The organism is Methylocapsa palsarum (assembly GCF_900114285.1).
GTDB lineage: Bacteria > Pseudomonadota > Alphaproteobacteria > Rhizobiales > Beijerinckiaceae > Methylocapsa > Methylocapsa palsarum.
On the sequence record NZ_FOSN01000014.1, the window covers coordinates 1 to 100,841 of the forward strand.

Annotated in this window: 98 protein-coding genes; 46 read left to right on the plus strand and 52 right to left on the minus strand. The window is 60.5% G+C overall.

What is annotated here, in order from left to right; genetic code table 11:
• Positions 1–276 precede the first annotated feature (276 nt).
• Positions 277–1,185 carry a LysR family transcriptional regulator gene (locus BM177_RS14300; RefSeq protein ID WP_091684820.1) on the minus strand — a complete coding sequence of 303 codons (909 nt, stop codon included), beginning with the start codon at positions 1,183–1,185 and terminating at the stop codon, positions 277–279.
• Positions 1,186–1,303: 118 nt separating this feature from the next.
• On the opposite strand from BM177_RS14300, the gene BM177_RS14305 reads away from it, so the two are divergent.
• The 6 genes from BM177_RS14305 to gltS all read left to right on the plus strand — a co-directional run bounded on the left by BM177_RS14305 (position 1,304) and on the right by gltS (position 6,238).
• Positions 1,304–1,855, plus strand: a complete 552-nt coding sequence (locus BM177_RS14305; RefSeq protein WP_091684823.1) for a carboxymuconolactone decarboxylase family protein — start codon at positions 1,304–1,306, stop codon at positions 1,853–1,855.
• Between the two features lie 118 nt (positions 1,856–1,973).
• Entirely contained in the window at positions 1,974–2,438 is a 465-nt protein-coding gene (locus BM177_RS14310; RefSeq protein ID WP_091684825.1) for a nuclear transport factor 2 family protein, read from the plus strand.
• Positions 2,439–2,902: 464 nt separating this feature from the next.
• Positions 2,903–3,163: a pentapeptide MXKDX repeat protein gene (locus BM177_RS14315; protein ID WP_091684828.1), complete on the plus strand. Its 261-nt coding sequence runs from the start codon at positions 2,903–2,905 to the stop codon at positions 3,161–3,163.
• Positions 3,164–3,224: 61 nt separating this feature from the next.
• Positions 3,225–4,088 carry a cytochrome b/b6 domain-containing protein gene (locus BM177_RS14320; protein ID WP_091684831.1) on the plus strand — a complete coding sequence of 288 codons (864 nt, stop codon included), beginning with the start codon at positions 3,225–3,227 and terminating at the stop codon, positions 4,086–4,088.
• Complete coding sequence (locus BM177_RS14325) at positions 4,081–4,860, plus strand: molybdopterin-binding protein (protein ID WP_091684833.1); 780 nt, start codon at positions 4,081–4,083, stop codon at positions 4,858–4,860. Before BM177_RS14320 ends, BM177_RS14325 begins: the two co-directional genes overlap by 8 nt.
• Positions 4,861–5,041: 181 nt before the next feature.
• Positions 5,042–6,238: a sodium/glutamate symporter gene (gene gltS, locus BM177_RS14330; RefSeq protein ID WP_091684836.1), complete on the plus strand. Its 1,197-nt coding sequence runs from the start codon at positions 5,042–5,044 to the stop codon at positions 6,236–6,238.
• A 15-nt stretch (positions 6,239–6,253) separates the two neighbouring features.
• Here the strand turns inward: gltS and BM177_RS14335 are convergent, their stop codons facing one another.
• Positions 6,254–7,165 (minus strand): transglutaminase family protein, encoded by a 912-nt coding sequence (locus BM177_RS14335; protein WP_091684839.1) that lies wholly within the window; start codon positions 7,163–7,165, stop codon positions 6,254–6,256.
• Positions 7,166–7,294: 129 nt separating this feature from the next.
• On the opposite strand from BM177_RS14335, the gene BM177_RS14340 reads away from it, so the two are divergent.
• Positions 7,295–7,552 (plus strand): hypothetical protein, encoded by a 258-nt coding sequence (locus BM177_RS14340; RefSeq protein WP_091684842.1) that lies wholly within the window; start codon positions 7,295–7,297, stop codon positions 7,550–7,552.
• 20 nt (positions 7,553–7,572) lie between these two features.
• Here BM177_RS14340 and BM177_RS14345 read toward each other — a convergent pair whose 3' ends face one another.
• A complete protein-coding gene (locus BM177_RS14345; RefSeq protein ID WP_091684844.1) occupies positions 7,573–8,556 on the minus strand; it encodes a zinc-dependent alcohol dehydrogenase family protein in 984 nt (327 codons plus the stop codon).
• A gap of 362 nt (positions 8,557–8,918) precedes the next feature.
• Positions 8,919–9,893, minus strand: a complete 975-nt coding sequence (locus tag BM177_RS14355) for a phytoene/squalene synthase family protein (protein WP_091684849.1) — start codon at positions 9,891–9,893, stop codon at positions 8,919–8,921.
• Between the two features lie 182 nt (positions 9,894–10,075).
• Between BM177_RS14355 and bchI the strand changes: the two genes are divergently transcribed.
• Positions 10,076–11,101, plus strand: a complete 1,026-nt coding sequence (gene bchI / locus BM177_RS14360; protein ID WP_091684851.1) for a magnesium chelatase ATPase subunit I — start codon at positions 10,076–10,078, stop codon at positions 11,099–11,101.
• Complete coding sequence (locus BM177_RS14365; RefSeq protein ID WP_091684853.1) at positions 11,098–12,903, plus strand: magnesium chelatase subunit D; 1,806 nt, start codon at positions 11,098–11,100, stop codon at positions 12,901–12,903. The genes bchI and BM177_RS14365 overlap by 4 nt, the downstream gene beginning before the upstream one ends.
• Before the next feature lie 7 nt (positions 12,904–12,910).
• Here BM177_RS14365 and BM177_RS14370 read toward each other — a convergent pair whose 3' ends face one another.
• On the minus strand, positions 12,911–14,398 hold the full coding sequence (locus BM177_RS14370; RefSeq protein ID WP_244532348.1) for an alpha/beta hydrolase: 1,488 nt from the start codon (positions 14,396–14,398) through the stop codon (positions 12,911–12,913).
• A gap of 131 nt (positions 14,399–14,529) precedes the next feature.
• On the opposite strand from BM177_RS14370, the gene bchO reads away from it, so the two are divergent.
• Positions 14,530–15,408: an alpha/beta fold hydrolase BchO gene (gene bchO / locus BM177_RS14375; RefSeq protein WP_091684857.1), complete on the plus strand. Its 879-nt coding sequence runs from the start codon at positions 14,530–14,532 to the stop codon at positions 15,406–15,408.
• Here the strand turns inward: bchO and BM177_RS14380 are convergent.
• The 16 genes from BM177_RS14380 to BM177_RS14455 form a co-directional block, all read right to left on the minus strand.
• Positions 15,377–15,652, minus strand: coding sequence for a hypothetical protein (locus BM177_RS14380; protein ID WP_091685017.1), 276 nt, complete (start codon positions 15,650–15,652; stop codon positions 15,377–15,379). The genes bchO and BM177_RS14380 overlap by 32 nt on opposite strands.
• 130 nt (positions 15,653–15,782) lie before the next feature.
• Entirely contained in the window at positions 15,783–16,982 is a 1,200-nt protein-coding gene (locus BM177_RS14385) for a geranylgeranyl diphosphate reductase (protein ID WP_091684859.1), read from the minus strand.
• Positions 16,979–18,352 carry a BCD family MFS transporter gene (locus tag BM177_RS14390; RefSeq protein ID WP_342028918.1) on the minus strand — a complete coding sequence of 458 codons (1,374 nt, stop codon included), beginning with the start codon at positions 18,350–18,352 and terminating at the stop codon, positions 16,979–16,981. The genes BM177_RS14385 and BM177_RS14390 overlap by 4 nt, the downstream gene beginning before the upstream one ends.
• Entirely contained in the window at positions 18,349–19,269 is a 921-nt protein-coding gene (gene chlG / locus BM177_RS14395; RefSeq protein ID WP_244532349.1) for a chlorophyll synthase ChlG, read from the minus strand. Before chlG ends, BM177_RS14390 begins: the two co-directional genes overlap by 4 nt.
• A gap of 129 nt (positions 19,270–19,398) precedes the next feature.
• Positions 19,399–20,415, minus strand: coding sequence for a photosynthetic reaction center cytochrome PufC (gene pufC / locus BM177_RS14400; protein WP_244532350.1), 1,017 nt, complete (start codon positions 20,413–20,415; stop codon positions 19,399–19,401).
• A gap of 8 nt (positions 20,416–20,423) precedes the next feature.
• Complete coding sequence (pufM, locus tag BM177_RS14405) at positions 20,424–21,392, minus strand: photosynthetic reaction center subunit M (RefSeq protein ID WP_091684861.1); 969 nt, start codon at positions 21,390–21,392, stop codon at positions 20,424–20,426.
• 18 nt (positions 21,393–21,410) lie between these two features.
• Positions 21,411–22,235: a photosynthetic reaction center subunit L gene (pufL, locus tag BM177_RS14410; protein ID WP_091684863.1), complete on the minus strand. Its 825-nt coding sequence runs from the start codon at positions 22,233–22,235 to the stop codon at positions 21,411–21,413.
• Positions 22,236–22,361: 126 nt separating this feature from the next.
• Entirely contained in the window at positions 22,362–22,574 is a 213-nt protein-coding gene (gene pufA / locus BM177_RS14415) for a light-harvesting antenna LH1, alpha subunit (RefSeq protein ID WP_091684865.1), read from the minus strand.
• Positions 22,575–22,583: 9 nt separating this feature from the next.
• Positions 22,584–22,814 (minus strand): light-harvesting antenna LH1, beta subunit, encoded by a 231-nt coding sequence (gene pufB, locus BM177_RS14420; protein WP_091684868.1) that lies wholly within the window; start codon positions 22,812–22,814, stop codon positions 22,584–22,586.
• A 131-nt stretch (positions 22,815–22,945) separates the two neighbouring features.
• On the minus strand, positions 22,946–23,182 hold the full coding sequence (locus BM177_RS14425) for a hypothetical protein (RefSeq protein WP_139223640.1): 237 nt from the start codon (positions 23,180–23,182) through the stop codon (positions 22,946–22,948).
• Positions 23,183–23,255: 73 nt separating this feature from the next.
• Complete coding sequence (bchZ, locus tag BM177_RS14430) at positions 23,256–24,707, minus strand: chlorophyllide a reductase subunit Z (protein WP_091684873.1); 1,452 nt, start codon at positions 24,705–24,707, stop codon at positions 23,256–23,258.
• On the minus strand, positions 24,707–26,236 hold the full coding sequence (gene bchY / locus BM177_RS14435) for a chlorophyllide a reductase subunit Y (protein ID WP_091684875.1): 1,530 nt from the start codon (positions 26,234–26,236) through the stop codon (positions 24,707–24,709). Before bchY ends, bchZ begins: the two co-directional genes overlap by 1 nt.
• A gap of 35 nt (positions 26,237–26,271) precedes the next feature.
• Complete coding sequence (locus tag BM177_RS14440; protein WP_091684876.1) at positions 26,272–27,291, minus strand: chlorophyllide a reductase iron protein subunit X; 1,020 nt, start codon at positions 27,289–27,291, stop codon at positions 26,272–26,274.
• On the minus strand, positions 27,288–28,229 hold the full coding sequence (gene bchC, locus BM177_RS14445) for a chlorophyll synthesis pathway protein BchC (RefSeq protein ID WP_091684878.1): 942 nt from the start codon (positions 28,227–28,229) through the stop codon (positions 27,288–27,290). The genes BM177_RS14440 and bchC overlap by 4 nt, the downstream gene beginning before the upstream one ends.
• Positions 28,230–28,313: 84 nt before the next feature.
• Positions 28,314–29,537 (minus strand): methyltransferase, encoded by a 1,224-nt coding sequence (locus tag BM177_RS14450; protein ID WP_244532351.1) that lies wholly within the window; start codon positions 29,535–29,537, stop codon positions 28,314–28,316.
• A complete protein-coding gene (locus BM177_RS14455) occupies positions 29,534–30,400 on the minus strand; it encodes a polyprenyl synthetase family protein (RefSeq protein ID WP_091684881.1) in 867 nt (288 codons plus the stop codon). The genes BM177_RS14450 and BM177_RS14455 overlap by 4 nt, the downstream gene beginning before the upstream one ends.
• Before the next feature lie 115 nt (positions 30,401–30,515).
• On the opposite strand from BM177_RS14455, the gene crtD reads away from it, so the two are divergent.
• Positions 30,516–32,060 carry a 1-hydroxycarotenoid 3,4-desaturase CrtD gene (crtD, locus tag BM177_RS14460; RefSeq protein WP_091684884.1) on the plus strand — a complete coding sequence of 515 codons (1,545 nt, stop codon included), beginning with the start codon at positions 30,516–30,518 and terminating at the stop codon, positions 32,058–32,060.
• 146 nt (positions 32,061–32,206) lie between these two features.
• Positions 32,207–32,920, plus strand: a complete 714-nt coding sequence (locus tag BM177_RS14465; RefSeq protein WP_342028921.1) for a hydratase — start codon at positions 32,207–32,209, stop codon at positions 32,918–32,920.
• A gap of 156 nt (positions 32,921–33,076) precedes the next feature.
• On the opposite strand, the gene ppsR is transcribed toward BM177_RS14465, so the two are convergent.
• Positions 33,077–34,486 carry a transcriptional regulator PpsR gene (gene ppsR, locus BM177_RS14470; protein WP_244532352.1) on the minus strand — a complete coding sequence of 470 codons (1,410 nt, stop codon included), beginning with the start codon at positions 34,484–34,486 and terminating at the stop codon, positions 33,077–33,079.
• A 57-nt stretch (positions 34,487–34,543) separates the two neighbouring features.
• Positions 34,544–35,245: a cobalamin B12-binding domain-containing protein gene (locus BM177_RS14475; RefSeq protein ID WP_175492621.1), complete on the minus strand. Its 702-nt coding sequence runs from the start codon at positions 35,243–35,245 to the stop codon at positions 34,544–34,546.
• Positions 35,246–35,706: 461 nt separating this feature from the next.
• Between BM177_RS14475 and bchF the strand changes: the two genes are divergently transcribed.
• Genes bchF through hemA form a run of 13 tightly spaced genes read left to right on the plus strand, consistent with a single transcriptional unit; the run spans position 35,707 to position 50,614 of the window.
• Positions 35,707–36,246 (plus strand): 2-vinyl bacteriochlorophyllide hydratase, encoded by a 540-nt coding sequence (gene bchF, locus BM177_RS14480; RefSeq protein WP_091684890.1) that lies wholly within the window; start codon positions 35,707–35,709, stop codon positions 36,244–36,246.
• On the plus strand, positions 36,243–37,541 hold the full coding sequence (locus BM177_RS14485; protein ID WP_091684892.1) for a ferredoxin:protochlorophyllide reductase (ATP-dependent) subunit N: 1,299 nt from the start codon (positions 36,243–36,245) through the stop codon (positions 37,539–37,541). Before bchF ends, BM177_RS14485 begins: the two co-directional genes overlap by 4 nt.
• Before the next feature lie 4 nt (positions 37,542–37,545).
• Entirely contained in the window at positions 37,546–39,135 is a 1,590-nt protein-coding gene (gene bchB / locus BM177_RS14490) for a ferredoxin:protochlorophyllide reductase (ATP-dependent) subunit B (protein WP_091684894.1), read from the plus strand.
• Positions 39,110–42,874, plus strand: a complete 3,765-nt coding sequence (locus BM177_RS14495; RefSeq protein WP_091684896.1) for a magnesium chelatase subunit H — start codon at positions 39,110–39,112, stop codon at positions 42,872–42,874. Before bchB ends, BM177_RS14495 begins: the two co-directional genes overlap by 26 nt.
• Positions 42,871–43,782, plus strand: coding sequence for a ferredoxin:protochlorophyllide reductase (ATP-dependent) iron-sulfur ATP-binding protein (gene bchL, locus BM177_RS14500; RefSeq protein ID WP_091684899.1), 912 nt, complete (start codon positions 42,871–42,873; stop codon positions 43,780–43,782). Before BM177_RS14495 ends, bchL begins: the two co-directional genes overlap by 4 nt.
• Complete coding sequence (gene bchM / locus BM177_RS14505; protein ID WP_091684901.1) at positions 43,782–44,480, plus strand: magnesium protoporphyrin IX methyltransferase; 699 nt, start codon at positions 43,782–43,784, stop codon at positions 44,478–44,480. Before bchL ends, bchM begins: the two co-directional genes overlap by 1 nt.
• The gene (locus tag BM177_RS14510; protein WP_091684903.1) at positions 44,477–45,910 is read left to right on the plus strand and encodes a BCD family MFS transporter; all 1,434 of its coding nucleotides are present in this window, start codon (positions 44,477–44,479) and stop codon (positions 45,908–45,910) included. Before bchM ends, BM177_RS14510 begins: the two co-directional genes overlap by 4 nt.
• A 25-nt stretch (positions 45,911–45,935) precedes the next feature.
• Positions 45,936–46,631 (plus strand): photosynthetic complex putative assembly protein PuhB, encoded by a 696-nt coding sequence (puhB, locus tag BM177_RS14515; RefSeq protein WP_091684905.1) that lies wholly within the window; start codon positions 45,936–45,938, stop codon positions 46,629–46,631.
• A gap of 11 nt (positions 46,632–46,642) precedes the next feature.
• The gene (gene puhC, locus BM177_RS14520; protein WP_091684907.1) at positions 46,643–47,107 is read left to right on the plus strand and encodes a photosynthetic complex assembly protein PuhC; all 465 of its coding nucleotides are present in this window, start codon (positions 46,643–46,645) and stop codon (positions 47,105–47,107) included.
• Positions 47,104–47,409, plus strand: coding sequence for a hypothetical protein (locus tag BM177_RS14525; RefSeq protein WP_091684910.1), 306 nt, complete (start codon positions 47,104–47,106; stop codon positions 47,407–47,409). The genes puhC and BM177_RS14525 overlap by 4 nt, the downstream gene beginning before the upstream one ends.
• On the plus strand, positions 47,406–48,467 hold the full coding sequence (gene acsF, locus BM177_RS14530; RefSeq protein WP_091684912.1) for a magnesium-protoporphyrin IX monomethyl ester (oxidative) cyclase: 1,062 nt from the start codon (positions 47,406–47,408) through the stop codon (positions 48,465–48,467). The genes BM177_RS14525 and acsF overlap by 4 nt, the downstream gene beginning before the upstream one ends.
• 16 nt (positions 48,468–48,483) lie before the next feature.
• Positions 48,484–49,332 (plus strand): putative photosynthetic complex assembly protein PuhE, encoded by an 849-nt coding sequence (gene puhE / locus BM177_RS14535; protein ID WP_210185917.1) that lies wholly within the window; start codon positions 48,484–48,486, stop codon positions 49,330–49,332.
• Between the two features lie 49 nt (positions 49,333–49,381).
• Positions 49,382–50,614, plus strand: coding sequence for a 5-aminolevulinate synthase (gene hemA / locus BM177_RS14540; protein WP_091684914.1), 1,233 nt, complete (start codon positions 49,382–49,384; stop codon positions 50,612–50,614).
• Positions 50,615–50,627: 13 nt separating this feature from the next.
• Here hemA and crtI read toward each other — a convergent pair whose 3' ends face one another.
• The 8 genes from crtI to BM177_RS14580 all read right to left on the minus strand — a co-directional run bounded on the left by crtI (position 50,628) and on the right by BM177_RS14580 (position 58,472).
• The gene (gene crtI, locus BM177_RS14545) at positions 50,628–52,127 is read right to left on the minus strand and encodes a phytoene desaturase family protein (RefSeq protein WP_091684916.1); all 1,500 of its coding nucleotides are present in this window, start codon (positions 52,125–52,127) and stop codon (positions 50,628–50,630) included.
• Positions 52,128–52,287: 160 nt separating this feature from the next.
• A complete protein-coding gene (locus BM177_RS14550) occupies positions 52,288–52,998 on the minus strand; it encodes a class I SAM-dependent methyltransferase (RefSeq protein ID WP_091684919.1) in 711 nt (236 codons plus the stop codon).
• A 249-nt stretch (positions 52,999–53,247) separates the two neighbouring features.
• A complete protein-coding gene (locus tag BM177_RS20095) occupies positions 53,248–53,403 on the minus strand; it encodes a hypothetical protein (RefSeq protein WP_175492622.1) in 156 nt (51 codons plus the stop codon).
• A gap of 325 nt (positions 53,404–53,728) precedes the next feature.
• Positions 53,729–54,019, minus strand: a complete 291-nt coding sequence (locus tag BM177_RS14560) for a hypothetical protein (RefSeq protein ID WP_091684925.1) — start codon at positions 54,017–54,019, stop codon at positions 53,729–53,731.
• Between the two features lie 206 nt (positions 54,020–54,225).
• Entirely contained in the window at positions 54,226–54,894 is a 669-nt protein-coding gene (locus tag BM177_RS14565; RefSeq protein ID WP_091684927.1) for a response regulator, read from the minus strand.
• Entirely contained in the window at positions 54,891–57,203 is a 2,313-nt protein-coding gene (locus BM177_RS14570) for a histidine kinase (protein ID WP_091684929.1), read from the minus strand. The genes BM177_RS14565 and BM177_RS14570 overlap by 4 nt, the downstream gene beginning before the upstream one ends.
• 119 nt (positions 57,204–57,322) lie before the next feature.
• The gene (locus BM177_RS14575) at positions 57,323–57,979 is read right to left on the minus strand and encodes a biliverdin-producing heme oxygenase (protein WP_091684931.1); all 657 of its coding nucleotides are present in this window, start codon (positions 57,977–57,979) and stop codon (positions 57,323–57,325) included.
• A gap of 94 nt (positions 57,980–58,073) precedes the next feature.
• Positions 58,074–58,472, minus strand: a complete 399-nt coding sequence (locus BM177_RS14580) for a DUF2177 family protein (protein WP_091684933.1) — start codon at positions 58,470–58,472, stop codon at positions 58,074–58,076.
• A gap of 163 nt (positions 58,473–58,635) precedes the next feature.
• On the opposite strand from BM177_RS14580, the gene BM177_RS14585 reads away from it, so the two are divergent.
• Genes BM177_RS14585 through BM177_RS14595 form a run of 3 tightly spaced genes read left to right on the plus strand, consistent with a single transcriptional unit; the run spans position 58,636 to position 61,998 of the window.
• Positions 58,636–59,985 (plus strand): NAD(P)/FAD-dependent oxidoreductase, encoded by a 1,350-nt coding sequence (locus BM177_RS14585; protein ID WP_091684936.1) that lies wholly within the window; start codon positions 58,636–58,638, stop codon positions 59,983–59,985.
• Positions 59,982–60,773, plus strand: a complete 792-nt coding sequence (locus BM177_RS14590; protein ID WP_091684938.1) for a DUF1365 domain-containing protein — start codon at positions 59,982–59,984, stop codon at positions 60,771–60,773. Before BM177_RS14585 ends, BM177_RS14590 begins: the two co-directional genes overlap by 4 nt.
• A gap of 7 nt (positions 60,774–60,780) precedes the next feature.
• Entirely contained in the window at positions 60,781–61,998 is a 1,218-nt protein-coding gene (locus BM177_RS14595; protein ID WP_091684940.1) for an SAM-dependent methyltransferase, read from the plus strand.
• Between the two features lie 27 nt (positions 61,999–62,025).
• Here BM177_RS14595 and BM177_RS14600 read toward each other — a convergent pair whose 3' ends face one another.
• The 6 genes from BM177_RS14600 to BM177_RS14625 form a co-directional block, all read right to left on the minus strand.
• Positions 62,026–62,826, minus strand: coding sequence for an SDR family NAD(P)-dependent oxidoreductase (locus BM177_RS14600; RefSeq protein WP_091684942.1), 801 nt, complete (start codon positions 62,824–62,826; stop codon positions 62,026–62,028).
• A gap of 203 nt (positions 62,827–63,029) precedes the next feature.
• Complete coding sequence (locus tag BM177_RS14605) at positions 63,030–63,560, minus strand: hypothetical protein (RefSeq protein WP_091685028.1); 531 nt, start codon at positions 63,558–63,560, stop codon at positions 63,030–63,032.
• A 292-nt stretch (positions 63,561–63,852) separates the two neighbouring features.
• Positions 63,853–64,137: a hypothetical protein gene (locus BM177_RS14610; RefSeq protein ID WP_091684944.1), complete on the minus strand. Its 285-nt coding sequence runs from the start codon at positions 64,135–64,137 to the stop codon at positions 63,853–63,855.
• A 204-nt stretch (positions 64,138–64,341) separates the two neighbouring features.
• Complete coding sequence (locus BM177_RS14615) at positions 64,342–64,707, minus strand: hypothetical protein (RefSeq protein ID WP_244532354.1); 366 nt, start codon at positions 64,705–64,707, stop codon at positions 64,342–64,344.
• Positions 64,708–64,822: 115 nt separating this feature from the next.
• Complete coding sequence (locus BM177_RS14620) at positions 64,823–66,397, minus strand: peptide chain release factor 3 (RefSeq protein ID WP_091684947.1); 1,575 nt, start codon at positions 66,395–66,397, stop codon at positions 64,823–64,825.
• A gap of 622 nt (positions 66,398–67,019) precedes the next feature.
• The gene (locus BM177_RS14625; protein WP_091684950.1) at positions 67,020–67,709 is read right to left on the minus strand and encodes a type 1 glutamine amidotransferase domain-containing protein; all 690 of its coding nucleotides are present in this window, start codon (positions 67,707–67,709) and stop codon (positions 67,020–67,022) included.
• A gap of 596 nt (positions 67,710–68,305) precedes the next feature.
• Between BM177_RS14625 and BM177_RS14630 the strand changes: the two genes are divergently transcribed.
• On the plus strand, positions 68,306–68,686 hold the full coding sequence (locus tag BM177_RS14630) for a nuclear transport factor 2 family protein (RefSeq protein ID WP_091685030.1): 381 nt from the start codon (positions 68,306–68,308) through the stop codon (positions 68,684–68,686).
• A gap of 18 nt (positions 68,687–68,704) precedes the next feature.
• Complete coding sequence (locus BM177_RS14635; protein ID WP_091684953.1) at positions 68,705–69,304, plus strand: DNA-3-methyladenine glycosylase; 600 nt, start codon at positions 68,705–68,707, stop codon at positions 69,302–69,304.
• Positions 69,305–69,403: 99 nt separating this feature from the next.
• Here BM177_RS14635 and thiD read toward each other — a convergent pair whose 3' ends face one another.
• From thiD to BM177_RS14655, 4 genes are all read right to left on the minus strand, one after another.
• The gene (gene thiD, locus BM177_RS14640; protein ID WP_091685033.1) at positions 69,404–70,225 is read right to left on the minus strand and encodes a bifunctional hydroxymethylpyrimidine kinase/phosphomethylpyrimidine kinase; all 822 of its coding nucleotides are present in this window, start codon (positions 70,223–70,225) and stop codon (positions 69,404–69,406) included.
• A gap of 139 nt (positions 70,226–70,364) precedes the next feature.
• Entirely contained in the window at positions 70,365–71,378 is a 1,014-nt protein-coding gene (locus BM177_RS14645; protein ID WP_091684956.1) for a WD40 repeat domain-containing protein, read from the minus strand.
• A gap of 2 nt (positions 71,379–71,380) precedes the next feature.
• On the minus strand, positions 71,381–72,427 hold the full coding sequence (locus BM177_RS14650; protein ID WP_091684958.1) for a CobW family GTP-binding protein: 1,047 nt from the start codon (positions 72,425–72,427) through the stop codon (positions 71,381–71,383).
• Positions 72,428–72,429: 2 nt separating this feature from the next.
• Positions 72,430–73,593, minus strand: coding sequence for an acyltransferase family protein (locus BM177_RS14655; protein ID WP_175492624.1), 1,164 nt, complete (start codon positions 73,591–73,593; stop codon positions 72,430–72,432).
• Between the two features lie 260 nt (positions 73,594–73,853).
• Between BM177_RS14655 and BM177_RS14660 the strand changes: the two genes are divergently transcribed.
• Together BM177_RS14660 and BM177_RS14665 are read left to right on the plus strand one after the other, a co-directional pair.
• Positions 73,854–74,678: a helix-turn-helix transcriptional regulator gene (locus tag BM177_RS14660; protein ID WP_210185918.1), complete on the plus strand. Its 825-nt coding sequence runs from the start codon at positions 73,854–73,856 to the stop codon at positions 74,676–74,678.
• A gap of 206 nt (positions 74,679–74,884) precedes the next feature.
• On the plus strand, positions 74,885–75,313 hold the full coding sequence (locus BM177_RS14665; protein ID WP_091685035.1) for an SRPBCC family protein: 429 nt from the start codon (positions 74,885–74,887) through the stop codon (positions 75,311–75,313).
• Here BM177_RS14665 and BM177_RS14670 read toward each other — a convergent pair.
• From BM177_RS14670 to aztA, 3 genes are read right to left on the minus strand one after another with little or no spacing between them, the layout of a single operon-like run.
• Entirely contained in the window at positions 75,306–76,205 is a 900-nt protein-coding gene (locus BM177_RS14670; RefSeq protein WP_091684966.1) for a metal ABC transporter substrate-binding protein, read from the minus strand. The two genes, BM177_RS14665 and BM177_RS14670, sit on opposite strands and share 8 nt — an antisense overlap.
• Before the next feature lie 24 nt (positions 76,206–76,229).
• Positions 76,230–77,099, minus strand: coding sequence for a metal ABC transporter permease (locus BM177_RS14675; protein WP_091684969.1), 870 nt, complete (start codon positions 77,097–77,099; stop codon positions 76,230–76,232).
• Positions 77,100–77,141: 42 nt separating this feature from the next.
• Positions 77,142–77,900, minus strand: coding sequence for a zinc ABC transporter ATP-binding protein AztA (gene aztA, locus BM177_RS14680; protein WP_244532355.1), 759 nt, complete (start codon positions 77,898–77,900; stop codon positions 77,142–77,144).
• A 291-nt stretch (positions 77,901–78,191) separates the two neighbouring features.
• Between aztA and BM177_RS14685 the strand changes: the two genes are divergently transcribed.
• Positions 78,192–78,839: an SCO family protein gene (locus BM177_RS14685; RefSeq protein ID WP_091684972.1), complete on the plus strand. Its 648-nt coding sequence runs from the start codon at positions 78,192–78,194 to the stop codon at positions 78,837–78,839.
• 9 nt (positions 78,840–78,848) lie between these two features.
• Here the strand turns inward: BM177_RS14685 and BM177_RS14690 are convergent, their stop codons facing one another.
• A complete protein-coding gene (locus tag BM177_RS14690; RefSeq protein ID WP_091684974.1) occupies positions 78,849–79,700 on the minus strand; it encodes a transporter substrate-binding domain-containing protein in 852 nt (283 codons plus the stop codon).
• Between the two features lie 176 nt (positions 79,701–79,876).
• Between BM177_RS14690 and cysG the strand changes: the two genes are divergently transcribed.
• The 3 genes from cysG (at position 79,877) to typA (ending at position 85,028) form a co-directional block, all read left to right on the plus strand.
• Positions 79,877–81,349 carry a siroheme synthase CysG gene (cysG, locus tag BM177_RS14695; RefSeq protein ID WP_244532357.1) on the plus strand — a complete coding sequence of 491 codons (1,473 nt, stop codon included), beginning with the start codon at positions 79,877–79,879 and terminating at the stop codon, positions 81,347–81,349.
• 185 nt (positions 81,350–81,534) lie between these two features.
• Complete coding sequence (locus BM177_RS14700) at positions 81,535–82,875, plus strand: TAXI family TRAP transporter solute-binding subunit (protein WP_091684978.1); 1,341 nt, start codon at positions 81,535–81,537, stop codon at positions 82,873–82,875.
• Positions 82,876–83,207: 332 nt separating this feature from the next.
• Positions 83,208–85,028: a translational GTPase TypA gene (gene typA, locus BM177_RS14705; RefSeq protein ID WP_091685040.1), complete on the plus strand. Its 1,821-nt coding sequence runs from the start codon at positions 83,208–83,210 to the stop codon at positions 85,026–85,028.
• A gap of 73 nt (positions 85,029–85,101) precedes the next feature.
• On the opposite strand, the gene BM177_RS14710 is transcribed toward typA, so the two are convergent.
• Positions 85,102–85,584, minus strand: a complete 483-nt coding sequence (locus tag BM177_RS14710; RefSeq protein WP_244532358.1) for a PadR family transcriptional regulator — start codon at positions 85,582–85,584, stop codon at positions 85,102–85,104.
• A 313-nt stretch (positions 85,585–85,897) separates the two neighbouring features.
• Here BM177_RS14710 and BM177_RS14715 point away from each other — a divergent pair, with 313 nt between their 5' ends.
• Complete coding sequence (locus BM177_RS14715; RefSeq protein WP_091684984.1) at positions 85,898–86,668, plus strand: L,D-transpeptidase; 771 nt, start codon at positions 85,898–85,900, stop codon at positions 86,666–86,668.
• A gap of 54 nt (positions 86,669–86,722) precedes the next feature.
• Here the strand turns inward: BM177_RS14715 and mutM are convergent, their stop codons facing one another.
• Positions 86,723–87,598 (minus strand): bifunctional DNA-formamidopyrimidine glycosylase/DNA-(apurinic or apyrimidinic site) lyase, encoded by an 876-nt coding sequence (mutM, locus tag BM177_RS14720; RefSeq protein ID WP_091684987.1) that lies wholly within the window; start codon positions 87,596–87,598, stop codon positions 86,723–86,725.
• A gap of 174 nt (positions 87,599–87,772) precedes the next feature.
• Here mutM and BM177_RS14725 point away from each other — a divergent pair, with 174 nt between their 5' ends.
• Positions 87,773–88,921, plus strand: a complete 1,149-nt coding sequence (locus BM177_RS14725; RefSeq protein WP_091684990.1) for a glycosyltransferase — start codon at positions 87,773–87,775, stop codon at positions 88,919–88,921.
• A gap of 46 nt (positions 88,922–88,967) precedes the next feature.
• Here BM177_RS14725 and BM177_RS14730 read toward each other — a convergent pair whose 3' ends face one another.
• The 3 genes from BM177_RS14730 to egtB form a co-directional block, all read right to left on the minus strand.
• On the minus strand, positions 88,968–89,633 hold the full coding sequence (locus tag BM177_RS14730; protein WP_091684992.1) for a sterol desaturase family protein: 666 nt from the start codon (positions 89,631–89,633) through the stop codon (positions 88,968–88,970).
• 124 nt (positions 89,634–89,757) lie between these two features.
• Positions 89,758–90,720: an L-histidine N(alpha)-methyltransferase gene (gene egtD, locus BM177_RS14735; RefSeq protein WP_091684994.1), complete on the minus strand. Its 963-nt coding sequence runs from the start codon at positions 90,718–90,720 to the stop codon at positions 89,758–89,760.
• On the minus strand, positions 90,720–92,018 hold the full coding sequence (gene egtB, locus BM177_RS14740) for an ergothioneine biosynthesis protein EgtB (protein ID WP_175492625.1): 1,299 nt from the start codon (positions 92,016–92,018) through the stop codon (positions 90,720–90,722). Before egtB ends, egtD begins: the two co-directional genes overlap by 1 nt.
• A 303-nt stretch (positions 92,019–92,321) precedes the next feature.
• Here egtB and irrA point away from each other — a divergent pair, with 303 nt between their 5' ends.
• Positions 92,322–92,768 carry an iron response transcriptional regulator IrrA gene (irrA, locus tag BM177_RS14745; RefSeq protein ID WP_091685043.1) on the plus strand — a complete coding sequence of 149 codons (447 nt, stop codon included), beginning with the start codon at positions 92,322–92,324 and terminating at the stop codon, positions 92,766–92,768.
• 86 nt (positions 92,769–92,854) lie between these two features.
• Here the strand turns inward: irrA and BM177_RS14750 are convergent, their stop codons facing one another.
• Both BM177_RS14750 and BM177_RS14755 read right to left on the minus strand, forming a co-directional pair.
• A complete protein-coding gene (locus tag BM177_RS14750) occupies positions 92,855–93,193 on the minus strand; it encodes a hypothetical protein (protein WP_091685000.1) in 339 nt (112 codons plus the stop codon).
• 85 nt (positions 93,194–93,278) lie between these two features.
• Positions 93,279–93,914 (minus strand): S24 family peptidase, encoded by a 636-nt coding sequence (locus BM177_RS14755; RefSeq protein WP_091685004.1) that lies wholly within the window; start codon positions 93,912–93,914, stop codon positions 93,279–93,281.
• Between the two features lie 135 nt (positions 93,915–94,049).
• Between BM177_RS14755 and BM177_RS14760 the strand changes: the two genes are divergently transcribed.
• The 7 genes from BM177_RS14760 to BM177_RS14790 all read left to right on the plus strand — a co-directional run bounded on the left by BM177_RS14760 (position 94,050) and on the right by BM177_RS14790 (position 100,560).
• Positions 94,050–94,415 carry a hypothetical protein gene (locus BM177_RS14760; RefSeq protein WP_091685007.1) on the plus strand — a complete coding sequence of 122 codons (366 nt, stop codon included), beginning with the start codon at positions 94,050–94,052 and terminating at the stop codon, positions 94,413–94,415.
• Entirely contained in the window at positions 94,394–94,909 is a 516-nt protein-coding gene (locus tag BM177_RS14765; RefSeq protein ID WP_091685010.1) for a hypothetical protein, read from the plus strand. The genes BM177_RS14760 and BM177_RS14765 overlap by 22 nt, the downstream gene beginning before the upstream one ends.
• A gap of 830 nt (positions 94,910–95,739) precedes the next feature.
• Positions 95,740–96,192: a phage terminase large subunit gene (locus tag BM177_RS20715; protein ID WP_244532360.1), complete on the plus strand. Its 453-nt coding sequence runs from the start codon at positions 95,740–95,742 to the stop codon at positions 96,190–96,192.
• Complete coding sequence (locus BM177_RS20720; RefSeq protein WP_244532361.1) at positions 96,176–96,811, plus strand: phage terminase large subunit family protein; 636 nt, start codon at positions 96,176–96,178, stop codon at positions 96,809–96,811. Before BM177_RS20715 ends, BM177_RS20720 begins: the two co-directional genes overlap by 17 nt.
• Before the next feature lie 199 nt (positions 96,812–97,010).
• Positions 97,011–98,129, plus strand: coding sequence for a phage portal protein (locus BM177_RS14775; protein ID WP_244532362.1), 1,119 nt, complete (start codon positions 97,011–97,013; stop codon positions 98,127–98,129).
• Positions 98,130–98,290: 161 nt separating this feature from the next.
• Positions 98,291–99,604 carry a glycosyl hydrolase 108 family protein gene (locus tag BM177_RS19590; protein WP_139223642.1) on the plus strand — a complete coding sequence of 438 codons (1,314 nt, stop codon included), beginning with the start codon at positions 98,291–98,293 and terminating at the stop codon, positions 99,602–99,604.
• Positions 99,605–100,113: 509 nt separating this feature from the next.
• Entirely contained in the window at positions 100,114–100,560 is a 447-nt protein-coding gene (locus BM177_RS14790) for a hypothetical protein (RefSeq protein ID WP_139223643.1), read from the plus strand.
• The last annotated feature ends 281 nt before the right edge of the window (positions 100,561–100,841 follow it).

Consider the following 100,841-nt stretch of genomic DNA (forward strand, 5'->3'; position numbering starts at 1 on the left):
CACGACGCCGTTCGACGTCGGCACGAGGTCGTCCCAGCTCACCTTCGGCGGCGACATCGTCGTCAAGTTCTGAGCGCGCCGGACAGGACCGGGCCATACCGCCCGCAGAACCAAAAGGGGGCGCCGCTTCGCAATCGAAGCGGCGCCTTTTCCATTCGATCCAGCGTCAGCTTCGACACCACCGGCGCGAGAGGGATATCGGCGGCCTCACTAACTCCTCGAACTCCGATCGAAGATCGCGATCCTGATCGCCGTGTCCGCCAAAAAACGTAAATCCTAGAGTTCCGCCAGATCTCCAAGCCAGGCCTTTAATCTCGGCGCGGCGAAATCGAGGAAGGCCCTTGATTTGAGCGGCAGAGGCGAGGGCGCCGCATAGATCAGGCTCACTGGCGCGGGCGCCGGCTCGAAGCCCCGCAAAATCGTCGTCAGTCGCCCGGCCTTGATGGCGGCCGCGACCTGGTACGACAGAACGCGCGTGACGCCCATGGCGGCGATCGCGGCGTCAATGGCGGCCTCAGCCGTGTTGATGGTCAGCCGCGAGCAAACCGGAAACCCGGTGATTGTTTTCCCGGTCTGGAACGGCCAGGCGTCAGACGCGTAAAGGCCTTCGAACGTGATGCATGCGTGCGAGCGAAGATCGCCCGGCGTCTGCGGCGTTCCCTTTTTTGCAAAATAGGCGGGAGCGCCGCAGACGACCCGCCTGATCGCTCCGATACGCTTGGCCGTTACGCTGCTGTCGGGAAGTTCGCCGACGCGGATCGCGAGATCGACATGCTCCTCCAACAGGTTCACGACGCGATCCGCCAACACCAGCCGGACGTTGATGTCCGGATAGGCTTTCAGGAACTCCATCGTCACCGGAAGGACAAGCAACCGTCCCATGACAATTGGAGCGGCGATGGTCAAATCGCCTTTGGGAGTGCTGTATTCGCCTGACGCGGCGCGTTCAGCTTCCCTGATCTCGTCAAGAATTCGTTTGCAAGCGACGACATAGGCGCGGCCGGCCTCGGTCAATTCGAGGCGCCGGCTGGTTCGGGTGACGAGCCGCGCGGAGAGATGCGCCTCAAGGTCGGACACCTTGCGGCTGACGGTCGCCAGTGGAACGCCGAGTTTGCGGGAAGCCGCCGAGAGGCTGCCGGTTTCGACGGCCGTCAAAAGGGTCGCCATGGATTCGAGACGATCCATCATTCCTCTCATATTATGGAAGGATACATTTAAAATATAAAGGATACCACGAATCTGCGGAAGCCTCTATTGATTGGCCATCGGTTGAGCCCAACCGCAACGCGAAAGGAAACCCGCCATGTCACGTCTCCCGACCCCCGCGACGATCGACGCCGCCCCGGCCGCCTCCCGTCCGTTTCTGGAGGCCGTCAAGAAGCAATTCGGCGTCGTGCCCAACCTGTTCCGTCTCGTCTCCAACAGCCCGGCCGCACTGGAAGGCTATCTTGGACTCTCATCCGCGTTGGACAAGGGCGCGTTGCCCGCGCCGACCCGCGAGCGGATCGCGCTGGCCGTCGCCGAGATCAACGGCTGTGACTATTGTCTCTCGGCGCACACGTTTCTTGGCAAGCGCCTGGCGAAACTCGACGACGCCGAGATCGCCGCCAACCGCAGCGGCGCCTCGAACGACCCGAAAGCGGATGCTGCGGTGCGCTTCGCCGCTAAAGTTGCGCGCGAGCGCGGCCATGTCAGCGAAGACGATGTCCGCGCCGTCAAGCTTGCCGGGTATGACGACGCCGAAGTGATCGAAATCGTGCAGCACGTCGCGCTGAACACCTGGACGAACTACATCAACGAAGTGGCCAAGACCGACATTGATTTTCCGGTCGTCAGCGTCCGCAGCGCAGCCTGAATCGACCTGCCGACTCCGCCGGGCGGGCGAGTTTCCGCTCCGCCCGGCCGGGAAAACCGCTAAAGAGACGCGACGAATCCGCCGTCGACAAATCGCCGAAATCTGAACGGAGTCAAAAATGTCTCGTCCGCCGATTCCTCCCTTCACCGCCGAGACCGCAGCGCAAAAGGCCCGCCTGGCGGAGGATGCGTGGAACAGCCGCGATCCGGCGCGGGTCGCTCTCGCTTATACGGAAGACAGCCGCTGGCGCAACCGCGCCCAGTTTCTGCAGGGCCGTGCTGAAATCGAGGCGTTCCTGACCGCCAAATGGGAGCGGGAGCTGGACTACCGCCTGATCAAGGAGGTGTGGGCGTTCCGCGAGGCTCGCATCGCCGTGCGCTTTGCGTATGAATGGCGCGACGAGTCCGGCAACTGGTTCCGCGCCTACGGCAACGAGAACTGGGAATTTGACGAGCATGGCCTCATGCGCGTGCGGATCGCCAGCATCAACGATCTGCCGATCAGGGAGGGCGAGCGCAAATACCACTGGCCGCAGGGGCGTCGTCCCGACGATCACCCAGGTCTTAGCGAATTGGGGCTTTAGGCGCGATTGCGCATGGCGCTTGATCACGGACGTGACGATTCGTCCGAACAGGGGCTCGTAACGGCTTCGCCCGCGGCGGCGAATGAGGGATCGCAGGCGAGGCAGACAATATGGGGCGCCGCGCAAAAAAGTTTTTCTACGGAGGTAACGAAAGCGACGTCGGCACCGTATAAGCAATCAGATAGGATCGCGCTTCCGCAGTGCGATGCGAAAATTTGTTGCGACGCAGGTCCAGTCTTGACCGTTGGCATTGCTTCGCGAGCGCTGTCAGTCGCCGAGTGACTGGATGTAGCATTCGCTCAAACCTTAAGGAACCGAGCCTTAGATCTTCGGCCTTTGTTGAAGCTTTGGAAACCTGGCCCGGCGGTGAGAGCTGGATGTCAGGAGCCAAGACGGCGCCCGAGCAGTCTGGCGGGCGGCGAAACCAGGTGCGCCTCCGGCGTCCATCATCAGGAGTAAATGCCATGTTTTCCAAATGCGCCAAGACCTCTGCGGCGGCTCTTGCGGCTTTGATCGCCGCCTCGACGCTCGTTTTGCCTGCGTCGGCGCAGGACAAGATGACGCCCGACGCCATGAAGGGCGATGCGATGAAGGGCGATCATATGAAAGGCGACGCCATGAAAGGCGATGCCATGAAAGGCGATCATATGAAAGGCGACGCCATGAAGGGGGACGCCATGAAAGGCGATCATATGAAGGGCGACGCCATGAAGGGCGACAAATAGATCTGATTACAGCCCGCTCTGATAGAAGAGGAGCGGGCTCCCCCATAAGGGCCGGGATACGATGGAAACACGCGCTGAAGCCCATGGATCAGTTGGAATCCCGGTAGCGGTCTCCATTTACAGGCACGCCCTTGTGACCCGGCTGACGCATTGGATCAACGTGCTTTGCGTCACCGTTCTGCTGTTCAGCGGCCTTCAGATCTTCAACGCGCATCCGGCGCTTTACTGGGGCCATTTTGGCGCCGACGCCGATCATCCCGTCTTTGAGATCGGCGCCGACGAGCCGGAGAATGGGCCGCCCGTCGGCTTCGCCAGAATAGGCTCCACAACGTTTGCGACCACAGGGGTTCTGGGCGTTTCGAACAACGCCGCCGGAGAAGCCGTTGAACGCGGCTTTCCAAGGTGGTTGACCCTTCCCGGCTGGCGCGAGTTGTCGTTGGGGCGCAGATGGCATTTCTTCTTCGCCTGGCTGTTCGTCGCCAATCTTCTCGTCTACTTCGCGGCCGGCCTCGGCAATGGGCATTTGCGGCGCGATCTCCTGCCCAGTGGTCAAGAGCTGCGGCCTCGTTCGCTTCTGCGCGACATCGCCGGCCACATCAAGCTGAAGTTTCCGCGCGGCGAAGAGGCGCGCCGCTACAATCCGCTGCAAAAACTCGCCTATCTCGCCGTCATCGGCGTGTTGTTGCCGGTCATGGTGTTGACCGGGCTTACAATGTCGCCCGGAATGGATGCGATCCTGCCCTGGCTGGTCGATCTCTTTGGCGGGCGGCAATCGGCGCGAACGATCCATTTCATCGCGGCTTTCCTTATCGTTCTGTTTGTTGTCGTTCACGTCGCGATGGTTTTCCTGGCGGGGCCGATCAATGAACTGCGCTCCATGATAACGGGACGATTTCGTATATCTGTCGAGGATCAACATGAGTAGCATCCAGATTCCGCGGCGCCGGTTTCTGGCCCTCGGAGCGGCGGGCTTCGGCGCAAGTCTTCTTGCGGGTTGCGACCGGCTTTCCGAATCGCCCGAGGTCGGCGAGTTCTTGTCCTCGGCGGAGGGGCTGACCTACCGCGCCCAGCGCCTGCTCGGCGGCAGCCATTCGCTGGCGCGCGAGTATGCCGAGGCGGATCTGTCTCCGGTGTTCAAGGTGAACGGCACCCATATGCCCGAAGGCGACGACTATGCCGAATTGGTCGAGAGCAATTTCGCCAGGTGGCGGCTCCGAATCGATGGGCTGGTCGCCAATCCGCTGGACCTGTCGCTGCAGGACCTGCGGAACCTGCCGCAACGAACCCAGATCACGCGGCATGATTGCGTCGAAGGATGGAGCGCCATCGGCAAATGGCAGGGCGTTCCGTTGTCCATCGTGCTGAAGCGCGCCTCGCCGCTTCCGGAAGCCCGCTTCGCGGTCTTTCACTGCGCCGACATGTACGAACACGCCCTCGATGGGACCGGGCAATATTACGAGAGCATCGACCTTATCGACGCCTTTCATCCGCAGACCATTCTGGCGCATCGGCTCAACGACGGGCCGCTGTCGGTTGGCCATGGCGCGCCGCTGCGGCTGCGAGTGGAGCGGCAGCTTGGCTATAAGCAGGCAAAATATGTCATGCGCGTCGAACTTGCCGCCAGCCTCGAGGGCTTCGGCCGCGGCAAGGGCGGGTTTTGGCCGGATCGCGGTTACGAGTGGTACGCGGGAATATAGCTCGTCCGAAGCGGCTGATCGGGATCAACCAGCGTAAGCGTCGCCTTGACAGGCCGGACGGCTTTCGATCAGACTCCTTTCACATCGACTGCTTGCAATAAGGAGGCGGCGGCTGTCGCGAAGGCCTCTCCGCGTGGCGAAGTCTCAATGCTCGGCGACCGGCCCTTTTACGGACTTTCTCATGACGACGATCGCGACTCCCGGCTTCCTGACTTTCACCATTTCGATCATGGTCTATTTTGGCGGGGCGGGCCTCAATTATCTGATCGCTCCGCTGCGCCGCTGGAATATCCCCGAGGCCGTCACAGGCGGCTTGATCGCCGCGCTCGCGACGCTCGCCATACACGAGAAGCTTGGGCTCGAGATTGTTTTCGACCTGAACGCCCGGGACATGCTGCTGCTCTATTTTTTCACCGGGATCGGACTCAACGCCAAACTCGCCGATCTGATCGCGGGGGGCCGTCCGTTGCTCGTCCTTTTGGGGATCACCCTCATTTATCTCGTGCTCCAGAATCTGATCGCGGCGACGAGCGCCGCGGCGTTGCATTTGCCAAAGGGAATCACTGCACTGATTGGATCGGCGTCCCTGATCGGCGGGCACGGGACCGCCATCGCCTGGGCGCCTGCAATCACGGCGCGCTTCGGTCTGCCGAACGCCATGGAGATCGGAGTGGCTGCCGCGACGCTCGGACTCGTGATCGCCAGCCTCGTCGGGGGCCCGGTCGCCCGGTTTCTGATCTCGCGCAATAAATTGTCCGGCCCGCTCGATTCGCCGCCGATGATCGGCCTCGCGGACGAGGGGCGCAAGGACGACATCAATCACGTCGGCCTGCTGCAGACGATCCTGGTGCTCAATGTCGCGATCCTGATCGGCGCCGGACTCCATGAAGCGCTGGTCGAGGCCGGACTTAAACTGCCGCTGTTCGTCGCGTGTCTTCTGTCGGCCATTGCGCTCACCAACACGCTTCCGCGTTTTTTTCCGAAATTGCCATGGCCGTCGCGCACGCGCTCGCTCGCGCTAATCTCCGATCTGTCGCTGAATGTTTTTCTCTCGATGTCGCTGATGAGCATGCAGCTCTGGACGCTGGGAGGGCTCGGGCCCGCGCTCGTCGCGGTGTTGGCGATCCAGACCATCGCCGCCGTTCTCTACATGTTGCTGGTCGTATTTCCGGCGATGGGCCGAACCTATGAAGCAGCGGTCATAGCGGCGGGATTTGGCGGCATCAGTCTTGGCGCGACGCCGACCGCCATCGCAAATATGACGGCGATTGCGAAGGCTCATGGCGCGGCGCCCATGGCTTTCATCATTCTACCTTTGGTCTCCGCCTTTTTCATCGACATCGCGAACGCCGCCGCGATAGCTTTTCTCGTCAGATGAGATCTGGCGTCGCTGTTATTCAGCGGCGGCTGAAGCGTCTTGCGTGATCGGCACGGCGCTGACCGCGACGCAAACGTCGAGCCCGAGCGGATCGTCAGACCCGCCGATAAACCCGCCAGAAATCGGGACCGCCTGTTCGGCCGTGCGGGTCATGCCGACGCGCACCAGGTTCGCGCCCGCGACCAGCCCGTTCGTCGGATCATATTCCACCCAGCCCGCGCCCGGCAAATACACGCCGCACCAGGCGTGCGTGCTGCCGCCCCCGCGCGTCGTTCCAGAGGTGTCGTCGTAGAGGTACCCCGTCACGAACCGCGCGGCGAGGCCGAGGCTGCGCAGCGCCTCCATCATCAGAACCGCGAAATCCCGGCACGTGCCTGATCCGAGCGCCAGCGTCTGCGCCGGGGTCTGGGTGCCTTGCTCATGGCGCGCGCCGTAGCGGAACTCGGCCTTGATCGCATGGGTCATCGTCTCGAGCATGTCCATCGTGCGGGTGTCGCCCCGGCCCGAGACGAAACGGCGCGCGAAGACGTCAACCGCGCCGTCAGGATCAGGCAGTTGACGTTCGGCGAGGCGGGCGACGTCGGGCATTTCCTGACTCGCGTAGGAAAATGGAAGCACCTCGGCCGCCGGGTCAAGGCTGCAGGCTGGCAGGGTCGGGCCCGCGGGATGGTGCGTCAGATCAAGCGTTGAGACGATCCGCAGACGATCCGTCCGTAACGACTGAGGCCATTCGACGAAACAAATGGAATTGTCGAAGACGTCATGCGCCCAGCGAATCTTCGCCGCCGGAGGATCAATTGAGAGATCGGCGCCGTGCAAACGCAGATCGTGGCTGTCGTCCGGCCTGATCATCATGCGGTGACGGGTCAACCCGACGGGGTTGCGGTAGGTATATTCGGTCGAATGCGTGATCGTGATGCGGGCCATTTATCCTCCTTCAAGCGCTTCTTGCGTCGCAGCAGGGTCAAATTGCTTCCGGCCAGAGGCCTTTTTATCATAATTGAATGACCGGAGCGCGTTGTATCGTCAGCGAAAAATGCGCCTCTTGAATTGCGCTTGCTTGACGAAAGCCGGAGCAGATCCGCTCTCGCGGCGGCTGCGGTCATCGCAGGCTCATGCGCGCCCAGCGTCGTCGCCGCGCAAGATGCGGAAAGCGATGTTGAGGACGCCCGCCTTGACGCCGTCGTTGCGACGCCAGGCGCATCGTCGCCGCAGGCGAACAGCGACAACATAGGCGGATCTCTCCGGTTGCAATATGTCGACCTCAACAACGATCAAAGCTTCCGCCGCAACATGGAAACGATCGGCCGATGAAGAGACCAGCGGCTGGCCGATCACGGCACAAGCACGGCAGCTCCCTCGAAGGCTCCGGCGCGAAGGTCGGCGAGCGCCTTGTTGGCCTGATCGAGAGGGTAAGCCGTGGTTTGGGTGACGATGCCGATTTGAGGCGCAAGCCCGAGAAAATCAATTCCGTCCTGCCGTGTGAGATTGGCGACGGACGCGAGTTCGCGCTCTTCCCAGAGGATGCTGTAGGGGAAACTTGGGATGTCGCTCATGTGGATTCCCGCGCAGACGACACGCCCGCCTTTGCGGACCGCCTTAAGGGCGAGCGGGACGAGATCGCCGGGGGTTGCGTAGATGATCGCCGCGTCCAGACGATCGGGAGGCGTTTCGTCGGATCGGCCGGCCCACACCGCGCCGAGGCTTCTGGCGAACGCCTGTGTGGCGAGATCTCCCGGCCGGGTAAAAGCAAAAACATCTCTGCCTTGCCATTTGGCGACCTGGGCCACGATATGACCGGCGGCGCCGAAGCCGTAAAGGCCCAGCTTCTTGCCGGCGCCGGCGATCTTCAGTGAGCGCCAGCCAATCAGGCCCGCGCAAAGGAGCGGCGCGAGCGAAACGTCGCTTCCCTCCTCTCCGAGGGGGAAAGCAAAGCGCGCATCCGCGATCGTCGCGCTGGCGAAACCTCCGTCTCGGGTGTAGCCGGTGAACAAAGGCGAGTCGCACAGGTTTTCGCGGTTTTCCTCGCAATAGGGGCAGGTTCCGCAGGTATGCCCGAGCCAGGGGACGCCGACCCGCTGATCGATGCTGAGGCCGGTGACGCCCGGCCCGATGGCGTCGATTCGTCCGACGATCTCGTGGCCGGGGATGATCGGCGATTTCGGATCGGGCAGTTCGCCGTCGAGCACGTGCAGGTCGGTGCGGCAGACGCCGCAGGCGAGAACTTTGACCCGGATCTCCCCCGTTCCGGGCTGCCGGTCGGGCAGTTCCGTCCAGGTCAGGGGGGTATGCGGCCTCTCGAGCACCATCGCCTGCATTGCTTGTCCCTCGCCAGCGCGAAAGCCCGCCGCCAGAGCATATTCCGATTGGATTGAATCAATCCAATCGACAAGAATATGCTCAAGCTTTTGACTCTGGAGCGATTTCTGATCGATCGCATGATTTCATGCGATCGGAAAGCGCTCGAGCATATTCCGATTGGATTGAATCCATCCAATCGAGAAGACTATGCTCAAGCCTTTGACTCTGGAGCGATTAGCGGACCGACACTCTGGGATAGCATAACTCAAAGGCCGAAGGTGACGCCGCCGGACGCCGCCGATGGCGAAGCAAACACGGCCGCGGCGCGGATTTGACGCAGGTCGGTCGGACTCATCGGCGCGACGCCTTTCGCGTGTCGTCAGTTCAGCCAAAGATGCGACGGCGTCCAGAGTCCAATGCGTGGCTTTGGCCGACGCCGGCCGTTCATCGCGATGAGGGCGGCCGCTTCGGCGCTGGCGATGGCGAGAGCGGCGAGATGGCTGGCTCGCGAGGCGCTGGCCCGGCAATCCCAGGCGGCTTCGCCTCGTTCGCGGATAATTGAGCCGATGCCCCAATAGACGCGCCGCGCCGCCGCGACCGCCCAAGCGGCGCGGTAGGGCAGGCGGCCGACGCCGCCCGCCGCAGACACATAATATTCGTCCGCCACCGCGAGAAGACGCTCGGTTGTCTTGAAGACGGCCGGACGATGGCGCGCCAGGGCCGTTTCCGAAACAGGCACGCGTTCGTTCGCGAGCCAATCGGCCGGCAGATAGACGCGGCCCCGGACCGCGTCAGGCACCACATCGCGGGCGATATTCGTCAATTGAAACGCGATCCCCAGATCGCAGGCCCGCTCCAGCGTAGCGCGATCGCGCACGCCCATGATTCCGGCCATCATCAATCCGACGACGCCGGCGACATGGTAGGCGTAGTTCAACGTATCGTCGAGGCACGCGTAGGTTCGGCCGCGCACGTCCATCGCCATTCCTTCGATGAGGTCGAGCGGATAGCGTTCGCAGATCCCATGCGCCTTCACGACGCGCTGAAGTCCAATGAAGACCGGATCTCGCGCCTCTCCGGCGAGCGCCGCCATTGTTTTTTCGCGCAAGACCGCGAGCCGTTCTTCTTGAGGCGCCGGTCCCTCCTCTCGTGGATTGCGCGCGCCGGCGCCATCCGGAAGCGGACTTGCGTGACCCAGAATCTGCCCATCGATTTCGTCGTCGCAATGACGGCACCAGGCATAGAGAAGATAGGCGCTTTCGCGGAGGTCGGTCGGGAAGAGGCGCGCCGCCCGGAAGAAACTCATCGAGCCATTCTCGATGCGTTCGCGCGACAGGGCGACGATGGCGTCCATCACTGTCCTACTTTCGCCAGCTGGCGCGAACGCCTCTTGAGAGAGGCGACTCTAGTGTACATTTTATCAGACGGTCAATAGTGTACTATTAATTTGACGAGCGCGTATCAAATCGCCAAGATGATGTTCTTGGCGGTCGGCCGGAGCTGGAACTGGCTGTATCTCGACGAGGCGGTCGGCTCATGTCGGTTTCCTTCCCATTCTCGGCGATTGCAGGTCAGGGCGAGATGAAACTCGCGATCTTGATCTCCGCCGTCGATCCGGCCCTTGGCGGCGTGCTTGTCTTTGGCGACAGAGGCACGGGAAAATCCACCGCCGTACGGGCTCTCGCGGCGCTCCTGCCTGCGATGCGGGCAGTGGAAGGCTGCCGATTTGGCTGCGATCCCGCCGCGATCGCCGCCGCTTGCGAGGACTGCCGGAAGCGCCGTGGTCAGGGACCGTTGAAGTGGCGTCGCATTCCGGTTCCGGTTGTCGATCTGCCGCTGGGGGCGACCGAGGATCGTGTTGTTGGAGCTCTCGATCTCGAACGGGCGCTGACGAACGGGGTAAAGGCGTTCGAACCGGGCCTACTCGCACGGGCAAATCGCGGATTCCTCTATATCGATGAGGTCAATCTGCTGGAGGACCATCTCGTCGATCTCCTGATCGATGTGGCCGCGTCCGGGGAAAACGTGGTCGAGCGGGAGGGCCTCAGCGTGCGCCATCCCGCGCGGTTCGTTCTGATCGGGAGCGGCAATCCGGAGGAGGGCGAACTGCGGCCGCAGCTCCTCGACCGGTTTGGGCTTTCGGTCGAGGTCAAGACCCCGCAAGACATCAAGACCCGGATCGAGGTGGTGCGGCGGCGCGACCATTTCGATCGTGACCCTGCCGGCTTCGCGGCCAAATGGCGCGGCGAGGACCGGAAGATTTCGAAGCAGGTGGCGTTGGGACAAAAGCGCCTGGCGTCGATCGAGATCCCCGACGGCGTCCTTGAAACTGCGGCGCGGCTTTGCACAATTCTTGGCGTCGACGGGTTGCGCGGAGAACTGACGATGATGCGCGCGGCGCGGGCGCTTGCGAGCCTTGAAGGCGATGAGGTCGTGACCGGCCAGCATCTGCGTAAAATCGCCGCTCCCGCCTTGCGGCATCGATTGCGACGCAATCCTTTGGACGAGTCCGGCTCAACCGTGCGAATCGAGCGCGCTGTCGCGGAAGTTTTCGGCGAATGAACGAGCCGCAGGACGGCATTGCGTGCTCTGCCTGCTGGGACGACGCGCTTCTTGCCGCCGCGCTCTTCGCTGTCGATCCGGCCGGCGCAGCAGGAATCGTCCTGCGCTGCCGCGCCGGTCCCGCGCGGGATCTTTGGCTGCAAGCGTTACGCGGACTTCTTCCCGACCCCACGCCTTTGCGCCGCATCCCGATCAACATCGCCGACAGCCGGCTGCTGGGCGGGCTCGATCTCACCGCCTCGCTGCGGGCCGGAAAACCGGTGGCGGACCGCGGCGTTCTCGTGGAGTCGAATGGCGGCGTCGTTTATCTCTCAATGACGGAACGCATGAGCGCCGCCGTCGCCGGGCGGATCGCCAATGTTCTCGATACCGGAATCGTGGCGATGGAGCGCGACGGCCTGACGCTCCGCAGCGATGTCAGGCTAGGAATCGTCGCGCTCGACGAGGGGATCGAGGAAAACGAACGATGTCCGGACGCTCTTTCGGATCGTCTGGCGTTTCTCGTCGATCTGTCGGGAGATTTGACCGTTGCGTCCGGCCCTCCGGCCTATGACGCGTGCGCAGTGGCGGCGGCGCGGCGTCTTTTGCCAAAGGTCGCATTAGGCGACGAGGCGCTCCACGCGCTTTGCGTCGGCGCATCGGCGCTCGGCGTCGCTTCGCTCCGGGCTCCGCTCCTGGCCGTCCGTGCGGCGCGCGCCTCGGCGGCGCTCAGGGGACGAAACGAGGTTGTGGAAGAAGACGTCGTCGTTGCGGCTCGGCTCGTTCTGGCCCCGAGGGCCATGGCGCTTCCTTCTTCTGAACGGGAGGCGCCGGACGCTTCCCCGCCTGAAGCGCCGCAGGCAGAGGAATCAGAGGGCGCCAAACAGGAAAGCTTCCAGGACGACGACCGCGAAATTCATGCAGACGCCTCGCTCGACGAAATTGTTCTCGAGGCGGCCGCCGCCGCGATCCCCGCTGGCCTGCTGACGCAACTGCAGCTTGCCGGGGAAGCCGCGATCCGGACCAAGGCGACCGGCAAATCGGGCGCTCTCAAAGGCTCCGGTCTGCGCGGACGGCCGGCGGGAGCGCGTTGTGGAAAGCCTGGAGGCGCCGTGCGGCTCAATCTCGTCGAAACATTGCGGGCCGCGGCGCCGTGGCAGAAGATGCGGCGGATGGATGGCGGCCGGGAGATTGAGACGACGACGGCCCGACGCATCATAATCCGCCCCGAGGATTTCCGCGTCACCCGTTACAAGCAGCGGACGGAGACGTTGACGATCTTTGCGGTCGACGCGTCCGGTTCGTCGGCGCTCAACCGGCTCGCGGAGGCCAAAGGCGCTGTGGAGCTGTTGTTGGCGGATTGTTATGTGCGTCGCGATCAAGTTGCTGTTCTGGCGTTTCGCGGCGCCGGTCCGACCTTGCTACTCGCGCCCACGCGTTCCCTCGCGCGTGCGAAGCGAAGCCTTGCCGGCCTTCCGGGTGGAGGCGGCACGCCGCTCGCCGGCGGAATCGACGCGGCGCTGAAGTTGGCCGAAGACGCGCGACGGAAGGGTCAAACTCCGATTATCGTGCTGTTGACGGATGGCGCCGCGAATATCGCCCGGGATGGCAGGCCGGGGCGCGCCAAAGCGCAGGACGACGCGCTGGGCTCTGCTCGGTTTGCTCGATCGCGGGGATTTACGATGCTGCTCGTCGACACCGCGCCGCGCCCGCAGCCATTCGCGCAGCGGCTCGCGGCGGACATGAAAGCGCGCTACCTGGCGCTTCCCTCTGCGGATCCGGTCGTGCTTTCAGGCGCGGTGCGGTCTGCGGCGGCGAGATGATAGGCCGTCACGGCGAAACCGTTGGAAACGTCACCGCGATCGACCACGCCATCGCGATCGCGATCCCCAGCGCAGCAACGAGCGGGTGATTGGTGCGGCGGTAAACCCAGCCGCTGAACAATCCATAGACAGTGAAGAAAATCAAAATCACGGGCACGATAATGATCAGGAAGAAAAGCCTGTGCAGGTTTAGCGCGATCGCGATCGCGAGCGAGGCCAGAAAGCAGATTTTGGTGAAGGCGTAGTTTCCTCGCGGCGCGGCTTCGCCCCGTGTCAGCCATTCGTCGGCCATGAAGTAAGGCGCGGTGCCGCAAAGGACGATGAGGATCAGTGGAAGCCGTTCGGCAATGGGCATGAAGGACGTCACGAAACGGTCGATCGGCAACCCGATCACGAAAATCGCGTAGCTCGCCACGGCGGCCACGCCAATTCCAAACGCCCGGCGCGAAATGCTGAACGACGCCGCGCGTTTAGAACCGTCCTCGAAATAATAAAGCCCCGCCGCGCTCAAAAATCCATAAACGCCAAAGTGGAGAGTCAAATAATCTCCAAGCAGAATCGGCATGAAGTCCGTCGGCAATTTCCACAGGACCAAAGGCGTGATGACGGCGGGCGCGAGCGCGACAGGAATGAGGCGCGGCCAAGGCAATGCTTGCCCGAGCGGAACGCTTGACGCTTGTGGGAGAAGCCCGCTCAGCGGCCGGGCGAGGGCGACCAGACCAGCGAAAAGCAGCCCGAGCCAGGGCCCCCGCGCGTCGATGAATCCGGATCGGTTGCGTCCAAAGGCTTCGTTAAGCCACGCCAAGGCCTCAGACAGGCTCTCCCGCGCGTAAAGCACCCCGATATGTTCGACGCCGGCTGACAGCGAGACGCGGCGCGCAGTTCCAAGTTTGAAATCGCCATAGGTGACGCGTTCCCGCGCCGTCCCGTTGTTGGCCATGGCGGCGATCTTGAACGCTTCGTCCGTCAGCATCGAGGGTTCGAGCGCGCCGTCGATCACGAGGAGGTTACGCGGCGCGTCCGCCGTGATCCCCCGCGAAAACAGGGACACGGCGATCGTGGTCTCGATATCTGGATGGTCCTCGGCGTAGCGAACCACGATGTCGGACGCCATCGAATGGCCGATCAGCGCGATCTTTCCGTCGCCGAATTGTAGATGTCGCGCATAGGCGACAACGTCGCCAAGTTCGCCGATCAAGGCTTTGCCGCTCGCCTCGGGGTCCGCGATGCCGCCGGGGAGCGGCGCGGGATTTTGACCGTGGCCGAGAAAATCGAATGTCGCCACGATATAGCCGTTTCTTGCAAGCGTCAGCGCAAACGGCTGCATCAATTGTTGCGACCCCGCGAAGCCATGGGCGATGACGACGACGGGCGCAGCCTTGTCCGAAGGCTCCCTGTAGATCGTGATCGGGGTCGCGCCGACAGAGGCGGACGTGATCGAAAGTTCGCTTCTGGCGGCGAACAGATGCCAAAATCCCGCAACAACGCAACACACTGCGATTATCGCGACCAGCGGCGAAACAAACGGCCTGAGACGATCGGCGAGCGCCAAGGGAACTCCAGTTGTAAGGTGTTGCGCGGGCGGATAGGACAATATTGCGGCGAGCTTGGAAAGCCATTTGCGAGATGACCAAACGGCTCTTATGGAACGAGGACGGAGGCGACTGGCCAAACAGGGACCATAGCCGTTTTGTCAGCGCCGCGGGTTTTCAATGGCATGTGCAGCTCATGGGCGCTGGTCCCGTCGTCCTGCTGGCTCACGGGCTCGGCGCTTCGACGCATTCCTGGCGGCGACTCGCCCCGATGCTCGCCCGCAGATTTACTGTCATTGGCATGGACTTGCCTGGACATGGATTTACCGACTTGCCCGCCGCAAGGCGCATGTCGATGTCCGGCATGGCCGAGGCGCTTGGCGATCTGCTTCGCGAACTTGACGCTGATCCCGCCCATGCGGTCGGGCACTCAGCCGGGGCGTCTCTTCTTGTCCGCATGTGTCTTGATGAACGGATCGCGCCGAAAACCCTGGTGAGCCTCAACGGGGCGCTGCTTCCGTTCGGAGGCGTCGGACAGATGTTCTCGCCGTTGGCCAAACTGCTGTTCGGCGCGCCGTTCATCCCGAAATTGTTCGCCCGAATGGGCGAGGATCGAAGGGCGATCGTGAATATGCTGCGCTCCACCGGATCGGCGGCGGACGACGAGGGCGTCGAACTCTATGCGCGGTTGTTCGGAAACGCTGGCCATGTCGAAGGAGTCCTCGCGATGATGGCGAACTGGGATCTTCGCGCGCTCCAGCGCGATCTCCCGCAGCTGAAAACGCCGCTTGTCATGGTGACGGGCGGAAAGGATCATACGGTTCCGGCCGAGGAAGCTTTTCGCATCCGCGAACTGGCGCGCGGGTCGAGGGTCGTTTGTCTTCGCCATCTTGGTCATCTTGCTCATGAAGAGGCGCCCCGCGACGTAGCAGATCTCATCATCAAACTGTTGGACGATCCCAGCGCATTGTGAGATCAAACGCGTGAGCGAGACCCGCTATGGCGAGGCTGGCGCCGATCCAGGCCCACCCCGCGCCGGCAAGGGCGCCGCGCAGGGCAAGGACCAGGCAGAAGCCGGATAATAGGTTCAGCAAGAAACCAGAGGCGGGGATGCCCCTCTTCGTTAATCTCCGGTAAGCGATCAGGACGACGCATTCCAGCGCCATGATCACAAGAATGAGATCGGCGATATGGCCGGTCGCGAAGAAATTCGTCATCGCGAATCCTTTCCCAATTGAATCGAACGACGCCATTTATCGACGCCGTAAAGGACGCCGAGATAAGGCGACAAAAGTCGCCATCAATGGCGCCCTCACAGCGCAGAGCCTGCGGGGTTGTTTCATTCCGTCAGGCGCGTACGAAGCCGAACAGATGCCCGAGATCCTTGAAGAAGATGCGCACATGAGCCATCGGCCTGGCGCGGACGAGCTCCTTGTTCATGTAGGCGTCGAACGTCAACCGCTGGACATCCCGATCGGCGCAGATCTTGACGAAGCTCTCGCGTCTCTTGTCGTTCCGGTACCAGAAATGCTGCAGAATTCCGAGAATCCAGAACACGCGGCCGTGCGCCTTCATGAATCTCTTGCGCGCGCTCGCCAGCGCGCGCGCGTCGCCGGTTTGAAGCAGCATCTCGACGGCGTCGGCGGCGAACCGCCCGCCGATCATGGCGTAATAGATTCCCTCGCCCGAGGCGGGAGCGACAACTCCGGCGGCGTCTCCCGCCAGCACGACATCGCGGCCGTTGTCCCATTTCCGCAAGGGCCGCAGGGGAATTGGGGCGCCTTCTCGCCGGATCGTCTCGGCGCCGGCGAGGCCGCTCTCTTCCCGGAGACGGCTGACAGCGCCCTTGAGCGAAAACCCTTTATGCGCGCTCCCCGCGCCGACGCTGGCCGTCTCGCCGTGAGGAAATACCCACGAATAAAAATCGGGTGAGATCGCGCCTCGATAGATGACGTCGCAACGCTTAGGATCGAAGTCCGCCTGCGCGTCGTTCGGGGAGCGGATAATTTCGTGGTAGGCGAAGACGAACTTCGCGCCGCGGACGTTGGGGAGGGCCTGACGCGCGACGGCGGAATTCGCGCCGTCGGCGCCGATCACGACCTTCGCGCGCACGCGGTTGGTCGGCTTTGACCCGTCAGGACCGCAAGATGCGTATTCGACAATGGCGGCGCCGTCGCCGCTGCGCGAAATGCGCTCGAATGTCCCCGTGCGCCGCTCCGCGCCTTCACGCGCCGCGCGTTGCCGGAGCCATTCGTCGAACGCCTCGCGATCGACCATTCCGACGAAGCCGCCCTCAATCGGAATATCGACGCGCTTGTCGCTCGGCGACACCATGCGGGCCGACGTCACGCGGGCGACAAGCAACTCGTCCGGAATCGCAAAATCGCGGATGAGCCGTGGCGGAATTGCGCCGCCGCAGGGCTTGATCCGGCCGGCCCGGTCGAGCAGCAGAACCTTGCGTCCTCGCCTGGCGAGGTCGCAGGCGGCGGTCGCCCCGGCCGGGCCTCCGCCGACGATCACGGCGTCATAGATTGCAGGTTCAGTCATCGCATCACCCCGTCAGCGGCTGAGAGCGCGCCTTTCGCAGGCGCCGGAACATTTGACCGGGAGCGCCTGCATCGAGCCTTTTCATCAGGCGCTCCGATTCGGTCAGCCGCAGAGCGGCGAACGCCGCCGCGATAAAGAGCAACGCCTCGCCGGAGAACACCGCCGCATAGGCCTCGCCCTGCGACGCCAGGAGACGGCGGGCGAGGTCGCTGGCCAGCGCGCCCAAGAGGCCCGCCGGCGCCAAAGGCGATCCCCTGCGCAGCCCCCCAAAGTCCCATGCGCACGCCTTCGCGCGGTTTGGCCTCCGCTCCGGCGAAACTCATCATCAGGCTGATCGCGGCAATGGAGAATGCGCCGTTGGCGAGGCCAAGCGCGAACACGGTGGGGCGCAACGGCCAGCCCGGCCCCGTGAAACCGGCAAGCGTCAGGCTGCCCAGCATCAACGCTGACGCGAGACAGCCTCCAGCGGCCCATCCGCGCAAAGACCCGATGCTCCGGCCGCCAAAGCCGCTCGCCGCGATCGCGACAAGGATCATCCCGGCGAGAACGCCGCCGTGCAATACGCCCGAGAGCCTCGTCGATTCCCCCGGCGTATACCCGAAAACGGCGCCTGAAAATGGATCGAGGATCAGCTCTTCCGCGCTGTAGGCGAGCATTGAGAGAAAAACGAATACGGTGAAAAGCCGGGCCTGCGGCTCCGCACAAACCTCACCAAGCGCGGTCCAAAACGAAGGCCGCGAGGGGCCTATAGCGGGAATAATCTCTACATCGGGGTCTTCGATCTTCCACATTGCGACTATCGTGATGGCCGCTGAGATCAGCGCGACCGACGACGTGACAGCCACGAGCCGTGCGGGAGAAAACGGGTCGAGCAGATGGCCGGCGAGCATTGTCGTCGCGACAAACCCGGCGATCATCATGATCCACACAATCGTCGCGGCCGCCGCACGCCGCTGAGGCTCCACTTGCTTCGCAAGAAGCACCAGTAGGGACGTGCCGCACGCGCCAACGCCGACGCCAATCAATGAAAATGAAATCACGGCGAGCGCGAGGCCGCCAAGCGCGCTGACTTTCATGAGCGCGATGGAGAGCGCGGCCCCGATCGTTCCAAGGGCGAGAATCAAATTGCCGCCAATGATCCACGGCGTCCTCCTGCCGCCTATATCGGAGCCGTATCCCCAGCGCGGCCGTAAAGCCTGCAATGCATAGTGTAGCGCGACGAGCGCGCCGGGCAGCGTCGCCGGAAGAGCAAGCTCGACGACCATGACGCGGTTCATGGTCGAGGTTGTCAAAACGACCATGGAGCCCAGCGACGCCTGGACGAGACCTAGCCGCATGATCCCAGAAAGGCCGAGCGGCGATGTTGTCATGACGTCTCCAGCAAAATCGAATGGACTGCGAGCGCGCTGACAAGCATCCCGAGGACGTAGAGCGGAATTCCAGCGCCGCTGTACCAGGTCGCCTTCTCGCGGGGGGCCTTCAAAAATCGCGACATCATCATCGCTTGCGCAGCCAGCGCGAGCACGATGAGGCCGGCATGGACGGGGCGTCCCCAGACCAGAAGCAATCCGGCGACGGCGATCTGGGGGAGGGCCATCACGATGCAGGCGACACGCGCCGCGTTGTTGACGCCGAGCCGCACGGGAAGCGAACCTAATCCCATCTGCCGGTCGCCCTCGATCGATTTGAAATCGTTCAGCGTCATGATGCCATGCGCGCCGAAGCTGTAGAGGCCGGCGAGCGTCAGCGAGCGCCAGTCCGGAAGGACCCCGCCGGCCATGACAGCGCCGCCCGTGATCCACGCCAGTCCTTCATAACATAAGCCGCAGGCTGCGTTGCCCCACCAGCCATTGCGTTTCAGCCGCAGCGGCGGCGCGCTGTAGGCCCAGGCCAGCGCAAGCCCGATGGCGGCCGCCGCGAAGACCCACACGCCGAGCATCGCGGCGACAAGCAGCGACAAGGCAGTCCAGGCGGAGGCGATGTAAAGCCCCCAGGCTCCAGGGATCCGCCCGGAGGGGATCGGACGGTCCGGCTCGTTGATGGCGTCAACGCCCCTGTCGAACCAGTCGTTCACCGCCTGGCTCGTCGCGCAGACAAGCGGACCCGCCAGAATCAGTCCGGCGATGATGGTCGGCCAGCGTCCCTCGGTCGGTTGGGGCGACGCGGCGACGCCGCAGCCGAACGCCCACATCGGCGGGAACCAGGTGATTGGCTTGAGCAATTCCACAATCGCCCTGGGCGCCGGAAGTCTCGTCCGTTCATCAAGGGTGGCTATAAGGCGGGGCAAGCTCGGGAACTCCGTTACGAAGCCTGTCGCTCTCTCCGAACGCCAGGCGGGTTGCTTGCTTTACGAAAAAGTGGCGGGAGCGATCGGCGAGCCCCCGCCCGTTCTTTCACTGATTACTTCCTGCGCCGGTTACTTCCTGGCGGTTTGGGCCAGTTCCGGATAATCCTTGATCATGTTCAGCCCGAGGAGCGGCTTTGGCGCCCCCTGATGGCAGGTCGCGCAATTGATCTTCGGGACGTCTCCGTTAGGGCCGAGGCGGTTTTCCGGAAACGACGCTTTGAGCTTTTCCAGATAGTGATTGTTGAGGTCGCGCACCATCCTGATGCCGTACCAGGCCGTAGCGCGCTGGGGAGTGCTTTGATCCCAGGCGGTAAACGACCGGCTGTTGTGGCAATGAGTGCAGTTGACCCCAAGCCCCTGGGACATGCTCATCATGAGACCATAGGTCAATTCCGCCTGCTTCACAGACGCTCCCTGTTTATCCTCCTCGGGGAGAGCGGTCTTCGAAACGACGCGAATCTCGTTTGCGTAAGACAACAGCGGCGTATACGGATCGTTGGGAAGCGACGTTAGGCCGACGTTCGCCGCTGGCGCGTTTTGTCCGGCGCGATTGCCGAGGCTTCCCTGCGCCGTTTCGGGACTTGTGAACCAGATGTTCGCAGGGACCGGCTGGCCACGATGACATGTGTAACATGTAACGCCGGTCGTCGTGACATGGGTCTTCCAGTCGGCATTGATATGCTGGGTCATCTGGATCATAGTCCGGGCGATCACTTTGGGGTAGAGCGCGTCGGAAGCGAGGTTTTCGGGGTTGTGGCAATAGGCGCAGCCCTGTTCCGGCGACACCCATTGCGTGATTGCGGTCATCAGGCGAATGAACTCGTTTTCGTCGAGATTGCCCAGAACCTGAACGTTTTGATAAACTTGCGACGCCGGTTGCCCGCTGGGGGCGACTGGGTCGACTTCGTCCGGCGGCTTGTTCGCCTCCGCCAGCGCAGCCAAGGTCTTTGGACTGTCGACCTGCTCCATGCCGAGGCCGCGATAGCCGATCTGTTTGGTCTGCGTCTGCGATTCGTAGCAACCTGCGAGCAGCAGGGAGGGGCAAAGCGCCAACGCCAAGAGTGAAGGTCGGATGATGCGTTTCACGAGAGCACCTATTGCGACAAGGCGGGATCCAGGATCGGAGGATAGACTGACGGGTAGGATGGCGCGACGCCGTGCTTCACCGCCCAGAGATACCAATTATCGACGACAGTTCCGGTCAGCAGAATTCCGATGCCGCCGACGAGGGGGCACAGAACGGCGAACCACCACGCCCAGCGATGGATCGATTCCATCGTCGCGTTGAAGCCCATGGTCCAGCGCCAGAACAGCGCCGCGCGCTCGGCGGCCGTGCCGCGATCAGCGGATTGTTCGATTTCACGTTCTCCGCCGAATCGGCTGACCGCCAAAATGGTCGCCGCATGCATGGCGAAGAGCAATGTCGATCCATAGAGAAACACGATCGAGAGCATGTGGAACGGATTGTAAAACAGGTTGCCGTAGCGGATCGAGAGCGCCGCGGTCCAGTCGAGATGGGGGAATATTCCAAACGGCACACCTTCACCGAAGTTTCCCATCAGGAGCGGACGGATGAAGCCAAGGACGAGATAGAGCCAGATGGCGGCGGCGAAGGCCCACGCCACATGGGTGCCCATGCCGAGCGCGATGGCCCGGCGGTAGACCCTGACCCACCAGATGAGGATCGAGGTCGTGAGGAAGAAGCCGGCCATTAGCCACCATCCGCCTTCGTTGAGCGGCGGAAAAATGCTGATGCCGTATTTCGGATTCGGCGGCTCAAGCGCGAGCCAGAAGAACTGCCGGACGAACTGGACGGGATCCCAGTTCACCGACGCAAACATATTGAGCCCGATGATCTCGATTGCGATGAACCCGCACATCAAGGCGGCGATGCCGCTCCAGCCAAGATAGATCGGTCCGATCTGCGCGTCGCCGATCTTTCCGATCCAATACGAGAAAAACGGCTTGCCTTCGCGCTCTCTGGCGCTTTCGGCGGTGGCGACGCCGAGTTCCGGCGCCGAGCGAACCTGAATCTGGGTGAAAATATTCTGGTAATCTGACATTTCGTTCGCCTGCTGCTTCTAGCGCCAAATGGGGAGGTTCAGCCACCAGCCCCACCACTCCGGCCAGCCGCGTGTCCAGAGAGGGCCGCTGATGATGATGCAGACGGCGCTCCAGAATGAGGCCGAGAGCGCAAGGAAAAGCCCCAGCCGATGAATGCCGAGCGTCCCGATGGAATAGCCGATGATGTCACGAAAATAGGTGTTCTCGTGCTCCGCGGTCTTTGCGGACTCGCCCCTCTGGGGATTGATCGCGGAGAGAACAAGGCCTCCGTGCAGCGCCAGGGCGAAAGTCGTGGTGAAGAAGAACGACACCGCGATCATGTGCGCGGGATTGTAGTGGAAATGTAGATATTGATAGCCGACGTTCGACACCCAATCGAGATGACTTATGATTCCGTAGGGAAAGCCATGTCCCCAGGCTCCGAGCCACAGCGGACGGATCACGACCAGGGATATGTACGCGAGAATCGCGAATCCGTAGGCGAAGGGAACGTGGTAGCCTATGCCGAGCTTCCGGCAGATCTCGACCTCGCGGAGCGCCCACGAAATGAAAGATCCGATGGCGCATACGGTGATGATCTGCCACAGACCGCCTTCCTTGAGGGGCGCCAGGGCCAAGCCGTAGGAAAGATCCGGTGGCGCGATGTTGATTTGCCACAAGTTCCATGTCGGCCCGATTGCGGCTCCATAGACGATCAGCGCCGTGCCAAGAGCCGCGAAAAAGATCGTTGTGACCCCGAAAAAGCCGACGAAGAATGGCCCGACCCAGAAGTCGAACAGGTCGCCTCCGATCAAAGTCCCGCCGCGAACGCGATATTTTCTTTCGAAATCCAGCATCGCCATATCGAATTCTCCTGCACGAATGCGTAGCGCCGACCTTCGGGAATAAGGAATTCCGCTGCGCCTCAGGGGCGGCGGAAGGCCATCGGGCGTCCGCCTCCGGTCTCCCGCCGCCGGATGTGGGCGTCATTAACCCAGTCGGCTGAAGTCCGGAGCGGGGAGCACAGGCAGAATCAGGCTCGTGGTCTTGACGCGTGAGTGTTTGCCGCCTTCCAGCCAGTTAAAGCGGTCGGTGCTGAGCAGGATGAAGTGAATCACCAGCGCCAGGATAAACAGGAAGGTGAACAGGGCGACCAGCGCCCTGCGCGGATCGAAGATGAGCCAAATTTTGTAAAATTCCATAGCGGCCTCCTAAACCACGAAGTTTAAGACGTTCATCGCAACGTCGTGAGCGTTGTCGAGGAGCGATGAATAGCCGTTTGGTCCTGGAATCCACGGACGCCACATCCAAACGAGAATGTGCGCCACAACGGCGATCGCGGTGAAAATTAGGAAGCTCGTCACGAATATTTTGTGAAACTCTCGAGCTTCCCCGTCTGTCAGCCCCGAGAGGGAGCTTCCGGGATCTCTTTCTAAAGCCATGTCCTTTTCTCCATCGAAATGGGCTATCGCCCGTTGCTCCCGCAGCGATTGCTGATCGGGACTATCCGCCGTGATAGCCGTCCACGACGGACACTACAGTCTGATCGGTCCTATTTTGAACGCGAGCGGACTCAGTAGCCCATCAATCCGAAAGCCGCCGCCGAATGAGCCGCCGCCTTCGCTTGACCGAAGATCGACCTGTTGACGTCAGGGTCTTGCGGTAGCAATCGCCATTTGCGCGGCAGGAAAGCGTCCATGATCGCCGGGAAAAGGCAGATCGCGAACGCCGCAAAGCAGATCAGACTAAATTGCTTTCTGTCGTTGCGAAGGGCTCTGACGTTCGCCCCAAGATTAAGTTCAGCGCTCATGGAAATATCCTCCGAAAATAGCGTTCCTGCATCGTGGCGAATATCCAGACCGCCGGCGACAATTGTGACCGTCTCATGCTGCTTCGCCTTCAAACAGCGTCGCGCGCGTGCGAGCGACACGCGCGGCCGTGACGCGGGTCTCGCCGGCCCGTCGAGCGTCGCGTTCGACGCGGTCTCGGAGTTTTTTCGCCGCTGAAATCCTGACCAGCACGGGTTCTGCTTCGATGAATTGTTCAAGAAGACGGTGCGCTTCGAGATCCCAATCCGGCACCGTCGACAACCGCGAAGGAGTGGCCTCGACGCGGTCGATATCGCTAGCGAGAGGGATGATGTTGAACAACGCGTCGAACAGGGCGTTGCAGACCTCCTGTATCAGATAGGTCGCGCCGGCGTATCCCATGAACGGCGTGCCGGTGTGGCGACGTATAACGGCGCCTGGAAACGAAGCGGGAATGTAAATGCACCGAGAGCAATTTTCAGAAAGATACATCCGCTCGTTGTAGCTGCCAAACATGACGAGCGGGGTTTTTTGACGGACCGCTTCGCGTACAGCGGCGTTGTCAGGCTTCACCCCGGCGCGGCGCGAGAACGAAAATGCGCAGGGGAGTCCCATCTCGCCTTCAAGAAAGCTTCGTATCCCGCGAGCGTAGGTTTCATTGGCGACGACGGCGAAGCTCGCCGTCGAGAAGAAATCCTGCGTCACAGACCTCCAAAGATCCCACATTGGCTTTATGGTGGTGTGCTTTTCCCGTTCGATGAAGGTTTCCGCATCGAGATCAAGAAGTTCGGCGAGTGTCCGCAAAAATTTTGTGGTCGAATGCAGCCCAATTGGCGCCTGCAGATAGGGACGATCGAGAGCTTCGCAAAGCATTCGACCGAATTCTCGATACATGCAGATATTGACGTCGGCGTCGCTCAGTCTGGCGACGTCGGCGAGATGGGCGCCGAGAGGGAACGTCATATTGATTTCAGCGCCGAGGCTTTCCACCAGACGCCGGATTTCAGCCAGATCGCTGGGACCGTTGAAGGTTCCGTAGATAGGACCGATGATATTGACTCGCGGCTTAGAGCCGGGCTTGCGCACACGAGGCTTCGGCGCCTTTTTCGGCCCATACTGCGTCCAAAGCCAATAGAGCGCGCGGTCGGCGCACTGCCATTGGTCTTCGTCGATCGTCCGCGGCAAAAAGCGCTGAATGTTCGTGCCTTCTGGAGTTACGCCTCCGCCGATCATTTCGGCGATCGAACCCGTAACGACAACGCTCGGAAGATCTGGGTCGAGGGTGCGATGAGCGCGCTTCATCGCTTGTTCCGTTCCGGTTTGGCCGAGCTCTTCTTCTCCAAGGCCGGTCACCACGATCGGCAGTTCGTGTGGGGGCAGCGCGTCGGTGTAATGCAACACCGAAGTGACCGGCAGGTTTTCGCATCCGACCGGACCGTCAATGATGACCTGAAGTCCCTTGATCGCGGTGAACGCATAGACCGCGCCCCAATAGCCGCCAGCGCGGTCATGATCCAGCACGAGCATCAGATCGGCTCCTCGATCGCGGAGGTCTTGATCTGGGCTCCGATGCGGCGTTTGTAGGCTTCGCGATAATCGGGGCGATCCTGCGGAAGATCGTCCCAGATGCCAGCGGCGTAGCCCTCGCCGACGCCTCCAAAAAAGGATTTCATCTCGCGGAATCTTTCCTTGTTTCCGAGAGAGGCGTTGACGACTTCCGCAAGAGATCCGGCGCCGGCTGGCCCCATCAGAGGCCTCGCCGAGATGAGGTTTGTGAAATAGAGCGCGGGGACGCCTTTCGATTTGGCCTTCTGCACGACCGGCGTGGTGCCGATGACGAGATCGGGCTCAAATTCCTCCATCGCCGCAAGATCATGTTCGAGAGAGGCGCGGAATCGTACATCGACGCCTTTGGCTTCAAGCCATTCGCGATCATGATCCGACCATTGCGTCCTCGGGCAGGCGCTTCCGACATAGCGAACGTCGGCGCCGCTTTCCACGAGCAGCCTCGCCACGAGCAGTTCCGACCCCTCATAGCCCGAGAGCGTAATCCGGCCCTTCACAGGTTTCTCCGCGAGCGCGCCGGTTATGCCTGGCAACACTGCGCTCTTGGCCGATGCGATCTTCGCTTGCGCGATTCCGCAAGCGTCCCCGATGCGATCCAGCCAGGACGCAGTTCCATCGCGGCCGACCGGCGCCGACCCCACAATGTTGCGGCCCGCGGCTTCAAATTCGCGGAAGGCGGACGAATAAAAGGGATGGATCGCCGCGACGACGGCGCAGTCGAGAGCCGCGTAAAGCTCACGCCATTCCCTTGTCGGCACGACTGGACCCGCCGCAAGTCCCAGAGGCTCGAGCATCATCCCGATCCCGACGGGGTCCGCCGGAAACATTTCACCGATGAGTGTCACTGTAGGTTTGTCGCTCCGGCCAGAGCGCGGCGCCTGAACGGCGCCCCGCTCGACTTCGGCGCGCGCATATTTCAGCATGGCGCCGCTGAGGACGTCCTTTGCTTCGGCATGGGTCGGGACGCCAAATCCAGGGACGTCAATTCCGATGATCCGGACCCCGTTGATTTCCTTAGGAAGAATCTGAAGCGGCACGCCGGAGGCCGTCGGAACGCAGAGATTGGTCACAATGATCGTGTCGTATTTTTCGGGATCCGCCAGCTCAAAGACCGCGTCGCGGATGTCCTCGAACAGCTTTCCGCTGACGAGCGATTCAGAATTGAACGGCACATAGCCCACGGTGCGCCGGGCGCCGTAAAAGTGAGAGGTGAAGGTAAGGCCATAGACACAACAGGCGGAGCCCGAAAGAATCGTCGCCGTGCGGCGCATTCGCAAGCCGACCCTCAGCGATCCGAAAGCCGGACACATGCTTTGGGGCTGATCATGCGGTCCAACGGGATAATCCGCGGCGTAGCGCTCCAGAGTCTCGCTTTTTCCAGCCGCCGACGCCGCCCGGCGGAGTTCATCCTTTCCCGCGTGACAATCGACTCCAGTCCCGGCGTTTGCGGGGACGATGTGCGCTTTGTTGGGGGGAGGGGTGAAGTTCATGAATCTCGCCCGGAAACAAGGATGCGTGGAGCAAATCAGACGTTGTCGTAGACGACTTCAAGCGACTTCTTTTCCAACTCTGTTTTTCCGGTCATGTCGGCGACGGTCGCGGGTTCGAGGATGATTCCGCGGCCGACGGCCTCTCCCTTGAAAAGCGCAAGCAGGCCATCTTGCGTGAGCGGCGTCGGACGCAGGGGAGGCGAGGTGGCGACATTCGTCGCGAGTTCCTCGAACACAGACGCCCATTGACCGCCAGGCCGGCCGACGATCTCGTAATTCGCGCTCATCCTTCTGATATCGTCGTTGGCGGGAATCGCGGCCAGAATCGGGATGCCGACACTGGCCGCGAAGGCCTGGGCTTCGCCAGTGTGGTCGTCCTTGTTGATAACAAGTCCCGCTACGCCAACATTGCCCCCAAGCTTGCGGAAATATTCCACCGCGGAGCAAACATTGTTGGCGACGTAGAGGGATTGGAGATCGTTCGAACCTACGACTATGACCTTTTGGCACATGTCTCGGGCGATGGGCAGGCCGAAGCCGCCGCACACGACGTCGCCCAGAAAGTCGAGCAGGACGTAATCAAAGCCCCATTCGTGGAAGCCGAGCTTCTCCAGGAGTTCGAAACCGTGAATGATGCCGCGTCCGCCACAGCCGCGGCCGACCTCCGGGCCGCCAAGCTCCATGGCGAAAACACCGTCGCGCTTGAAGCAGACGTCGCCGATCTCCACATCCTCGCCAGCGAGCTTCTTCTTCGAGGATGTTTCAAGAATGGTCGGGCAGGCGCGCCCGCCGAACAAAAGCGAGGTCGTATCGCTCTTCGGATCGCAGCCGATCAGCAAGACTTTTTTGCCTTGCTGCGCCATCATGTAGGAAAGGTTCGCCAGGGTGAAGCTTTTTCCGATGCCGCCCTTGCCGTAGATCGCTATGATCTGGGTAGACTTCGAGGGCGGCTCTGTCGCGACCGGTGCGGGTTCGATCGCCGCCTCCGCCCGGAGCTGATCCCTCATCGCATCGGCGGGCTGAGCGGGCATGGCGTGATTGACAGGAGCGTTCATTGGCAGGCTCTCCAATCCAGAATCATTTTCAGGCAGGATGGCTCCTGGAAGGCGGTCATGTAGGCGTTTTGCGCCTGGTCAGCCTTCTCGCCATGAGTGATCAATCCATCGAGGGAAAGACGTCCGGATTGGACAAGATCCCTCACAGCAACAAGGTCAAAGGGTCGCCATTGCGCGGCGACGCGGATGCAGGCCTCGCGCATGAAGGCGGGCGCAAAGTCGAACGAAAGCCTTTGGTCATAGAATCCCGCCAGCACGATCTCGCCGCCGGGCGAGAGGCGGCTGACCAGATTGTCAAGAAGAAAGGGCGCGCCGCTCACATCGCAAATGCAGCGATAATCGGAGCGATCGTCATCCGCGGGATCAATGACTTTATAGCCGGTTGCGCCTTGGCGACGCACGGGGTCGATTTCATGGACGACGGGCGGTTCGGCGCCTGCCGCTAATGCGATGCGGGCGATCAGGCGTCCCAGGACGCCGTGGCCGACGACGAGATCCGGCTGGCGCCGGTTGGAACCCGAATGCGCATGATAGGCGGTGGCCGCCAAGGCGAAAAGAACGCCGCGCTCGCCGAGACTTTCGCTGATCGGCAAAATACGCGCGCCTGGCGCCACCACCCGCGAAGCCGCGCCGCCAAAAAGACAGCGCACATCCGCAAAGGAATGAGAACCCGGAACAAATACGAATGCGCCGATTTCCGCGCCCGAGCGCGACCCGGCCATCGTGACGCGGCCTACCGCCTCATAGCCGGGAACGAGCGGATATCCCATGCCGGGAAAGTGAGGCATTCGGCCAGACCACAGCAGACGCTCGGTCCCGGCGCTGACGCCGCTCCATTCAACATCGACAACCACATCGTCGGCGCCGGGAGCAACGAGGTCGAGCCGGTTGATGGCGAGGCGTTCAGGTTTTTCAAGAACAACAGCGAGGGCGTCCATGAGAGATCCGTTTTGCCGTTAAGCCGCCGTGCGAAAGCGCCTGAGTGTCAGAATAAAATGACAAGTATAAATGTCAATAGAAAGTTACGATCGAGACCCGCCTTTTCGTGGCCGGGCGACCAGAAGTCCCGTCATCAAAGGACGCCGCGTCGGGACTTTGCGAACGGCGTCGAAGCCGGCCATCTTGAGTAAATGCGTCAATTGCTCGGCCGTGCGAGGCCGCCCCGATCCCATTGCGAGCAGATAGAAGCCGAAATAAGCGGCGCCCACCGGCTCCGCCCCCGGCGCATCGGCCATGGGCTCGGCGACGAGGAGCGCGCCATCCGGCGGCAGGATGTCTCGAACGGCGCGCAGGAGAACGAGAACGCGAGCGTCGTCATGATCATGAAGAATTCTGTTGAGGGACACCACGTCGGCGCCTTGCGGCAAGGGGTCTTTGAAAAAATCGCCGCCCACGGCGTCGGCGCGCGCGCTAAGACCTACGGCGTCGAACTTTATTCGCGCCTTGACGGCGATCGGCGGCAAATCGAAAAGCGTCAGCCGCAGATGAGGCGCAGCGGCCGCGACCGTGGCGAGGAAGGCGCCTTCGCCGCCGCCGACGTCGAGGAGATGACGATGCTGCTTAAACCGCCAGGCGGCCAGAATGTCATGGGCGACGAACGCCTGCGACGCCGCCATGAGGGCGCTGTAGGGACCGACTTCATCGGATTTCAGGGCGGCGGCGGATTCAGCGCGAGGATAAGCCCAGAAGCGGGAAAGCTTCGTCTCGTTCAGCTCCCCGCGCAAGAGCGCCGCCGGATCTGCGAGGTCGGCATAGAGCAGCGCGTGGTGCTCGACCATCTCGGCGACGCCGGGATTGCCGAGAATGGCGGCGCCCGACACGCCTAGCCCATAGCGGCTTTTTCCTCGCCGCGCGGCGAGGCCAAGGGATACGGCGGCTTCGAGAAGCCGCTCCGTCGCCGCCGGCGAAAGCGCAAGGCGGATCGACAAGTCCTCGATGGTCTTCGGGCCATCGGACAAGATCTCGAACAGCCGCAGCTGGACGCAGGCGAACAGGATTTGCGAATAGACAAATCCGGCGCAGACGTCGAACAAGGCTCGCGCCTGCGTGCGGGCGATCGGACGCGTGAGCGGGAAAGCGCTCGCCCATCGCTGGAACCGTGGGCTTCCAAGCAGGCCGTCGCGCCATGCGAAAAGCTGGTCCGCGATCGTTCCACACGCGTCGCTGCGTTTTGGCGATAGCGCGCTCCGGGCTGACGATCCGGCGGGATCCCTTCCGCTCTGCGCGCTTCCCTCGAAAATTTTCACGCGGCCCTTTGCAGAAGTTCTTTTGGCAGAACCATAAGGGTCTCCAGCATGACGAGGCTCCGCAGCGCGTCGGCGCCTGGACAGACGGGGATCGATTCTCCGGCTTGCTCCACGAGGTTTTTGAGCAGTGAGACCGCTCCGCCGATCCCGAGTTGCGCCGCCGCGTTCGGGCGCCCGAGCGCCGCATCCTGGCCGACCGGCTTGCCGAGTTCGGCCTCGCTGTAGGCGACGTCGCAAATATCATCCGCGATCTGATAGGCTTCCCCGATCCGCTCGCCGAGAAGGCGCCACGATTCGGGATCTGCGCCGGCCGCCGCGGCGCCGGCCATCGTCGCCGCAACGAAAAGGGATCCGGTTTTTGCGCGCTGGTAGGCGACGAGGTCGGCATGGGGTTCGCTCTCCCAGCCTTGTCCGGCCACGATGCCAAGGGGCATTCCAACGGAGCGGCTGAGGGTCGTCAGCAAGGCTGGAAGTCGTTGCGGCATAGACGCAAGACTCATCGCCAGCGCCTCGAAGGCGAGGACAATGAGCGCGTCCCCCGTCAGAACGGCGAGAGGTTCGCCGAAGGCCGAATGAACCGAAGGTTTTCCTCGCCTTGTCGCCGCATCGTCGAAACACGGCAGATCGTCATGCACCAGGGAGGCGCAATGCAGAAGTTCGATTGAGGCCGCGGCGGCGGCGGCTGTAGAATCCTCAGCGCCGCAGGCGGAGGCCACAGCAAGACAGAGCTTCGGCCTCACGCGGGCGCCCCCGGGAAAGACCGCATACCGCATCGCCGCCGCGAGTTTGGGAGGCGCCTTGGGCGTTTCGATTTGCGCCATGGCCCGTTCCAGCGAAAGTTCGATCCGCGTTTTTGCGTCCATGTTTCAACTCCTGCGTAATCCTCCGAGGTCAATTTACATTGACATTTTTAAGTGTAATAAAATACTGACAGATGGGAACGGCTAAATCAACGGCTTTATTCGGAAAGCGGGCCCAATGTTGAGCAGAACCCGTGTCGTGGTGATCGGAGCGGGGGTTGGCGGACTTGCTGCGGCGTCAGACCTTGCAGCGCAGGGGCTCGACGTTCTCGTCATCGACAAGGCTCTGGCGCCTGGCGGCAAGATGAGACAGGTTTCCGCCGGAGGAGCGCAAATCGACGCCGGCCCGACCGTTCTGACGATGCGCTGGGTTTTCGAGGAGCTTTTCGCCGCCGCGGGGCAAGCGCTCAACGATCACGTGACCTTGCGGCCGCTCGACATTCTGGCGCGGCATGCATGGAGCGATCAGGAAAGGCTTGATCTATTCTCGAGCATTGCGCGCACGCAGGAGGCCATTGGGGCGTTTGCGGGAGCGGCGGAGGCCCGTCGGTATGGCGCTTTCTGCGCCGAGGCCCGGCGGATCTATGAGGCTCTGGAGCAGCCTTTCATCCGGTCTTCGAGCACAAATCCGATCGGGCTCGTCGCGCGGTGCGGACTAAGCGGCATCGGCGGATTGTCCCGCATCAATCCCTTCACGACCATGTGGGGACGGCTGAGCCAGCATTTCCAGGATCGGCGGCTTCGACAATTGTTCGGGCGCTACGCGACCTATTGCGGTTCGTCGCCATTCCTGGCTCCAGCGACCCTGATGCTCGTCGCTCACGTGGAGCGGGAGGGCGTCTGGATCGTTGAAGGGGGGATGCACAAGATTGCGGCCGCGCTCGCGGAAATGGCGTCGAGGCGGGGAGTTTCATTTCAGTATGGGCGACGGGCCGAAGAAATCATTGTATCGGGAGGCCGCGTGGCCGGCCTGCGTCTCGCCGACGGGGATCTGATCGAGGCCGGCGCCGTGGTCGTGAACGCCGACGTCAACGCGCTCGCGGGCGGGCATTTCGGCGAAGGCGTCCGCACGGCCGCGGCGGGCGCTCCTTGTCCGGCGCGCTCCTTGTCCGCGGTGACCTGGGCGATCTGCGCGAAGCCGGAAGGGTTTCCCCTTGTCCGGCACAATGTCTTTTTCTCGACCGATTACGAGGCTGAATTCGACGATATCTTCCGGCGTAAACTCCTTCCGTCCGAGCCCACCGTCTATGTCTGCGCGCAGGATCGCGCGGACGGCGGGCCTTCCGGGCCTCGTCGGGAAGAGCGCCTGTTGTGCCTCGTCAACGCTCCCCCCACCGGCGATTCCCACACGTTCACCAGAGCGGAGATCGAGCAATGCGAGAAGCGCGCCTTTGGCCGCCTGGAGCGCTGCGGCCTTGTCGTACGGATGCGCCCGGAGATGAGCGTCGTCACGGACCCGAACGAGTTCGAACGCCTGTTTCCGGCGACCGGAGGAGCGCTCTATGGCCGGGCGTCGCATGGATGGCGGGCGTCGTTCCAGCGGCCGGGGGCAAGGACGAGGATTCCAGGCCTGTATCTCGCCGGGGGGAGCACGCACCCGGGGCCGGGCGTGCCGATGGCGGCTTTGTCCGGCCGGACGGCGGCGGCGAGCCTGCTGGCGGACCTTGCTTCGACGCGCCGGTTCCACCCGGCGGCTACGCCTGGTGGTATGTCGACGCGCTGAGCGACAATGGCGAGCAGGGCCTCGCGATCATCGCCCTCATCGGCAGCGTCTTTTCTCCCTACTACGCATGGTCGAAACGATTTGACCCCCTCAATCATTGCGCGCTCAATGTCGCGCTCTATGGCCAACGCGGCAGCCGATGGGCGATGACCGAGCGCGGCCGGAACGCAATTGCGCGCTCCGAAAAAAGGCTCGAAATCGGCCCCAGCTCGCTCGAATGGGACGGCGGCGTCCTGACAATCAGAATTGACGAATGGACGGCGCCGCTTCCTTCGCGAATCCGCGGCGTTGTGCGGGTCCGGCCAGACGCTCTCACTGAAGCCGAGTTTCCGCTCGACAGCGCGTCCCGGCACTGGTGGCGCCCAATCGCGCCGAGGGCGAGGATCGAAGTTGACATCGAATATCCACGGCTCCGCTGGCGTGGAGAAGCCTATCTAGATTGCAACCATGGGGTCGAACCCCTCGAAGACGCCTTCACGCGATGGGACTGGTCGAGAGCCAATCTGCGCGAAGGCGCGGCGGTTCTCTATGACGTCACATGCCGCAACGGCGAAGAGCGTGGACTGGCTTTGCAATTCGATCCGTCTGGCGTGGCGCGGCCTTTTGCTCCTCCGCCGCGAACCAGTCTGCCGCCGGTCGGCTGGGGCGTCGCCCGTTCGACGCGCTCGGAACACAAAGACGGGCGCGCGGAGGTGCTTCGAACGCTCGAAAACGCGCCTTTTTACGCCCGTTCCGTTGTTTCGACCGAGCTGCTCGGCGAAAAAGTCGTCGCGATGCACGAAAGCCTTTCGTTGGATCGCTTTCGCACGCGCTGGGTCAAGCTGCTGCTGCCGTTTCGTATGCCGCGCGCTGTGCTGTAAGCCGCCGGCGCACAAGGATGGCTCACGCTGCTTCGTCGATTCCTGGAGGCGCTTTGCGTTTTTCAGCGCGCGCCAGGCAATGAAGCTGCCAGAGTCCAAGCGCCAGGACGACCCCGAAACTCAGACCCAACTCAAAAAGAGCGTAAAGCGCAGGGGTCATCCGTCGAGTTCGCCGAGCCCGTGGCGGCGCATCTTCACGTAAAGACTCTGACGGCTGACGCCGAGCATGTCGGCCGCCGAGGCGCGGTTGTCCCTGGTGAGTTCAAGAGCGGCCTTGATCGCGAGCCGTTCGACGATATCGGTCGATTCGCGAACGAGATCCTTGAGCGGAACCCGGCCGACAAGTTCGGTCAATTGTTCGACGGATCGAGGCGTCGGACGCTCGGCCGGGTTGATCGCCTGGGGACGTCCGCCGCGCCGGATCGTGAAACCGAAGCACGGCTGATCGCCGTCCGGGGCCGCAACCGCCGTTATTTCCACAGACTCCGCCGCCCCATGGAGGCTCCGCAGGGTTGTTGCGAAATTGCGCACCGATCCATGTTCACGAAGGTGCGATGTCAATACGCTGAAGGCGGCCCCGTCAGGCTCGACGAATTGATCGAGAGAGAGGGCGCGAGCGTGTTCTTCTGTCGCGAGATCAGCCATATCGATGAAGGCGGGATTCGAACAAAGGATCCGCCAGTCCGCGTCCGTCACAACAAAACCGTCGGGAAGCTTCTCGACCATACGCAGCAGCGCGGACTTCGTCGAGGACAGATCCGGCTCCCGGATCTCGGCGCGAAGAGGCGCGAGGCGAATCAAGAAATGCGAAGAATTTTCCTGGCGGAAAAGCGAGGCGGAAATCATGCATTCCGCGGAGCCGTCCGTCAGCCGCGCCTGAACATTCTCGCCCTGTCCCGCGACGCTGACCGCCGTCAGGAGCGAATGAATCGCAGGTGCGTCGCCGGAGACGAACAGATCAGAAAACAATCGACCCACGATCCGCCGAACGCTCCTGCCGGCGAGCCGGACAGCGGCGGGATTGGCCTCTACGACCTTAAGGCTCGCCGCATCCACGATCAAAACAGCTTCCGAGGAGATTTCGAAGAGCAGCCGATACCGCGTCTCGGCCGCTCGCAGGCGCCAGGTTTCGCGCTCCAACGCCACCTGGGCGTCCATCAATTTCTGTTGCGGTTTGACCTGCGCGCGCAAATCGCGGCCGACCGCGATGACGCGGCCGTTCTTGCCGACCTGCATCGCGAAATAGCGAATCGGAAGATCTTCGCCGCTCGTCGAAGAATAGTGATTGACATGACGCCATCTTGGCGGGTTTTTCGCGGCGGCGTCGCGCAGCATCTCAGCGATCTTGGGGCGGCTCTCAACGGTAACGGTGTCAATCCAGGACCGGCCTCGCCATCCCTCTATCGCATCTTCAGAAGAAACGTCATTTCCGAATGCGACGTCGCGGATAAGCCCCTTGCTGTCCATCACAAGAGCCACATCGGCTATCGCCGCGATCAGCTTGGACGAATCCACCGCATCGAGGGCTCCAAGTGAGTCCTTCAGTGGTTCCCGCGTAGCGGCCATAATCTCCATCGCTGTTCAGGAATCCCTTCATCAAGCGCGATTTAAGCCTCTCACTTATCATTGATGGGCCAACTGCGCCACGAGATTTTCGGCTCTCTCGACCGCCTGAAGTCCGTGTTCCCCCGATCCGTCCGCGCCGATTTGCCGGACGAATTCAGGATGATCGTTGAAAACCCGGCCGCCCACCATGACCACGATCATACGATTGCGCGAGGCCCGGCGAACCGCTTCGATGACGGTTTTGGCGAGGTCAAGCTGCCTTTCCGCGCTGATCGAAAGCCCGACCAAATCAAACGCGTCGCAACGGACGGTTTCCTCGATCCTGTCACCCGTGGCCAGCGGCCAACCGATGACGTCCCAGCCGGCGCGCCGAAAGAAATCGGCCGCCATGACGATTCCGAACGTGTGCTGATCGCCCGGCAGCGTCGACATGACCGCCCTGTGCTTCTGCCCCAAGGTCTCGCCTTCGCCGACGAAGCTTGGACTTAGTCTGCTGAGGATATGATGCAACCGGCTGAGGCCGACGGCTACATCGGCGCAGGCGCAAAGATCATCATCCCATAATTTACCAAGGCGCCGGGCGGCGGGCGACAGAAGATCGAGGTAGATGGCGTCCAGGCAGGCGCCGTTCTCACAAAGCGCGTCAACAAAGGCGTCGGACTCGTCGGCATTTTTTGCGATGATGAGACGGGCGAATTTTTCGATATCAATTCTGGCGCCGAAATGTTCCGCCGCATCGGGTAGGGTTAAGGAACGCATCGAGCGCAGCTTGTGCGCCAACATCAAACGCGGGAGTATCTCTGTCTCTATGGTATGTTCGAGATCCGCCCTCGAGCCTTGTCGTGACCCCTTATGTTGGCGCCGGTTGATGATTCTCCGGCTTTGAGATTGGCCGCCGCAGATTTGCGCGTCAAATTGGGTCGTCAACAAATTGGGATCGTAACACGCCATCCCCGCCCCCCAACGATTTGGCGCCTTAGGCGCGAACTCTGATGAGTTTCTTTAGTTTATGCCGTGATCTATGCGCATTTGGCGGCAGGACGTAAGAGACGCTCGCAGCCCTCAAGGCGTGGAAATGCCTGAACCGAAATTAAAGTTTCGTCCGGAAAGGATTTTTGTCAAGACCCTGTGTAAATAAAAATAGACGTAAGAAATTATTGACAGTCGCGGGAATGTCGATTTAGCCTCAACCAACTCAGACGCATGAGCGGAGGGTTCGGGTGTCGCAACGATCGAGCGCAGGCAATGAAGGGCGAACCCCGCTCTATTCGCCAGAAGAACGCCGCCGGCGCGACGCTTCGCCATGGACGATGGTCCAGGGAATTCTGGCGCCCGTGCAATTTGCGATTTTTCTCGTCAGCCTTGGGCTGGTGCTGCGCTATCTCGCCACGGGAGCAGGGCTTTCGCTCGCGATCGCATCCATCGTCGTCAAAACCCTCGCGCTCTACGCCATCATGGTCACAGGATCGATTTGGGAGAAGGCCGTCTTCGGCCGCTATCTCTTCGCTCGCGCCTTTTTCTGGGAAGATGTGTTCAGCATGCTCGTGCTGGCGCTGCACACGCTCTACCTCTTCGCGCTCATTTTCGGCTGGATGTCCGATCGAGAATTGATGTTCCTCGCCCTCGCCGCCTACGCATCCTACGCCGTCAACGCGATCCAGTTTCTCTTGAAGCTGCGCGCGGCGCGGCTCCAGCAGGCCTGGCGATCCGGACAAGAAGTGGAGGCCGGAGAGGGCGGCGCTTTCGAGGGCGCGCGATGAATGCGCAAACGCCGCTGGCGTCCCCCATCGCGACCGCGTCCGCGCCTGCCGCAGAGCAGAACATTCTGCGTGAGCGCGGACAACGGGAAGTCTTTTGCGGGCTGACCGGAATCGTCTGGCTGCACAGAAAGATTCAGGACGCTTTTTTCCTCGTTGTGGGATCTCGAACCTGCGCTCATCTGATCCAATCCGCGGCTGGCGTGATGGTCTTCGCCGAACCGCGATTTGCGACGGCGATTATTGATGAGCGCGATCTCGCCGGCCTCGCCGACGCTAACGATGAACTCGACCGTGTCGTCGCCAAGCTGATCGAGCGGAGGCCGGACATCCGTCTTCTCTTTCTTGTCGGATCCTGTCCGTCGGAAGTCATCAAGCTCGATCTTTCGCGCGCCGCCGCCCGGTTGTCCAAAGTCTTCTCGCCAGGATTGCGCGTTCTGAATTATTCCGGCAGCGGCATCGAAACGACCTTCACGCAAGGAGAGGACGCATGCCTTGCCTCGCTCGTCCCGGAGCTTCCCGCCGAGGCGCCTGGGGCCGCGCCGTCACTGTTGATCGCGGGCGCCCTGGCCGATGTGGTCGAGGATCAATTCACGCGCCTTTTCGCCGCTATGTCCATAGCTCCGGTTCGTTTTCTGCCTGCCCGAAACAGTCAGGATTTGCCTCCGGTCGGGCCGAATACGCGTCTCCTGCTGGCGCAGCCATTTCTCGCCGAAACCGCGCGCGCGCTCGAAAATCGTGGTGCGAGGCGGATCAGTGCGCCGTTCCCTCTTGGCGCCGAAGGGACGACGGCCTGGTTGCAGGCCGCCGCGGACCAATTCGACGTCGACGAAGAAACGTTCGACGCAGCGACCGCGGCGGGGCGCGAGCGGGCAGGCCGCGTCCTCGAGAGGCATCGCCCGAGTCTTGCCGGGAAAAGCATCTTTTTCTTCCCCGATTCACAGCTCGAGGCGCCGCTCGCGCGTTTCCTTTCGCGTGAACTCTCGATGCGGATTGTGGAAGTCGGCGCGCCTTATCTGCACCGCCAGCACCTTGCTGCGGAACTGTCGCTGTTGCCCGCCGGGACCATGTTGAGCGAAGGACAGGATGTCGATCGCCAGCTCGATCGGTGTCGGGCGGCGAAACCTGATCTGACCGTCTGTGGACTGGGGCTCGCCAATCCCCTCGAGGCCGAGGGATTGCGCACGAAATGGTCGATCGAACTCCTGTTCACTCCGATCCAGGGCTACGAACAGGCGGGCGACTTGGCCGAGCTTTTCGCCCGGCCGCTCGATCGTCAGAACCGGCTGAAGGCGTAGCGCCATGCAGCTCACGGTCTGGACATATGAAGGCCCTCCCCACGTTGGCGCAATGCGGGTCGCCACGGCCATGGAAGGCGTGCATTACGTGCTCCATGCGCCTCAGGGCGATACCTACGCGGATCTGTTGTTCACGATGATCGAGCGCCGCGATAGGCGGCCCCCGGTCACCTACACGACGTTTCAGGCGCGCGACCTTGGCGGCGATACCGCCGAGCTGTTCAAGACGGCGGCGCGGGACGCCTATCGTCGGTTCAAGCCGGAAGCCATGATCGTCGGCGCATCCTGCACGGCCGAACTCATTCAGGATGACCCGGGCGGTCTGGCGCGCGCTCTTCATTTGCCCATTCCGGTCATTCCGCTGGATCTTCCCTCGTACCAGCGCAAGGAAAACTGGGGCGCGTCCGAGACATTTTATCAATTGGCGCGCGCCCTTGCCGGCGCCTCGGCGCCGGCTCCCGGAACCGCCCGGCCGGAACGCGCCGAGGGGGTCAAGCCGAGTTGCAATCTGCTCGGGCCGACCGCCCTTGGATTTCGTCATCGCGACGACGTGCGCGAAGTGACGGCGCTTCTGGCGGCCCTTGGGATCGAGGTCAAGGTCGTCGCGCCACTCGGCGCGAGGCCGAAAGACCTGGCCCGTCTGGGCGAAGCTGATTTCAATGTCGTGCTTTATCCTGAGACCGGCTTGCAGGCGGCGGAATGGCTGAAGCGCACATTCCGGCAGCCGCTGGTGAAAACCTCTCCGATCGGCGTGATCGGCGTGCGGGCTTTCATCGAGGAAGCCGCGCTCATAGCAGGCGTCGATCCCGGTCCGACGCTGAAAGCGTTGGCTGCAAGGTCGCCGTGGTATTCGCGCTCGGTCGATTCGACATACCTCACCGGCAAACGCGTGTTCATCTTCGGCGACGCCACGCATGTCGTCGCCGCCGCGCAAGTGGCGCGCGACGAACTGGGCTTCACTGTCGCCGGAATGGGAACCTACTCGCGCGAATTCGCGCGGGACGTGCGCGTCGCGGCGGCCACGCACAACATCGAGGCGCTCATTACCGAGGATTATCTCGAGGTCGAGGCCGAGATTGCAAAACTCAATCCCGACCTCGTGCTTGGCACCCAGATGGAGCGTCATATCGCCAAGCGCCTGCGGTTGCCTTGCGCGGTGATTTCGGCGCCGGTCCATGTGCAGGATTTTCCCGCCCGCTATTCGCCGCAGATGGGTTTTGAAGGCGCTAACGTCATCTTCGATTCGTGGGTGCACCCGCTGATGATGGGGCTCGAAGAACATCTGCTCTCGATGTTTCGTGAGGACTTCGAATTTTCCGCCGCGGCGGCGCCTTCGCATCTTGGAGCGCATTCTGGGAATGAGCCGGCCGCATCTGGAATCGACGCGGCGAAAACGGAAGAGACACATTCATCTCAAGCGTCGGCCGCAGCTCCCGCAGTCTGGGCGATCGACGCCGAAAAGGAACTCGGCAAGATCCCGTTTTTTGTGCGCGGCAGGGCGCGGCGCAACGCCGAACGTTTCGCCGCCGATCGCGGGATCGCAACGATCACGATGGAGACTTTGTACGATGCAAAATCCCATTACAGCCGCTAAGACGCCCCCCGTCAGGGTCGTTTTCGTGACAATGGATACGCATCTGGCCAGCGCCACGGATCGGGCGCGGACAACGCTTCAGCGTGAAATCCACGGCTTGAGCCTCACCACACACGCGGCGTCGGAATGGGCCGCCGACGCTGCGGCGCTCGATCGCTGCTGCGCGGACATCGCGCAGGGCGACATCGTCGTCGTCGCCATGCTGTTCATGGAAGAGCATTTCAAGCCCGTGCTTTCAGCCCTGACCGCGCGGCGCGGGTCCTGCGACGCCATGGTTTGCGCCATGTCGGCGGGGGAAGTAACCCGCTTGACGCGGATGGGCCGGTTCAGCCTGGACGCTCCAACGAGCGGGCCGCTCGCTTTGTTGAAGCGCCTGCGCGGCAACAAGGGCAAGTCCGCCAGCATCGGCGCCAACCAGATGAAGATGCTACGCCGGCTGCCGAAGCTGCTTCGATTCATTCCCGGCACGGCGCAGGACATGCGCGCCTACTTCCTGACCTTGCAATATTTTCTGAGCGGGTCCGAGGAGAACATGGCGAACATGGTTCGCTTTCTGGTGGACCGATACGCCGATGGTCCGCGCCGCGCATTGCGGGGGAAACTCAAAATTCCGCAGCCGGCGGCGTACCCGGACGTCGGGGTCTATCATCCGCGCATGCAAGGCCGCATCGCCGAGGACGCCGCCAAGCTTCCGGGTTCCGTGGGACGCGGCGAGGCGACCATCGGGCTTCTCGTGATGCGTTCCTATGTCCTTGCCGGGAACACGGGCCATTATGACGGCGTGATCGCTGCGCTGGAGGCGCGCGGCCTGCGCGTCATCCCCGCCTTCGCCACAGGCCTTGACGCCCGTCCTGCGATCGAGAGGTTCTTTTTCGACAAGGGCCAGCCAGCCGTCGACGTTATGATTTCGCTCATGGGCTTCTCGCTGGTTGGCGGCCCGGCCTACAACGACGCCAGGGCGGCCGAGGAGATTCTGGCTCGCCTCGACGCGCCCTACATCGCGGCTCATCCGGTTGAATTCCAGACCATCGAGCAATGGCGCCGTTCCGATCGGGGCTTGCTGCCGGTCGAATCGACGATCATGATCGCTATTCCTGAGCTCGACGGCTCCACGGGTCCGATTGTCTTCGGCGGACGTTGCGAGGGCGGGGGAACCTGCGTCGCCTGCGACCGGAAATGCAGCTTTCCCAAAGCCGAAGGCGCCAAGGACATGCGGGTGTGCGCCGAGCGCGCGGAGGCTCTTGCGGCGAGGGTCGAAAAGCTCGCGACGCTGCGCCGCTCGCAGCGCGCCGCGCGCAGGATCGCGATCGTGTTGTTCAATTTTCCGCCGAATGCGGGCAATACAGGGACCGCCGCCTTCCTTTCGGTTTTCGAATCTCTCTACAACATTCTTCTGGCGATGAAGCGGGCGGGATATAGCGTCGAGGCGCCGACTTCGGTTGACGATCTGCGCGCGAGACTCATTGAGGGGAATTCGGCGCAGTTCGGGGCCATCGCCAATGTTCATTCGCGCATTCCCGCCGACGCGCATGTGCGCGGCGAGCGCTGGCTGAACGAAATCGAGGCACAATGGGGTCCATCGCCGGGCCGACAGCAAAGTGACGGAGCTTCGATTTTCGTGTTGGGCGAGCTCTTCGGCAACGTCTTCGTCGGACTGCAGCCTGCATTCGGCTATGAAGGCGATCCGATGCGGCTGCTTTTCGAGAAAGGCTTTGCGCCGACGCACGCGTTTTCGGCTTTCTACCGCTGGCTAAGGCAAGACTTCAATGCGCATGCGGCGCTTCATTTCGGGACGCATGGCGCGCTTGAGTTCATGCCCGGGAAACAATGCGGCCTTTCCGCCGCCTGCTGGCCCGAGCGTCTTATCGGCGATCTTCCCAATTTCTATCTTTACGCCTCGAACAATCCCTCGGAAGGGGCAATCGCCAAGCGCCGCTCCGCCGCGACTCTCATCAGCTATCTGACGCCCCCCGTCGCGAACGCCGGCCTTTACCGGGGCCTGATCGACCTGAAGGCCTCCCTCGACAGATGGCGGCAATTGGAGCCGGAGAAAGCCTCTGAGCGCGGCGAACTCGAAATACTCATCCAGGCGCAAGCCGCGGATCTCGATCTCACTGCGGCCGAGCCGGCGTGGGCGGCGCCGGCCGGCGAGAAGATCTCGAAGCTTGCGGCCGTCGTCCTCGAGCTTGAATATACCCTGATCCCCCATGGTCTTCATGTCGTTGGGGAGGCGCCTGCCATCGAAGAGCGCATTGATATGCTGATCGCCGTCGCCGAAGCGGCCCACGAGATCCGGCTGGAGCGCGCAAGCGTCGACGTGTTGGTGAGGACCGGGAGCGCGGACAAGGCTCTCGCCGCCGAAAGCGCCGGAAAGAGTGAGGCGGTCCCGGCGAAGACTCTCGACACGCTCCGCGAATTGGCCGCGATGGATAAGCTGCTGGCGCAGGACCAGGAGATCCCAGGCGTTCTTGACGCGCTCGACGGCCGGTACGTCCGTCCAGCGCCTGGCGGCGATCTTCTCAGAACGCCGGCGGTTCTGCCGACTGGCCGCAATCTGCATGGTTTTGATCCCTTTCGCATTCCGAGCGCCTACGCTGTTCAGGACGGCGCTCGTCAGGCGAAACGGCTGATCGAACGGCATATCGCCGACAACAATCCCGTGCCGGAGACCGTGGCGCTGGTTCTGTGGGGCACCGATAATCTCAAGACCGAGGGGGCGCCTATCGCGCAGGCGCTCGCGCTGCTTGGCGCGAAACCGCGTTTCGACAGTTACGGCCGACTGGCGGGCGCGACTCTCATTCCTCTTGATGAACTGGCGCATCCCCGCATCGACGTCATGATCTCGTTGTCCGGAATTTTCCGGGATCTGCTGCCGCTGCAGATCGCCCTCCTCGCCGAAGCGGCCCTGTTGGCGGCGTCCTCCGACGAACCAAGCGAGCGCAATTTCGTTCGCAAGCACGCCCTGGCGTTTCAGGCGGAGAACGGGTGCGATCTCGAAACGGCGGCGTTGCGCGTCTTCGGCAATGCGGACGGCGCCTACGGCTCCAATGTCAACCATCTTGTCGCGAACGGCCGCTGGGAAGATGCGGACGAACTTGCTGAAGCCTACACGAGGCGAAAAGGCTTCGCGTATGGCTGCAAGGGCGCGCCAAAGCAAGAGCCTCAGCTGCTCAAAAGCGTGCTTGCAAGCGTTGATCTCGCCTATCAGAATCTTGATTCCGTCGAACTCGGGGTCACCACGATCGATACGTATTTCGATACTCTCGGCGGCGTCACCAGCGCCGTGCGGCGCCTGAAGGGCGCGAGCGCTCCAGTCTACATCGGCGATCAGACCAGGGGGGAAGGAATCGTGCGCACGCTCGACGAGCAGGTTGCGCTGGAAGCGCGCACCCGCATGCTGAACCCGAAATGGTACGAAGGCATGCTGAAACACGGCTACGAAGGCGTTCGGCAGATTGAGGCCGGCGTCACGAATACGATGGGTTGGTCTGCGACGACCGGCCAGGTCGATCCCTGGGTCTACCAAAAGCTTTCGCAGACTTTTGTCCTCGACCCGGACATGCGCGAACGCCTTTCGAAACTCAATCCGACAGCTTCGGCGAAGATTGCGAATCGACTGATCGAAGCTCACGAGCGGAGCTTCTGGTCGCCCGACGAAGACACGTTGGAGGCGATGCGTCAGGCCGGCGCGGAGCTTGAAGATCGACTTGAGGGCGTTGGTCTGGAGGTTGCAGCATGAATATCCCCCTGAAGCAGATAGGCGGATGCGGAAGCAATGGTTCGTGCGGCGACGGCGAAGGGAGCGTACAGGTTCAAACCGACGCCTTGTCTGATCTTGGAATTGCTAAAGTCTTCGCGGTCTACGGAAAGGGCGGCATCGGAAAAAGCACGACCTCGTCCAACCTGTCCGTTGCATTTTCGAAGCTTGGAAAGCGGGTGTTGCAGATCGGCTGCGATCCCAAGCACGATTCAACATTCACCCTGACGAAGCGCCTCATTCCGACGGTCATCGACGTTCTCGAATCGGTTCATTTCCACCCCGAAGAACTTCGCATCGAGGACTTCGTTTTTGAAGGTTTCAACGGGGTGATGTGCGTCGAGGCCGGCGGCCCTCCCGCAGGCACGGGCTGCGGCGGATATGTCGTCGGCCAAACCGTAAAGCTTCTGAAAGAACATCACTTACTTGAGGATACCGATGTTGTGATCTTTGACGTGCTGGGCGATGTTGTGTGCGGCGGGTTCGCGGCGCCTTTACAATACGCCGATCGAGCGCTGATTGTCACGGCGAACGATTTCGACTCGATCTTCGCGATGAACAGAATCGTCGCCGCGATCGCGGCGAAGGCGAAAAACTACAATGTGCGGCTTGGCGGAGTCATCGCCAATCGTAGCGCCGGCGTCGACCAGATCGACAAGTTCAACGCCAAGGTCGGCCTGACGACGATGGCGCGTTTCCCGGACCTCGACGCGATCCGCCTCAGCCGCCTGAAAAAAGCGACGCTCTTTGAAATGGAAGCGACGCCGGAGATTGAGGCCGTGCAGGCGGAATATCTGAGGCTGGCCGCGGCCCTTTGGGCGGGGACCGATCCGCTTGCTCCTTCGTCGATGAAAGACCGCGATATTTTTGATCTTCTGGGGTTCGACTAGTGTCAAATCTTTCCTATCTGCAACGGCGCAGCCAGATTGAGACCTATTTCGACCGCACGGCGGTTGAGGCATGGGCCCGCCTGACCTCCGATGTTCCCGTCGGGCGGATCCGCGCAACCGTGCGGGCGGGGCGGGAAGACATGCGCCAAACGATCCTGAACTGGCTTCCATCAGACCTCCGCGGCTGCCGCCTGCTCGACGCCGGATGTGGGACCGGAGCGCTCGCCGTGGCGGCCGCCGAACGCGGCGCCGATGTTGTTGCGGCGGACCTTTCGCCTCAACTCATTGCATTGGCGCGCGGGCGGGCGCCGCGCGAGTTCTCCTGCGGCCGGATCGAATTTCGTTCCGGCGACATGCTGGATCCCTCGCTCGGTCATTTCGACCACATCGTCTGTATGGATTCGCTCATCCACTATCGTGTCGACGATATGGTGGAAAGTCTTTCCAAGCTCGCGGTCCGCGCAAGGCGATCTATCGTTTTCACTTTCGCTCCGAGGACGCCGATGTTGTCTCTGATGCATGGCGTCGGTCGTCTTTTCCCGCGCGCCGATCGCGCGCCGGCCATCGAGCCGGTGGGCGAAGCCGCCTTGGCGAAAGCGCTTGATGCATCGCCCGGGCTCAAAAGCTGGAAGCCGGCGCGCGAAAGACGGGTCGTCAGCGGCTTTTACATGTCTCAGGCGTTAGAGCTCCGTCCATGATCAGGATCAACGAAAAACTGGCGCAGGGCTGGACCCGTCTGGGTCCGAGATTCCTCCCCTTTGCAGACGCGGCGACAATCGAACTGCCTCTGACAAGACTGCTGCGACTTTCGCTATTCCAGGTCACCGTCGGCATGTCTCTGGTGCTGCTGATCGGAACGCTCAACCGGGTCATGATCGTAGAGCTCGGGGTTTCCGCGTGGCTGGTCGCGCTCATGGTTTCGCTGCCGCTCGTCTTTGCGCCCTTCCGGGCGTTGATCGGTTTTCGTTCGGACAACCACCGTTCTGTGCTCGGTTGGCGGCGTGCGCCCTATATCTGGTTCGGGACGCTGATCCAGTTCGGCGGTCTGGCGATCATGCCCTTCGCCCTGATTATCCTGTCGGGAGACACCAACGGCCCGCTTTGGGTCGGTGATGCGGCCGCGGCCTTGTCTTTTCTGCTGATAGGCGCGGGGCTTCATACGACGCAGACGGTGGGGCTTGCCCTCGCGACGGATCTGGCTCCGGAACATGCGCGCCCGCGCGTTGTCGCGCTTTTGTGCATGATGCTGCTGGCCGGTATGGTGACGAGCGCATTGGCGTTTGGATTTCTGCTCGCTAATTTCAGCGAATTACGATTGATCCAGGTTATCCAGGGCTCGGCTGTCATCACCGTGGCGCTGAACGTCGTCGCGCTCTGGAAACAGGAGCCTCGAAATCCATCGCGGACCCTAGCTCAGGCGTCCGAACCGACGTTTAGGGGCGCGTGGCGGGATTATCTGAACCAGGGCGAACGCTCCAGGCGCCGGCTTGTCCTTATTGGCGTTGGAACCGCCGCGTTCAGCATGGAGGATATTCTCCTCGAACCCTATGGCGGCCAGATCCTGCACCTTTCCGTGGGCGCCACCACGGCTTTGACGGCCACGCTGGCGCTCGGCAGCATCGCCGGATTGAGCCTTGCGGCCCGCAGGCTCAATCGCGGCGCGGACCCCTATCGCGTATCGGCGTTCGGGGCTTTGGTGGGGATCGCCGCTTTTACGTCTCTCATATTCGCCGCGCCGCTGGAATCGGGTTTGCTTTTTGGCCTCGGAACCGGCCTGATCGGTTTTGGCGCCGGGCTTTTCGCTCATGGCACGCTCACGGCCTCAATGAACGAGACCCGGAGAGGCGACGCAGGGATCGCGATTGGCGCCTGGGGGGCTGTGCAGGCGTCGGCGGCAGGCCTCTCGATCGCTCTTGGAGGCGCCATCAGCGACGGCGCGTCCGCGCTTGCGACACAGGGCCTTCTCGGACCCGGGCTGAATGGTCCGGCCACAGGTTATGTCATCGTCTACATGCTTGAAATTGCGTTGCTGTTCGTCACCCTCGCGGTGGCGGGGCCTCTCGTGCGCCAGTTGAGCGCCGATTGGACCGGACCGATCACGAAACAGGAATTCGAAACAGCGCACTAACTGGACTATCAGGGAGGCTACAGCTGTGATTGCCGAAGATTTCGATTTCGAACCAGTTCGCGGCCTTCCCGGCCATCTGCCGCCCGGAGAAACCCTGCTGTGGCAGGGTTCGCCCTCCTGGCGCGCCGTCGCCCGCACGGTTTACCGCCTCCCGATGGTTGCGGGATATTTCGGAGTTCTGATCGCTTTCGGAACTCTCTCGGCGCTGCTGGAAGGACAAAGCATCCGGTCAGCGGTCCAACCGGCCCTGTGGCTCGCGCCGCTCGGCATGCTGTCCATCGGCATATTGACGCTCATGGCCTGGCTCACCGAACGCACCACGATCTACTCTCTCACCAGCCGCCGCGTCATCATGCGGTTTGGGCTCGCCCTGCCCATCACGCTTAATCTGCCGTTTTCGCAAATTGGCGGGGCGGCGCTGAAGATTCATCGGGACGGCTCCGGCGATATTCCGCTGGACCTCGCGTCAAAGGATCATCTCGCCTACCTGGTGCTCTGGCCACATGCAAGGCCGTGGCGCTTTTCGAGGCCCCAGCCGATGCTCCGGTGCATTCCGGACGCGGACAAGGCCGCGCAAATTCTCGCGGAAGCGATGACATTGGCGTTCCCCGCGTCCGCCGCGAACGCACGGAGAGTCACAGATGTCGCGCCCCAGCCCGCTGCGCAACATAGCGCCGCCGCCGGCAAGGAGCGCAGACCCAGCATGGCCGCGGCGTCGTAGGGAGCAGGCGGATGAGCCATCAATTGGTTGCGAGGTCGTTTCCACGGACGCCCCTTATCGGCGCCGCTCTTCTTGTCGCCTCGTCGTTGTGTCTGGTCGCCTTTGCGCGCCTGACCGATATCGGCGTCATGCATACGGCCCTCGAGCGTCCGGCGGCCGCGCGCGATCTTCGATTCGAGGACAGTCCGAACGGTGCCGTGATCGTGTATGACGCCAGTACAGGCCTTGAGATTGACCGGCTCGAGCCCGGTTCTGGCGGTTTCGTCCGGGGCATCCTGCGGAGCTTCGCCCGCGGTCGTCGCGCGATCCAGCAATCGGCGGGCGTTCAGGCGCCCTTCCGGTTGAGTCTGAGCGCAAATGGCAGGCTGGCCATTCAGGACATCATGACCCGAACGATTATTGAACTTGATGCGTTCGGACCGACCAACGCCGAGGCGTTCGCTCGCTTCTTGACCGCGCAGGAGTCTGCGAAATGAACGTCATCAGTCTGTTGAGCGCCGGCCAGATCGAAGTACCCTGCACCGTGGACGTGGAGCACACTTCCGACAGTCTTCACGCCCATGTAGAGCTGGCGTTCGATCTTGAACTACGGCCGGGAGACGAGGTGACCGTCCAAGGCGATTCCATCGACGTCCCGTTCGGCGAAAAGGCGCTGCTAAGCCGCCGGGCCATCATCACGCGCGCCGGCTGGCTGAAGCGCGTGTGGATCCGATTGAGTTCGAGGCTGGAACTGACCGAACTCTATGAAGTGAGTTTTTCCTCGGGGAGGAAATTATGAGCGCCGTGCGAGCCGCCGAACCGAATCTGACGACCCAAATGGCGCAAGCCAACACTGTCCTCAGTCCCCGATTCTATACTACTAATTTCGCGGAGATCGATCGGATCGACGTCGGCCCCGTGCGCGCCGAGTGGGATGAGTTGATGGCCGAAATGCGACGCGATCCCAACAAGGGGCATTTTGTGCGGACCGACGAGTTCAAATCGGATCTTTCACATCTTCCGGAGGCGCTCCGCAAGGAGTTCATCGATTTCCTCGTAAGCTCGGTGACGGCTGAGTTTTCGGGCTGCGTTCTCTATTCAGAACTCAAAAAGCGGGCGAAAACTCAGGACATGCGCGATCTGTTCGGCTACATGAGTCGTGATGAGGCGCGCCATGCCGGATTTATCAACGATACGTTGAAGGATTTTGGAATCGGCGTGGACCTCGGATTTCTCACCAAGACCAAGAAATACACTTTTTTCAAGCCGAAATTCATTTTCTACGCCACTTATCTGTCCGAGAAGATCGGCTATGCGCGCTACATCACGATCTATCGAGAACTCGAAAGGCATCCGGAGCGTCGCATCCATCCGATCTTCAAATGGTTCCACGAATGGTGCAACGATGAATTCCGTCACGGCGAAGCCTTCGCGCTGCTGATGCGGGCAAATCCTCGATTGCTCAGCGGCATCAATCGATATTGGGTGAAATTCTTCCTGATCGCCGTTTACGCGACAATGTTTGTGCGTGACCATGCGCGACCCGAGTTTCATAAGGCGCTCGGCGTGAGCCCAACGGATTATGATTTCACCGTGTTCCGGATCACGTCGGAAATCTCCAGACAGGTCTTTCCCCTGACGCTCGATATCGATCATCCGGGATTTGTCGCGGGACTTGAACGGTTGCGCATCAATGCCGGGCGGATTGCGGAGGCCGAGAGTCAGGGTGGAATTTCAGGCCGCTTGAAGAAAGCGGCCTGGGTCTTTGCGTCCGCGCTTGCTTTCGCCCGACTTTATATGATCCCGGCGAAGCGGAACGAAGCGCCAAAGCAGATTCGTCTGTCGCCGGCCTGGTAGATTGGAGCAAGCGTTGATGTTGTTGCTTTATGGTCCGCCCATCGGTTACGCCCTGTTCCTGTGGTGGTTCAGCACGGGGGTTATTATAGTCCTTGATGGTTTGCCGAGGCGGACCTATTCGTGGACTATGGGCGGCGCGACGTTGGTCATGTTGGGATCGCTCTATGGTCTTTTTATGAGCAGCACAGACACCAGCGTAACCGGGGCCTACATCGCCTTCACGTGCGCCCTGTTGGTCTGGGGCTGGAATGAAATCAGTTTTCTCATGGGCTTCATCAGCGGGCCTCGGCGCGCGCCTTGTCCCGCCGGGGCCTCAGGGTGGCGACGGTTCCGCTACGCCGCGCAGACCCTCCTTTATCACGAGCTCGTCATAGCAAGCATTGCGGCCCTGATTATCGCGATTACAGCGAATGGCGCAAACCAGTTCGGAACCTGGACCTTCATCATTCTTTGGTTTATGCGTCTTAGCGCAAAACTGAACGTGTTTTTTGGCGTGCCTAATTTGACGGAAGAACTCCTTCCCGACCACATGAAATATCTGGAGAGCTATTTCCGCAGACGACCGATGAACCTCTTCTTTCCGGTCTCGATCAGTGTGTCGATGGTCATTGTCGTCGGGATCGTGCGGTCCGCCGCGGCGTCTGCGTCTCTATTTCAGGCGTCGGGGCACGCCTTTCTCGCCACGCTGATGTTTCTGGCGATCCTTGAACACTGGTTCCTGGTTCTGCCGCTTTCTTCGATCCGTCTCTGGAGCTGGAGTCTTCGAACTGATCGGTCTGGCCGCCGCGTGAAGGCGATCTCCGCAAATGAAAAAATCCCCGGCGGATTGCCCGCCGACATCATGGATGCGAATGCGAGTACGTGACATCCAGGCAAAGACACCCGAAATCGATGAATTTTCGCGGGAGGCGGGAATGTATTATGAAGCATTGTTTCAGCGCCAGATTGATGTCCTGCATCAAGAAGGACGCTATCGCGTTTTCGCCAATTTGAAGCGCCGGCGCGGCGATTTTCCTAACGCGAGAATTCATCGCGGCGAGTCGTCCCGTGAGGTGACGGTCTGGTGTTCCAACGATTACTTGGGCATGGGCCAGCATCGGGATGTGCTGGCGGCGATGCACGAGGCGATCGACGCCGTTGGAGCCGGTTCCGGCGGCACGCGGAATATCGCCGGTACGACACAATACCATGTTGATCTGGAGGAGGAGCTCGCGGATCTCCATGGCAAGGAATCCGCGCTGCTTTTCACGTCGGCCTACGTCGCCAACGACGCCACATTGTCGACGCTGGTCAAACTGATGCCAGGGTGTGTGATATTTTCGGACGCCGACAACCATGCGTCAATGGTGGAGGGGATCCGCCGAGGCGGCGGCGCCAAGGAAATCTGGCGTCACAATGACGTCAACGACCTCGAGCGCGCGCTGCGGAAATATCCACGGGGGACGCCAAAAATTATCGCGTTTGAAAGCGTCTATTCGATGGATGGCCATATTTCGCCGATCGCGAAAATATGCGACCTCGCTGATAAATATAATGCGCTGACCTATCTCGACTGCGTGCATGGAGTCGGACTCTATGGACATCGTGGCGGCGGCGTCGCGGAGCGCGACAATGTCATGCATCGGATTCACATCATCAATGGCACCCTGGCCAAGGGCTTTGGCGTTATGGGCGGTTACATTGCAGCGAGCGCTTCCTGTTGCGACGCCATACGCTCCTACGCCTCGGGGTTCATTTTCACGACTTCGATCGCTCCCGCGATCGCCGCTGGCGCGCTCGCGAGCATTCGGCATTTGAAGTCGAGCAACGTCGAACGTGAACTCCATCAGGAACGGGCGATGACGCTCAAGCTGCGTCTGGCGGAGGCGGGGCTTCCCGTTATGAAGAGCCCGAGTCACATTGTTCCGGTGATGGTCGGGAATCCGGTTCACTGCAAAGCGGTGACGGACGTGCTTCTCGACCAATTCAACATCTATGTGCAACCGATCAATTATCCGACCGTTCCGAAGGGGACGGAGCGTCTTCGGCTGACGCCGTCCCCCGTTCACACCGATGCGCAGATGGATCGTCTCGTCGACGTCCTTTCCGGACTTTGGCGGAAATGCCCTGTCGCCAACGGACATTACGTCAGGATCGCGGCGGAATAGGCAGTCTGTAGGGTTAGAGGACGAAGGCGGACGCGTCGGGAACGAGGCGATCGACGACTTTGGCCGAACAGAGGACGCCGGGAATTCCTGCGCCCGGATGGGTACCGGCGCCGGTCAGGTAAAGATTTCGGAGGCCTTCGGCGCGATTGTGGAATCGGAACCACGCCGATTGCGTGAAATAGGGCGCAATTGAAAAGCCCGCCCCGGCATAACTCAGATATCGGTTTTCGAAATCGCGGGGGGTCATAAAAAAGTCGGCGGTTATGCTTCCTTTCAGTCCGGGCAGGATGGTCCGGTCTAGCGCGTCCACAATGCGGGACTGAAGACGGGGGCCTTCCTCCGTCCAGTCGATCGGAGCAAGCAAGTTGGGCGTCGGGCACAGTACATAAAAGCTATCGCAGCCTTCCGGCGCAAAACTGGCGTCCGTAGCCGTCGGCCGATGCAAATAAAGAGAAAAATCCTCGGGAAGGCTCCGCCGCGTGAAAATGTCCTTTAGCAGCTCCTTGTAGCGTGCGCCCATCCAGATGGTGTGATGTGCAACATCCGGATATTTTCTGCGCGTTCCGAAATAAAGAACAAAAAGACCCATTGAAAGGCGTGATCTCTTTTTGATCTTCGTCATAATCGGCTGAACTTGCGTCGGTATCATTTCACGATACAGAAACATCGGGTCCACGTCGGAGACGACGATATCGGCGGCGATGGTCTCTCCGCTCTCGAGGGAAACGCCCTTGGCGGATCGGTTTTCGATCAGGATCTTGCTGACGGTTTCACCGAGGCGGATCTTGACGCCTTCGTCAAGCATCAACTTCTGTAGTGCTGCGACGATCGCGCCGGTTCCGCCCATAGCAAAATGCACGCCCCACTGGCGTTCGAGGTAGTGGATCAAGGTGTAGATGCTGGTCGTGTCAAAGGGATTTCCGCCAAGCAAAAGCGGCTGGATCGAAAAGGCCTGCCGCAGATTGGAATTGGTCAAATAGGCGGATACAAACTGCCAGACGGTGCGGTTGGCGCGGAGCCTCATCAGCGAGAGGGTCTGGCGCAGCATGGTCTTGGGTTCGTGAAAAGGCTGATCAGCCAATTCGGTGAACGCCTTTTCGTACATGAGTCGCGAGTGTTTGAGCATCGCGAGATATCCATTGACGTCTTGCGGTTCTATTCGCCTGATTTCCGCCAATGTGTCGTCGACGCCGCCGCCATAATCGAACGTCGTTCCGTCGTGGAAACGAAATCGGTACCACGGCGTGAGAGGGACGAACGTGACGAAATCGCGTCGGTCCTTGCCGAACAGCGCGAACAATTCGTCGAAAAGGAATGGAGCTGTAATGACGGTCGGACCCGCGTCATGTCGAAATCCATCCTTCTCGAAGACCTGAGCGCGGCCGCCTGGCCTGGGAGCGCGATCAATGAGCGTTACGCGCCAGCCCTTGGCTTTGAGGCGAAGCGCCGCCGCCATTCCGCCGAAACCAGCTCCGACCACAATTGCGCTTGGACCCGATTTTTCTTCCAACATGCGTCTGGTTGCTCCCAGATTTTTCAAGTCGCGGGGTCGAGGAACGAAATCTACAGCAAACCCTGGCCAATCCAATACGTGCGCAGTGCCGATCCCGGGCTTCCGAATTCAGCGAATTCACAACAAAGCATTCGAAGGGAGTGCGAGGCGGGAGCCGGCCTCAAAGACTGGCGCGGTTCCGTCCGAACCGGAACATGCTGTGCCAGCCGAATCGGGCGAGTTCCGCGACGTCGGTGAACCCTGCCGAGCGAGCCTGCTCCTCCAGTCTAGACCGCGTTTCCGGGTGGTCATAGTGAGTGAGGTGATCGCAGACAGCGTCACATTCCTGCGTGCTTAGCTCCGACCAATCGCGGCGAAGCCAATCGCAATAGCGTTGATAGTAGACCGGCAGGCTTTCATCTTCCTCTCTGACGACGTCGGTCAGCAATAGAATTCCCCTGTCCGATAGCCTGTTTGCCGCGGCGGCAAAAAACTCCCTCTTTAAATCTGTCGTCAAGTGATGAACGGCGAAGCTCGACTGAATGACGTCGAACTGGCGATCTCCATCATTCAACGCCGCTAGCAGGTCGCGATGCTTCAGGAGGACCGGGCAGGAAAGGATTTTGAGATTTTGGGCGGCGAGTTCGAGGGCGGTTTCGGACAAATCCACGCCCTCGTAATAGCTGACCGCAGCCGCGGCCAGGACAGGCGCAAGTATTGCTGCGTCACCGCATCCAAGATCAAGCAAAGAAAAGGGATGGTCGCTAAATTCAGAAAGCAGAAGGGCCTCGATCTGCGATCTGAATTGCGCATGATACATGTAATTTGCATCAACCACTTTACGGTAGGTGCGCCAAGAGTCGAAAAAATCGGAAGATTGTTGCTTGCTCATGAGACTCTTACTTGCGCCGAAAGGAAGCCGGCGAGGCCGGCGGCGGCAATCTCTGGTTATCCCTTAAGGATTTATAACCGTGAGGATTTCGATTCGAATTTGCCAAGGACAGCACAATCATGCCATTTTGAAATAATGCAATCTCTACCGACCAGAACCTGAGGTCGGATAAGCCGTTGAATAAGGAAGACGCGATCGGACACGGCCAAGGGGGCGGCGCGCATGAGGGGGTTGAAGTCCAGCTTCATTTCACCAGACAAGGCGCCGGCTCATCACGGGATCCGTTCCGATTCCAAAAGTCGCGACGCCGCCGAGACGCAGCCGCCCGTTCAGACGATTGATCGAACAGACCGGCTGAGAGTGATGATCGAATGCGAGATTATACCTCGCCTGATGATGGCTCATATCGAGCCGGACGCAAGCGAATTTTCTTCTTCGATCAAACGGCGAAATGCAAAATCCCTGAGTGTGGCGATCGATCACAACCCCCGGTTGACCAGGAATTAAAGGGATCGACGGAAGAATTCGGGAGCATGCGTTCACATCCCCGTCTGGAGCATATTCCGATCGGATTGAATCCATCCAATCGAGAAGACAATACTCAAGCTTTTGACTCTGGAGCGATTTCTGATCGATCGCATGAAGTCATGCGATCGGAAAGCGCTCCAAGGCTCGACATGCCTGACTCGACATGACTGATATGAGTCGCTGCGATCAATTTTTGGCTAAATCAATTGACGACGTCGAATTGTCCGAGTTCGCCGCTGTGCAGGTACGCCGCAAGCTTTTGAAGCGCGACGATGCCAAGGAGCAGGTAATCCGTTTCTCCGGCGCGCGCGGCTTCGAAGATGGACTCGGCCACGTAGCTTCTGAGAGACGCGACTTCAGCTTCGCTGAATGACGCCAATTCAGGCTGCAACAGTCCCCAGGCAAGTTCAAAGGCCGCTTTTTGGGGAATTGGCTCCCGGGTCTTGAATTGCTCCTGCGACGGCTGTTCGTTTTGAGCGACGCTTTGCGACATGGCGGTCTCCAGGCGCCGGCGAAGGCCGCCGAATACCAGGGCAATTGTCTTCTGAGTCAGCTATAGTATTGAAACAGCTTAAAGTTTGCCTTGAAAAAGAGCCTCTTCTCATGTCCGGAAGAATCCGGATCGATAAGGGAAATACCTGACATAAAATGAATTGAAATCGTTCGGTTTTCGCGGCGCTCGGACCAGAGCAAATGAGATCAATAATCGTCCAGCCATCCTTTGTTCAGAGCGTAGCGAAGGAGCTGCACCCGGCTTTCGAAGCCAAGCTTATCCATGCCGCGCGCCTTATAGGTTTCGACTGTCTTTACGCCCAGACGAAGTTCCGCGGCGACCGCCTTTTGACTGTGCCCCGCCGCGGTCAATCTGAGCACCTCAACCTCGCGTTCGCTGAGGTCAGCTTCGAGGAAGGGTCCGTCCGCCTTCAGCGGACCGCCGCCGACAACTTTCCCGGCGATCGCGGGGTCTAGGTAAACGCCTCCGGCGGCGACGGCTCGAATGGCCCGCACCAGCTCTTCGCTCGCCGAACGTTTCAGGACATAGCCCGCGATCCCCAACACCAGCAGCTGGCGCAGATATCCTTTGTCTTCGTGGACAGTCAGCGCGAGAATCTTGGTCTCGGGGCTATTGTCCCGAAGTTGCTCGGCGACTTTCGTGCCATTCAGGCCCGGCATCGAAATGTCCAAGATAACAATGTCCGGCTTCAGTTCGGTCGCCAGTTTCAGGGCGTTGCGCCCGTCGCAGGCGTCGCCGACGATCGTCATCCCCTCCGCCGCGCCGATGATCGCCTTGACCCCGGCGAGAACGATCGGATGATCGTCCGCGAGGAATACGCGAAGGGGCTTTGGAAGAGCGCAAGACTCACTCATCGTAGCGGAACGTGGATGATGAGCGTGGTGCCGAAGCCCGGGGCGGCCTCAATTTCCAGCTTGCCGCCGACAAGCGCAAGGCGCTCACGCATCCCAAGCAGTCCGAGGCGGGACGAAGGAGCCAGTTTTTCGTCGACCTCATCGGATCGGAATCCTTTTCCATCGTCTTCTACGATCAATATGACCTCGTCGAGAGTCGCCTCCAGGATCACGCCGACCTTCTTCGCCCCGGCATGTCTGGCGACATTTGTAATAGCTTCCTGAAGAATCCTGTACAATGTCGTTTCGATGATGGGAGGCAATCGCCGGTCGCTCAAGGCCAAATGCAGATCGAATTGCAAATTTGAGCTCTGGGCGCACTCGTCGATAAATTGCTGGACAGCCGTTTGGAGGCCAAGGTCGTCGAGCGAGGTCGGGCGAATTTCCCAAGCGAGACGATTTACTTCTTGTCCCACGTCGGCGGTCAAACTTTTCAATTGGTCGACCCGGCGCTTCAGATCCGAAGGCGCGTCGTTGCGCCCCAGGCCGTCGAGATTCCACTGCATGATGGTCAGATATTGCCCAAGGCTGTCGTGTAATTCGCGTGCGATTCTCTGACGTTCAGCTTCCTGGTTGATGACGGTGCTGCGCAGAACCTGAGACAGTTCCGCTTCCAGAACCGCGCGGCGGTCCGATTCAATCTCGAGCTGACGCCCGGTCACCTCCCATTGCCGGATTCGCTCGTCCAGGGCTGCGAGAAGCGCTTCCTGGCGCAATTTTGCCGCCTCCCGCTCACGGGCGAGCTGATCGACCCGGCGAAGTACGATTTCGAGCAGAGAGACACGCAAGGTTTGGGCGATCTGGATCGCGACTTTTTCCCATGGCTTGGAGCGCAGCCGCACCTCCTGCCTCCAGGCCTCGAAGCTTTTTCGTGGTGAGAGGCGTACGCCGTCCGGTTCGCATTCCACCGACTTGTCCGGATTTCCCGCCCAGGTCACGGTGTCTATAATCTCGCGGCGAAACCAGATGACATAATCTCGCGGTGATTTTGAAACCGAAAGAGCGATTATCCCGCTTGCGACGTCGGCGAAATCGACGGCCGGCCGATAGATGAGAGGGAGCGCGTCTGTATGAAAAACGCCTTCGGCGGCCGTTTCATTCAGCCAATCGACGAGTCCTCCCGCTTGCGTCGCATTGGGGGTGCGGCCGAGGCTCGTAAAATTGCCGTCAAGCCAGAGCCCAAGACCGTCTGCGTCGATGATCTCCAGGAGATTCGGCCGCAACCGAGCCAGGCTGTCGGCGAGTTCCTCCTCGCCGGAAAGCTGGGTCAACAAATCGTCCTGAATGGCTTTCGAACGGGTTCGATCCTGAAGTTCGTCCGCCGTGATTTTGGTTTCAAGCAGAAAGGACGCCATCTGACTGAACAATTCGAGGGCGACTCTCAGGCGATGGGGCACATAGCGCGGCCTTCTTGAATGACAGGCGATCAGGCCCCATAGTTTGCCATCCAGAATGATCGAGAGCGACATCGTCGCGGCGACGCTCATATTGGCCAGATATTCGAGGTGGATCGGGGACACGCTCCGCAGCATGCTCTGGCTGAGATCGAGCGGGCGCTCAAGGCGCGCGATGGGCGGCGACAGCGGAGCAGGCTGGTAGGTGGTGTCCGCGATCAGGCGAATCCAATTGCGCATGTAGAGTTCGCGCGCCTGTTTCGGGATGTCGGACGCCGGATAATGCAGACCAAGAAAAGGCGAGAGGTCGGAATCTTTCGCTTCGGCGTCGACAGCGCCGCTGCCGTCAGGCAAAAATCGATAGACCATCACCCGGTCAAATTTTGAGGCGGCGCGAACCTCCTCCGCCACCAACTTGCAGAATTTTTCTACAGACGCCGCCTGCTGAATGTTGCGCACCATCGTTTGAACAAGCGCGAGGGGATCATCGAGGCAATCTTCCCAGATCGGCTCCAGTTCAAGAATCAGCAGCCCGTCGCTGAGATGTATGGTCGCGTCGACGTCGCCGTTGCCGCCCTTCGCCTTCATATGGAAAGCGTGAAGCGGACGGAGCATGGAGCTTTCCGTCGCGACGAGTTCGCGAAGGCGGTCAGCATGAGTCTGGGGCAACCAATCCGCCGCCGCCCGGCCGATCAACTCGCCCGGCGCCAGCCCGAGCAATTGATCCGTTGCGCCGCCGGCCTGGACCACGTCGAGTTTTTCGGGATCGAGCGCCAGCAGGGCGCCATGCGGCTGGATTGACCCAGGAATGTGGATCGGCTCACGGTCGCAATTGGTCAGATCTGCGGCGCCGAACGCAGGAACCTCGCCGCTCATTCCCGCTCCTCTGCTGGGCTCCCGGACGAAGGGGCGCGCCGATGGTCATCATACCATTGAGAATACATGCTGTCTTGCCGCTCAGAACGCCGCCTCGCGGGCGCTGCGCGCCACGAGGTTCAAGGCGTCGCGAAACATCTGAATGCGGCGCAAGCCGCGGCGCAGGCGTCGGCTATCGCGCTCTCGTCATTGTCAATCTGGGAGAGCGCGGCTTTAAAGCTTCCCCAGAAATTTTCGTCCCGGCCGTGCCGCAGGAAGCGCGTGGCGATGCGGACCTCAGGATCTTTCGCCGATTCCATCGTCTTGAGAATGAGCCCCGCTCCGAGGCGGCTGCCTTCAAGAACATAGGCCCAGCCGAGAATCGCGCCCGCTCCGGCGTCGATCCGCTGGCCGCCGGCCGCGAGATAGGGCGCAACTGGCGCGCTCAAGCCCGCGAACGCATCCAGATCCTCCATGTCCCGGGCGAGGGCGAAACGCCGCCGCCGCTGGTCCCAATCCGGCAAAAGCCGTTGCACGCCCGCAGTCTCCAGCGCCGATTCGATCGCGGCGCAAGGCCAGTTCATCCGCAGATACCGGACGTAGCATGCCCGCTCCAGAAGAGCAGAAGGGCTCAGGTTCGAATCCAAAGCTTTGTGCAGGAGTCGCGTCTCGCTCCGAAGACGGGCATGGGCCAAGCCCCGCGCTGAAGGATGACCCGGCGTATCGCCTGCGTGTGCGGCCGACGAAAAATTCGGCCCGATGTCACGATGTCCCGAAAGATCTTCCTTTGGCGGCATAAGCGTTCGCTGTAATTCGACGTTGCGATCTCCAGCGAATATGCCCTGCTTCCTCCCGGCGCGCCAGAGCGGTCGAAAAAGCCTCAGCGATCGCCTAAAACCTGCTGGCGACGAGGAAGCCCGCCGTCGCGGCGACAGCCGTCGCGCAGACTCCCCAGGCAAGGTCTATGACGCTGATCAGCGCCGGCCAATTGGTCAGCGTCGCGAGATTCGTGAAATCATACGTGCCGTAGGCGACCAGCCCGAGCAATGCTCCAAGTCCGAGCGCTGTCGCCCATGAACCGCTCGAAAGGGCGGGGATGAGGACCAACACAACCACTCCGGCGACATAGACAAGATAAAAGACGGCCGCCACAGCGAGCTTCGGTTCAGGGGCAAGAAGTTCGCCGAGCATGGGACGGTAGAGGCGGGGAGCCGCGATCGAGAGCCAGATGAAATCGAGGACGAAAAACGCCGCGGCCGTGGCGATGTAGCCGATCAGAATTCTTGCCATGCCGCTCTCTTGCTACGCTAGGAAGAACTTCGTTAAGCATGGAATCTACGCTTCGCATCGCCGTTTGGATCATGAGCGCCGATTTTTTTTGACGCGCCGTCATCCGATGGCTGATCGCCGCCGTAGATATGGCTTGAGCGATCAGAACCGGGTGAATTGAAATATGGCGTCTCCCTCCGCGTCGCCGAACGATGAAGTCGCTGTGATTGGAAGTGGAATCGCGGGGCTTTCGGCGGCCTGGCTCTTGAGCCGCAGCCGCCGGGTCGCGCTGTTCGAAAAAGAGCAGCGGCCCGGCGGCCACTCCAATACAATCGAGATTGTGGGGCGGGGCGGTTTACTTCCGGTCGACACCGGATTTATGGTTTTCAACGAAGTGAATTACCCGAACCTCACGGCCCTTTTTCGTCATCTGGGCGTGACGACGAAAGCATCCGACATGTCTTTCGCGGCCTCTCTCGATGGCGGAAGCTTCGAATATTCGTCGCTCGATTTCGACGGCGTGCCCCGAATCTCCGGCAATATGATCCGGCCTCGATTTTGGTCGATGATAAGCGGAATATTGAGGTTCTATCGCGAAGCGCCGCTGCTGCTGGATAGTTCCGCAATCGACGGCGTGAGTCTTGGCGATTACCTCGACCGGGCCGGCTATTCTCGGGCCCTCATCCAGGACCATATCCTTCCCATGAGCGCGGCGATCTGGTCGGCCTCAGCGACGGACATCGCGAATTATCCGCTCAACACGTTCCTTCGCTTTTTTGTCAGCCATAGGCTCATGTCGATCCGTGATCGCCTGCAATGGCTCACAGTCGAAGGAGGCAGCCGGGATTATGTGCGCCGCATGACGGGAGCGATGGGCGCATCGATGCGTCTTGGACTCGCTGTGAAGCGAATATACAGAAAAGACGGTTGCGTCATCGTCCAGGACGTCTCGGGTGGCGAGCGGCGGTTTTCGCATGTTGTGATCGCGACGCATGCCGATCAGGCGCTTGGATTGCTTGGCGACGCGGATCCCGACGAGCGGCGCCTCCTCGGCGCATTCAAATATGCGACAAACAGAACTCTCCTGCATTCGGATCCATCCTTGATGCCGCGCCGACGGCGGGTCTGGTCAAGCTGGAATTTTCTGCAACCGAAAGGCCCAGACGACAGGCCTGCGCCTTGCGTCACCTATTGGATGAACAAGCTGCAAAGTCTTGATCCATCTGTTCCATTGTTTGTGACTCTCAATCCTGCGCACGAGCCGGATCCGAAGAAAATCGTCAGAGAACTCACTTACGAACACCCTCAATTCGACCAGGCAGCACTCCGAGCGCAATCGGATCTGTGGACGTTGCAGGGTCGACGCAACACCTGGTTTTGCGGCAGCTATTTCGGTTATGGATTTCACGAGGACGCGCTCCAGGCAGGACTTGCGGCGGCGGAAGAGATTGGGGAGGCGAGGCGCCCCTGGACGGTCCCGAATGAAAGCGGCCGGATCGCGATCCGGTCGCGCGCTCTGGCGCCCGCCGCATGAGCCTGCAGTCCGCACTTTACGCCGGGCATGTTGTCCACCGAAGGTTTCGACCGCGGAGTCACGGCTTGCGCTATAGCGTGTTTTCTTTATTGCTCGACCTCGACGAGCTGCCCGACCTCGATCGCAAGCTTCGACTCTTCGCCTACAACGGCTGGGGACTGTTCAGCTTTCGCGACTCGGACCATGGCGAGGGTATTGGATCTCTTCGGCATTGGGTTGAGCGCTGCCTCGCAAAAGCCGATATAAACCTCGACGGCGGCGCCATCCGCGTGCTCTGTTATCCGCGTATTCTCGGATATGCGTTCAATCCGCTGACGGTCATTTTTTGTCACTCCCGGGACAGCGCCCTCAAGGCGATCTTGTATGAGGTGAGCAATACGCATGGCGAGCGACATACTTACGTGATGCCGGTCGGAGCAGGAGACGCGCCGATCGTCCGCCAATCCTGCCGCAAGGAATTCTTTGTCTCGCCATTCATCCCGATGAACTGCGTTTACGATTTCAAGGTTCTGCCGCCTTGCGAACGCGCTTCGATTCTGATCGAGGAACAGGATGAGGGAGGACCTCTGCTCGTCGCGGCATTCTCTGGCGTTCGCCGCCCGCTTACCGACGCGGCCTTGCTCCGCGCGTTTTTCACCTACCCTCTGATGACGATCAAAGTCGTCGCCGCTATCCATTTCGAAGCGTTGCGTCTGCTCTTCAAGAAAACCCCTGCGTATTCTCATACGCGCGCGAAGCAACGGTTCGCCGTCAGCGTCGGCTCGCCTTCAACTTCCAACAAGGCGTAGACTCATAATGAACGAACTCAATCGCCCCGACGCGTTTCGTCTCCCTAAAAAGCGTTCCGCCTGGGCGAAGGCGTTGCTTTCCCCGATGGAACGGCGTCTGCCCGGAGACCTCACGCTTATTTTGCCGGGGGAGAGGCGCCTCACTCTGAGGGCCGAGCGGCCCGGCCCGCCGGTGACGCTGGAGATACGCCGAACCAAGGCCTTGTGGCGCTCGATTTTCGGGGGTGAACTCGGGCTCGCCGAATCTTACATGGAGGCGGACTGGGACGCCTCCGACCTCGTCGCATTGATGCAAATGGCTCTCAAGGCCAAAGCAAAACTCGAACACGTCGTCCGGGCTTATGCCCACGTCGATTTCTTGAATCGCGCGCGCTCGCCGCGCCGGCCAAATACAAAGGCGCAAGCGCCTGAAAATATTTCCTATCATTATGATCTCGGCAATTCATTTTATGAAAAATGGCTTGACGAGACGATGACCTATTCCTCGGCGCTGTTTACGCGTCCGGAGCTTTCGCTCGCCGAAGCCCAAAGGGAAAAATATCGCCGCATCGCCGCCAGCATTGATCTTCAGCCGAATGATCGCGTGCTGGAAATCGGATGCGGTTGGGGCGGCTTCCTGGAATACGCCGCCGGGGATATTGGCTGCAGGGTGACCGGGATAACTCTTTCGGCGGAGCAGGCCCGGTTCGCGCAGGCCCGCATCGAAAGAGCCGGGTTGTCGGAGCGCGCCGCAATCCGCCTCGTGGATTACCGCGACGTCGAGGGAACCTATGACAAGATCGTTTCGATCGAGATGTTCGAAGCCGTCGGTGAGGAATATTGGCCGACGTTTTTCGACGTCGTCCGTAATCGTCTTTCTCCCGGTGGGCGCGCGGCGCTGCAGGTGATCACGATCTCGGAGCGCCTGTTCGAGCGCTACCGGAGGCGAATCGACTTCATACAACGATATATTTTTCCCGGCGGCGTGTTGCCTTCGCCGAACGCCCTGAGCGCGGCCATCGCAACCGCGGGTCTTCGTCTCGAAGACGGCTTTTTCTTCGGTGAAAGTTACGCCGCCACGCTGCGGTTGTGGGACGGCGCATTTCGCAAGGCCTGGTCCGAAATTGCGCGTGAGGGGTTCGATGAGCGCTTTTTTCGGATGTGGACCTATTATCTCGCGTATTGCGAGGCGGGATTTCGCATGAACCTCGTTGATGTCGGGCAATTCGTCATCGCGCGAGATTGATACAGGGGTTAACGGCCTTCCGCTACGCTAACCTTCTTGCGCTGGCAGCATTCGCCGGCTCAGGGCGAAATAAGCAGAATATGGCATGAGTCGCAGCAGCTTCATCGCTAGCGCCATGCGCCAGGGGAAAACAATCTCGAATGCGCCGCGATCAAGACCACGCATGATATGATCGGCGGCTTCCTCGCTTGAAATGAGGAATGGCATCGGGAAATCGTTGCGGCGCGTCAGAGGCGTATCGACGAATCCGGGGTTGATCAACGCGAGACGAACGCCCGCCTGATCGAGTTCGGGCTTCAGCGCTTCGCACATGTTGATGAGGGCCGCCTTGGTGGCGCCGTACGCCGCCGCGGTCGGCAGGCCGCGATATCCCGCGACGGACGAAACGACAGCGATCGTGCCGGCGCGGCGTCCGATAAAGCCCGGAAGAATTTCCGCGAGACAATGGACGGTCCCCATCAGATTGACATCGATCAGCGACCTGAAGACGCTGACATCGAAGTCTTTGGCCGATAAAGGCTGATGCGTCCCCGCGTTCAGAATCGCGAGATCCAGCGGTCCGATGGCCTGTTCGATCCGGTCAATTGCGGCTTTCACTGATGCGGCGTCCGCGACGTCGAGCGTCACGGGGAAGATTGAGCCGGGCAGGCCCTCAGCTTCAGCCGCGAGCGACTCCAGATCCGTTCCGGTGCGTGCGCTCGCGGCCACCGTATGGCCTCTCGCCGCGAGGCGCAGCGCGAGCGCGCGCCCGATTCCTTTTCCGGCTCCGGTCACCCATACGGCGCCAGGCTTCGTTGGGGTGTGGGATAAGGGGTCACGCTTCGCCATGAACTCTCACGCATCGCCTTCTTCGCATTGGGGCCGCTCTCGCCCCATCGCGTCCGGGTTGGTCTCCGGACGAAGGTGATATGGGCTGGTTGAGGCTATTGCGCCAGAACCATTCCACAGATTTCGCTCACGACTAAGAACGGGATGCGTTTGATGCAGGTCAGCGAGCGCCCGCCTCGCGGATGGCGGCCGCGATATCGCGACTACGAGATCCGCTTCAGGCCGTCGTCATAGGTGATCTTTTCATAGGCCGTATCGAATTTCGCTGCGCCGTCGGCGATTGAGTCGAGCTTTTCGGCCGTGCTGAATTTTTTCATCCTTGTCTTGTCGAGGTAGAGAGAGTCGATCAGTTCATTATAGACGCTCGTGCCGTCGATCGGCAGAACATAATAGCTGACGTCCGCGAAACTGACCTGATAGCGTGACGCCCTGTCGAGATCGCCGACGAAAATGAAATATTTTCCGTCCGGTTTCACGTTTGCGCCCAGCGTTTCCACGAGAGCGGGAAGCTGAGTGTAGTTTGCGAGCGAACCGGCCAGGAACGAAAGCGCTGGATCATCCCCTTCGGACGTGGCGAAGGTCGCCTCCAGCGTGACGGGCGGATCGAGCGCGAGGGCGATTTCTCCGCGAAAGCCGAAGCGTCCCGCATGTTGTGTCGGTGCCTTGAGCGTGGGCTTCAACAGGCGGCCTTCGGCTTCGAGACGCTGAAAGGCGGTTGTTTCGATGGCGGTCATATTGAAGTCTTTCAATTCCGCTCATTCCTGAACCATTCATGAATGTCACGGCCGATCGGATCACGCGAGTGGGCTTTGGCGCGATTGTAGAGATGCCGACAAAACAAAATGTCGGTAGAGCCGCGCATGCGGAAAATGTAGACGTGTTTGGAAGGCCCCGCGAAAACAGGACGCTGGCCCGGATCAGGCTGCGGTCAAATCCGACAATGGCTTAATTAGCCGGAGCAGGACGCAGCGATCGCGTCCCTCGGAGCATTTATCGTGCCTCGACTCCGATTGCGCGGTTCGAGCCTCAATCGCAGTCGGAGCAGACGCCGTTGCCGAAGTCGTCGCACCAGCATTCGCAGGTCCCGCCGGCCGCAGGGCAGTCATTCGACGCTTCGCTCTCGCAGCCTATGCTGCGGCAGGAGCCTGCCTTCGCGACAGGGTCGGGCAGACCCGGCCTGCCGGGCTGAGGCAGAGCGGCGAGGCGGTCGTAGAGAGTTTTGGGTTGCCCGGAATGTCCCGGCTGGCTAAGGCCACCGGCGGCGGCGGGCATGGCGAACAGTAGAGCGGTCAACAAGAATGCCAATCGCATGCGAATCTCCCTGTATCGCTCACGCTTCCTCAGAAGCGGTCAAGGGCGACGATCGCATATAGGCTCGAATTTGCAACTAACCTTTGGTTGCTCGTCATTGTGGGACGGATGACGAAAGCCAGGGTTCCCTACATTGTCAGCCCCGCGGCCCGATCCTGTAGTCGTTGGAGCCCTTGCCGGGGGGAAACCGCGGCCCGCGCCGGTTCAGCTATCTCCAGCCGACGCGCCGCCGCTCTTGCCGCTTTCTCCTGGATCGTTGTCTTGAAGCGCCCGTTTCGTTCGCCGGATCTCGGCGAGTTGACCCTGAAGGATATCGAGAACGTCGCGCTCCGGCGCGCTCAGCGTCTCGCGATCGACATGTTTCATCAGGACTTCCAGCGCGTCTCCGATGCGGCCAAGCTGGCGGCCGTAGCTTCCGACCTCGTCGAGAATGGCCTGCTCCATTTTCGGCTGCGGCGTCTGGCCGATGTTGATCAGTCCGACCTGAACGCCCTGTTGGTAAAAGGTCAAGGGATTGATCGCCTGCCAGAGCTTCTGGGGCGCGAGGGAAATTTCAAAGGCTTTGGACATTGTGGGCCTCGTGGCGCCGGGAGAACAGACAAAGCGTTTCCCGCAGGGTTTGCAACGTCGTTAAAAGCATATCCTCAGTTGAACAACCTATCAATCAATGGCGAGGAGCGCTGGTTCACGCCGCCTTTTGATAATCCTTGATGTCGGAGAACGTCACCTCCGGCCATTTGTCCTGCTCGTACTTCAAATCCCAGGCCGAGGCGGCAAGAAACACCGGCGCGCCGTCGAGGTCGGCCGCCATCGACGAGGGATGCGCGCGCATGAATCTGTCAAGTTCGGCGTCCTTCGCCGTGATCCAGCGGCAGGTCTCGAACCGGCTCGTCTCGAACGAAACCTCAAGCCCATATTCGGCGGCGAGCCGCTCGGCGAGGACGTCGAGCTGAAGGGCGCCGACGACGCCGACCATCGCGTTCGAGCCGTCGCTGGGCAGGAAGATCTGGACGACGCCTTCCTCCGCCATCTGGCCAAGAGCCTCGCGGAGTTTCTTGGCCTTCATCGCGTCGCCGATCTTGACCCGGCGCAGAAGTTCGGGCGCGAAACTCGGCACGCCCCGAAAAACGAGGTCTTCCCCTTCGGTCAAGGTGTCGCCGATCCGCAGCGTGCCGTGGTTGGGAATGCCGACGACATCGCCGGCATAGGCTTCCTCCGCCAGTTGCCGGTCCTGCGCGAAGAAGAATTGCGGCGAATTGATCGCAATGTTCTTGCCTGTGCGCACCAGCTTCGCCTTCATGCCGCGCCGGAGCTTGCCCGAGCAGACCCGCATGAAGGCGATCCGGTCGCGATGATTGGGGTCCATGTTCGCCTGGATCTTGAACACGAAGCCGCTCATCTTGTCTTCGCGGGCGTCGACCTTGCGCGAGGCGGCCTCGAGCCCCTGCGGCGGCGGCGCGAATCTCGCGAGCGCGTCGATGAGGTCGCGCACGCCGAAATTGCGGAGGGCGCTGCCGAAAAACACCGGCGTCAGATGGCCTTCGAGAAAGGATTGCTTGTCGAAAGTTTTGAGGCCGCCCCGGGCGAGTTCGATCTGGTCGCGCGTGTCCCTGAAATCGGCTTCGCTCAGGAGGCTCTTGATGAAAGGATCGTCCGGCCCGGAGACTTTGGTCGGCTCGCTGTCGCGGTCGATCCGGCGCACGAGATCATGTTCGAGATCATAGGTGCCGGCGAAGCTGCGTCCGCTGCCGAGCGGCCAGGTCAGCGGGGCGACGTCGAGCGCGAGGGTCTTTTCGATTTCGTCGAGGAGGTCGAACGGGTCCCGTGTTTCGCGGTCGAGCTTGTTGATGAAGGTTAAAATTGGAATGTCGCGCAGTCGGCAGACCTCGAACAGCTTGCGCGTGCGCGCCTCGATGCCCTTGGCGGCGTCGATCACCATGATCGCCGAATCGACCGCCGTCAGGGTCCGGTAGGTGTCCTCGGAAAAGTCCTCGTGGCCCGGAGTGTCGAGCAGATTATAGACGCAATCGCCATATTCGAAGGTCATCACCGAGGTGACGACGGAAATGCCGCGCTCGCGCTCGATCCCCATCCAGTCGGAGCGGGTCTGACGCCGGTTCGCCTTGGCGCGGACTTCGCCGGCGAGCTGGATCGCGCCGCCGAAGAGCAGGAGCTTTTCGGTGAGCGTCGTCTTGCCCGCGTCGGGGTGGGAGATGATGGCGAAAGTCCGCCGCCTTGAGACCGGATCTTGAGAAGTCATGGCGCTGCTCGTCGCAAGGGCGGGGCGCTATGTCAAATGCTTTGGCGGGCGCGCCAGACCCGATCTCAGTTCGAATTTACGGTTTGCGCCCATTGAGGCCGATCCCAGCCGTTCGGCCGAATGCGCGACGGCACAGAAGCGGACGTCCGGCCCAAAGGTATAGACGGCTATTTGGATGGGTTTGCGACGGTCCGCTCTTCGACGGCGAGGCCAAGAACCGGACGTTCGTCTCTGGCTCGATAATTGGCTCAATCGCTCACGAACGCCTCATTCGAAGCGGCAGCAACGTTCATCGATCCCGACAAACCAGCCCCCGCTGGACGATCGCGACCGCGTTCGCGTATGCCGCCAATGGCAGGGTGACTGCTGTTAAAATTGACTGCTGTTACAATAATGAATCGATCGATCGGAAGCATCCAGAAAGTTGTACTCCAGGCAGCGTCAATCGATACCGGGATGGGCTGTCAAATTATCAGCGCGAAAGAAACCACAAGAGAATGGGGAGATGGCTTTCCTCTTCGTTCTACAAAACAATGTTGGCCGAACTGCATATGATCTGGATCCGCTCCCGCGACTGACGCTCCACAGACATTGCGCTGGCCAGATGGTAGTAAAGGCCTGACTATTTCCCGTTCTTTTTCAGCGTATCGATCAGAAGCTTGGCGGCCGGGCCCGACGAGGCCGGATTTTGGCCGGTGATCAGCTGGCCGTCGGCGACAACGTGAACGCCCCAGTTCTTGACCTTGGAAAAAGTGGCGCCAAGGCTCATCAGTTCGTCCTCGACAAGGAAGGGCACCACCTTCGTCAATCCCATCTCTTCTTCCTCGCCATTGGTGAAGCCGGTCACCGTCTTGCCCGCGACGAGCAACTTGCCGCCTGGCGTCTTGACATGACGCAGCGCGCCGGAAGAGTGGCAAACCAACGCGAAGGTCTTGCCAGCGGCCAGGAAGGATTCCACCAGCTTGATTGAGTTCTCGTCTTCGGCGAGATCCCACATCGGCCCATGACCACCCGGGTAGAAGACTGTATCGTAGCCTTCCTGCTTGACGCTATCGAGGCGCACCGTCCTTTCGAGCTGGGCTTCGGCGTCGGCATCCTTCTCGAACCGACGGGTGATGTCTGTTTGGAAGTTTGGCTCGTTGCTCTTGGGATCCAGCGGCGGGCGTCCGCCCTTGGGCGATGCGAGCGTGATCTGGGCGCCGGCATCCTTGAAGACGTAGTAAGGCGCCGCCAGTTCCTCCAGCCAGAAGCCGGTCTTGCGCCCGGTGTCGCCGAGCTGGTCGTGGGAGGTCAGAACCATCAGAACTTTCATGATCCGCTCCTTTCCGTAGTCGTTGAAGAGTGACCCGAATGGCTGTGCTAGCTGCCCGGAGGGTCGCGGTCGGAAGGCTCAAACGCTCGACGTGATTGCGAGGCGCTTGTTTCCGGCCTCGCCCGAGTTGTTGTCGTCACAATGCTGCGTGTTTTCTCAGCCAACAACGTCGTAGCCCTCGAACCGATCCGAGAAACCGGTCGACGAGAAGGGCTCTTCTCTCAGGCTTCAATTCTAGGGCCCTTCCCAGCGGATATCAAGGCCGCGCGGCTGAAGTTGTAGCTGCGCAACTCGCAAGTGTTTCGGCAAGGGTCTTGAATCGTCAAGCAAAGCGGCGACAAAAGGATTAAATTTGGTGGCGGCAGGCAAGGGGATTGGTGAGGCATGGCGGCGGGCGTCGGGAGGCTTTGTATATCAGATCGACTCACCCCGGCATTGGCAGGCCCCGCTCGGTTGAAGAAATTTCAGCCATGAGTAGTTCAGAGAGACTTTCACCATCAATGGGCCGCCCGATGGCGAGGTGTGCATCAGGGATCGCTATCGCATCTGGAGCGTTGTCTTTGAAGTTGACGCAGCATCAGCGAGGGAAGATCGAGATGGAAGACCACGACATCAGAGCGGCTCTGGATCGTCACTGGGACGCCTCCGACGCCAGCGACTTCGAGGCTGAGCACCAGATTTACGGAGAGGGTGCGGTGCTCGAGTATCCGCAATCGGGCGAGCGCGTCCTCGGGCGGCGGAAGATTCAGTCGTCTCGCGCCGCGCAGCCGAACTGGAAACGCTTCACAGTGCGGCGGATTATCGGCGCGGGCGACCTCTGGGTGACCGAATATATTCTAACCTATGACGGACGGCCGTCTTACGCCGTTAGCATCATGGAGTTCCTTGATGGGAAGGTGGCCCGCGAGACCCAGTATTTCGGCGATCCGTTCGAGCCGGGGCCTTCGCGCGCGCAATGGGTCGAGCGGGCGCCCTGAAACCTGGCCGCCGTAAGGATGGCCGTCTGCTGCTTGCTCGCCCGCTTGGAACTGCCGACTGATACGGTCTCTCTCGCCCGCTATCTCATTGGCAAGATATTGGTGCGGGAGTTGCCAGAAGGCGTCGCCAGCGGTCGTATTGTTGAGACTGAGGCGTATATCGTCGGCGACGCCGCCGGGCATGCCTACCGGGGGATGACTCGGCGTAATCATTCTCTGTTTCTTGAGCGCGGGCGCGCCTATATCTATCTCGCCTACGGCAGCTCATATATGCTGAACGTCTCGAGCGAGATGCCTGGGATCGGAGCCGGAGTCCTGATCAGGGCGCTCGAGCCGCTCGAGGGCATCCCTATCATGCGGCTAAATCGCGGCGTCGAGCAGTTGCGCGGCTTGGCGCGGGGACCAGGAAGGCTCACTGCGGCGTTGCGGGTTGATCGTTCGCTCGATGGACTCGATCTTTGCCAAGAAGGCCCTCTATGGCTTGGACGCGGTGACGACGAACGAGGCGAAATCGGGCAGAGCATTCGGACCGGCATTTCTCGGGACGCGAACCGCATCCTGCGATTTTATCTCCGAGGCAGTCCGTTCGTCAGCGGTCCAAGATCGCTCCAGGAATAAAAGACCGGATCTCGACGTGTCTACCGGGTCAGCGCCAACGTTGAAGGTCGTTGACGCTTCCGTGGAAGGACGCATCGTTCTACGCTGATTGCAAAAAGCCTATCGCGGATCGCCGCTCGACCGTGGCCAGAGCGCGGAGAAATGATGCGCCGGACCATGGCCATGTCCAACGTTCAGTTCATCCGCGGCGGCGAGAGCGGCGGTGAGAAACGCCTTGGCCGCGCCGACAGCCTCCGGAAGCGCCAGCCCCTGCGCGAGGGAGGCGGCGATGGCCGAGGACAGGGTGCAGCCGGTGCCATGGTTGTTCCGCGTGGCGATGCGCGGCGCAGAATAGATGTTCTCGTCGAGGCCATCGAACAGCAGATCGTCCGCGCTGGCGCCGTCGTCATGTCCGCCTTTCACGAGCGCGGCCTTGGCACCGAGCCCCAGCAAGGCCTCGGCCGTCGCGCGCTTTTGCGCGTGATCGCAGGCGAAGGGAAGGCCGGTCAACAAGGCGGCCTCCGACTGGTTCGGGGTGATGATTGTCGCGAGCGGAAACAAATGACGCACGATCGCCTGTCCGACATCGGGCGTCGTGAGCAGATCGCCGCTTGAGGCGACCAGCACCGGATCCACAACAATAAATCGGGGCCGGTGAACCGCCAGACGGTCGGCGACCGCCGCCACAATCGCGGCGGAGGCGAGCATGCCGGTCTTGACGGCCGCCACTTCAATGTCCGCGAAAATCGCGTCAATTTGAGCGCTGACAAATTCGGGCGGCGGGAGATGTATGGCCTTCACGCCCAGCGTGTTCTGAGCCGTCAACGCGGTGATGACCGCCATGCCGTGGCAGCGCAGCGCGGCGAAGGTCTTGAGGTCGGCCTGGATCCCGGCGCCGCCGCTTGGATCAGACCCCGCGATCGAAAGCAGGTTGGGAATCATCGCCTGCTTATCTCCGCTTGGTTTGCTTCCGTAAAGGGGAGGAGCGGCGGGGACCGCTTCCAAGGCGCGGGCGGATCGATTTGCAATTCGCTCGTATCGTAATAGCTGGTCGCTCAACGCGCTCGGTGAGCAGCGGCGTTCATTGAGCCGGCATATCGAGCAGGCCGGCCGCTCCGTCGACGGCGCCGAACAGAAGGCGCCGCCCGGCGCCGTCCCACGCAAGAGCGGTGATCGCGGCCTGCGCGCCCTCGCGATGTCCGCGCACCAGAATCTCCGCCGCGTCTGTAATTCGGCACAGCAGAACGAAGCCGTCTTCATAGCCAAGGGCCAGCACCAGCGCCTTCGGATGAAAGGAAACGCAGGTGATCCTTGCGCGCCGGACTCCGCATTCCTTGGGCGCCTTGTTCATCGGGCCTTCTTTATCCTTGAAGGGCCACACGACCCCGCCTTCGGCGCCCGAGGTCGCGAGCCAGGCGCCGTCGAAGGACCATGACACGGAGCGCGTCTTCGCCGGATAGCCGCTGAGGCGCATGTCTTTTTTGTCGGCCATTCGCCAGCCGTGAAGAGCGTTTTCCTGCATGGACGTCACCACAAACCTGGCGTCCGGAGAGACCGTGACGTCGAGATGAGATCCTTTCCATTCCAGCCGTTCGAGCGACGCCGGCGCGTTCGGAAACCACAGCGTCACGCCGTTGTAATGCGCCAGGGCGAGTCTGTAGCCTTTTGGAAAAAACACGAGCCCGCGAACCGTGGTCGGCGCCGCGAATGTTTTGATTTCGCCCTTCGCGTCGCGCGCCCGGACATCCTTGCCCGCGGCCCACGCCATCGCGCCGTCGTCCCGCGCGGCGAGCGCGTCGATCCATCTGCCTTTTTCATGGGCGATCTCTTCGACCGAGCCGTCCCCGGCGGTCACGACGACTCGTCCGTCGTCGCCGCCGGTGACGAGTTTGGATTTACCCGCTTGAGCGGCGATGAGAATGCCCGCGCCGGGATGCGCCGCGATGCGCTTCGCCTCGCCAGGGGCGCCTAAAAGGACGCAGCCGTCGCCCAGCGCCAGGGCGGGCGCGTCGCCGACAAACGCCGCCGCCGTGACGGGGGCGCCGGCGTCAAACGGCGTGACGTTCGCTGTCAGTGAATTCGTCGAAGCGGCCATTTCTAGGCCGCGCAGCTCAAAACGCCCTGCGTGATCTCGTCTTTCTTGAGGTCGCGGCCAATGAAAACGAGACGGCTGACCCGTTTCTCGCCGGGCTTCCATTCGCTCTGGAGATCGCCGTCGAGGATCATGTGAACGCCCTGAAACACAAAGCGCCTCGGCTCGTTCTTGAGCGCTATGATTCCCTTGGAGCGCAGGATGGAGGCGCCCTCGGTCTGAATGTAGTCATTGAGCCAGGGCATGAACTTGTTGGGATCGAGATCGCCGTCGATGGTCAGGGCGACCGACTGCATGTCCTCGTCATGATAATGCTTCAGGCCGTGGGTTTCGTGCTCATGATGATGGTGGTCGTGATGATCATGACCGTGATGCTCATGATCATGAGCATGGCCGTGATCCTCTGCGACGTTGAGGAAGTCCGGCTCGATGTCGAGAATGCGGTCGAGGTCGAAGGCGTTGCGGCCGAGCACCGCGTCAAGCGGAAGCGCGCATTTCACCGTTCTGTGCAGCTTCGCATAGGGGTTGATGGCGCGGATCCGGGCTTCGACCTCGTCGAGGTCGCCGGGGGCGACGAGATCGGTCTTGTTGAGGATAATGACGTCGGCGAAAGCGATCTGATTCTTCGCCTCCGGCGCATCTTTCAGCCTCTCGGTCAGCCATTTGGCGTCGGCGACGGTCACAACGGCGTCGAGACGCGCCGCGTCCTGAACGTCGGCGTCGACGAAGAACGTCTGCGCCACGGGAGCCGGATCGGCGAGGCCGGTCGTTTCGACGATGATCGCGTCGAATTTGCCCTTGCGTTTCATCAGGCCTTCGATGATGCGGATGAGATCGCCGCGCACCGTGCAGCAGATGCAGCCGTTGTTCATCTCGAACACTTCCTCATCGGCGCCGATGACGAGCTCGTTGTCGATGCCGATTTCGCCGAATTCATTGACGATGACGGCGAATTTTTGGCCGTGGTCCTCCGACAGGATGCGGTTCAAGAGCGTCGTCTTGCCGGCGCCGAGATAACCGGTGAGAACGGTGACGGGGATTTTTTCTGCCATTTTCAACGATCCGGAACAGTCGACTCTAATTCTTGAGCGATCTCTGGTGACAAGGGCGGCCTGGCGAGGGAAGAAGCGATGCGGCCGCCGAACAGGCCGCGGACGCCGCTCATGAGCCTTCGCTCGACGACGACATGAATCACGACGCCGAACCCCGCGCTCAGGACAATGATGAGAGGAACGATCGGCCATTGCGGGAGGGACGAAACGTTCCCCTGAAGGAGTTTGGCGTAATAAATCATGGCGATCGGGTGGGTCAGGTAGATGGCATAGGAGGCGTCGCCGAGCAAGATCATTTGCCGTCGCAGCGGCCCGCTGTCGGATTTCATCGAAAGAAACGACGCGACGAGAAGAAACGAGGGGACGCCCCATTGAAGAACCCGCGAGAGGCTCGGCGGGTGGATGGCGGACGCGTAAGGCTGCGCAAATGCGGCGATCGCAAGCAGCGCCGCAGCCGGAATCCAGAGCGGTTTTGCCGCAAAGGCGAGTCTTGGCCAGCGCATCGCCAGATAGCCCATCAAAAGACCGAAACAGAATTCGATCGCGATCGGGTTGCGGAGGAAGTCGCTCAGGGCGGGGTCGGGGACCCAACCGTGAGCGGCGTAAAGGATCATGATCGTGGCGCTGGCGCCGAGCAATGAGACGAGCGGATTTGAGAAATAAAGGGTCGCGCCAAAAATGAAGTAAAAATACATCTCGTAGACGAGGGTCCATGCGATCGCCATGACGAAATAATTGGTGGGAAGCAGGAAAATCGACCTGATCAGCATCCGCTGATTTTCCGCGTCGATCATTTCCGCGTTCAGGTGAGCCAAAGGAAGGAGGCCAAGACTCCAAAGCTCGAGCATCAGCGCCATGACGAACCAGTAGACCGGGTAAATCCGGGTCAGTCGCTTGCGCAGAAAAGATGCGGGAGCAAGCGCCGGCCGGCCGGCGGGGAAGCTGACGCGGAACATGATGAAACCGCTGATCACGAAGAATATATCGACCCCGATCGCGCCAAATTGGGCCAACCAGTCCGGAATCGTCAACCGCGCGTTCGCCGTTCTCGCGGCCGCGAGAGTGTGCAGGAGCACGACGAGGAGCGCCGCCGCGGCGCGGAGCACCTGGATCCCTTCAAGCGAATTCCGGCTCTGCGCATCCCGTTCAACGCCCAAACGCGCCATTTCTCGCGGTCCCCTTACACGAGAAAACGGTAGCATGACGCAAGGGGGCTTGTCGCCTGCGCGTCTTTGGCCGCGGTTCTCGTTGGGGCGCTTTTGCGGCCAATTCAAAAATCCAGTTCGCCGAGGCTTTGCCGAAAGGACTTTTGGAGTCACGATCGCGAGCGCATTCGCGATGGCGCGCGTAAAAACCCGGAAGTTGCTGCAGGCCAACCACGAGCGGTTGACTGGAAACGCTGGCTGGCTTTGGTGAGGATATCGCTTTGAGCTTGAGAGTTTTCGCCCCAAACGCGGCGTTGGCCCGTTACGTCACGGCGATTTGGGATTATGAAGACCTGACGGGCAGCGATAATTCGGCGCTTTCGATTTTGCCGGACACGGCGACTTATTTATGTTTTTTGTACCAAGATCCGCTGCGAACAACTCATAAAAACGGCGTTTATACCACACGCAGCGGCCTCGCCGGCTTCCAAAGCTTTCGGAGCGATTTGGGAGGAGCCGGAAAAATATCAGGAGTTTCCGCACGCCTTGCGCCGTGGGGATTAAATGTCTTTCGTGGCGGCGTCGCCAGTGATTGCGCCGAAAGCCGGGTTGATTGCAGGGATATTTTTCCCTGGCATGAGATTGAAAAGATTGAAGATAGATTGGCGATCATGAACACCGCCAAAGAACGTGTCGAATGTGTTGAGAGCTATTTGCTGTCTATCATGAACCGCAATAATGAAGACGTGCTGATGCAGCGCGCGTGCGCAGCTTTAAACGCTTTAAAAGGCAATTGCTCTATCTCGCTGCTCGCTCGCAACCTCGGTTTAACAGAGCGAACCTTCGAACGGCGTTTCCTCTCCTGTGTTGGGGCGAAGCCTAAGAAATACGCCCGAGTCGTGCGTTTGCGAAACGCTATTATTCAGCGCGAACACTTACCATCGTGGGCGGACGTCGCATATGCGGCAGGCTATTATGACCAAAGCCACATGATACGTGACTTTCAGGATCTTTATGGAATCTCTCCTGAAACTCTCCACCCACAGATTATGGCTTCTCAAACGATTCGTTTTTCAGGTCTGCTGAATTTATATCAAGATATTTAAAATATATAACAAAGCGATGGCTGTTTTTAGTTTCTTCTGTTGTTAAAATTAAAAAACAACTCGTCGTTCTGTATGTTTTTTGTGGTCGCCATCGTTTCTATAATTTCATGTATTTGGAGTGTCGGTTTTTTCCAATACGCCCGACGATGAATCGGTAGAGTCCGCGCCTAGGCTTAATCGCCAATTTTGACGTTGAGGAAATGCCGATGTTGAATAAGCAGCCTATAACAAAAAAACTTAACGTCCCTGCAGAGAAGGTTTGGGATGCTGTCAGTAAAATAGGGCGGATTGATATATGGTTTCCTTTTATTGAGAGATGCAAAGTTGAAGGTCAAGGAAAAGGCGCTTTGCGTTATATGACCGTCGCAGGTGGCGGCGGCGAAATAAAAGACATCATTGAAGAAATAAATCATGAGACCATGAAACTTATATATCTTCGACCAATATCTTCTTTTCCCGTGACTTATTATAAAGGAACGGTCGAAGTCTTTAGGTCCTATGACGGATTGGGCGTCGTCGTCTGGACGATAGACTTCGAGTCGAAACCGGAAGATAGCGTTTCAGTCGCGGAATTGGTTCAGGGGGCCATAAGCGCGGGACTCGATGGGATGGAAAGGGACTTGCTCTCTAGTTGATCAGCGCGGCGGTCAATTGTTTGATGTTGTTGCGCATCATATCGATATAGGTCGGCGCCGGTCCATCGGGCGGCGAAAGCGCGTCCGAAAACAAGGCGCCGCCGATTTTGGCGCCGCTCTCCGCGGCGATCCTGCGCATCGCGCGAGGATCGGTCACATTCTCCAAAAAGACCGCCGGAATTTTCAGGGTCTTGATCTGCCGGATGATTTTGGCGACGTCCCGGGCGCTCGGCTCGGCTTCCGTCGAAACGCCGGACGGGGCGATGAACTGAAAGCCATAGGCTTCGCCGAAATAGCCGAACGCGTCATGGGTCGTGATAATTTGCCGCCGCGCCGCCGGGATCTTGGCGAGTTCGGCGATGACTTCGGTCTGGAGGGCGTCGAGTCTGGCGAGGTAGTCCTCGGCGTTGGCGCGATAGGCCGCTTCCCCATCCGGATCGACGGCGATCAGGCCGTCCCTGATATTGGCGACATAGACTCTGGCGTTGGCGATGGTTTGCCACGCGTGGGGATCCTGGCCGATTTTGCCATCCTCCTCCATTTTTCGAGGCGCAATTCCCTTGGTGGCGAAGACGACCGGAGCCTTCGCGCCGGAGGCCGCGATGAGCCGGTCGATCCATCCTTCGAGGCCCAACCCATTCGCCACAATCAGCCGCGCCGCGTTGAGCCCCCGGGCGTCGGCGGGCGTCGGCTGGTAGACATGGGCGTCGCCGTTGGGGCCGACGAGCGAACTCACTTCGACCCGTTCGCCGCCGATGTTTCGCGCGAAGTCGGCGAGAATGGAGAAGGTCGCGACCACGGGCAGGCGGCTTGGCTCCTGCGGCGCGGCGAAGGCGATCGACATGAGAAAGAGAAAATAAATAAATGTAATAACGTTACATATTTTGGCCATGCCGTCACTCCAGGATTGCGCTGTTCAGGCTTCGAGATGACGCTTTGGCTTGAGGTTGCGGAGAAGGCCGCCGGCCCGTCCAAAAACAAGCGCCCCTACGTAAAATCCCCCCGCGACCAGGATGATGAAAGGCCCGGATGGCAGGCTGGCGTAAAACGAAACGACAAGGCCTATATAGCTCGAGGCGATTCCAAAGGCCGCCGCGATGGCGAGCATCGACGTGATATCCCGCGCGATAAGCCGCGCCGAGGCCGCGGGCAGCATCATCATGCCGACGGCGAGCAGGGTTCCGAGCGCCTGAAATCCGCCGACGAGGTTCAGGACGACCAGGCCCAGAAACGCCATCTGCGTCGGTCCGCCGGCCCGGCCGGTCGAGGCGAGAAATCCGGGATCGACGGTCTCTATGACCAGCGCCCGATAGAGCAGCGCGAGGCCGGCGAGGGTCAGACTCGCGATGCCAGCCAGGAGAATGAGCGTCGCATCGTCAAGCGCAAGGACGCTGCCAAAAAGGACGTGCAGCAGGTCGATGTTCGAGCCGCGCAGCGAGATGAGCGTGACGCCGAGCGCCAGCGAGATCAGATAGAACGCCGCGAGCGAAGCGTCCTCGCGCAGGATCGTGGCGCGGGCGACGACGCCGGATCCGACCGCGACGATCAGCCCCGCGGCGAGGCCGGCGATGGTCATCGGCCAAAGCGACAGCCCCGCGACAAGATAGCCGATCGCGGCGCCGGGAAGAATTGCATGGGACATGGCGTCGCCGGTGAGCGACATCCGCCTCAGGATCAGAAAAACGCCGAGCGGCGAACCGGCGAGCGCCAGCGCGATCGAACCGACCAGCGCCCGCCGCATGAAGGCGAAGTCGGCGAAGGGTGCGATCAGAATATCATATAGCATGGCTCAACCCGCATCGTGATGCTCTCTACTTCCCGCTGGGCCTCAAGCCGCGCGGGCGCAGACCGCGGCCCCCCGGTCGAACGCCTCGGCCCTCGAACGCGCCCGCGCGAGATTGGGAGTGGTGAGAACGTCTGAAGTTTTTCCCCGGGCGACCTGTTCCCGCGCCAGCAACAAAGTTTGCGGAAAGTGATCCCGGACGAGGTCGAGGTCGTGCGACACGACGAGTACGGTCCGCTGCTCGTCGTGCCATCGGGCTATCAAGGCCAGCAGATCGGCGGAGGTGTTCGCGTCGATGGCGGCGAACGGTTCATCGAGGAGGACGACGCTGGCGTCCTGGATGAGAAGCCTGGCGAACAGCATCCGTTGAAGTTGGCCGCCGGATAGCGTTGAAATCACGCGATCTTCGAAGCCGTTCAGTCCAACCGCGCTCACCGCGCCGCGCACCTCTTCGAGGCGGCGCCCCGAAATCGCGCGAAACGGTCCGCATTGCGTCCAAAGTCCCATGGCGACGACGTCGAGGACGGTGATCGGGAAACTTGTGTCGATGTCGGCGGCCTGCGGCAAATAGGCGATGTCACGGCGCCGGGGCGCCGAGAGCGAACCGCTGAGAGGCGAGAGAGCGCCGGAGATCGATTTGAGAAGCGTCGATTTTCCGGCGCCGTTCGGACCGCAGATGGCCAGCAGCGCGCCCTTTTCTATTTCGCCGTCGAGGTGATGCACCGCAGGATGGCCTTCATACCCGAGCGTCAGGTCGTGGAAGGCGATGGCGACGGCATGGCCGGAATTCATCTCCTGCGTCATCAATGGAGCGCCCAAAATACGGCCGTCCAAAGAATGCCTATGAGAATCATTGCGCCAAGCAGCCGGACGCCGGCCGAAAGCCGGAACAATGAAAAGCCGAAACGCAGCGGCACTGGCGGCGTATGCTCGGATCTGACGTCCAAAGGCCGTCCCCTTTAAGGTTATATCATAACGTGCGCCAGCTACCTATGCGCCAGGACAAGGGCGTTGGCAATGACGCCATGTGCGCCTCCCAAACCGGGTCAGGAAATGGGCATTTGAAACCCGGATGCGCATTGATTATAAAATCGCATGGCTAAGACGACAGATAGAGGATCGATAAAGCGATCTCCCAGAGCCCCGGCGAAGGTGGCAGCGAAAGCGTCGCGTCAGCTTACAATCATCATTTGCGCTTTCGCTGTCGGACTCGTCGGGGTGGCCGGACTGACCTTTAGCAGCCTTTCCCGCCACATTGACTCAGGTTCCTCCGAAATCGGCGGCCCGTTTTCCATGATCGGACAGGATGGGCGCGTCGTCACCAACGCCTCGCTCGAGGGGCGGCCTTATCTGGTGTTTTTTGGCTACACGCATTGCCCCGACTTCTGCCCGACGGCGCTGTTCGATATCTCCGCGGCCTTCAAGGAACTGGGGTTCGACAAGCAGATCGCCGCTCTTTTCGTGACCGTCGATCCTGCGCGCGATTCGCCGGAAATACTCAAAGACTATCTCGAACACTTCGATCCCCGCATCATCGGCCTGACAGGAGACGATGCGAAGACGCAAGCGATAGCCAAAGCGTTCAAGGTTTATTTCAAAAAAGTGCCCGGCGAAAACGGCGACTATACAATGGACCACACCGGCATTGTGTATCTGATGGACAAGAGCGGACGGTTCGTCAGCGCATTCAATCTCGCCCGCCCTCCGAAACAAGCCGCGAAAGAGCTGGAAAAATATCTTTAGATCGGCGGGTCAATAAATTCCCAAAGGAAAATATTTCAAGTAGATCTCCGTATAGACGCCCTTCGCCGCGAGCGTCGCCAGGCCATAGTCAAGCGCATCCCGCAAGTCCCGATCGTCTTTCGCTACAGCGATGCCGACGCCTTCCCCAAAAAATCTGTCGTCCATAAAGGAACCGCCGCGAAAAACACAACACGGGTTTTGTCCCATTCCCTGGATCCAGCCGCCAAGGGAAACGCCGTCGCCGAACAGCGCATCGATTTCGCCGCTTTCCAACGCGTCGCGAAGTTCTTTCTGGGATGCGTAGGTTTTGCGGGTCGAATCCGGGAAATATGCTTTGAGGAAAGCCTCGTGAGCGGAGCCGCCTTCGACTCCGACGGTCCTGGCGCGAAGGCTCTCCGGCGTCGCCTCGGGCGCATCAGGAACGTTTCGAGTGACAAACCTCGCGGGACTTTTATAGTAAGGAGCCGTGAAATCGAGTTTTTCGCGGTTTTCTTCGTCGATGCGGATCGAAGCGATAAGGGCGTCGCCCTGCTTCTGATCGAGAGCGTCGAGCAAAGTGTCCCAGCGGCGGGCCTGTATCGTACACGTGACCCTCAATTCCTCGCACAATGCGCGCGCCAGATCGACGTCGAACCCGGTCAGAGCGCCGTCCTGCGTCATGAAATGGAAGGGTGGATAATCGTCTTCCGTCAGGAAACGTATCGTGCGGATCTCGGCCATGTCCGGCTTGGCGACGAGATGATGCGGATCCCAGAAATTCGGAGCTGCGACCTCCGAGGCGGATCCAGGCAGATTAGATCCGAGCAGATTTGATAAGGTCAGCGACAGAAGCAAAACGGCGGTTTTCGTCCAGGGGCGCATCTCAAATCCAGGTTGGGCGTTGTGTTTGGCTGAAAACTCAGGATCTCTGACGTTTTGCGTTTGATCGGTCCATAAGAGAATATGGCGAACATCGCCTGGCTGAATTTAGAGTGTCCGGCGGGAAGATTGCCGTCAAGCAGGACTGTAACTCGATCAAGCGGGACCGTAACTCGACGATGAGCAGGAGTTATTCAGACGCCATGGGACGCGTCGGCGCAGGCGCCTCTGTCCTTCAGGGCTTGGCCTGCCTGCCGGTTTTTTATGCGCTTCGCGACAAACGCGTGCTTGTGGCAGGCGGTTCGAACGCCGCGGCGTGGAAGGCCGAGCTTTGCCATGGAGCGGGCGCGGAGGTCGCCGTTTTCGCCGAGGATCCTTGTCCGGCGCTCGCGGCGCTCGCGCTGGGATCGCCCCGGATCAGCCTCAATCGGCGCCGGTTCGAGGCGGGCGATTTTGCCGGAATGGCGCTTGCGATCGCGGCTTTGCCCGACCCCGTCGATGCGAGGGATTTTATCAAAAGCGCCCGCGCCGCCGGAGTTCCCGCCAATATTGTCGATCAGCCTGGTCTGTCGGACTTCCAGTTCGGAGCGATTGTCGACCGTTCGCCTCTGGTGATCGGCGTCTCCACCGATGGAGCGTCGCCCATCCTGGCTCAGACAATCCGTGGCCGTCTTGAAGCGATGCTGCCGCACGACATCAAGCTTTGGGCGGGCGCCGCCGTTGCGTGGAGAGAGAAGCTTAAGGAACGCAATCTGCCGGCTGTCGCGCGCCGGCTTTTTTGGGAAGGATTTTGCGCCAGAGCGCTTGCGCCCCGGCAAACCAAGCCTGTGGACGATGATTTCGAGGCGTTGATCCTGGACACAAATCGCGGCGGAGCGCGCGAGACCGGGTCCGTGGCGCTCGTCGGCGCCGGACCCGGCGATCCCGATCTGCTGACCTTGAAGGCGCTGCGGTTCCTGCAGTCGGCGGATGTGATCCTTTATGATGATCTCGTGGCTCCGGGCGTTCTGGCTCTGGCGCGGCGGGAAGCCGAAAAAATCTCCGTCGGCAAGCGCGGCTACCGGCCCTCATGCCGGCAGGATCAAATCGTCGCGATGCTGATTGAACTCGCGTCAAACGGCAAGCGCGTGGTTCGCCTCAAGGGCGGCGATCCGATGGTTTTCGGTCGAGCCAATGAAGAAATTTCAGCTTTGCGGAGCGCGGGCGTTCCGGTCGAAATCGTCCCAGGCGTGACCGCCGCGCTTGGCGCCGCTGCTTCGCTTCAGGTTTCGCTCACGGAGCGGGACAAGGCGCGGCGCGTTCAATTCATCACGGCTCATGCGCACGATGGACGCTTGCCGGATGATTTCGACTGGGGCGCGCTCTGCGATCCCCATGCGTCCAGCGTGGTCTATATGGGCGTCAAGATGCTGGGCGTTCTCTCCGAGCGCTTGCTGGAGCGCGGCATCGACCCGGCGACTCCGGCTCTGCTCGTCGAAAGAGCGACCTGGGCGGAAGAACGGCGCATTTTTGGAACCATCGCCACTCTTGCCGCCAAAGTGGCCGCGGTCGATCCCGCAGGTCCTTGCGTCGTCCTGATCGGGGCGGCCTTCGCCGCTTATGACGGCGAAGCGGCGCCGATCGACCATGGGGTGAAGCAGGCGGCGCTCTGACGCCGGCGGAATAAATTTTGCGTCCGCCATCTTTTTGACGCTTCTGCGAATTCATATGAAGGTGACAATGGCCCTTTAGTTTGGTCTTGGTGTTTTGTTTAGTCTTGGCGTTTTGAATATCCGTCCAATTTATTCACTTAATATTTTCGCTTAAACGTCATCGCGGCGATTGAGGAGTGAACGGGATGCGCCGTCTTACACTTCTGGCTATCATCGGGAGCCTCGCCGCGATCGTGGCGGTGTCGGCAGGCGTTTATCTCTATCAGCGGCCGAGCGTGCTTCGCGTCGCGGTCATGCGGGACAGCGACGATCAGGCGATCCTGACGGCGGCGGCGCAGGAATTCGCTCAGCATCGCGAATCCGTGCGTCTCAAGGTGCTGGTGTTTGATACGCTGGCGGAGTGCGCCCGCGCATTTGAAGAAGACCGCGCGGACCTGGCGGTGGCGCGCAGCGACATCTCGATGCCGACGAGCGGGCAGACCGTCCTGATCATGCATCGCAACGCCGTCTTCCTGTTCGCCCCGGCGCAAACGGGGATCCGCTCCATTGATGATTTGCGCGGCCGCAAGATAGGCGTGCTGCAGCGCGGCCAGGGCGATTCCACAGGAAATCAGAACCTGCTTGACGCCGCGCTTGCGCAATATGACGTCTCCTCGGCGTCGGTGAAACGGCAAAATCTGGCTCTCGAAGAACTGCCGGGAGCGCTCAGGCGCAAGGAAGTCGACGCGATCCTCGCGGTCGAACCGCTGGGATCGGAAACTTTGACGCAGGCGGTCGCGGCCTTGTCTCAAGCCGGACGCGGTCAGCCGGCGTTCATTCCCATCACGGAAGCCCGGGCGATCGCCCAGCGAAAGTCAAATCTCGAATCAATCGAAATCGTACGCGGCGTTTTTGGCGGGGCTCAACCAAAGCCGGCGGCGACCTATGAGACGCTTGGCGTGTCGACCCGGCTGATCGCTCAGCACAGCCTCAACAATGAGACCGTCGGCGCGCTGACGGAGCTGCTCCTGTCGTCTCGGCCGACCCTCGCGTCCCGTGTTCCGCTGGCGAACCGTATCGAGGCGCCCGCGAGCGACAAGGGCGCGGCGTTGCCGGTTCACCCCGGCGTGCTGGCCTACCTGAACGACGAAGAGCAAACGATTTTCGAGAAATACGGCGACGTATTCTATATCGGCGCGATGGCGCTCAGTCTGCTTGGCACCGCGCTCGCCGCCATCGCGACAAGGTTCAGCCGCCGGCAAAGCGCCGACGTCGAGAAAATCCTTCAACGTTTGCTTGAAATCGTCAAAGCGGCGCGATGCGTCGAGCATGTCGACGCGCTGGACGAGATCGAGAAGGAAGCGGACGAGCTTCTGGCGCTGGCTCTCGCCGGCGACGCCGAGAAAGAGCTGAGCGTTTATCGTCTCACCGCGACAAACCTTGCTCTGAATCAGGTGCGCCACGCCATCGCCGAGAAGCGGCAGAGTTTTTCCGCAGCCGGAACGCGCGTCGCCGTTCCCTTCACGCCGCGGGTTGTGCGCGACTAGCCGCCATGCGGCCCCGAGTCCGCTCCCGCCCTCCAAGAGGCGCGGATCAAGGGAATTAAATCGGTTCCCAAATCGCCCTATCTGGTCTATAGGGTGCTGCAAATGCGAACACGGGGCGTCCGCGACGCATACCCAAAGCGCTAACTGGGCCCGGCTGGCGAACTCAGAATTTCCTGCGCGCAAGCGCTTGATTTGGTTCCGCGACGCCACGTTCTGAGATCCCGGTTCAATGAAATGTTGAGCGGCCTTGGCGCGGTGGGTTGTCCCCGGATCAGGACGCCGCCGGTTTTTTCGCTTGGGCTTGGGCAGATGACATCGGATATGGCGAACACATGCAACTGCGTAATATAGCGATTATTGCTCACGTCGATCACGGCAAGACCACGCTCGTCGATCGTTTGCTCCAGCAATCGGGCGCGTTCCGGGAGAACCAGCGCGTCGCCGAGCGGGTGATGGATTCGAACGATCTCGAAAAAGAGCGCGGCATCACGATTATGGCGAAGGCGACGTCGATCGCCTGGAAAGAAACCCGTATCAATATTGTCGATACTCCGGGCCACGCCGACTTCGGCGGCGAAGTAGAGCGCATCCTGTCGATGGTCGATGGCGCGATCGTCCTCGTCGACGCTTCGGAAGGCCCGATGCCGCAGACGAAATTCGTCGTGGGGAAGGCGCTGAAAATCGGATTGCGTCCGATCGTCGCCGTCAACAAGGTAGACAAGCCGGACGCGCGGATCACAGAGGTCGTGAATGAGGTTTTCGACCTCTTCGCCGCCCTCGACGCGAGCGACGAACAACTCGATTTTCCAATTCTTTATGGTTCGGCGAAGCAGGGCTGGATGGCCGACAGTCCGGACGGGCCGAAGGACGGGATGGGGCCGCTCTTCGATCTTGTCCTGAAACATGTCCCGCCGCCCCAGGTCGAGGAAGGCGGCTTCCGCATGCTCGGAACGTTGCTCGAGGCCAATCCTTATCTTGGCCGGCTGATCACGGGCCGGGTGTTTGCGGGCAGCATCAAGCCGAACCAGGCGGTCAAGGTTCTCGACCGAAAGGGCAATGTCGTCGAACAGGGCCGAGTATCCAAAATTCTGGCGTTCCGCGGCATTGACCGCACGCCGATCGACGAGGCGGAAGCGGGCGACATCGTCGCCATCGCCGGCCTGGAAAAGTTCAACGTGGCCGACACCCTATGCGCGCCGGAGGTGGTCGAGCCATTGCAAGCGCAACCGATAGATCCCCCGACATTGTCGATGACGTTTCTCGTGAATGACTCGCCGCTTGCGGGAACGGAAGGCGACAAAGTCACCAGCCGGGTGATCCGGGACCGGCTGTACAAGGAGGCGCAAGGCAACGTCGCGCTCAAAATCGAGGAATCGGCCGGGTCCGACTCCTACATCGTCTCCGGCCGCGGCGAACTGCAACTGGCGATCCTGATCGAGACCATGCGCCGCGAGGGATTCGAGCTTGGCGTTTCGAGGCCGAAGGTCGTTTTCCAGAAAAGCGAAGACGGCAAGCAGATGCTCGAGCCGATCGAGGAAGTCGTGATCGACGTCGACGAGGAGCATTCGGGCGTCGTCGTCCAGAAAATGGCCGAACGGAAGGCCGAGATGATCGAGATGCGTCCATCGGGTGGGAACCGGCTCCGGCTGGTCTTCCACGCCCCCACGAGGGGGCTGATCGGTTATCAGGGTGAACTTTTGACCGACACGCGCGGCACGGCGATCATGAACCGCCTCTTCCACGAATACGCTCCCTGGAAGGGCGAGATCGCCGGACGCCGCAACGGAGTCCTCATTTCGAACGACAATGGCGAATCCGTCGCTTACGCGATGTGGAAGCTCGAAGATCGCGGCCCGATGATGATCGAGCCCGGCTGGAAAGTGTACCGTGGCATGATCGTCGGCGAGCACACGCGCGAAAACGATCTTGAGATCAACGTCCTGAAAGGCAAGCAACTGACCAATATCCGCGCCGCCGGCAAGGACGAGGCGGTGCGGCTGACCCCGCCGATCCGGATGACGCTCGAAAGGGCGCTCGCCTATATCGAGGACGATGAACTCGTCGAGGTCACGCCGAAGTCGATCCGCCTGCGGAAAACCTATCTCGATCCGAACGAACGCAAACGCGTGTTCCGGGCCAAGGAAAGCGCCTGAGCGGCGTCTTTCCGATTCGAATGTTTGACGCGGCGCCGGGTGCGGCGCTGCGGCTGTTTGTCTGGGCGTCTGATCAACTGTCTTCCACAGCCTTGGCGGCGTCATCGAGCGTCGATGCGATAGCGGCCACCTGATCCGCGTTCAGCGGACCGCGGGAAAGCCGGATGCGGAGAGCCATCTTGAGGTTCTCCATCGCGCGCACGATTTGCGGCGCTGGGCCGCCGCCATGGCGCTCATTGATCTCGGCGATGCGGCCGAAAATGGTATCGACCAGGCCTCGATTTTGATCCAGCGCGGCTTCGCCTTCTGGCGTAATCGCGAACAGTTTGCGGGGGCCGTCGGCCTCCTGCACACGGATCTGGCCAAGTTCCTCCAGCAAAGTCAGGGTCGGATAGACGACGCCCGGACTGGGCGAATAGGCTCCCGCAAGCCGGTCTTCGATCGCCTTGATGATTTCGTAGCCGTGCGATGGCTTATCGCTGATTAGCTTCAAAACCACAAAACGAAGGTCGCCCTGGGCGAACATGCGCCCGCCAAAACCTCGATGGCGGCGCATGAACGGGCCGGATCCCGACGAGCGATCGCTGTGGGCGCAAAAATGCGAATGGTGATGGTGTCTCAATTTTTTCTCCAGTTTTTCGCTTACCCTTCGTAAGCAATTCGATATAACTAAAACTAAGCTATATCGAAATACGGACTTTGCAACCCTTTTCTCGGGAAATTTTCAAAGCCTGGAAAAAACGGCGGCCCTCTGTGCGAACCCGCCTCAATTGCGTCAGAAAGTTTTCGACCGTGACTTTGCTGCAATATCGCCGGTCAGGATCCTTCGCTAAGGTCGGCTCTCCGCGCCTCTTACGAATGATGTACCCATGTCACAGATCAATCGCCGTATGCTCATTAGCGGCGCCTCCGCCACAGCGGCTTTCGGGCTTGCTGGGTGCGTAGGGTCGCAAACTCCCGATATTCAAGCCGCCGCTGTCGCTCCTCCTCCGCCGCCTTCGCCCTCCACTCCCGTTTCGGCGGCGGCCTCGGGCGGCTCCCAGCCGGACTATTCCGTGGCTTACGGCCCGATGCCGGGCGAGAAATTTCCGCTTCCAGCGGTGAAACTGTCGGAAATCGACCCGGCCTTCCTGCGGAAGCAGGTGGACTACCAGACCAAAGAACCGCCGGGCACGATCGTGATCGACACCGCCCAGCACTACCTCTACCACGTCGAAGACGGCGGCAAGGCGACCCGCTATGGCGTCGGCGTCGGCCGGGAAGGCTTCATCTGGACGGGCGAGGCCACGATCAAGAAAAAGCAGGAATGGCCCGATTGGTATCCGCCGAAGGAAATGCTCGAGCGCAGGCCTGAACTCAGAAAGCAAATGGCCCAGTTGCAGAGCGGCACCGGGATGGCGGGCGGTCTTGGCAATCCGATCGGCGCGCGCGGCATGTATCTCTGGCAGGGCGACGTCGACACCTATTTCCGCATTCACGGAACCAACGAGCCGTCATCGATTGGCAAGAGCGTTTCTTCGGGGTGTATCCGGATGATCAATCAGGATGTGATTGATCTCTACAGCAAAACCCCTCCCGGAACGCGGGTTATCGTGCAGGGAACCGCTCCTGTTCTGCAAGCCAAGTTGGCGCGAAGCTGACCGGCTTCTCGCCAGTTCAGGTCTGAAGCGTAAACACGCGGAGCCTTCACAGCCTCATCGCTGGCAAGCTCCGCAAAAAAAGCTGGCGCGGCCGGATTGCACGATTCTCTGCACGGCGCCAGCGCATCCAGGCCGCAGGCAAGCTTGTCCGGCCCGGTCGTAGACGCGAAAGCTGTGCTGGAAATAGCCAAGCGTCCCATCGGTCCGGCGGTGGTCTTTCAGCGACGAACCGCCGGCCGCGACGGCTTCTTCAAGAACTTCGCGGATTGATTGCGCAAGGAGGTCGGCGCGATCGGTGGGAGATCCGTCCTTTCGGGCAAGGCTGCCGGCGGCGCGTCGGGGTGAAAGGCCGGCGCGATGGAGGGCTTCACTGACGTAAATGTTGCCAAGTCCGGCGATCAGCCTCTGATCCAGAAGCGCGGCCTTCAGCGAGGTCGTCCTGCCCTTCAGCAGGGCCGCGAGAGCGCCGCCAATCAATTGATCGCTGAGCGGTTCGATCCCGACATGACTGAACAAGGGATGCGAGGACAGCCCGGCGGCTGGAATCAGGGTCATGAAGCCGAACCGGCGCGGATCATTATAGATGACGCGCGCGCCGTTGGAGAGTTTGAAGACGACGTGGTCATGGGCCGGATTGGAAGCGGCTGCACGATAATAGGCGCCGAGCGACTGAGTTTCGTCCTCGATGCGAAACGATCCCGACATGCCAAGATGCATCACAAGGGTCTGCTGATCGTCGAGATCGGCCAGAAGATATTTCGCCCTCCGCCGCAGCGCCTCGATGCTCCGTCCGACCAGACGCGTGGCGAACTGATCGGGAAAAGGAAACCGGAGGTCCGCACGACGCAACTCGACGCCGATCAGGCGCGCCCCGGCCATCGCCGGTTCCAGGCCCAGGCGGACAGTCTCGACTTCCGGCAATTCCGGCACTTTTCAATTCCTTAATCGTTGCAGGCCAAATTTCCCAAGGCGAGGATGTTCCTGTAAAGGTCGCCGAAGGTTGGTTGCGCAGGACAGCGTCAAGTCATTTCCCCGCCGCGTTCAAGCGTTTTATCGCGAGAATATTCCAAGTCAGCGGCGGCCGGGTCAGAGGTATCTGCGCTCATGTGGGGGCAAATTTTTTCGGTCGCCGGAGCGGTGTGGTGGGTCATCGCGATCGCGCTGTTCGGGCTTAGCCTTGGCGGCGCACTCCTGCAGCCGGTCGTGCAAAGGCGGCGCCCGAAGCGGCTTGACCGCCCGGCGATTTCCGCGATCGTTCCCGTCAAGTGCCTCGATCCAGGGTTCAAGACCACGCAGACTTCAATATTCCTTCAAGATTACCCTGACTACGAGATCCTCGTCAGCGCGGCGGAACGGCAGTCCCCGGCGCTAGACGTGGCGCGGGAGGTTGCGGCGGCGTTTCCGGCGCGGGTCTGCCGGTTTCTTTGCTCCGAGGGGAACGGCGCGGTCAGCCCGAAACTGAATACCCTCGCCGCTCCGCTGGCCGCGGCGAGGAATGACTTCGTTTTCACCAAGGATTCAAACATAACGCTCGCTCCCGACGCGATGGCGGTCTTCATGCAGAACTTCGCCGGGAACGTCGGACTTGTGGTCGCTGTCCCGGTGGCGGTCAGGCCGGAGACGTTCGCCGGCCGGATCGAAGCGTGCCTCATCAATGGACACGCGCGGCTGTTGCTCACGGCTTCCGCACTCGGTCTTGGGTTCGGGGTTGGCAAAACAATGCTGTTCCGGCGAAGCGATCTCGCCGCCGCCGGAGGCGTCGAAGCCATCAGTCATTCGCTCGCGGAAGATACCGCGCTGTCTCAGAGCCTTGCGGCGCAGGGGCTGAAAACAGTCTTCGCTCATCGTACCGTTGGGCAGGAAATCGGCGCGCGCACGTTGCGCGAGATTTATGACCGTCAGGTGCGCTGGAGCGTCATCAGGCGGGCGAACGAGCGCTTCACCTATCCTCTGGAGCCTTTGAGCAGCGCTCTCCCGGCGGCGTTCGCTGGCGCGCTCGCGGCGCCCCTGGCGGGAGCGCCCGGAATTTCTGGCTTCCTTTTCACGTTTACCGGCTGGTTTTTCGCAGAGACGACTTTGGCTTATTGCAAAGGGTGGGACGTTTCGCTTTTGTCGCCGCTGGCGTTTGTCGCCCGTGAAATCTTGAGCCTCGCCGCATGGCTTCGCGCCTGGACGACCTACGATGTCGTTTGGGCGCAAGGCCGGTTTGACGCCCGCAAAGGCGTGCGCGCCGCCAGCCGGACGCAAGCTTAAAGCGGCGCCTCTTTCGTTCAAGGCCGGCGCGCGCGCTCGCGCCCCATTATGGGGTCGTCCCGGCGCGGCGTTGCCGGAGGTGCTCGGTCTTGAACACGTAATCCCACCAAGGCGCGCTGACCCCGAAGCCCCGCGTCGGATCGCGGAAATGATGCATCAGGTGGAGACGGCGCAACGTCGCTCCGAGGCGTGTTTTCGGTTCGGCGTGATGCACGTAATAATGGACCATATCATAGACGATATAGCCGATCATGAATCCCATCAGCACCGGATAGCCGAGAGGGAAGCCGAACAACACCCGTGCGACGCCATAGGCGATCAGCATGATGGGGGCGCTGAGCAAAGCCGGCATCACGAGCCGCAGGGGATCATTTGGGTGCACATGATGGACGCCGTGAATCAGGAAATGGATTCGCGCGCCGAATTTTCCTGGAAATTCATAATGGAACAGATAGCGGTGCCCGAAATATTCGATCAGCGTCCAGATGAAATATCCGAGCAACGTCGCCGCAAGAAAGGCCATAACGCCGAAGTCGCGCAGACCGAGCGCCCCTAGCGCCACGACGCAGGGGACATAGAGAAAGAGCGGCGTCGACCAATGCACGCGCGATAATTTATCAAGCAGCGGATGATCGAAAAGGCGGGGCGAGGCCTGCAGCGCGTCCTGCTCCAGCGGGCGATCCGGACCGGTGTTTTCTGAGCTCGGCGTCATGAAGCGCTCAATCCTGGATGGATGATTAGAACATCCTTAAAGCACTGTTGCGCCGGGCCAGCAACCATTCGACCGCCGCAGGTGTTTTTCCGCCCATAACGGACTCGCCTTGTAGAAAAGGCCTTCACTCCGCGACGCTCAATTCATGCAGGCTGAACAGGTTGTTCTCGTCGATCCAGACGTCTTGCGCGATCCATCCGCCCCGCGCTGCGAGATCGTGGAACTGGGGAATCGTATATTTGTGGGAATTCTCCGTGTGGATGCGCTCTCCCTCGGCAAAGTTGAAGCTTAACGCGCCAATCCTCACCTGCTGCGCGGCAAGACTTTCGAGATACATTTCGATTCGTCCTTCGGAGGAATTGAACAACGCGACATGGCGGAATTGGGCGAGATCGAAATCCGCTCCGAGCTCCCGGTTGATCCGGACGAGGAGATTGAGGTTGAATGTCGCGGTCACGCCCGCCAAGTCGTTATAGGCGGGAATGAGGATGTCGAGGTCCTTGAGAAGATCGACGCCGATCAGCAATCGCGCGCCGGGGCCTAGGGCGTCCGCCATTTTTCGCAGGACGCCGCTCGCCTCGGCGGGAGCGAAATTCCCGATCGTCGAGCCGGGAAAGAACCCGAGGCGGGGCCGCCCGGAGAACGAGCGCGGCAGCCCGACCTCTTTCGTGAAATCGCCCTCGGTCGGGATGATGCGCAACAGCGGATAGCGATGAGCCAGTCGGGCGCGGGCGGCGGACAAAGCGCTTTTCGACACGTCGATCGGAATATAGGCGGCAAGGCTCTGAAGGACGTCGAGCAGGATTTCGGTCTTGCGGCTCGACCCCGAGCCGAATTCGACGAGAACGCTCCCCGGCGCCGTCCGCGCCGCGATCTGGCGCGCCGCTGCCGCGAGGATCGCCGCCTCGGTTCGGGTCGGATAATATTCCGGCAAATGCGTGATCTGCTCGAACAGTTCGCTTCCGCGCGCGTCATAGAAGAGAGAGCAGGGGAGAGTTTTGCGCGTCGACGACAGCCCGGCGACGACACTGCTCGCGACGTCGCTCTCATGGAAAGTGGGGGCGCACTGGCTGGCGATATGTGACATCAGGCCTCGTCGGCAAGGCGCAGACCGCAAAACTGCCAGCGCTGGTGGGGATAAAAGAAATTTCGATAGGTCGCGCGGGCGTGCGTATCCGGGGTGACGCATGATGCGCCGCGTAGGACCTGCTGGCTGCACATGAATTTGCCGTTGTATTCTCCCAGCGCGCCCGGTTCGACGCGATAGCCCGGATATGGCTGGTAAGCGCTTTGCGTCCATTCCCAGACGTCCCCGAACATTTGTCGAAGACCGTCGCCGTGGGGCGCCGGCACAGGACGAAAGTTGCTGGCCGTGAGCATATTGCCTTGGATCGAAATCGAAGCAGCGGCGGCCTCCCACTCGAATTCTGTAGGCAGCCGTTTGCCCGCCCAGCGCGCGAACGCGTCCGCTTCGTAATAACTCACGTGGCAAACCGGCGCGGCCGGGTCAATCGCCCGGAACCCCATCAGAGTCATCTGCAGATGAGCGTCGCCGTGCTGTTCCCAGTAAAGCGGCGCGGCCCAGCCTTCCCGATTAAGTGCGGTCCAGCCGTCCGCAAGCCACAGAGAAGGCGCCCGGTAGCCGCCGTCCCTCATGAACTCAATCCATTCGGCGTTGGTGACGAGGCGGTTGGCGAGGCGAAAAGGGCGAATCAGCTCCTGGTGACGCGGACTTTCATTGTCGAAAGCAAATCCGGCTCCGACCTGGCCAATATCATGGCCAATAAGGATAATGCCCGCTTCGAACCGGCTCCAGGCCGGCGACTCCGTTTCCCTGAGAAATTTGGGAGCAGCGCTGTTCCGGTATGCCGGCCGGAGCGGATTTGCTGCGAAGAGGCTCAGAATGTCGGTCAGCAGCAGCTCCTGATGCTGCTGCTCATGATTGATCCCGATCTCGAGTCGGCGGCTGAGCTCGTCATTGTCTTGAAGACGAGTCGCAAGCAATTCCGCCAAAGCCTCATCGACGTGCGCCCGGTAGGCGTAAATTTGCGCGCAGTCCGGGCGGGTCAGCAGGCCGCGTTTTTCCCGTGGCAGACGGGCCCCTTGCGCCTCGTAGTAGGAATTGAAACAAAAGTTGAAATCTTCGCTGAAAATCCTGTATCCCGGCAAAAAAGGCGACAGGACAAAGGTCTCGAAGAACCACGTCGTGTGCGCCAGATGCCATTTCGTCGGGCTGGCGTCGTCATGGGCCTGGACCGCCTGATCCTCGGGTCCGAGCAGGGCGGCCAGATCGATTGTGCATTGTCGCGTTTCCGCCAACCGCGCCGGGAGCCCGTCAGATTGCGGACCTTGTCGGAGATCGGGCTCGATCGAGATGTTAGCCATGGCCTCGGGGGTCCTTCTCATTCGATCGCCGTCCGATGGTTAGAACGGTCCGAATTGACCGAGGTTCCGAACCAGAACCGGGGTCCGCCTTCTCCTTTTCGGGCTAAAATCTGCGATTTTATACCGAAGAGATAGAGTTTCGTGCGTTTTCGGGGGACCGGCCACACGCGAACGACCTGGTGATTCTCTCACCGTTTGAGGCGAACCGGCGGCGTTTCAGCCACATTGCTGCATTGGACCCTTTTATGCATCGACGAAACAGGTTATGAACTTAATCTTGTTCTCAGGGATGCGGTTATCGTTATGTCGGAACCATTCAGCGGCAACGCGCCGACGCCGGCGCCGAACTCCAGACACCATCGATGGCTGCTGGAGAAATACGGCTTGCGGGCCACTCGGCAGCGTCTGGGACTCGCCAAGCTTCTGTTCAGCAAAGGGGACAGGCACGTGACGGCCGACGCCCTCGCGGCTGAGGCAGGTTCGGTCCGGATCGCCGCTTCGCTTGCGACCGTCTACAATGTCCTAAACCTCTTTGCGGAGGTTGGTCTTGTCCGCGGCCTGGCGATTGACGGCAGCAAGACGGTTTTCGACACCAATACCACTGATCACGGCCATTTCTTCTTCGAAGAAACCGGTGAAATCACTGATATAACAGGTGAAACGCACTTCTCGGAAGGCATTCAGCCACCTGACGGCTATGAGATCGTCAAAGTCGATGTGGTCGTTCGGCTGCGGCGTAAGCGGCCCTAAGTTTAGTCAAGACTTGGCCAAAGGCTTGGCCGGGCTTGCGATGAACCCGCCAATTCTCATGAATTGACCATGAACCTTGGTTGATCTTAGTCCTGGTTCATTCCGGCCGCCGCGGTCGCGGTAAACGTCGACTTTCGGCGCACGCGTCCGAGCAAAATGATCGCACGTGCGTTCAGGGCTTGAATCTCTCCGCCGAAACCAAACCAGCGCCTTGAGCCGTCTCTTTCGCGGGCGAGCAGACGCGTCGCCACGGCGATCATGTCGTCCGGCGACGCTCGGGAGAGATCCATGCAAACGCTGTCAAGACTTTCCGGGCGTCGAGCGTAGGCGCGCGCGCGCAGCTTCGTCAAAGCGGCGACGGCGCGATTGGCCTCCGGCCGAAACGCTTTCGCGCATTCGCGATCGAGAAAGATTGGGTCCGGCAACAGGGCACTCCCGATTTTACTCGGTGAATGCATAACTGGTAAAATTACCTGTATAAAGGTAATTATACCTGACAAGCATCTTCGCTTATTTTCGTCGCCATTGTCCGTATCTGACCACGGCCTGGATCGCAGCCGCCCATTCGATGCGCACGCTCCGGATTGGCGCCGCATTATGGCTTTCAAGGTCGAAAGTTCCGGCGGAGGAGCCTCGCTGAATACGCTTTAAATAGCGTTTGCCGTCGGCGGTTCTTACGGCGGCCTCCCAGCCGATCACCTCATCGGCATTGGTTCCAGAACGTCCGCAGATGATCACGTCGCCTGGATCATAACGCGGCCACATACTGTCGCCTTCCACCTGAAAAGCGACCGCATCGGCTGAGATCGGGAACGGCACCTCGATTTCGTAGAGTCCTTCGGCGGGAATTTGTTCAAACTCGGGCAGGATTTCCGCGCCCGCCCCGATACGTCCGACGACGCGGACCCTGTTGCCGGGAGTTGGATCGCCGACTCCCTCGAGCAGCCACGCCGCGGTCGTTTTCAGAACCGGAGCCAGCGACGTCAGCGTTTCCGTGGTCACGCCTCGCCGGTCGCCGCTTTTTACCGCCCGTTTCAAGTTTCGGATCGCGTCCGGTTTTTTGGCCGCGAGCGACGCGGCATGGGCCGAAATGCCGAGAGCGGCAAGGCGGCTTTCGATCCGCAGAAGAACGTCTTCAAGTTCCATGGCGGTAAAATAACCGTACTTTTACCAAGGCGCATCCGGTAAAATAACCTTGCGATAACGGTAGAAATACCGTAGATTTCATCAGCCCCGGGCTTTTGCGTCTGGGTGGCCTCCATATGAAGAAGGAACTGGCTTGTGACAGTCGTTACGGAAACTCAAAAATCCCGCTGGACCGGCGAACGAATCGCCAGGCTCGGATTCCTGCTCGGCATGGGATGGGACGCTAGACGCATCGCCGAAGACCCGATCATCGCATCGACGCCGAACAACGTGCATCGTCAGGCTCAAAGATTTGGTCTCGCCTTTCGCGCCGCCGCCGCCGCTCTCGCGGTGCGTCTTCCCCCGGAGGCGGCGACTCTATACGACGCCGCCGCGTCAAAGAGGAACCTGACGCGCGAAGCGATGATCCGATTGCTTCTCCTTGTCGTCGCTTCGGACGCGACTCTCATCGACAATATTCTCGACGACGGAGTCTGGTCATGGACGATGTCCTTAAAATGAATAATCTGGAGGAGGATCGCGTTGGCGAACCGAATTCGTCGCCTTCGAGGTGGGAGCCTGAACAGGTCGGGCGCGCCCTGGTGCGCGCGTTCGTCACCCTGGACCGCCTTCCGCGCCTCCGCGGTCCCCGCGAACCGGGTGGACATTGGCCGCGCCACGCCGTCGAATGGGTCGATCAACTCGCGCAGGCTGAACTCGAAGAGAGCGAACGCCGGTTGCGCGAACGAACCGCCAATCGAACGATCATTCGGCCATCGGGCGCCGAAATCGCTCAAATGGAGGCGGCCTTCGACTGGCTGCGTGAACTCCGTAATGTTGATTCCGGAATGGCCCTTGTGACGAGTGTTTGGGCTCTGCGGTCTGCTCGAGGGCGCTCGGTCAAAGCGCTCTGCTCGGAAAACAATTGGGCACCGCATACTTTCTATCGTAAACGATCGAAGGCCTTGAACTACCTCGCCGGATGGCTCAACGAAAGGCGCGCGACGGTTTTCTAGTCGAGAACTACGGCGCCGAAACAGACAACGTTGAGATCGAACTATCACTCGATCATCAGCAGGAGCAGATCACTACACCTTTGGTGCGAAGCCTCAAAATCGACGGCGCGCCGATGGTTGACTAGCGACGCTTTGTCAGCGCTATATGCGCGTGTGCAGAGCGCAAACACCGCTTGCGCCACTGCAGGCCGTAACACGGCGACGATATCGGTCAAAATTGCCGACCGTCGCCTGCAAAAAGGGGAAAGCCTGGTTTTCCCCTTCCTTCACGCAAGGCGGTCTACCGCGAATCATTCTCGTGATCAAAGCGACCGGAGCGGCCTTCTTTTGCCGCCTATGGATCTATTCTTCGGTGAGCGATTGCCTCCTTGAGCCTGTGTGTTGGCTTTTCCAAACAGACTTGTCGCCCGCGCAATTCGTAAGATCGCACCGTTGAGGCGTTCTTCGATATGTTGACTTGCTACTCATTGTGAGCGCTATATACGCGCATGCAGCGCCACACTACCGTCGTGATCGCCGCGAACGCGATTTTGGATTCAAATCAAATCGCAAACATAACCATAAAACTTGCTGATTTCGCCCGTTGTTATCCAATTTCAAAAGTGGAGAGCAATAGGCTGCTCTTTCGACGCTCTCATGTAGAGTCGTGAAAATATAAATTTCTCGTCGGAAGGAATGTAAGTTCACGCCATTCGATGAATGAGCGATACGTTGACTTGTTGCTATTTGTAATCGCAATATGCGCTCATGCACCGGAGGAATTGCGTCGTTAATTTCCGGTCAGCTCGATGTCTATATCTACAAAACGTTGGCGCGTTAAGACGTTCGCATTGTCAAAAGAGTGCGGGACGTTACAATCAGCGTCCAACGGCTTTTTTGAGCTTCGAAACGGCTCTCGTATCTGGATCGGCGGGCTGGACGATAAGGAGCGCGTGGAGAAAATTCTGGGTCTTGAATATTCGACCGTGTTTTTGAACGAAGCATCGCAAATTCCGTATTCGTCTGCTTTGATAGCTTTTACGCGCCTGGCGCAAGTCGCTCCGAATCTTGCTCAACGCGCGTTCATTGATCTCAATCCGGTGGGCAAGACTCACTGGACGAATATTCTTTTCGGCGACAAGCGTGACCCGGTTTCAATGACTCGGCTGAACGACCCGAAAAATTACCAACGCGCGTTCCTCAATCCACCTGATAATGCTCAGAACCTTTCATCAGAATTTTTGACGAGTCTCGCCAATCTGCCGGAGCGTCAACGAAAGCGCTTCTATGAAGGTGTCTATTGAGGTCGAAGGATCGCTCTGGAGTTATGAAACAATCGAAGCAAACCGCTGTTCGCCGGAGGCCATTCCGGAGGAACAGCGCGCGGGGGTGGTGGTCGCGGTAGATCCCTCGGGCGCGGCCGGGCACGATGACCTCGGCGCCGATGAGATCGGGATAGTGATCGCGGCGCGAGGCGTCGACGGGGATGGTTATATTCTCGATGATCGCTCTTGCCGGGAAGGACCGTTGATTTGGGGACGGCGCGCAGTTGTCGCCTACCACGAATATCGCGCCGACTGCATAGTTGCTGAAAGCAATTTTGGCGGGGAGATGGTTCGGGCGACGATACAGGCGGCGGACCAAAACGTGCCTGTGCGACTCGTGACGGCCAGCCGAGGCAAAGCCGTGAGGGCGGAGCCGATCTCCGTTAGATATGCCCAGGGCAAAATCCATCACGTCGGACGTTTCCCCAAGCTCGAGGATCAGCTGTGCGCCTTTTCCGCTAGCGGGTACAACGGCGGCGGCAGTCCAGATCACGCCGATGCAGCAATCTGGGCGCTGACGCATCTCTTTGCCGCCGACGATGGCGCCGGAATTATTGAATTCTACCGCCGCGCTGCTGAAGAGCAATCTCGCAAATAACAAGCGCAAACGGGCGTGGCGTCAGGTTGTCGCAGATCTAACGCCAATTCTCGAAGATGAAGGATCCAACATGTCTGATCGAGGCGCGGGGCAAAGAATCTGGTCGCTTAATCCCTATGACGTCAAAGTCAGTTTTGGAGGCTAGGCCGTGGTCGGCGAGGCTGCGAACTGGTTCGGACCTTCGACGCCTATTGCGCCCTTGGCCCCGGCGGAAGTCGCAGGCCGGCAATGGGACTATCCAGCGGGGTACAATCTTTCCACAGTCTCCCGGGGCTACGAACCGGTTTCTTTCGCCACTCTTCGCAGCATTGCCGACGGATATGATCTCCTTCGCCTCGTCATAGAAACCCGCAAAGACCAAATATCCCGTCATTCCTGGACCATCCACGCTCGCGACAAAGCAGCGAGGGGAAACGCCATCTCGAAGCGGATCGGCGCCGCCAGAGATTTCCTGGCGAGACCGGATGGAGCGCATGGATTTGCGGATTGGTTGCGCCTGTTGCTCGAGGAAACATTCGTGACCGACGCTGCGGCCCTCTATAAGCGCCGAGACAGAAGTGGGCGCCTCATCGCGCTGCTGCCAATCGACGGGACGACGATAAAGCCGTTAATCGACTGTTGGGGACGAACGCCACAGCCCGAATACGTAGGAGACGCACTCGTATATCCGGTGGCTTATCAACAAATTCTCAAAGGCTATCCGGCCATCAATTATACTGCGCGGGATTTGATCTACAGGCCGCGCAACGTTAGGGTCAACAAGGTGTATGGCTACAGCCCGGTCGAGCAGATTTTGACCACCGTGAATATCGCATTGCGGCGTCAGGCTTACCTTCTCGATTATTTCACGGACGGCAACATTCCGGACAGCCTCATAGGCGTCCCGGAAAATTGGACGCCAAGCCAGATCGCCTCCTATCAGAAATATTGGGATTCATATTTCGAGGGCGAAGCAGGACGTCGCCGCCGCGCTAAATTTATCCCCGGCGGCGTCGCGAAGACTTTCATTCAGACGAAAGAGCCGGAATTGAAAAGCCCGTTCGACGAATGGCTCGCTCGAATTATATGCTTCGCTTTTTCGATTTCCCCGCAAGCGCTTACTCAAACGATGAATCGCGCAACCGCGAGACGCAAAAAGAGATTGCGGAGGAAGAAGGCCTGGGACCGACGCTCAACTGGGTCAAATCTCTCATCGACGATGTGTTGGCTAGCGAACTTAACTCTGCTGACCTCGAATTTTCCTGGAGTTCTGGCCACGAAACAGATCCGCTCACGCAAGAGGCCATCCTTTCAAGTTTTACCTCGAAAGGCATTCTAACGCTCAATGAAGCGAGAGCTCAACTTGGGCGAGATCCTTTGCCAGAGCCCGCGGCCAACATGGCCATGACTTTGACGCCCGCTGGCTATGTCGCGATCCCAGGCTAGATCTCCCGCGGTTCGATTATTCGGAAGCTCTCTCCAAAATTCTAAGGAGCATGCATGCCCGTACTGCGAATGTTTATGCCAATCACGAAGGTAAACGTCGCGCAACGTCTTGTCTACGGCCTCGCCACCGCGGAGACCGAAGACCTGGCGGGTGAGATTTGCGACTACGCATCGACCAAGCCGTTATATGAAAAATGGTCAGAAACAATATCGAAATCCACACGCGGGAAGTCGCTCGGAAATTTGCGCGCAATGCACGGACCTGTCGCCGCGGGCAAGGTGACGGCCATCAGTTTCAATGACGCCGACAAGCAAATCGAGATCTGCGCCAAGGTCGTCGACGATGCGGAATGGAGGAAAGTCGAGGAAGGCGTCTATACCGGATTCTCCCAGGGCGGCGCTTATGCGAAGCGTTGGACAGACGCCGACGGACTTACCAGATATACCGCGGAGCCGACGGAAATATCTCTCGTCGATCTGCCGTGTCTGCCCGAGGCTCACTTTGAAATGATCAAGGCCGATGGAAGTGTTGAGCGAAGATGCTTCGTCAAAGACGCCGCAGCCACACTCTTATCGCAACTGAGCGAGGAAATGAAGGATGTGAGCGCATCGGGAGACGCGGAGCAAACGGCTCTGACGACGGCCAGGAAATTGCGGGACATCATTGAGCGGGCCTCCGCCATGCTTCAAACAATGCTGAGCGAGGATAGCCCAGAGAAGAAAAGAGACGAAGATGGCAGCGAGTCAATATATCGCGATCGATATTGGGCCCAGATAGACGGCGATCGTCTGAGAGCTGGTGAAGATCTTGCTGCTTTTGATTTTGCGGTGAATTCTGGTCCAACGCGCTCTAAGGCGGCGCTCTCGCGAGCGGTATTGCGAGGCGCCGATTCGGAAGAAGCCGCACACGCGATTTGCCGCGAGCGCCTCTCATTCATGCACGCTATCAGCAAAGGAGGGGGCTGGAAGGTTTTTGGCAGGGGTTGGGGCCGTCGTGTAAGCGCCTGCGAGGCTCTCGCGGTGCATATGATCCATGGCGCCGCAGCGGGGCCTATTCTCGGCGTCAAGGCGCGCCGCGCGGCCGGAAAGTCGCGCAAAGCAAAAATTAAGGCGGCGCTATCAGGCGGCGCCGGAACCATCGGCGGCGTTCATCCGGTAGTTGGTGGGAATTTTTGGTTGAATAGTCTGCTCGCATCTTGTGTTGTCGCAGCGGTCATCGCCTTCTGGTTCATTTCGTGGCGCCATTCTCAACGCGCGCTAGCCTTTATGGCTGAAGCGGCGATCGTCCCTTCCCCGCAGGTCAACCAACAGGCCGCAACAACATCATCCTCAGACATGAGAGTAGAACAGCATGACCTACAGTTTTGACGCTGTTTGTATGATCGTCGGAGGTTACGCTCTGACGGGCGCATGGATCGATCAAATGGAGCCATCCTCCGGCCGTTGCTGGTCGGCGTCGTTTGGGATGATAGGCTTGATTTTCGCTCTACTCAATTGAAAGGTTCAAATTATGATTTGGTTTGCACTTCTAACTTTAGCAGGCGTTGGCATCTATCTGGGAGTCATAAGACCAAAACTAATGCAATTTCGAAATGTCGCCCGAATTTTTGATCAGATTGAAGCTTCGGGCGAAAATAAGTTGAAGAAAGTCAAGCTCTGGTTGCTTGGTCAGAAGACGGCGATTTCTGGCATGATAGGAGTTTTCGTGACGGCGCTTCCTGGAGTTCTGGATCAGCTTCATTTGATCGACTTTTCGGCGTTTGTGACTCCTGATCTGGCGCTGAAGATTTCTGGAATCATCATGCTTCTTAATGAGTGTCTTTCATATCTATGGAATGGTATCGGCGGCGCTGATCGAGCCCATGAAGGAGTGAGGCATGATCGCACTGTTCCTCCCCCTCCTCAACACAATGTTGGGCGGTCTTATAAAACCCTTCATCGCAGCCTGGACCGATTATGAGCGTTCAAAACTCACAACGCGAGAACAGGGATTTGAGGCTGGCGTGCGGGGAGACGCCGCCGTTATGCAGGCGGCTCTGGCAAATGACCTTCAATTAAATGCTCTGAAGGTCCAAGTGTATGGTCAGCCGATCAACCGTTGGATCATGCTGATTGCAGGCGTGCCGCCGGCGCTTCATTTCGGGCTCGTATTCATAGATACGATTCTTGCCTCGAAGGCTCTGTTCGGGGAGTCCGTCCTCGGGGTTCCGAAACTGCCGGCGCCCTATGACGCCTACCAAACGACGATCGTCTTCTCGTTTTTTATCGTCCAGACCGTCCACCTTGGGACAAGAAACGTGTCGGCCTGGCTTGAAAAAAAATAGCGTGGCGCTCATCGATCAGGGCGGTTTGTGCACGAAATACGTGTCCAGCGATGGGCGAATTTACGCGCCGATTTTAGCAGATCTTAATTGAAGACCCCTTTGCGGAAGGCTTCGACCGTGACTGAGAGCAATGGAGTGTCCGGCGTCAGCGCCCATGAGACAAATCGGGGTATTTTCTGAAGGGACGATTTCTGGTTCATCTTAGCCCATTCAGGAGCGCAGATGAGACAGAAATCCGTGCCGGCGAAAGCCCCGGCAGAACAGCTTGTGAAAGATATTCG

Excerpts from the sequence above, each read along its gene's own strand:
- BM177_RS14300 (WP_091684820.1), bottom strand. The coding sequence starts at position 1,185 with ATGGATCGTCTCGAATCCATGGCGACCCTTTTGACGGCCGTCGAAACC.
- BM177_RS14305 (WP_091684823.1), top strand. The coding sequence starts at position 1,304 with ATGTCACGTCTCCCGACCCCCGCGACGATCGACGCCGCCCCGGCCGCC.
- BM177_RS14310 (WP_091684825.1), top strand. The coding sequence starts at position 1,974 with ATGTCTCGTCCGCCGATTCCTCCCTTCACCGCCGAGACCGCAGCGCAA.
- BM177_RS14315 (WP_091684828.1), top strand. The coding sequence starts at position 2,903 with ATGTTTTCCAAATGCGCCAAGACCTCTGCGGCGGCTCTTGCGGCTTTG.
- BM177_RS14320 (WP_091684831.1), top strand. The coding sequence starts at position 3,225 with ATGGAAACACGCGCTGAAGCCCATGGATCAGTTGGAATCCCGGTAGCG.
- BM177_RS14325 (WP_091684833.1), top strand. The coding sequence starts at position 4,081 with ATGAGTAGCATCCAGATTCCGCGGCGCCGGTTTCTGGCCCTCGGAGCG.
- gltS (WP_091684836.1), top strand. The coding sequence starts at position 5,042 with ATGACGACGATCGCGACTCCCGGCTTCCTGACTTTCACCATTTCGATC.
- BM177_RS14335 (WP_091684839.1), bottom strand. The coding sequence starts at position 7,165 with ATGGCCCGCATCACGATCACGCATTCGACCGAATATACCTACCGCAAC.
- BM177_RS14345 (WP_091684844.1), bottom strand. The coding sequence starts at position 8,556 with ATGCAGGCGATGGTGCTCGAGAGGCCGCATACCCCCCTGACCTGGACG.
- BM177_RS14355 (WP_091684849.1), bottom strand. The coding sequence starts at position 9,893 with ATGGACGCCATCGTCGCCCTGTCGCGCGAACGCATCGAGAATGGCTCG.
- bchI (WP_091684851.1), top strand. The coding sequence starts at position 10,076 with ATGTCGGTTTCCTTCCCATTCTCGGCGATTGCAGGTCAGGGCGAGATG.
- BM177_RS14365 (WP_091684853.1), top strand. The coding sequence starts at position 11,098 with ATGAACGAGCCGCAGGACGGCATTGCGTGCTCTGCCTGCTGGGACGAC.
- bchO (WP_091684857.1), top strand. The coding sequence starts at position 14,530 with ATGACCAAACGGCTCTTATGGAACGAGGACGGAGGCGACTGGCCAAAC.
- BM177_RS14380 (WP_091685017.1), bottom strand. The coding sequence starts at position 15,652 with ATGACGAATTTCTTCGCGACCGGCCATATCGCCGATCTCATTCTTGTG.
- BM177_RS14385 (WP_091684859.1), bottom strand. The coding sequence starts at position 16,982 with ATGACTGAACCTGCAATCTATGACGCCGTGATCGTCGGCGGAGGCCCG.
- BM177_RS14390 (WP_342028918.1), bottom strand. The coding sequence starts at position 18,352 with ATGACAACATCGCCGCTCGGCCTTTCTGGGATCATGCGGCTAGGTCTC.
- pufM (WP_091684861.1), bottom strand. The coding sequence starts at position 21,392 with ATGTCAGATTACCAGAATATTTTCACCCAGATTCAGGTTCGCTCGGCG.
- pufL (WP_091684863.1), bottom strand. The coding sequence starts at position 22,235 with ATGGCGATGCTGGATTTCGAAAGAAAATATCGCGTTCGCGGCGGGACT.
- pufA (WP_091684865.1), bottom strand. The coding sequence starts at position 22,574 with ATGGAATTTTACAAAATTTGGCTCATCTTCGATCCGCGCAGGGCGCTG.
- pufB (WP_091684868.1), bottom strand. The coding sequence starts at position 22,814 with ATGGCTTTAGAAAGAGATCCCGGAAGCTCCCTCTCGGGGCTGACAGAC.
- BM177_RS14425 (WP_139223640.1), bottom strand. The coding sequence starts at position 23,182 with ATGAGCGCTGAACTTAATCTTGGGGCGAACGTCAGAGCCCTTCGCAAC.
- bchZ (WP_091684873.1), bottom strand. The coding sequence starts at position 24,707 with ATGCTCGTGCTGGATCATGACCGCGCTGGCGGCTATTGGGGCGCGGTC.
- bchY (WP_091684875.1), bottom strand. The coding sequence starts at position 26,236 with ATGAACTTCACCCCTCCCCCCAACAAAGCGCACATCGTCCCCGCAAAC.
- BM177_RS14440 (WP_091684876.1), bottom strand. The coding sequence starts at position 27,291 with ATGAACGCTCCTGTCAATCACGCCATGCCCGCTCAGCCCGCCGATGCG.
- bchC (WP_091684878.1), bottom strand. The coding sequence starts at position 28,229 with ATGGACGCCCTCGCTGTTGTTCTTGAAAAACCTGAACGCCTCGCCATC.
- BM177_RS14455 (WP_091684881.1), bottom strand. The coding sequence starts at position 30,400 with ATGGACGCAAAAACGCGGATCGAACTTTCGCTGGAACGGGCCATGGCG.
- crtD (WP_091684884.1), top strand. The coding sequence starts at position 30,516 with ATGTTGAGCAGAACCCGTGTCGTGGTGATCGGAGCGGGGGTTGGCGGA.
- BM177_RS14465 (WP_342028921.1), top strand. The coding sequence starts at position 32,207 with ATGACCGAGCGCGGCCGGAACGCAATTGCGCGCTCCGAAAAAAGGCTC.
- ppsR (WP_244532352.1), bottom strand. The coding sequence starts at position 34,486 with ATGGCCGCTACGCGGGAACCACTGAAGGACTCACTTGGAGCCCTCGAT.
- BM177_RS14475 (WP_175492621.1), bottom strand. The coding sequence starts at position 35,245 with ATGCGTTCCTTAACCCTACCCGATGCGGCGGAACATTTCGGCGCCAGA.
- BM177_RS14485 (WP_091684892.1), top strand. The coding sequence starts at position 36,243 with ATGAATGCGCAAACGCCGCTGGCGTCCCCCATCGCGACCGCGTCCGCG.
- bchB (WP_091684894.1), top strand. The coding sequence starts at position 37,546 with ATGCAGCTCACGGTCTGGACATATGAAGGCCCTCCCCACGTTGGCGCA.
- BM177_RS14495 (WP_091684896.1), top strand. The coding sequence starts at position 39,110 with ATGCAAAATCCCATTACAGCCGCTAAGACGCCCCCCGTCAGGGTCGTT.
- bchL (WP_091684899.1), top strand. The coding sequence starts at position 42,871 with ATGAATATCCCCCTGAAGCAGATAGGCGGATGCGGAAGCAATGGTTCG.
- BM177_RS14510 (WP_091684903.1), top strand. The coding sequence starts at position 44,477 with ATGATCAGGATCAACGAAAAACTGGCGCAGGGCTGGACCCGTCTGGGT.
- puhC (WP_091684907.1), top strand. The coding sequence starts at position 46,643 with ATGAGCCATCAATTGGTTGCGAGGTCGTTTCCACGGACGCCCCTTATC.
- BM177_RS14525 (WP_091684910.1), top strand. The coding sequence starts at position 47,104 with ATGAACGTCATCAGTCTGTTGAGCGCCGGCCAGATCGAAGTACCCTGC.
- acsF (WP_091684912.1), top strand. The coding sequence starts at position 47,406 with ATGAGCGCCGTGCGAGCCGCCGAACCGAATCTGACGACCCAAATGGCG.
- puhE (WP_210185917.1), top strand. The coding sequence starts at position 48,484 with ATGTTGTTGCTTTATGGTCCGCCCATCGGTTACGCCCTGTTCCTGTGG.
- hemA (WP_091684914.1), top strand. The coding sequence starts at position 49,382 with ATGTATTATGAAGCATTGTTTCAGCGCCAGATTGATGTCCTGCATCAA.
- crtI (WP_091684916.1), bottom strand. The coding sequence starts at position 52,127 with ATGTTGGAAGAAAAATCGGGTCCAAGCGCAATTGTGGTCGGAGCTGGT.
- BM177_RS14550 (WP_091684919.1), bottom strand. The coding sequence starts at position 52,998 with ATGAGCAAGCAACAATCTTCCGATTTTTTCGACTCTTGGCGCACCTAC.
- BM177_RS20095 (WP_175492622.1), bottom strand. The coding sequence starts at position 53,403 with ATGAGCCATCATCAGGCGAGGTATAATCTCGCATTCGATCATCACTCT.
- BM177_RS14560 (WP_091684925.1), bottom strand. The coding sequence starts at position 54,019 with ATGTCGCAAAGCGTCGCTCAAAACGAACAGCCGTCGCAGGAGCAATTC.
- BM177_RS14565 (WP_091684927.1), bottom strand. The coding sequence starts at position 54,894 with ATGAGTGAGTCTTGCGCTCTTCCAAAGCCCCTTCGCGTATTCCTCGCG.
- BM177_RS14570 (WP_091684929.1), bottom strand. The coding sequence starts at position 57,203 with ATGAGCGGCGAGGTTCCTGCGTTCGGCGCCGCAGATCTGACCAATTGC.
- BM177_RS14575 (WP_091684931.1), bottom strand. The coding sequence starts at position 57,979 with ATGCCGCCAAAGGAAGATCTTTCGGGACATCGTGACATCGGGCCGAAT.
- BM177_RS14580 (WP_091684933.1), bottom strand. The coding sequence starts at position 58,472 with ATGGCAAGAATTCTGATCGGCTACATCGCCACGGCCGCGGCGTTTTTC.
- BM177_RS14585 (WP_091684936.1), top strand. The coding sequence starts at position 58,636 with ATGGCGTCTCCCTCCGCGTCGCCGAACGATGAAGTCGCTGTGATTGGA.
- BM177_RS14590 (WP_091684938.1), top strand. The coding sequence starts at position 59,982 with ATGAGCCTGCAGTCCGCACTTTACGCCGGGCATGTTGTCCACCGAAGG.
- BM177_RS14595 (WP_091684940.1), top strand. The coding sequence starts at position 60,781 with ATGAACGAACTCAATCGCCCCGACGCGTTTCGTCTCCCTAAAAAGCGT.
- BM177_RS14600 (WP_091684942.1), bottom strand. The coding sequence starts at position 62,826 with ATGGCGAAGCGTGACCCCTTATCCCACACCCCAACGAAGCCTGGCGCC.
- BM177_RS14605 (WP_091685028.1), bottom strand. The coding sequence starts at position 63,560 with ATGACCGCCATCGAAACAACCGCCTTTCAGCGTCTCGAAGCCGAAGGC.
- BM177_RS14610 (WP_091684944.1), bottom strand. The coding sequence starts at position 64,137 with ATGCGATTGGCATTCTTGTTGACCGCTCTACTGTTCGCCATGCCCGCC.
- BM177_RS14615 (WP_244532354.1), bottom strand. The coding sequence starts at position 64,707 with ATGTCCAAAGCCTTTGAAATTTCCCTCGCGCCCCAGAAGCTCTGGCAG.
- BM177_RS14620 (WP_091684947.1), bottom strand. The coding sequence starts at position 66,397 with ATGACTTCTCAAGATCCGGTCTCAAGGCGGCGGACTTTCGCCATCATC.
- BM177_RS14625 (WP_091684950.1), bottom strand. The coding sequence starts at position 67,709 with ATGAAAGTTCTGATGGTTCTGACCTCCCACGACCAGCTCGGCGACACC.
- BM177_RS14630 (WP_091685030.1), top strand. The coding sequence starts at position 68,306 with ATGGAAGACCACGACATCAGAGCGGCTCTGGATCGTCACTGGGACGCC.
- BM177_RS14635 (WP_091684953.1), top strand. The coding sequence starts at position 68,705 with ATGGCCGTCTGCTGCTTGCTCGCCCGCTTGGAACTGCCGACTGATACG.
- thiD (WP_091685033.1), bottom strand. The coding sequence starts at position 70,225 with ATGATTCCCAACCTGCTTTCGATCGCGGGGTCTGATCCAAGCGGCGGC.
- BM177_RS14645 (WP_091684956.1), bottom strand. The coding sequence starts at position 71,378 with ATGGCCGCTTCGACGAATTCACTGACAGCGAACGTCACGCCGTTTGAC.
- BM177_RS14650 (WP_091684958.1), bottom strand. The coding sequence starts at position 72,427 with ATGGCAGAAAAAATCCCCGTCACCGTTCTCACCGGTTATCTCGGCGCC.
- BM177_RS14655 (WP_175492624.1), bottom strand. The coding sequence starts at position 73,593 with ATGGCGCGTTTGGGCGTTGAACGGGATGCGCAGAGCCGGAATTCGCTT.
- BM177_RS14665 (WP_091685035.1), top strand. The coding sequence starts at position 74,885 with ATGTTGAATAAGCAGCCTATAACAAAAAAACTTAACGTCCCTGCAGAG.
- BM177_RS14670 (WP_091684966.1), bottom strand. The coding sequence starts at position 76,205 with ATGGCCAAAATATGTAACGTTATTACATTTATTTATTTTCTCTTTCTC.
- BM177_RS14675 (WP_091684969.1), bottom strand. The coding sequence starts at position 77,099 with ATGCTATATGATATTCTGATCGCACCCTTCGCCGACTTCGCCTTCATG.
- aztA (WP_244532355.1), bottom strand. The coding sequence starts at position 77,900 with ATGACGCAGGAGATGAATTCCGGCCATGCCGTCGCCATCGCCTTCCAC.
- BM177_RS14685 (WP_091684972.1), top strand. The coding sequence starts at position 78,192 with ATGGCTAAGACGACAGATAGAGGATCGATAAAGCGATCTCCCAGAGCC.
- BM177_RS14690 (WP_091684974.1), bottom strand. The coding sequence starts at position 79,700 with ATGCGCCCCTGGACGAAAACCGCCGTTTTGCTTCTGTCGCTGACCTTA.
- cysG (WP_244532357.1), top strand. The coding sequence starts at position 79,877 with ATGAGCAGGAGTTATTCAGACGCCATGGGACGCGTCGGCGCAGGCGCC.
- BM177_RS14700 (WP_091684978.1), top strand. The coding sequence starts at position 81,535 with ATGCGCCGTCTTACACTTCTGGCTATCATCGGGAGCCTCGCCGCGATC.
- typA (WP_091685040.1), top strand. The coding sequence starts at position 83,208 with ATGCAACTGCGTAATATAGCGATTATTGCTCACGTCGATCACGGCAAG.
- BM177_RS14710 (WP_244532358.1), bottom strand. The coding sequence starts at position 85,584 with ATGCGCCGCCATCGAGGTTTTGGCGGGCGCATGTTCGCCCAGGGCGAC.
- BM177_RS14715 (WP_091684984.1), top strand. The coding sequence starts at position 85,898 with ATGTCACAGATCAATCGCCGTATGCTCATTAGCGGCGCCTCCGCCACA.
- BM177_RS14725 (WP_091684990.1), top strand. The coding sequence starts at position 87,773 with ATGTGGGGGCAAATTTTTTCGGTCGCCGGAGCGGTGTGGTGGGTCATC.
- BM177_RS14730 (WP_091684992.1), bottom strand. The coding sequence starts at position 89,633 with ATGACGCCGAGCTCAGAAAACACCGGTCCGGATCGCCCGCTGGAGCAG.
- egtD (WP_091684994.1), bottom strand. The coding sequence starts at position 90,720 with ATGTCACATATCGCCAGCCAGTGCGCCCCCACTTTCCATGAGAGCGAC.
- egtB (WP_175492625.1), bottom strand. The coding sequence starts at position 92,018 with ATGGCTAACATCTCGATCGAGCCCGATCTCCGACAAGGTCCGCAATCT.
- irrA (WP_091685043.1), top strand. The coding sequence starts at position 92,322 with ATGTCGGAACCATTCAGCGGCAACGCGCCGACGCCGGCGCCGAACTCC.
- BM177_RS14755 (WP_091685004.1), bottom strand. The coding sequence starts at position 93,914 with ATGGAACTTGAAGACGTTCTTCTGCGGATCGAAAGCCGCCTTGCCGCT.
- BM177_RS14765 (WP_091685010.1), top strand. The coding sequence starts at position 94,394 with ATGGACGATGTCCTTAAAATGAATAATCTGGAGGAGGATCGCGTTGGC.
- BM177_RS20720 (WP_244532361.1), top strand. The coding sequence starts at position 96,176 with ATGAAGGTGTCTATTGAGGTCGAAGGATCGCTCTGGAGTTATGAAACA.
- BM177_RS19590 (WP_139223642.1), top strand. The coding sequence starts at position 98,291 with ATGCCCGTACTGCGAATGTTTATGCCAATCACGAAGGTAAACGTCGCG.
- BM177_RS14790 (WP_139223643.1), top strand. The coding sequence starts at position 100,114 with ATGATCGCACTGTTCCTCCCCCTCCTCAACACAATGTTGGGCGGTCTT.